The sequence below is a fragment of the Paenibacillus sp. J31TS4 genome, from assembly GCF_018403265.1.
GTDB lineage: Bacteria > Bacillota > Bacilli > Paenibacillales > NBRC-103111 > J31TS4.
In genome coordinates this window covers 56,504-171,846 of the sequence record NZ_BOSI01000002.1, presented here as the reverse complement: position 1 = coordinate 171,846, position 115,343 = coordinate 56,504, and the positions used below count along the sequence as shown (strand labels likewise).

106 protein-coding genes, 4 pseudogenes, 1 riboswitch and 1 other annotated feature (2 of these 112 running past the window's edge) are annotated in these 115,343 nt (G+C 54.1%); of the genes and pseudogenes, 30 read left to right on the top strand and 80 right to left on the bottom strand.

Annotated features, from left to right (window positions below; all coding sequences use genetic code 11):
• Positions 1 to 428, top strand: the 3' portion of a protein-coding gene (locus KJS47_RS11645; protein WP_306433028.1) for a nucleotide sugar dehydrogenase. The gene continues 946 nt to the left of window position 1, outside the view; the window shows 428 of its 1,374 coding nt (coding positions 947-1,374); the start codon falls outside the window, past its left edge; its stop codon occupies positions 426 to 428.
• On the top strand, positions 425 to 1,396 hold the full coding sequence (locus tag KJS47_RS11640) for an NAD-dependent epimerase/dehydratase family protein (protein ID WP_213525227.1): 972 nt from the start codon (positions 425 to 427) through the stop codon (positions 1,394 to 1,396). Before KJS47_RS11645 ends, KJS47_RS11640 begins: the two co-directional genes overlap by 4 nt.
• Positions 1,397 to 1,478: 82 nt before the next feature.
• Here KJS47_RS11640 and KJS47_RS11635 read toward each other — a convergent pair whose 3' ends face one another.
• The 8 genes from KJS47_RS11635 to KJS47_RS11600 all read right to left on the bottom strand — a co-directional run bounded on the left by KJS47_RS11635 (position 1,479) and on the right by KJS47_RS11600 (position 13,606).
• Positions 1,479 to 2,627, bottom strand: coding sequence for a glycosyltransferase family 61 protein (locus tag KJS47_RS11635; RefSeq protein WP_213525226.1), 1,149 nt, complete (start codon positions 2,625 to 2,627; stop codon positions 1,479 to 1,481).
• Positions 2,628 to 2,676: 49 nt separating this feature from the next.
• A complete protein-coding gene (locus KJS47_RS11630) occupies positions 2,677 to 3,396 on the bottom strand; it encodes a sugar phosphate nucleotidyltransferase (RefSeq protein WP_213525225.1) in 720 nt (239 codons plus the stop codon).
• An 11-nt stretch (positions 3,397 to 3,407) separates the two neighbouring features.
• Positions 3,408 to 4,160: a glycosyltransferase family 2 protein gene (locus KJS47_RS11625; RefSeq protein ID WP_213525224.1), complete on the bottom strand. Its 753-nt coding sequence runs from the start codon at positions 4,158 to 4,160 to the stop codon at positions 3,408 to 3,410.
• A gap of 3 nt (positions 4,161 to 4,163) precedes the next feature.
• Entirely contained in the window at positions 4,164 to 5,063 is a 900-nt protein-coding gene (locus tag KJS47_RS11620; RefSeq protein WP_213525223.1) for a hypothetical protein, read from the bottom strand.
• 121 nt (positions 5,064 to 5,184) lie between these two features.
• Positions 5,185 to 5,976, bottom strand: coding sequence for a glycosyltransferase family 2 protein (locus KJS47_RS11615; RefSeq protein WP_249716322.1), 792 nt, complete (start codon positions 5,974 to 5,976; stop codon positions 5,185 to 5,187).
• A gap of 213 nt (positions 5,977 to 6,189) precedes the next feature.
• Positions 6,190 to 11,541, bottom strand: coding sequence for a WIAG-tail domain (locus tag KJS47_RS11610; RefSeq protein WP_213525222.1), 5,352 nt, complete (start codon positions 11,539 to 11,541; stop codon positions 6,190 to 6,192).
• Between the two features lie 166 nt (positions 11,542 to 11,707).
• A complete protein-coding gene (locus KJS47_RS11605; protein WP_213525221.1) occupies positions 11,708 to 12,610 on the bottom strand; it encodes a phosphotransferase in 903 nt (300 codons plus the stop codon).
• 15 nt (positions 12,611 to 12,625) lie between these two features.
• Positions 12,626 to 13,606 carry an aminoglycoside phosphotransferase family protein gene (locus KJS47_RS11600; RefSeq protein ID WP_213525220.1) on the bottom strand — a complete coding sequence of 327 codons (981 nt, stop codon included), beginning with the start codon at positions 13,604 to 13,606 and terminating at the stop codon, positions 12,626 to 12,628.
• A gap of 202 nt (positions 13,607 to 13,808) precedes the next feature.
• On the opposite strand from KJS47_RS11600, the gene KJS47_RS11595 reads away from it, so the two are divergent.
• A complete protein-coding gene (locus tag KJS47_RS11595; protein ID WP_213525219.1) occupies positions 13,809 to 14,543 on the top strand; it encodes a Crp/Fnr family transcriptional regulator in 735 nt (244 codons plus the stop codon).
• Between the two features lie 95 nt (positions 14,544 to 14,638).
• Positions 14,639 to 14,944, top strand: coding sequence for a hypothetical protein (locus KJS47_RS11590; RefSeq protein WP_213525218.1), 306 nt, complete (start codon positions 14,639 to 14,641; stop codon positions 14,942 to 14,944).
• 222 nt (positions 14,945 to 15,166) lie between these two features.
• On the opposite strand, the gene KJS47_RS11585 is transcribed toward KJS47_RS11590, so the two are convergent.
• The 14 genes and pseudogenes from KJS47_RS11585 to KJS47_RS11520 form a co-directional block, all read right to left on the bottom strand.
• The gene (locus tag KJS47_RS11585) at positions 15,167 to 15,649 is read right to left on the bottom strand and encodes a DinB family protein (RefSeq protein WP_213525217.1); all 483 of its coding nucleotides are present in this window, start codon (positions 15,647 to 15,649) and stop codon (positions 15,167 to 15,169) included.
• Between the two features lie 60 nt (positions 15,650 to 15,709).
• The gene (locus KJS47_RS11580; protein WP_213525216.1) at positions 15,710 to 16,192 is read right to left on the bottom strand and encodes a RidA family protein; all 483 of its coding nucleotides are present in this window, start codon (positions 16,190 to 16,192) and stop codon (positions 15,710 to 15,712) included.
• 33 nt (positions 16,193 to 16,225) lie between these two features.
• Positions 16,226 to 17,019: pseudogene (locus KJS47_RS11575) on the bottom strand (lipid II flippase Amj family protein).
• Between the two features lie 30 nt (positions 17,020 to 17,049).
• Positions 17,050 to 17,685, bottom strand: a complete 636-nt coding sequence (locus KJS47_RS11570) for an NUDIX hydrolase (protein ID WP_213525215.1) — start codon at positions 17,683 to 17,685, stop codon at positions 17,050 to 17,052.
• A gap of 25 nt (positions 17,686 to 17,710) precedes the next feature.
• Positions 17,711 to 18,208, bottom strand: coding sequence for a GyrI-like domain-containing protein (locus tag KJS47_RS11565; RefSeq protein WP_213525214.1), 498 nt, complete (start codon positions 18,206 to 18,208; stop codon positions 17,711 to 17,713).
• Between the two features lie 40 nt (positions 18,209 to 18,248).
• A complete protein-coding gene (locus tag KJS47_RS11560; RefSeq protein ID WP_213525213.1) occupies positions 18,249 to 18,803 on the bottom strand; it encodes a DUF6886 family protein in 555 nt (184 codons plus the stop codon).
• An 81-nt stretch (positions 18,804 to 18,884) separates the two neighbouring features.
• Positions 18,885 to 19,349, bottom strand: a complete 465-nt coding sequence (locus tag KJS47_RS11555) for a hypothetical protein (RefSeq protein ID WP_213525212.1) — start codon at positions 19,347 to 19,349, stop codon at positions 18,885 to 18,887.
• A gap of 159 nt (positions 19,350 to 19,508) precedes the next feature.
• Positions 19,509 to 20,069 (bottom strand): VUT family protein, encoded by a 561-nt coding sequence (locus tag KJS47_RS11550; protein WP_213525211.1) that lies wholly within the window; start codon positions 20,067 to 20,069, stop codon positions 19,509 to 19,511.
• The gene (queF, locus tag KJS47_RS11545; protein WP_213525210.1) at positions 20,066 to 20,566 is read right to left on the bottom strand and encodes a preQ(1) synthase; all 501 of its coding nucleotides are present in this window, start codon (positions 20,564 to 20,566) and stop codon (positions 20,066 to 20,068) included. Before queF ends, KJS47_RS11550 begins: the two co-directional genes overlap by 4 nt.
• Before the next feature lie 127 nt (positions 20,567 to 20,693).
• A riboswitch (PreQ1 riboswitch) is annotated at positions 20,694 to 20,737 on the bottom strand.
• Between the two features lie 233 nt (positions 20,738 to 20,970).
• A complete protein-coding gene (locus KJS47_RS11540; protein WP_213525209.1) occupies positions 20,971 to 21,552 on the bottom strand; it encodes a histidine phosphatase family protein in 582 nt (193 codons plus the stop codon).
• Positions 21,553 to 21,593: 41 nt separating this feature from the next.
• A complete protein-coding gene (locus KJS47_RS11535; RefSeq protein WP_249716320.1) occupies positions 21,594 to 22,487 on the bottom strand; it encodes a CPBP family intramembrane glutamic endopeptidase in 894 nt (297 codons plus the stop codon).
• Positions 22,484 to 23,053: an orotate phosphoribosyltransferase gene (gene pyrE, locus KJS47_RS11530; protein ID WP_213525208.1), complete on the bottom strand. Its 570-nt coding sequence runs from the start codon at positions 23,051 to 23,053 to the stop codon at positions 22,484 to 22,486. The genes KJS47_RS11535 and pyrE overlap by 4 nt, the downstream gene beginning before the upstream one ends.
• 78 nt (positions 23,054 to 23,131) lie before the next feature.
• Positions 23,132 to 25,024: an ABC transporter ATP-binding protein gene (locus tag KJS47_RS11525; RefSeq protein ID WP_213525207.1), complete on the bottom strand. Its 1,893-nt coding sequence runs from the start codon at positions 25,022 to 25,024 to the stop codon at positions 23,132 to 23,134.
• The gene (locus KJS47_RS11520) at positions 25,012 to 26,808 is read right to left on the bottom strand and encodes an ABC transporter ATP-binding protein (protein WP_213525206.1); all 1,797 of its coding nucleotides are present in this window, start codon (positions 26,806 to 26,808) and stop codon (positions 25,012 to 25,014) included. Before KJS47_RS11520 ends, KJS47_RS11525 begins: the two co-directional genes overlap by 13 nt.
• A 382-nt stretch (positions 26,809 to 27,190) precedes the next feature.
• On the opposite strand from KJS47_RS11520, the gene KJS47_RS11515 reads away from it, so the two are divergent.
• Positions 27,191 to 29,635 (top strand): septation ring formation regulator EzrA, encoded by a 2,445-nt coding sequence (locus tag KJS47_RS11515; protein ID WP_213525205.1) that lies wholly within the window; start codon positions 27,191 to 27,193, stop codon positions 29,633 to 29,635.
• 309 nt (positions 29,636 to 29,944) lie between these two features.
• Here the strand turns inward: KJS47_RS11515 and KJS47_RS11510 are convergent, their stop codons facing one another.
• The 4 genes from KJS47_RS11510 to KJS47_RS11495 all read right to left on the bottom strand — a co-directional run bounded on the left by KJS47_RS11510 (position 29,945) and on the right by KJS47_RS11495 (position 33,216).
• A complete protein-coding gene (locus KJS47_RS11510; RefSeq protein ID WP_213525204.1) occupies positions 29,945 to 30,418 on the bottom strand; it encodes a GNAT family N-acetyltransferase in 474 nt (157 codons plus the stop codon).
• A 20-nt stretch (positions 30,419 to 30,438) separates the two neighbouring features.
• Entirely contained in the window at positions 30,439 to 30,867 is a 429-nt protein-coding gene (locus KJS47_RS11505; RefSeq protein WP_213525203.1) for a GNAT family N-acetyltransferase, read from the bottom strand.
• Positions 30,868 to 31,081: 214 nt separating this feature from the next.
• The gene (gene rsgA, locus KJS47_RS11500) at positions 31,082 to 32,146 is read right to left on the bottom strand and encodes a ribosome small subunit-dependent GTPase A (protein WP_213525202.1); all 1,065 of its coding nucleotides are present in this window, start codon (positions 32,144 to 32,146) and stop codon (positions 31,082 to 31,084) included.
• A 293-nt stretch (positions 32,147 to 32,439) separates the two neighbouring features.
• Positions 32,440 to 33,216 carry a helix-turn-helix transcriptional regulator gene (locus tag KJS47_RS11495; protein WP_213525201.1) on the bottom strand — a complete coding sequence of 259 codons (777 nt, stop codon included), beginning with the start codon at positions 33,214 to 33,216 and terminating at the stop codon, positions 32,440 to 32,442.
• Positions 33,217 to 33,332: 116 nt separating this feature from the next.
• On the opposite strand from KJS47_RS11495, the gene pyk reads away from it, so the two are divergent.
• Complete coding sequence (gene pyk / locus KJS47_RS11490; protein WP_213525200.1) at positions 33,333 to 34,748, top strand: pyruvate kinase; 1,416 nt, start codon at positions 33,333 to 33,335, stop codon at positions 34,746 to 34,748.
• A gap of 474 nt (positions 34,749 to 35,222) precedes the next feature.
• Here the strand turns inward: pyk and KJS47_RS11485 are convergent, their stop codons facing one another.
• The 3 genes and pseudogenes from KJS47_RS11485 to KJS47_RS11475 form a co-directional block, all read right to left on the bottom strand.
• Positions 35,223 to 36,482: an MFS transporter gene (locus tag KJS47_RS11485; RefSeq protein WP_213525832.1), complete on the bottom strand. Its 1,260-nt coding sequence runs from the start codon at positions 36,480 to 36,482 to the stop codon at positions 35,223 to 35,225.
• A 320-nt stretch (positions 36,483 to 36,802) separates the two neighbouring features.
• Positions 36,803 to 37,171 (bottom strand): annotated as a pseudogene (locus KJS47_RS11480) (NUDIX hydrolase); the annotation flags it as partial.
• 180 nt (positions 37,172 to 37,351) lie between these two features.
• Positions 37,352 to 37,708, bottom strand: coding sequence for a VOC family protein (locus KJS47_RS11475; RefSeq protein WP_213525198.1), 357 nt, complete (start codon positions 37,706 to 37,708; stop codon positions 37,352 to 37,354).
• Positions 37,709 to 38,037: 329 nt separating this feature from the next.
• Between KJS47_RS11475 and KJS47_RS11470 the strand changes: the two genes are divergently transcribed.
• Entirely contained in the window at positions 38,038 to 38,421 is a 384-nt protein-coding gene (locus KJS47_RS11470; RefSeq protein WP_213525197.1) for a VOC family protein, read from the top strand.
• 105 nt (positions 38,422 to 38,526) lie between these two features.
• Here the strand turns inward: KJS47_RS11470 and KJS47_RS11465 are convergent, their stop codons facing one another.
• The 7 genes from KJS47_RS11465 to KJS47_RS11435 all read right to left on the bottom strand — a co-directional run bounded on the left by KJS47_RS11465 (position 38,527) and on the right by KJS47_RS11435 (position 50,861).
• On the bottom strand, positions 38,527 to 39,150 hold the full coding sequence (locus KJS47_RS11465) for a GNAT family N-acetyltransferase (RefSeq protein ID WP_213525196.1): 624 nt from the start codon (positions 39,148 to 39,150) through the stop codon (positions 38,527 to 38,529).
• Between the two features lie 28 nt (positions 39,151 to 39,178).
• Positions 39,179 to 39,820, bottom strand: coding sequence for a PAQR family membrane homeostasis protein TrhA (gene trhA, locus KJS47_RS11460; protein WP_213525195.1), 642 nt, complete (start codon positions 39,818 to 39,820; stop codon positions 39,179 to 39,181).
• Between the two features lie 235 nt (positions 39,821 to 40,055).
• A complete protein-coding gene (locus KJS47_RS11455; protein WP_213525194.1) occupies positions 40,056 to 46,247 on the bottom strand; it encodes a CehA/McbA family metallohydrolase in 6,192 nt (2,063 codons plus the stop codon).
• Positions 46,248 to 46,422: 175 nt separating this feature from the next.
• Positions 46,423 to 47,535, bottom strand: coding sequence for an SGNH/GDSL hydrolase family protein (locus KJS47_RS11450; RefSeq protein WP_213525193.1), 1,113 nt, complete (start codon positions 47,533 to 47,535; stop codon positions 46,423 to 46,425).
• Entirely contained in the window at positions 47,536 to 48,372 is an 837-nt protein-coding gene (locus KJS47_RS11445) for a carbohydrate ABC transporter permease (protein WP_213525192.1), read from the bottom strand.
• Between the two features lie 27 nt (positions 48,373 to 48,399).
• Positions 48,400 to 49,338 carry a carbohydrate ABC transporter permease gene (locus tag KJS47_RS11440; protein WP_249716318.1) on the bottom strand — a complete coding sequence of 313 codons (939 nt, stop codon included), beginning with the start codon at positions 49,336 to 49,338 and terminating at the stop codon, positions 48,400 to 48,402.
• 74 nt (positions 49,339 to 49,412) lie between these two features.
• Entirely contained in the window at positions 49,413 to 50,861 is a 1,449-nt protein-coding gene (locus KJS47_RS11435) for an ABC transporter substrate-binding protein (protein ID WP_213525191.1), read from the bottom strand.
• A gap of 860 nt (positions 50,862 to 51,721) precedes the next feature.
• Between KJS47_RS11435 and KJS47_RS11430 the strand changes: the two genes are divergently transcribed.
• Complete coding sequence (locus KJS47_RS11430) at positions 51,722 to 52,897, top strand: ROK family transcriptional regulator (RefSeq protein WP_213525190.1); 1,176 nt, start codon at positions 51,722 to 51,724, stop codon at positions 52,895 to 52,897.
• Between the two features lie 255 nt (positions 52,898 to 53,152).
• Here the strand turns inward: KJS47_RS11430 and KJS47_RS11425 are convergent, their stop codons facing one another.
• From KJS47_RS11425 to KJS47_RS11410, 4 genes are all read right to left on the bottom strand, one after another.
• The gene (locus KJS47_RS11425) at positions 53,153 to 54,811 is read right to left on the bottom strand and encodes a b(o/a)3-type cytochrome-c oxidase subunit 1 (protein ID WP_213525189.1); all 1,659 of its coding nucleotides are present in this window, start codon (positions 54,809 to 54,811) and stop codon (positions 53,153 to 53,155) included.
• Between the two features lie 77 nt (positions 54,812 to 54,888).
• Complete coding sequence (locus tag KJS47_RS11420; RefSeq protein WP_213525188.1) at positions 54,889 to 55,359, bottom strand: cytochrome c oxidase subunit II; 471 nt, start codon at positions 55,357 to 55,359, stop codon at positions 54,889 to 54,891.
• A gap of 33 nt (positions 55,360 to 55,392) precedes the next feature.
• The gene (locus tag KJS47_RS11415) at positions 55,393 to 55,572 is read right to left on the bottom strand and encodes a cytochrome c oxidase subunit 2A (RefSeq protein WP_213525187.1); all 180 of its coding nucleotides are present in this window, start codon (positions 55,570 to 55,572) and stop codon (positions 55,393 to 55,395) included.
• Between the two features lie 217 nt (positions 55,573 to 55,789).
• Positions 55,790 to 55,969: an aspartyl-phosphate phosphatase Spo0E family protein gene (locus KJS47_RS11410; RefSeq protein ID WP_213525186.1), complete on the bottom strand. Its 180-nt coding sequence runs from the start codon at positions 55,967 to 55,969 to the stop codon at positions 55,790 to 55,792.
• Positions 55,970 to 56,188: 219 nt separating this feature from the next.
• On the opposite strand from KJS47_RS11410, the gene KJS47_RS11405 reads away from it, so the two are divergent.
• The gene (locus tag KJS47_RS11405; RefSeq protein WP_213525185.1) at positions 56,189 to 56,683 is read left to right on the top strand and encodes a hypothetical protein; all 495 of its coding nucleotides are present in this window, start codon (positions 56,189 to 56,191) and stop codon (positions 56,681 to 56,683) included.
• Between the two features lie 398 nt (positions 56,684 to 57,081).
• Here the strand turns inward: KJS47_RS11405 and gpmA are convergent, their stop codons facing one another.
• The 6 genes from gpmA to KJS47_RS11375 all read right to left on the bottom strand — a co-directional run bounded on the left by gpmA (position 57,082) and on the right by KJS47_RS11375 (position 64,500).
• Positions 57,082 to 57,831: a 2,3-diphosphoglycerate-dependent phosphoglycerate mutase gene (gene gpmA, locus KJS47_RS11400; protein ID WP_213525184.1), complete on the bottom strand. Its 750-nt coding sequence runs from the start codon at positions 57,829 to 57,831 to the stop codon at positions 57,082 to 57,084.
• Positions 57,832 to 58,034: 203 nt separating this feature from the next.
• Complete coding sequence (locus tag KJS47_RS11395) at positions 58,035 to 58,967, bottom strand: manganese-dependent inorganic pyrophosphatase (RefSeq protein WP_213525183.1); 933 nt, start codon at positions 58,965 to 58,967, stop codon at positions 58,035 to 58,037.
• Positions 58,968 to 59,080: 113 nt separating this feature from the next.
• Positions 59,081 to 59,956: a phosphotransferase gene (locus tag KJS47_RS11390; RefSeq protein ID WP_213525182.1), complete on the bottom strand. Its 876-nt coding sequence runs from the start codon at positions 59,954 to 59,956 to the stop codon at positions 59,081 to 59,083.
• Positions 59,957 to 60,023: 67 nt separating this feature from the next.
• On the bottom strand, positions 60,024 to 61,907 hold the full coding sequence (locus KJS47_RS11385) for an ABC transporter ATP-binding protein (protein WP_213525181.1): 1,884 nt from the start codon (positions 61,905 to 61,907) through the stop codon (positions 60,024 to 60,026).
• A 10-nt stretch (positions 61,908 to 61,917) separates the two neighbouring features.
• A complete protein-coding gene (locus tag KJS47_RS11380) occupies positions 61,918 to 63,306 on the bottom strand; it encodes an ATP-binding cassette domain-containing protein (RefSeq protein WP_213525180.1) in 1,389 nt (462 codons plus the stop codon).
• A 612-nt stretch (positions 63,307 to 63,918) separates the two neighbouring features.
• Complete coding sequence (locus tag KJS47_RS11375; protein WP_213525179.1) at positions 63,919 to 64,500, bottom strand: DUF4269 domain-containing protein; 582 nt, start codon at positions 64,498 to 64,500, stop codon at positions 63,919 to 63,921.
• Positions 64,501 to 64,717: 217 nt separating this feature from the next.
• Between KJS47_RS11375 and KJS47_RS11370 the strand changes: the two genes are divergently transcribed.
• The 3 genes from KJS47_RS11370 to KJS47_RS11360 all read left to right on the top strand — a co-directional run bounded on the left by KJS47_RS11370 (position 64,718) and on the right by KJS47_RS11360 (position 68,083).
• Complete coding sequence (locus KJS47_RS11370; RefSeq protein ID WP_213525178.1) at positions 64,718 to 65,110, top strand: hypothetical protein; 393 nt, start codon at positions 64,718 to 64,720, stop codon at positions 65,108 to 65,110.
• Between the two features lie 187 nt (positions 65,111 to 65,297).
• Positions 65,298 to 66,608: an MFS transporter gene (locus KJS47_RS11365; protein WP_213525177.1), complete on the top strand. Its 1,311-nt coding sequence runs from the start codon at positions 65,298 to 65,300 to the stop codon at positions 66,606 to 66,608.
• Between the two features lie 143 nt (positions 66,609 to 66,751).
• Positions 66,752 to 68,083, top strand: a complete 1,332-nt coding sequence (locus KJS47_RS11360; protein WP_213525176.1) for a hypothetical protein — start codon at positions 66,752 to 66,754, stop codon at positions 68,081 to 68,083.
• Positions 68,084 to 68,207: 124 nt separating this feature from the next.
• On the opposite strand, the gene KJS47_RS11355 is transcribed toward KJS47_RS11360, so the two are convergent.
• Positions 68,208 to 68,639, bottom strand: a complete 432-nt coding sequence (locus tag KJS47_RS11355; protein WP_213525175.1) for a GNAT family N-acetyltransferase — start codon at positions 68,637 to 68,639, stop codon at positions 68,208 to 68,210.
• Positions 68,640 to 68,950: 311 nt separating this feature from the next.
• On the opposite strand from KJS47_RS11355, the gene KJS47_RS11350 reads away from it, so the two are divergent.
• Positions 68,951 to 70,732 carry an ABC transporter ATP-binding protein gene (locus tag KJS47_RS11350; RefSeq protein WP_213525174.1) on the top strand — a complete coding sequence of 594 codons (1,782 nt, stop codon included), beginning with the start codon at positions 68,951 to 68,953 and terminating at the stop codon, positions 70,730 to 70,732.
• Entirely contained in the window at positions 70,725 to 72,488 is a 1,764-nt protein-coding gene (locus KJS47_RS11345; protein ID WP_213525173.1) for an ABC transporter ATP-binding protein, read from the top strand. The genes KJS47_RS11350 and KJS47_RS11345 overlap by 8 nt, the downstream gene beginning before the upstream one ends.
• An 83-nt stretch (positions 72,489 to 72,571) precedes the next feature.
• Here the strand turns inward: KJS47_RS11345 and KJS47_RS11340 are convergent, their stop codons facing one another.
• From KJS47_RS11340 to KJS47_RS11325, 4 genes are all read right to left on the bottom strand, one after another.
• The gene (locus tag KJS47_RS11340; protein WP_213525172.1) at positions 72,572 to 73,816 is read right to left on the bottom strand and encodes a DUF445 domain-containing protein; all 1,245 of its coding nucleotides are present in this window, start codon (positions 73,814 to 73,816) and stop codon (positions 72,572 to 72,574) included.
• A gap of 310 nt (positions 73,817 to 74,126) precedes the next feature.
• Positions 74,127 to 76,085 (bottom strand): arginine--tRNA ligase, encoded by a 1,959-nt coding sequence (locus tag KJS47_RS11335; protein WP_213525171.1) that lies wholly within the window; start codon positions 76,083 to 76,085, stop codon positions 74,127 to 74,129.
• Positions 76,086 to 76,152: 67 nt separating this feature from the next.
• Positions 76,153 to 76,371, bottom strand: a binding site (T-box leader).
• Positions 76,372 to 76,631: 260 nt separating this feature from the next.
• A complete protein-coding gene (gene msrA / locus KJS47_RS11330; protein WP_213525170.1) occupies positions 76,632 to 77,615 on the bottom strand; it encodes a peptide-methionine (S)-S-oxide reductase MsrA in 984 nt (327 codons plus the stop codon).
• 439 nt (positions 77,616 to 78,054) lie between these two features.
• The gene (locus KJS47_RS11325) at positions 78,055 to 79,848 is read right to left on the bottom strand and encodes a M3 family oligoendopeptidase (protein WP_213525169.1); all 1,794 of its coding nucleotides are present in this window, start codon (positions 79,846 to 79,848) and stop codon (positions 78,055 to 78,057) included.
• A gap of 170 nt (positions 79,849 to 80,018) precedes the next feature.
• Here KJS47_RS11325 and KJS47_RS11320 point away from each other — a divergent pair, with 170 nt between their 5' ends.
• From KJS47_RS11320 to KJS47_RS11275, 11 genes are all read left to right on the top strand, one after another.
• The gene (locus KJS47_RS11320; protein ID WP_213525168.1) at positions 80,019 to 80,186 is read left to right on the top strand and encodes a hypothetical protein; all 168 of its coding nucleotides are present in this window, start codon (positions 80,019 to 80,021) and stop codon (positions 80,184 to 80,186) included.
• A 326-nt stretch (positions 80,187 to 80,512) separates the two neighbouring features.
• Complete coding sequence (csaA, locus tag KJS47_RS11315) at positions 80,513 to 80,842, top strand: chaperone CsaA (RefSeq protein ID WP_213525167.1); 330 nt, start codon at positions 80,513 to 80,515, stop codon at positions 80,840 to 80,842.
• Positions 80,843 to 81,001: 159 nt separating this feature from the next.
• Positions 81,002 to 81,502, top strand: a complete 501-nt coding sequence (locus KJS47_RS11310; protein ID WP_249716311.1) for an NUDIX domain-containing protein — start codon at positions 81,002 to 81,004, stop codon at positions 81,500 to 81,502.
• Positions 81,503 to 81,552: 50 nt separating this feature from the next.
• The gene (locus KJS47_RS11305) at positions 81,553 to 81,948 is read left to right on the top strand and encodes an HIT family protein (RefSeq protein ID WP_213525166.1); all 396 of its coding nucleotides are present in this window, start codon (positions 81,553 to 81,555) and stop codon (positions 81,946 to 81,948) included.
• A 252-nt stretch (positions 81,949 to 82,200) separates the two neighbouring features.
• A complete protein-coding gene (gene hisS, locus KJS47_RS11300) occupies positions 82,201 to 83,529 on the top strand; it encodes a histidine--tRNA ligase (RefSeq protein ID WP_213525165.1) in 1,329 nt (442 codons plus the stop codon).
• A 153-nt stretch (positions 83,530 to 83,682) separates the two neighbouring features.
• On the top strand, positions 83,683 to 83,868 hold the full coding sequence (locus tag KJS47_RS24330; RefSeq protein WP_306433027.1) for a histidine phosphatase family protein: 186 nt from the start codon (positions 83,683 to 83,685) through the stop codon (positions 83,866 to 83,868).
• A gap of 46 nt (positions 83,869 to 83,914) precedes the next feature.
• A complete protein-coding gene (locus KJS47_RS24325; protein ID WP_306433026.1) occupies positions 83,915 to 84,262 on the top strand; it encodes a histidine phosphatase family protein in 348 nt (115 codons plus the stop codon).
• A 92-nt stretch (positions 84,263 to 84,354) separates the two neighbouring features.
• Positions 84,355 to 84,684, top strand: coding sequence for a MazG nucleotide pyrophosphohydrolase domain-containing protein (locus KJS47_RS11290; RefSeq protein ID WP_213525164.1), 330 nt, complete (start codon positions 84,355 to 84,357; stop codon positions 84,682 to 84,684).
• Positions 84,685 to 84,741: 57 nt separating this feature from the next.
• Entirely contained in the window at positions 84,742 to 85,272 is a 531-nt protein-coding gene (locus KJS47_RS11285; protein WP_213525163.1) for a GNAT family N-acetyltransferase, read from the top strand.
• A 259-nt stretch (positions 85,273 to 85,531) separates the two neighbouring features.
• On the top strand, positions 85,532 to 86,107 hold the full coding sequence (locus tag KJS47_RS11280; protein WP_213525162.1) for a hypothetical protein: 576 nt from the start codon (positions 85,532 to 85,534) through the stop codon (positions 86,105 to 86,107).
• Between the two features lie 94 nt (positions 86,108 to 86,201).
• Positions 86,202 to 87,098 carry an RCC1 domain-containing protein gene (locus tag KJS47_RS11275; protein ID WP_213525161.1) on the top strand — a complete coding sequence of 299 codons (897 nt, stop codon included), beginning with the start codon at positions 86,202 to 86,204 and terminating at the stop codon, positions 87,096 to 87,098.
• Between the two features lie 89 nt (positions 87,099 to 87,187).
• Here the strand turns inward: KJS47_RS11275 and KJS47_RS11270 are convergent, their stop codons facing one another.
• Positions 87,188 to 88,258 (bottom strand): isocitrate/isopropylmalate dehydrogenase family protein, encoded by a 1,071-nt coding sequence (locus tag KJS47_RS11270; protein WP_213525160.1) that lies wholly within the window; start codon positions 88,256 to 88,258, stop codon positions 87,188 to 87,190.
• 234 nt (positions 88,259 to 88,492) lie between these two features.
• On the opposite strand from KJS47_RS11270, the gene KJS47_RS11265 reads away from it, so the two are divergent.
• Positions 88,493 to 88,981 carry an NUDIX domain-containing protein gene (locus KJS47_RS11265; RefSeq protein ID WP_213525159.1) on the top strand — a complete coding sequence of 163 codons (489 nt, stop codon included), beginning with the start codon at positions 88,493 to 88,495 and terminating at the stop codon, positions 88,979 to 88,981.
• 834 nt (positions 88,982 to 89,815) lie between these two features.
• Here KJS47_RS11265 and KJS47_RS11260 read toward each other — a convergent pair.
• The 10 genes and pseudogenes from KJS47_RS11260 to KJS47_RS11220 all read right to left on the bottom strand — a co-directional run bounded on the left by KJS47_RS11260 (position 89,816) and on the right by KJS47_RS11220 (position 98,257).
• Entirely contained in the window at positions 89,816 to 90,037 is a 222-nt protein-coding gene (locus tag KJS47_RS11260; protein WP_249716393.1) for a YolD-like family protein, read from the bottom strand.
• A gap of 239 nt (positions 90,038 to 90,276) precedes the next feature.
• Positions 90,277 to 92,070, bottom strand: coding sequence for a beta-N-acetylhexosaminidase (gene nagZ, locus KJS47_RS11255; protein WP_213525157.1), 1,794 nt, complete (start codon positions 92,068 to 92,070; stop codon positions 90,277 to 90,279).
• A 214-nt stretch (positions 92,071 to 92,284) separates the two neighbouring features.
• A complete protein-coding gene (locus tag KJS47_RS11250; RefSeq protein WP_213525156.1) occupies positions 92,285 to 93,283 on the bottom strand; it encodes a DUF4309 domain-containing protein in 999 nt (332 codons plus the stop codon).
• A pseudogene (locus KJS47_RS11245) lies at positions 93,228 to 93,986 on the bottom strand (IS30 family transposase); the annotation flags it as partial. The gene KJS47_RS11250 and the pseudogene KJS47_RS11245, both read right to left, overlap by 56 nt.
• 200 nt (positions 93,987 to 94,186) lie before the next feature.
• Positions 94,187 to 94,933, bottom strand: a complete 747-nt coding sequence (locus tag KJS47_RS11240; protein ID WP_213525155.1) for an SDR family NAD(P)-dependent oxidoreductase — start codon at positions 94,931 to 94,933, stop codon at positions 94,187 to 94,189.
• 101 nt (positions 94,934 to 95,034) lie between these two features.
• Positions 95,035 to 95,859, bottom strand: a complete 825-nt coding sequence (locus KJS47_RS11235) for an alpha/beta fold hydrolase (protein WP_213525154.1) — start codon at positions 95,857 to 95,859, stop codon at positions 95,035 to 95,037.
• A gap of 97 nt (positions 95,860 to 95,956) precedes the next feature.
• A pseudogene (locus KJS47_RS24400) lies at positions 95,957 to 96,029 on the bottom strand (VOC family protein); the annotation flags it as partial.
• A 34-nt stretch (positions 96,030 to 96,063) separates the two neighbouring features.
• Positions 96,064 to 96,396, bottom strand: a complete 333-nt coding sequence (locus KJS47_RS11230; RefSeq protein ID WP_213525153.1) for a putative quinol monooxygenase — start codon at positions 96,394 to 96,396, stop codon at positions 96,064 to 96,066.
• Positions 96,397 to 96,535: 139 nt separating this feature from the next.
• A complete protein-coding gene (locus KJS47_RS11225; RefSeq protein WP_213525152.1) occupies positions 96,536 to 97,243 on the bottom strand; it encodes a Crp/Fnr family transcriptional regulator in 708 nt (235 codons plus the stop codon).
• 498 nt (positions 97,244 to 97,741) lie between these two features.
• Entirely contained in the window at positions 97,742 to 98,257 is a 516-nt protein-coding gene (locus KJS47_RS11220) for a nucleotidyltransferase domain-containing protein (RefSeq protein WP_213525151.1), read from the bottom strand.
• A gap of 162 nt (positions 98,258 to 98,419) precedes the next feature.
• On the opposite strand from KJS47_RS11220, the gene KJS47_RS11215 reads away from it, so the two are divergent.
• The 3 genes from KJS47_RS11215 to KJS47_RS11205 are packed head-to-tail and all read left to right on the top strand — an operon-like array spanning position 98,420 to position 100,759.
• Complete coding sequence (locus tag KJS47_RS11215; RefSeq protein WP_213525150.1) at positions 98,420 to 98,800, top strand: BlaI/MecI/CopY family transcriptional regulator; 381 nt, start codon at positions 98,420 to 98,422, stop codon at positions 98,798 to 98,800.
• Entirely contained in the window at positions 98,797 to 100,149 is a 1,353-nt protein-coding gene (locus tag KJS47_RS11210) for a M56 family metallopeptidase (protein ID WP_213525149.1), read from the top strand. The genes KJS47_RS11215 and KJS47_RS11210 overlap by 4 nt, the downstream gene beginning before the upstream one ends.
• Positions 100,150 to 100,174: 25 nt before the next feature.
• A complete protein-coding gene (locus tag KJS47_RS11205; RefSeq protein ID WP_213525148.1) occupies positions 100,175 to 100,759 on the top strand; it encodes a copper amine oxidase N-terminal domain-containing protein in 585 nt (194 codons plus the stop codon).
• A 233-nt stretch (positions 100,760 to 100,992) separates the two neighbouring features.
• On the opposite strand, the gene KJS47_RS11200 is transcribed toward KJS47_RS11205, so the two are convergent.
• The 18 genes from KJS47_RS11200 to KJS47_RS11115 form a co-directional block, all read right to left on the bottom strand.
• A complete protein-coding gene (locus tag KJS47_RS11200; RefSeq protein WP_213525147.1) occupies positions 100,993 to 101,379 on the bottom strand; it encodes a hypothetical protein in 387 nt (128 codons plus the stop codon).
• 38 nt (positions 101,380 to 101,417) lie between these two features.
• A complete protein-coding gene (locus KJS47_RS11195) occupies positions 101,418 to 102,974 on the bottom strand; it encodes a recombinase family protein (protein ID WP_213525146.1) in 1,557 nt (518 codons plus the stop codon).
• Positions 102,975 to 103,048: 74 nt separating this feature from the next.
• Positions 103,049 to 103,456, bottom strand: coding sequence for a recombinase family protein (locus KJS47_RS11190; protein WP_213525145.1), 408 nt, complete (start codon positions 103,454 to 103,456; stop codon positions 103,049 to 103,051).
• Between the two features lie 203 nt (positions 103,457 to 103,659).
• Positions 103,660 to 103,896 carry a hypothetical protein gene (locus KJS47_RS11185; RefSeq protein ID WP_213525144.1) on the bottom strand — a complete coding sequence of 79 codons (237 nt, stop codon included), beginning with the start codon at positions 103,894 to 103,896 and terminating at the stop codon, positions 103,660 to 103,662.
• 14 nt (positions 103,897 to 103,910) lie between these two features.
• Positions 103,911 to 105,329 carry a phage/plasmid replication protein, II/X family gene (locus KJS47_RS11180; protein ID WP_213525143.1) on the bottom strand — a complete coding sequence of 473 codons (1,419 nt, stop codon included), beginning with the start codon at positions 105,327 to 105,329 and terminating at the stop codon, positions 103,911 to 103,913.
• Between the two features lie 467 nt (positions 105,330 to 105,796).
• Positions 105,797 to 105,967 carry an IDEAL domain-containing protein gene (locus tag KJS47_RS11175; protein ID WP_213525142.1) on the bottom strand — a complete coding sequence of 57 codons (171 nt, stop codon included), beginning with the start codon at positions 105,965 to 105,967 and terminating at the stop codon, positions 105,797 to 105,799.
• A gap of 16 nt (positions 105,968 to 105,983) precedes the next feature.
• Positions 105,984 to 106,313 carry a GIY-YIG nuclease family protein gene (locus tag KJS47_RS11170; protein WP_213525141.1) on the bottom strand — a complete coding sequence of 110 codons (330 nt, stop codon included), beginning with the start codon at positions 106,311 to 106,313 and terminating at the stop codon, positions 105,984 to 105,986.
• A gap of 18 nt (positions 106,314 to 106,331) precedes the next feature.
• On the bottom strand, positions 106,332 to 107,147 hold the full coding sequence (locus tag KJS47_RS11165) for a recombinase family protein (RefSeq protein WP_213525140.1): 816 nt from the start codon (positions 107,145 to 107,147) through the stop codon (positions 106,332 to 106,334).
• Positions 107,148 to 107,357: 210 nt separating this feature from the next.
• A complete protein-coding gene (locus tag KJS47_RS11160) occupies positions 107,358 to 107,870 on the bottom strand; it encodes an HGGxSTG domain-containing protein (protein WP_213525139.1) in 513 nt (170 codons plus the stop codon).
• 110 nt (positions 107,871 to 107,980) lie between these two features.
• On the bottom strand, positions 107,981 to 108,166 hold the full coding sequence (locus KJS47_RS11155; RefSeq protein ID WP_213525138.1) for a hypothetical protein: 186 nt from the start codon (positions 108,164 to 108,166) through the stop codon (positions 107,981 to 107,983).
• A 123-nt stretch (positions 108,167 to 108,289) separates the two neighbouring features.
• Positions 108,290 to 108,442 (bottom strand): hypothetical protein, encoded by a 153-nt coding sequence (locus KJS47_RS11150; RefSeq protein WP_213525137.1) that lies wholly within the window; start codon positions 108,440 to 108,442, stop codon positions 108,290 to 108,292.
• 4 nt (positions 108,443 to 108,446) lie between these two features.
• Complete coding sequence (locus tag KJS47_RS11145; RefSeq protein ID WP_213525136.1) at positions 108,447 to 108,623, bottom strand: hypothetical protein; 177 nt, start codon at positions 108,621 to 108,623, stop codon at positions 108,447 to 108,449.
• A complete protein-coding gene (locus tag KJS47_RS11140; RefSeq protein ID WP_213525135.1) occupies positions 108,616 to 109,104 on the bottom strand; it encodes a hypothetical protein in 489 nt (162 codons plus the stop codon). Before KJS47_RS11140 ends, KJS47_RS11145 begins: the two co-directional genes overlap by 8 nt.
• A gap of 260 nt (positions 109,105 to 109,364) precedes the next feature.
• Positions 109,365 to 111,851, bottom strand: a complete 2,487-nt coding sequence (locus KJS47_RS11135) for a S8 family peptidase (RefSeq protein WP_213525134.1) — start codon at positions 111,849 to 111,851, stop codon at positions 109,365 to 109,367.
• A gap of 14 nt (positions 111,852 to 111,865) precedes the next feature.
• Positions 111,866 to 112,819: an AAA family ATPase gene (locus KJS47_RS11130; RefSeq protein WP_213525133.1), complete on the bottom strand. Its 954-nt coding sequence runs from the start codon at positions 112,817 to 112,819 to the stop codon at positions 111,866 to 111,868.
• 387 nt (positions 112,820 to 113,206) lie between these two features.
• Positions 113,207 to 113,611: an HIT family protein gene (locus tag KJS47_RS11125; protein WP_213525132.1), complete on the bottom strand. Its 405-nt coding sequence runs from the start codon at positions 113,609 to 113,611 to the stop codon at positions 113,207 to 113,209.
• Positions 113,612 to 113,650: 39 nt separating this feature from the next.
• Positions 113,651 to 114,007, bottom strand: coding sequence for a hypothetical protein (locus KJS47_RS11120; RefSeq protein WP_213525131.1), 357 nt, complete (start codon positions 114,005 to 114,007; stop codon positions 113,651 to 113,653).
• Between the two features lie 129 nt (positions 114,008 to 114,136).
• A complete protein-coding gene (locus KJS47_RS11115; protein WP_213525130.1) occupies positions 114,137 to 114,634 on the bottom strand; it encodes a 2,4'-dihydroxyacetophenone dioxygenase family protein in 498 nt (165 codons plus the stop codon).
• 193 nt (positions 114,635 to 114,827) lie between these two features.
• Here KJS47_RS11115 and KJS47_RS11110 point away from each other — a divergent pair, with 193 nt between their 5' ends.
• Positions 114,828 to 115,343 carry the 5' portion of a hypothetical protein gene (locus KJS47_RS11110; RefSeq protein ID WP_213525129.1) on the top strand. It continues 207 nt past the right edge of the window, so only the first 516 of its 723 coding nucleotides appear in the window; it begins with the start codon at positions 114,828 to 114,830; its stop codon lies beyond the right edge, outside the window.

The window sequence follows — 115,343 nt, the reverse complement described above, 5'->3', positions numbered from 1 at the left end:
TCATTGCGGAATCGGAGCGCATCAATAATCGAATGCCTGAGTATGTTGCGGGAGAGATCCTGCGGCTTCTTACCGGCGCCCGTTCCGTTCTGGTCTACGGAGTGACCTATAAAAGAGATATCAACGACGTTCGGGAATCACCGGCTCTAAGGATCCTTGAGGTCTTGAGCTCCTCCGGTGTCAATGTCCGCTATCATGACCCCTATGTGCCGGAAATCGAGCTGCATGGCCAGCGTTTCCGAAGCGTCGATCTATCGGAGGATCAACTCAGCCAGGTGGAAGGAGTCGTTATTCTTACGGATCATACCGTTCTTCCCGTGCAGTTCCTACTCGACCATGCCAGCTGGGTTTATGACGCACGAAATGCTACGGAAGGCTATAGTGGAGAGGCCAGGATATTCCGGTTGGGAGGAAGAGTCTGCCCATGAAGGTATTAGTAACCGGAGGAGCCGGTTTCATCGGCTCCCATCTCGTAGAGGCGTTGCTTTCAGGAGGACATCAGGTGGTGACGATCGACGACTTGTCGGCCGGCAGCGAGCGGGTCTTCTTTGGCGAAGCAAGCCGTGACGGCCATATCTTCGTACAAGGAAAAGTCGAAGACAGACGATTGATGGAAGAATTGATGCAATCGGTTGACCTGGTCGTTCACCTCGCGGCAGTTTTGGGAGTCAAAACTTGCGTCGAAAACCCGCTTAAGGTAATCGAAGGCAATTTGGATGGAACCCGAAATGTTCTGGAGCTGGCATTGGCCAATCAGGTTAAGGTTGTGTTCGCCTCTACCTCCGAAATCTACGGAAAAAGCGAGCAGCTGCCTTACAAGGAAGATTCCGACCGCGTCTTGGGATCTACGTTTAAAAACAGATGGTGTTACGCGACAGCTAAAGCTCTAGAGGAGCATCTGTGCGTCGGATATGCAGGAAGAGGGCTGGCTGTCACGATCGCCCGTTATTTCAATGCCTACGGTCCCCGTGCCGCCTCGTCCCCATATGGCAATGTAATCCCCAAGTTCATTACAGCGGCCTTGAGGGGAGAACCGATTCCAGTCTATGGGGATGGAACGCAGTCCCGCTGCTTTACTTATATTGACGATACAATAAGAGGGACATTGCTCAGCATGGAGGCACGACACAACGGAGAGGTATTCAATATAGGCAGCAATCAGTCCGTCACCATCATGCAGCTGGCTCAGAAGATCAAGATTCTTACCGGCTCCGACTCGCCAATTGTCCGCATTCCTTATCGGGAAGCGTTGGGAGAGCATTATGAAGACACCCCTAACCGCATTCCTGATCTAACTAAATCTTCCCGTGTACTTGGATTTAGTCCCTCTGTTGAGTTAGAGGAGGGCTTGCTTCGAACGATTGCCTGGTATCGTGCCAGGCAGGAAGACGAATAAAAAAGCAAAGAAAACAGCGAAGCGGAACAAACCTGCCCCTCCTGGCACTGGCTTGTTCCGCTTCGGCATGCTCCCGCTCGTTTCAAAGCCGGGCCAGGCGAAGAGTCTCTTGCAGCTTCGATAAAGACACTCGGTAAGGGGAGGAAATCTCGGCGGCCTCTGCTTCGCCGATGAGATAATAGTAGTCCGCGTCCACATGATTGCTGAGAACCCAAAAATAATTGATGACATGGTTCGGAGACAGGAATTCAATCACGGTAGTACCTGGTGAGCAAAAAGCGAGATTCGCCAGACCGGCGCCGTGGGGAGCCACAATCGCTTCAGCATGGGCAAACAGATCTGCCTGCCGGGCAACAGACAATGTTTCCGCCAGCACCTTGGTAAATCCGTACTCGGCCAGCAGACCGAGCACCTCTTCCTCGTTCTCAATATTGCGCTCGGAATTGGCCCTGCTTATATAAAGACGCTTCTTTTCCCCGCTTCGGATTTTGGCCGGAAGAAAGGACCGGCGCAAAAAGTTGCAGGCCCATTGGGGATACGGATACATAGCGGTCATGATAACGGAAGGAACGATAAGCGTCTGGGCCAGCATATGGAAATTCTGATGAGTCAAGCAGCGCTGGCTTTGAGGAATCCCCAGCTTTTCCAATGTTTCCTCTTGATAAGGAGCCAGATAAGGTCGGTTGAAGATGTATTTGTCCGGTTGCAGACCCGATATCCGGATTAACTCGATTCGGGGAAGCACGTCAAACAGCCAGTGGTAATAGTTCTGGCTTGCGTAAAAGGTTAGCACCGCCGCGATCCCCGCGTATGGTATAGGCTCCTCCCCCTCCCACCGCTCAAAAACGGAGTGCTGCTCCCCGACGATAACCCGGTCGCCTCCCCATTCCATAGAAACATCAGCGAGCAGCATATTGTCCTCGGTGATGACCGCGCCGCCCTCCCCCCATAAACGGGCATTCTTCAGAACTGCCGCGTAGTAGGACGGCGAACACATAACAGAAGCGGTGAAATAGGGATGCGGAACAGGTTCCACCGTTTTCGCTTGGTGATATTCTCTTGTTTCTCCGCAAACAAATTCGCGCAGCCACTGACCGGCAATTCGTGCGGAGGGAGATGCTGAGAAATACTCTCTAGCCGACCTGTAAAACCCTTTAGGACCCGACGCTCCTTCAGACGAATATAGTCTGGCTTCTTTCCTCCTAGCCCCCTTTCTCTTCCCACCAGCCATTTTACGTCCTCCTCTTCAGATGAATCTCCGCTTCGCCGGCGCTCCCTCGCTATTTGCGTCTCTTTTTAAGCAGATGGGCGGCGTGTGCAAGGGAATCGAAAGTGCCGGCGTCTATCCACCAGCCCTTCAGAATGTCATACTGAAGCTGGCCAGCCTTCGCATACAGATTGTTGAGATCCGTGACCTCCAGTTCGCCTCGCCGGGAAGGAGCAAGCGTTCGGATCCAGTCGAACACTCTAGCGGTATACAGGTAGATTCCCGTCACACAATAGACCGAACGAGGGTTTCGCGGTTTCTCCTCAATTCGAACGATTCTTCCTTCTTCGAGAACAGGGACTCCATAACGAGAGGGATCGTCAACCTTCTTAATGAATACTCTCGCCCCGACTCCCTGTTGCCGATAAGCTTCCAAACAGTCCGTTAGCGAATCTTCGAACAAATTGTCCCCGAGCAGGACGAGAAAAGCTTCCGTCGGCTGGACGAAGCCTTCCGCCAAAGAAAGTGCCTGGGCCACGCCCCCTGGTTCTTCCTGGATCCGATAGGTTAAGCTTACTCCCTCCTCCGAGCCGCTTCCCAAATAGGAAATGAACGCGCCAGCGGCCTGCCTGCTTGTGACTAGGAGAATGTCGCGAATCCCCGCCTCCCTCAGCTTTTGAATGCCGTACAGGATCATAGGCTGTCCCCCAATAGGGAGCAGATGCTTGTTATACAGCTTTGTCAGGGGATACAGCCGTCTCCCCGTACCCCCTGCAAGAATAATGCCCTTCAACACCATCCCCCCTAAGTTGACGGCTCCTCGATCAGGGAGTTTGGATCGAATCCCCACTTATCGACAAACTTTTTGTAGCTTTCCCGAACCAGATGCGCTCTTTCCTTGGAATCCATCTTCAAAAAGGTCGCACTCCCATGGTGGTGCACGATGACATCCCCGCTGATCATCAAGCGGTACCCGGCCTTACGGGCGCGGTAGCAATAATCGTCATCTTCGTAGTGACCCGGGGAATAACGCTCGTCGAGCAGCCCGATTCTCTCCATAAGCTCCCGGGAGAACAACATGCAGAACCCGACCAATCTCTCGGTTGTCACGTACTTCCCCGGATCTTGCTTGTTGTAGGCGGCTGCTGCTTCCTGATAGCCTTCTATCGTTTCATATTCCGGGTTACGCTGCTGCCGGCCGCTGATGTAGTTGGTGTAAGGCCCCACTATGCCGATATCGGGGCTGCTGGCGAGACAGGCAAGCATATTGTCCAGCCAGTTCGGCCCCACCACAATGTCGTTGTTCAGTAAGAGCAAGTGGTCTCCCGCCGCAATTCGGAGCCCCCAATTGACGGCAATGGGAAACCCCCGGTTGTTCGGAAAGGAGATGACCATCAGGTTCTCTTCCCTGCAATACTGGAGAGTTCCGTCGTCGGACCCGTTATCCACCACAATAATTTCATAAGGAGAATGCGTGTGAGACCGAATGGAAGCGACACATTCTCTTAACAAGTACAGGCCCTGGAAGGTAGGAATAATGATGCTCGTCAAACCCATTGGCTATCCCCCCACAAAGTCTCGCTTGCGCAATTGGTCTTCGTAATTCAGGCGATCTCCGTTCCGCTGCAAGGCTTCCGCCAACGCTTCAATTGAATCTCCTTGAAACAGACTGTCATGCGACAGGGAAGCTTTCCTGCTGCTGGCTGTCCTGGCGGAAGAAACTATCTTCACCTTGCCTGGTGCAGCTATCTTCAGCGGCAGCTGAAGAGCCCGCCCATGCGCCTTCGCCGGAACGGCCAAGGCGGAATAGCCGATCGACTCGACAGCGTGGCGGGATAAGGCATGAGGGACGTTGACCAGCGAGTTGGCTTTCAGGTCGGGCCTGCCCAATCCCAAGTTCAAAAACTCCTGCACGACCCACTCAGGATGACGCTGCTGGAACAAGGGCAGGAAAGAGCTCGCGTCATTGAGCACGACGTCCGTGCCCTTTTCCAGCTCCAAGAAGAAAGGGAGCAGCTCCTCCGCAGTAATCCGGACTTTGTCTTCAAGAAAGAGCAGCTTGTCGGCGGGAGATGCCTTCGCGCCTATGGCGCGTCCGACATCAGGGCCCAATTGGTTGGGAAAGTGGATGATGACGGGGCTGCTCTTGTCCTTTCGCAGCTGCAGCAGCTGTCTTTCGGGAAGCTCATGGGCGATGACGACAATATCCTCTTGAAGCAAGAGACGGTGCAGCTGCCTCAAGATCGAATAGCCATGCCGCAAGCCATCGTTAACGTTCAACACTACACCCGCTCGACAATCGGCTGGAACCGGGAGCCACTGGTCGTTCCGCAGACGGGATTTCAGGCTGTATCCTCTGACGAACTTCACAGCGGTTTCCTGATAGACGGGCGGATGCAGCACCCATTTTTGTTTTTCGCGATACCATTCGTTCCATAATCCGCTCAGCTCGGTGCGCATCCTTTCCTTGCTCCAATGCTTCTTACGAGCCTTCTTGCCGTATTTTTTCCCGGCCTCGTAGGCCTTGGCGGCAAGCTGAGAATAACTTTCGCCTTGGTTCCGGTCGTTTGTCATCCCTTCCTCACCTCACTAGTTTCCGCATTCTCTTATCGTCCGCCATCTCTCCGCGGTTATCGGTTTGTTGAATGTACCAGTGGATGGCCTCCAAATGATCTCCAATAATGAGCGCTTTGACGGGATCGCGCCGCCCTCTCTTCAAGGGATTGGGTTTGCCTACGTCAACAAAGATCGGCGTGCGAATTTTTAACCCCTTCAGAAAAGCCGCCGCTTGGGCTTTCGGAGGAACCGCCAGCAGCGAAGAGCCTATGATCTCTACGGCCTTTTTACTGATAGCGTGAGGAATTGCCGTCAAGGACGCTCCTTTCAGCTCGGGATGACCCAGCATGACATTGAAGGCATGCTTCGAAAGGACAACGGGATGGACCTTTTTTCGTTTGACGCCTCCGTTGTAACGGTTCAGTGCCACATCCGCCCCTCGTTGAATCGCCCAGATGAAGGGCTTTAGCTTTTCTTTGGGGATGACGATATCCCCGTCCAGAAACAGCAGGATCTCTCCCTTGGCGTGTTCTGCACCTATGCTTCTGCCGACATCGTGGCCGAGCGGTTCCTCGTAATGATAGACTCTCGCCCCCATGGACTCGGCAATTTTCGAAGATCCATCCTTGGACCCGTTGGCCACCACGATCACTTCGGTACGAGGATGTATGCTGTATGCCTCACTAATGACAGCAGCCAGTGTTTTTTTCTCGTTCATGACAGGTATGATAACGGACACTTTCGGATGATCAGGGTTGCTTCGCCGCAACAGTGCACTAGGTTTCTGAGTGTTGCGGGTTTTTGTCCTTTTGAGCAATCGTCTCAACTCCTAGGGCAGCCCTTAGTTTTTCTCCCATTTTATGAATACTGGTTTATTCTGCAACGGCACTTGTACCGGAAGATGGGACATATAGCCGTTAGGAAGACAGAAATACCCAATCCGTGCCATCCAGTCTTACACGGGAAACAGCCTGTCGAGAAATTCTCGACAGGCTGCCGTTCTATACTCGTGTTAAATTGGGATCGCGGATTACCCGCCGATGGCAATCCAGGTGAAGAAGCCTTCGGCGTCCCCGGCCGGCTTGGTGCGAACGATCTCCAGGACGGCCCCGTCCGGCTGCCGCTCCTTAAGAACGGCAAAACAGGCGGAGTGGCTGGTCGTTGCCACGAGGACATATTGGTCGTTCGCGAAGGGTTCAGGAAACTCCAGCGTGACCTGAACCATCTTTTCCTTGCCGCTGAATTGAAACGACTCCGTCCCGAACTGCTGCAGCGCGTTCGCCTGGGCGCTTGTCGTCCGAAGGACCGCTGGCTTCTCCACAGGGGCCTCCACCGGCTCCTCAGCGGCTGCCCGCCGGTCCGCCAGCTCCAGCAGCTCCTCCGACAGGTGATGCCTGCCAATCGCCCCCGGTTGAATATGCGCCGCCTGCACAGAAGCCGGCTTGAGGTGCCGGCCGTTGACGGACTCGGTCTCCAGGTGCTCCTCCTTCACGGAGCGCAGCCGGATATGCTCACTGAAGATCGAGCCTGCCGCCAGATGCTCGCCGGTTACGGATTCGAAGGCGATCGTTTCGCCGGTCACCGATCCGTGCGCCAGATGGCGGAACTGGACGCTGCCGGGCTTCAGATGCCGGGAGGCTACCGCCTCCGCGGCCAGATGGCCGCCTTCCACCGATTCGGCGGCCAGCTTCCGCCCCGTAACGGCCTCGTCGGCCAGATGCGCCGTCCCGACCGCTTCAGCCGCCAGAATCCTTTCCGACACGCTTGCTTCCGCCAGCTGATCCGCGCCGATTGCGCCGAATTCGAGATGGCGTCCCTGAATGACACCCTCCCGGATATGGCGGCTCTGGATGGAACCGGGCCCAATATGCTTGCCGGTTACCGCGTCGGTTTGAAGTTTACCGGCCGTGACGGCACCGTCCGCCAGCTTCTCCGCCGTGACCGCGGCATCCGCCAGATGGTGCGCATCCACGCTGGCTTCGCCAAGCGTCCTCCCGCTTACGCTGGCGTCGGCAAGCGCCGTCTCCGTGACGCTCTCCGGCGCCAGCTTGGCGGCCGTTACCGAGGCCTCGCCGAGATGCTCGGTCTGCACGGCTTCCGGCAGGAGCTGCGGCGTCCCTACGCTGCCCTCCGCGAGATGCTCGTGCTGCACGGCTGCTGCGCCGAGATGCCGCGACTGCACCGATTCCTCGGTGAGATGCTCCTCTCCGACAATCCCTCTTGCGAGATGCCGTGACTGCACCGATTCCGCGCCGAGCTTCTCCTCTGTTACGCTCTCCGGCGCGAGCTTGTCGGCCGTCACCGAGCTTGCCGCGAGGTGATCCGCTTGCACCGCATCCGCCACGAGCTGCTCGGGGCCTACGCTCGCCTCCGCGAGATGCTCCCGCTGCACGGCCGCCGCGCTCAGATGCCGCGACTCCACCGACTCCTCAGCGAGATGCTCCCGCTGTACAATGCCGCCGGCGAGATGCCGCGTCTGCACCGATTCCCCACCGAGCTTCTCCTCCGTCACGCTCTCCGGCGCGAGCTTCTCAGCCGTCACCGAGCTTGCCGCGAGGTGATCGGCTTGCACCGCGTCCGCCACGAGCTGTTCGGGGCCTACGCTCGCCTCCGCGAGGTGCTCCCGCTGCACGGCTGCCGCGCCGAGATGCCGCGACTCCACCGATTCCTCGGCGAGATGCTCCCGCTGCACGATGCCGCCGGCGAGATGCCGCGTCTGCACCGATTCCGCGCCGAGCTTCTCCTCCGTTACGCTCTCCGGCGCGAGCTTGTCGGCCGTCACCGAGCTTGCCGCGAGGTGATCGGCATGCACCGATTCCGCCACGAGCTGCTCGGGGCCTACGCTCGCCTCCGCGAGATGCTCCCGCTGCACGGCTGCCGCGCTCAGATGCCGCGACTCCACCGCCTCCTCGGCGAGATGCTCCCGCCCTACGATGCCGCCGGCGAGATGCCGCGACTGCACCGACTCCGCGCCGAGCTTCTCCTCCGTCACGCTCTCCGGCGCGAGCTTGTCGGCCGTCACCGAGCTTGCCGCGAGGTGATCGGCTTGCACCGCGTCCGCCACGAGCTGCTCGGGGCCTACGCTCGCCTCCGCGAGATGCTCCCGCTGCACGGCCGCCGCGCTCAGATGTCGCGACTCCACCGACTCCTCGGCGAGATGCTCCCGCTGTACGATGCCGCTGGCGAGATGCCGCGTCTGCACCGATTCCGCGCCGAGCTTCTCCTCCGTCACGCTCTCCGGCGCGAGCTTGTCGGCCGTCACCGAGCTTGCCGCGAGGTGATCCGACTGGACGGCAGAAGGCACGATTTGCGCCGTCCCTACACTTTGCCCGGAGAGATGCTGCTGCTTGATAATCGCCGCTCCAAGATGCCGGGATTGGACGGCCTCTTCGGCGAGATGCTCCTGCCGCACAATACCGCCTGCCAGATGCCAGGTACGGACCGCTTCCGCTCCCAGTTTTTCCGCCGTTACGCTGCCCGGAGCCAATTTCTCTCTGGTTACCGCTTCCTCCGTCAGATGACCGTTTTGCACCGCATAAGGCGCGAGCTGACCGGCACCGACGCTTTCCTCGGCGAGATGCCAAAGCTTGATTGCCGCCGTTCCGAGATGCCGCGATTGGACCGCTTCCTCGGCGAGATGCTCCTCGTGTACGATTCCGTTTGTGAGATGAACCGCCTTTACCGATTCCTCGCCGAGCTTGTCGGCCGTCACACTTCCGGGCGCCAGCTTGTCGGCCGTCACCGCCTGTTCAGCCAAATGCCGATTTTGCACCGCAAATGAGGAAATATGCGCGGTCTCTATACTTTTCTCAGCCAGATGCTCTTGACGGACGGAGGAAAACCCCAGATGCCGGGATCGAATCACGTCTCCCCCCAAATGATGCTCCTGGACGGCTCCAAGCCCGAGGTGCTGGGAAGTAACCGATTCGACATTCAGCTTCTCCGCCGTTACGGATCCCGGTGCCAGCTTGTCGGCCGTCACCGCGTAATTGGCCAGCTTTTCGGTTGTTACCGCGTCCGCGGCAAGATGGAGCTCGGCGACGGCTTTGTCAGCCAGGTGCTTCCCGATCACGGCGCTGTCGGTCAAATGGCGGCTTTCCACCGCTCCCGGCGCCAGCTTGGCACTTGTGACCGATTCGTTCGCGAGATGGCCGGCAAGCACTTCTCCCTTCCGAATCTTCTCGGCAATGACCGAACCGACAGCCAGATGCTCGGTCCCGATGATTCCTTTCCCCAGATGGCGGGCCTGCACGGCCTCTTCCTGGAGATGACGATCCTGTACGGCATCCGGGCGCAGATGCTTGCCGCTGATGAATTCCACATCCAGCTTGTCGGCCGTGACGGCACCCGGGGCCAGCTTAGCGGACGTAATGGCATAATCCTGGATAGTCCCCGTACCAACCGCCTTCTCTTGCAGATGCTCTTTGCCAACCGATTGCAGCCCCAGATGACCCGTTTCCACGGAGCGCTGCTGCAGATGGTCCCCGCTGACCGACTGCGGGGACAGCTTCTGGCTGTTCACGCTGCCGTCCGTCAGATGCTCGGTACCGATGGACGCTTCTTTGATCTTGTTTGTTCCGATGGCGCGATCCGCAATTTTTTCTCCCGTCACGGCATGCCGGTCCAAGTGGAACGTCTTGATGACGTCCGAAGGCAGGTGGAACCCTTTTACCGCATCGGGACGGATATGATGGGAATCGATGCTCTCTTCCTTGAGCTTTTCGCCCGAAACTGAACCCGGGGCCAGCTTCTCCAGTGTGACAGATTCCTTGGCCAGATGGTCCGCATGAACCGCTGCGGATGCAAGATGCTCGGCCGTCACCGTCTTTACTTCCAGATGCTGCGAACGGACGGCGCGGGGCGCCAGCTTCTGCTCCGAAACGGCGTTGGCCTCCAAATGGATCGTCTGCACAGCATCCGGCGCGAGCTTGCTGCTCGTTACCGCAGCCTGAACGAGATGACTGCTGCCGACGGATTCGGCGCGCAGATGCAGCGAAGCGACCGCCCCTGGAGCCAGCTTCTCCGACAGGACCGCCTCGTTCCCGAGCTGCCTGGCCGTCACGGCTCCAGGTTGAAGATGTTCCGTACCGACCGACCGGTCCTGCAATTGACGAGGACCGACGGAGTGCTCGGCGATTTTGGATTCAATGACGGCATCCTGCTGGAGATGCTCGGACTGGATCGTACCGGGCGCGACATGCTGGCTTCTTACGGCCTCCCGCTGCAGATGCGCCTGCGAGATGCTTTCCAGACCCAGCTTCTCGGTCGTCACCGCCCCGCTGCGCAGCTTCTCGGTCGTCACCGCATTGTCCGCCAGCTTGGCGGAACCGATGATCTGATTGGCCAGATGCACGCTTTGAATCGTGCCGCTCTTGATCTTGTCTCCCGTCACCGCTTGATCCTGCAGCAGCTCGGTCGTCACCGCCTGCTCGTGCAGGTGGCGGGTGTCGATGGACGCTTCCGCAATCTTGGTCGAATCGATCGTACCGTTGGCGAGCTTGGAGGAGGTTACGCTGTTGTCTGCCAGCTTTTCTCCTGTGACAGCTCCATCGTGCAGTCGGCTGCTCGTCACAGCCCCGGGGGCGATATGAGGTTCCTGCACCGCTCCTTCCGCCAGCTTGGCGGCCGTGACGGCCTTCTCCTGCAGCTTCGCAGCGGAGACGGCATGATCGGCCAGCGTCTCTACCGTCAGACTTCCCGGCTTGATCTTCGAAGAGTCGATCGCCTTGTTGGCAATCTTCTCGGGTGTGACGGAGGCATCCTGCAAATCGTCTGTGAAGATGATGGGCGTATTCGGCGCTTCATCACGGCGCTGCAAAATGGCGGCCGGATCTTGGCGGGGAGGCAATAGGGGATGAGGCGCTGTGCGCTCTTGTTGGTCTTCCCGCTCGGTTCCTTTCTCCGTAAGCGGCCCCTGCCTCGGAACGGCAGGTCCCGTTACCTTCTCTTCAAGTTTGGGAGCAGGAGGCAGGGCAGCCGGTTCAGCGAACTCCCTATCCAGTCCCTTCACTTCCTCCAGTTCATTCAAGTCTTGCGACATTTCGTATTCATCCAGTCCTTCCATTTCCTCGAACGCGGTGCTTGACAGCATGGCCTTCGACCGTCCGTCTGCGAACTTGGCTGAGAGTTCCGACTGCGGCTTGGGCGATAAGCGGCTTCTGCGCCCGCGCGGCGAGTCCGGACTCTTCTTCTCTTCCGCCTCTTTCTTCAGAGGCTGTTTGTCGGGAGAAGCAGCAAGCGGTTGTTTAGCCTCCTTCTTGTCCCTGCTCCTCTCCGACTCATCCATCCAGCCGAGCTCGAACAAATTAGCGTCCAACCGTGTACCCCGCTCCCGCTCCTTCTGTCCCCGTGCGGACGAAGTCGATGGCTTGCGCTTCTTCATAGCGAAACTCCTTCCTGCATTTGCCTAGTCTTGTGTACCATATGCTCCACCGCTCACAATGGTCACCAGCCTGCTCAGAAAGGAACCGAGGATAGGCTTGTCCGGTGCGGCCGCATCCTCGTCATGACGCGAAGCTCCCGGAATGCGACACTCCGGGAGCCCTGTTTCAGAGCAGCTTGCGCAGTCCTCTCACATACTTGTTAATAGTCTGACTTGAGGGAACCGGAATACGCCCCGTCCCCGCCCGCTTGCCGAGCCGGAGCTTACGGATGACAGGATAAGGAATCAGGAGCAGCGCAAAGAGCAGGTGACGGTCCTGGATACTGAGCTGACGATGTTTGTGGTACAGCCGGACAGCCTCGAGAGTGCGCTCCGCATCCCACCCGCAGTTGCGGTGAAGCAGGTGGGCAAGGTCGCTCATCCGAGGGGAGTGGGAGCTGTTCTCGAAGTCGATCATATGGAGTCTCCGCTGGGAATCTAACACCAGGTTCGGATAATTGTAGTCGCCGTGCGTGAAGGCCCCTGCGTCCTTCTCCTTCTGCACAGCCTCCTTCGCGAGCGGATCGTTCAGCCGTTCAGCCGCGAGGTCACACATGGCGAGCAGCCGGCTGATGTTGAGCTCTTTCTCCAGTCGCTGCCTATACTGCTCCACTTGGTGCTGCAGACCATCATAACGCAAACGCGAAGGGGGAGCGTCCGCTGTGTCCAGCCCTTCGGCAGTACGATGGAAGCGGGCGAGCAGGGCGACTGCTTGCCGCCACTCCTTCTTCTTTTTTAGTCTCGGCGGACGGCCGTTGATCCACTTCGTAAGCATATAGTAGGTGCCGTCCCATTCAAAATACATCTTCCCCCTTGTCGTCAGATCGGTTCGGGGACCACGGTTGAATCCTTTCTGTGCCAGATGACGGTAAACGCGGGAAAGATAAATCGCATCCCTTTCGTTCGAGCCGGACGGCTTCAGGCAGCGGTTCCCGTGTCCGGCCAAACGCAGCCGATACACATCCCGGTACTTTTCGAATGCAGCGACCCGCTTGCCATACTGCCGCCGCACCGCCTCTCTTAACGACATGCGACCGCCTCCTTTCTAGCCTTGCCTGGCCCAGCGGTTCATCCATTTGTTTGCCGCCAGCCGGCTGTTCCAAGTCGATCGGAAGATCCGGAAGACCTCCGGCGAGGAGGAATGGCGGGCGGCTGCCGCAGCGAGGAAGCCTTCCCTCGGGACGCTGTAAAGGGCGGCGATCAGTCTGCGCTGGGACTTGCGGAGCGGACGGATGGACTCATAGCCTCTCAGCAGGGAGGCCATCTCCGGAATGGAGAACCCCGTCGTGTTGGTCAGCGCCTTGACCAGCTCCACATAGGCCGACTTGGGCTTCGCCATTTCCCAGTCGATCAGATACAGCTGCTGTTGCGTCAGCAGGACGTTGAAGCTGGTGATGTCCCCGTGGATGAGCGAAGGGGATCTTTGCTCTCGGAGCAGTTCCGCCCGGATGTCGGCTTGCCCGAGACGGCTCCAGGCGCGGCGGCTGACGGCCAGACAGCGCATGCCGTGCTGCCGGAACCACCGGCCGGCCGGCGTGCTGCGCGCGGACACGGACGCCAGCTCCCGCGCAAAGCGGAGATGCTGCTTCCTCAAGTCCGCGATGGCTTTGGCTGCCAGCGTGCCCCGGCTGCCGGTCCTCCCCCGTGTCCGCCTGTGCAGCTTAGCTAGCGCACGCCCCAGCCGATAGTAGTCTTCCGGACCACCCAACCGCTGGCCGTCGATCCATTCTGTGGCGTAATACAGGCGTCCTCCCACCCGGGTCCACCGTTTGCCGGACGTCGTCCGCACCCAGCGGGGCATATGACGATAGCCTTTCCGCTTGAGCAAGCGCATGTAACGGACGATACGAGCCAGCCTAGCGCTTGAGCCCCGATACGGCTTGACGAAATAGCGGCCGCTTTCGGTATCCATGCTGTAGGCTGCCACCTTTTTGTAATACGAGCTCAGCGGGCGGACGTCCACCAAATTCCAGCCGTACGCCCGGGCGATAACTTGGAACGTTGAGGTTCCCGGCTTATTTGCCAAGTCTTGGCACCTCCTGAATGGGGCGTGCACCCCCGGTTTCTTTTCACCTAAGATAGTGTATACAGGCGTTCCGGTCTGGTGCGAAAAGCAGGCTCCCGCCGTATGAAAGACCGACGCAAGTTTGCCATACTTCTCGCAGGGTAAGAAGGCTATAATGGAACCAACAGGAAAAAGGCATTCCCTGCAACAGGAGGTGCGAAAGATGACTTCAACCAAACCGGCAGACGCGGGAAGCCCGCGCACTTACCAAATCGAGCATTTTCTGTCCGACGCCCATTTTCACCAGCTGATGGACGCGATGACGGAGCAGACGATCCAGGAGGGCTCCCATCTGTTCTGGGAGGGAGAGCCGGCCGACCGTCTCTTTTATATCAAAAAGGGCAAAGTAAAGATCTCCAAGTCGACAGAGGACGGCAAGGACTTCATCCTCCTCTACCTGCAGGAGGGCGATTTCTTCGGAGAATTCGCAGCAGACGGCAGCACCCGGTTCTCTTATACGGCCGAAGCGGTGCAGGATACCAAAGTCGGGCTGGTCGCCCAACGCGACCTCGAGACACTGATCGCCATGAGCGGCGAATTCGCGCTCGGCTTCATCAAGTGGATGAGTCTGATGCAGCGCGCGACGGAATCCAAGTTCCGCGATCTTATGCTGTTCGGTAAGAAGGGCGCGCTCGCGTCCACGCTCATCCGGCTGACCAACTCATACGGCGACAAGCGGGAGGACGGCACCATCCGCATTACGCTCAAGCTGTCCAACACGGATCTGGCCAATATGATCGGTACGACGCGCGAGAGCGTCAATCGGCTGCTATCGGCTTACCGAGACGAAGGCCTGATCGACTATGACGTCCACCACCACATCATGGTGCTGGAGCTGGCCAAGCTGAAGGCGATCGTCTGCTGCCCGGACTGTCCGTCCGAGATCTGCCGGATTTGACCGGCACTCTTCGCCCTTCCGCCTCCCCGGCCATCGGCCATGCCCGGGGGGCGGTGCCTTGTGGAGCGGACAAGCAGACGGAAGGAGACCGAGCGATGGCATTCGGCATCACGAGAGAAGAGATGAACCGTTGGAAGCAGCGGGTGGCAAGCGGTGAGCTCGCCTATTTGACCCATTACTGGCTCGACCCGCGGTTCGCTTCCGCCGGGATCAAGACCGTCACCAAGGTCGGCTGCTCCGACCTGCCGCGGTTGGCGGCCTGGTGCCAGGCAAACGGTCTCGATCCTGCCTATATTCACGCGAGGGAGCGCTACCCGCACTTCGACCTGATCGGCCCCAAGCAGCGGGAGATTCTCTACCGTGAGCAGCTATGGGACCAGATTCACCGGTTCGGCATCTGAGAGGATATCCCGTGCCGCAGAACAGCAAGAGCCCGGTCGGGAACGACCGGGCTCTTGGCGTGACTCTCTCCTTGCTAGGAGGGCAGATGAAGGGTGCAATTGTAGCGTTCGCATTCCCAGCGGAGCTCGCTGCGGGTCAATACGGTAACCGACGTCTGGGTGAGATGGGCGGACGTGTCCACATGAGGGCGCTCCTACCCTATCCCCTGGCAGCGCCAGACCCTAGCTCTGTTCGCAGGAAGCAAGGAACGCCTCGATCTGCTGCCGGTGATGCCGGTCGTGGGGCAGAAAGCCGTTCAAGTACTCCTCCAGGCTGAACGGATCTCCTTCTCCGTCCGTATGCACCTGGCGCAGCTCTTCTTCGGACGCTCCCCGGAGCAGTTCTAGCAGGCGCCGCCGGTGAGCGGCCGATTCCGCCGCCAGCTCGGCAAGCGGCCTTTCCCTGCCCGAATCCGCAGCCCGACGGTTGAACTCGTCGAAGTCCAGATGCCGGACGGTGAGCGGCTGGCCGGCTGCCGCCTTCTCGACCGCCTCTTCCAGGTAATAGTTGTCCCAGGCCGCCATATGGGCGACGATCTCCTTCACCGACCATTTGCCTGGCGCAATCGGCCTGCTCACGGTCTCCTCAGGTACCGCGGCCAGCGATTCCGCGAACGGGACCCACTCGGCAAACTGTTCTATCTTCTCCTCCATAGCTTGGATCATCCAATGCATCTCCTTTCTTGAACTACGCACGTTTACCTCGGCCGCTGCTTTTCGACGCCGTCATTCCTCCTGCACCTGAAAAATCGAATCGACGATGACCGGTAGGTTGCCTCTAAGCGAGCTGGCTCCGAATACCGAGCGGGCATGCACACCCCGCTCTCCGAACACCTCCGCGAGCAGGTCGGAGCATCCGTCCAGCACCATGTGCGGCTCCTCGAAGCCCGGGTCGCTGTTCACGAACCCTTGCAGCTTCACGACCCGCTTCACGCGCTCCAAGGAACCGAGCTCCGCCTTCACGACCGCTAGAATTTCGAGCCCCGTCTGCCGGGCGAATCGATACCCTTCTTCCGTCGTGAATTCCCGGCCGAGTTTGCCGGACGGATTCCCCGCCGGTCCTTTGCCGGACACGAACAGCAAGCCGTTCACAAGTACGGCGTTCGTATAGGACGCCGCGGGTCCGCTTGCAGGCGGCAGCACGAGCCCCAGCCTCTGAAGCCGGCTCTCTACCGGTTCCTGCGCACTCCCGGCTTCGTTTCGGTTCATATGGCGACTCCTTTCTCTATTCTCCCAGTCTCCCTAAATCCAGGTCACGATGATGCGAATCCAATAAGCGGCCGGGACGAGCAACAGCTGCGCCAGCAGTGTGCCCGCGAACCGGGACAGCATCAGCACGCCGTAAATGCGGCCCAGCTGATCCTTCTGCGCGGGGTCGTTCATTGCCCGGTCGGTGAGCAGTCCAAGTTGGGGATCGAGGAAAATCGTAAGCAGAATCGTCGCAAGTCCATTGATGAGCCCCGACGAGTTGGCCGCCGCCGTCCGCAGGTCGGGTGTCAAGTAGGCGGCATAGAGCGAAGCCAGCACCCCGGTCGTATAGATGGCCGTCACCAGGCAATTGAGCAGGAGGAGCCGCTTCGGAATATCGAGCACCCGCAAGCTCGTCAGCATGGCGAAGGTCGGTTTTTTGAGATAGGCCGTAGACTTCTTGAGCTGCCCGACCGTCACGCTGGCCGCCAGCTTCGGTAGCGACCCCGCCACCTCCAGCCGGGAGATGATGCGCGAGAAACGCTGACAAAGGTGGGAAAGAACAAAATTGCGAGCAGCGTACCCGCCGACGAGGCAAGCAGGATCGCCCGGAAGACATCGAGCAGAGGGTAGGTGTCGTGGGCGATGGCGTAATCGACGAACTTGGCGGTCAGCGGCGCCTGGATCAGGTTCGCCGTCCGCGAGACGAGCACGATGATGCCGGTCAGCGACAGCGCGATGGCCAGCTTGCCCAGCTTGACGCCGGCGAACCGGACGGAGTAGGACAGCGTCTCGGCCGCGTGGATGATAAGCGTCAGAACGCTGACAAGCAGAATGGAATTGGTCATGGCCCCGCTCCCGTCTCTTCCGGGTCCGGATCAGGGGCGATACGCTTCCGCCGCCTGCAGCACCCATTCGTAATAGCCCGTTTCATGAGGCACCAGGTCCCGGAAGACGACGGTCCGCGTCTCCTCCCGGTACGTCGTCCCCTCCGGCCCGTCGAGTATGATTCCTTCGGCAATAGCCTCCGCGTCCCGATCCCGGACCAGTCTCTTCACGTCCGCGAGCCGGAGGAGGAACAGGCCGGTCACCTCCTCCTTCTGCAGCACGTAATCCGTCAGCGTCCGATCGGACCGGTACAGGAAAACATGGCAAAATTCCCGGTCGATGAGATCGGCGCGGATCGTCTTGTCTTGGGCGTAGACGCCGAGCTCGTACAGCTCCTCGAACGGAACGGCGAGCCCCAGCTCCTCCGCCAGCTCCCGGCTGCCGTCCCGCACAGTCTCCCCGGCCGTCAGATGGCCCGCGCTCGAGATGTCCAGCCGACCCGGATACGTATCCTTGTCCGGGTGGCGCAGCTGAAACAGCAAATACCGCTCCTCTCCCCGGTCCTGTACGATCCAGCATTGAAAGGAATGATGCCAATAGCCGTGCCTGTGGACCTCGTGCCGGGGAGCCGTCCCGCGCCAGCGGTTATCCGCGTCGTAAATGTCAAACCATTCGTGTGTCGTCATGCTGTCCTTGCCCTCCATTATCTAATCATTCTTCTGCTGCCCGGGGTGCTTGCACGGGAATGAGCAGCTCGACCGGCTCTTCCTCCGCCTCGTCGTCTATGTAGTACACTTCGATCTGAGAGGCGCCGTACCAGAGCCTCTTGTATTCGTTTTCCCGGATCCAGCCGTGCAGCCGGTCGTAGCCTTGGCCGATGGTCTTGTTCGTGCAGCGTACCAGGGCATAGGTCGCCTGCGGCAAGAACAGGTCAATCATGCCCGCCGGCACAGGCGCGCCTTCCGCTGTCTCGAGGCAGGCGAGATACGCGGCGTAGATTCCATTGCACATAAACGGCGAGACCAAGACCCCCTCGTTCACCTGCTGTGCCACTTCCTCTTTCCTAGCCCATAGCTCTCTCTGTACCTGAATCGCCGCGTCGGGGAAGCCGGACGGGAAAGCGGCAGTGCGGGACAGCCCGGTGAGGCGGTACTCCCTCTCGACCAGCTCGCAGGGAAATACGGCGGTCTCTTTCGTTAAGTTTGTCACAGGCAATCTCCTCTCCATTCTATAAGACGCTTAGCCCGCTTCATATGGAGGCGGGCCGAGGTGCCATGCTTCCGCTGCCGGAGGCGGGCGGCTGAGCCTCGCGAAACCGGTAGATGCCGAAATCCGGGAAGTCGGATGCCAGTATCGCCTCCCGCAGCGGATGCAAATTGGGCGTCAGCCGCAGCTCCACGCCATGCTCCAGCAGTCGGTCGACCAATTTGGTCAGCACCGTCACTTGAGCCGGCACCACCGTCTCCTTCGCTATGTAATAGCCGGCTGTCCGGTCGAACAGCTCGAAGAGCTCTTCCGGCAAAGAGTACCGGTAGAGCGTGCATGCCTGCAGTCTGGCATACCAGCCGCTCTCGATTGTCACAATCGCGGGAGCGTCGGTATGGGCGAAGAATCGCTCCCGGTTCTCCTCCGACAGCGTCTCCGTCCGCCGCAGTACGATCCGCGGGCAATCCCGCGGAAACCAGTAGGTAAATTCGCTGCTCTCGTGGAGCGCCCATACAACGGCCGGAAAGCCCGGCCGTCTCTGAAGCTGGCGGGGAACGAACCGCTCGATCCCCGGCTTCTCGCTGTAATGGTAAAGCATGGACACCTCCTTGGGGGGAACTAGCTCGTCCCTATCTCGTCCTCTTCTCCCACTGCGCCTCGGCTCGTTCCGTCCCTGTCTCTATGCCTGGCGGCTGCGGAGAGGCATCCGCCGGATCAGGGCGGAGAGCAAACCGAATGACAGCCCCTCCGCCGCGAACTGACAGTAGAAGAGGGAGGCCTCCAGCGTAAAAAAGATCGGAAACAGGCCGGCGAACAAAAGCGCGATACAGGCCGCCGGAAGGAGAAAGAAGAGACCGCACAGGACGGTCGTCCAAACGATGTCCGCTGCCGGACCGCCCGCCTTCCGGTGCACGATCGTGCCAATGAGCAGGTAGAACGGCACTCCGATGAACAGATGGCTCATTCCGGTCCAATAGAGAATGCTCTGCCGGTCTCTCTCTACGATGCCTTCGCCCCAATAGGACACCAGCAACCCCTTGTAGACCTCGTAGCCGATCCAGTAGGAGAGCACGGCCGCTCCCGCGAGGAGCACTCCCCGGATCAGCTGCTGCCCTTTTCGCACCTCCGCTCTCTCTTGTACCATAGGCGTCTTCCTCCCAGCCGGGACCCAACATCCCTCGTTCTTGGTGTATGGAAAGTATACGCCAACCGCCCAGTTTATTCCAGACGGAAAACGAACCGCTGAGCGGTTATCGGGACAAAAAAGAACCGCCCCGAGGGGGCGGTTCCGTTGTTTGCAGGATTAGGCGCGGGCCGATCGGTTCCACGCAGGGACGGCCGCGATCAGTCCGGCGCCGAGCATCTGCATGCCCAGCTTCACCACGATCTGGCCGAGAATGGCGTAGCCAACCGCTTCCCATGGCAGGATGCCCGAGAACAGCGGAGACAGGCCGATAAGGACGAACACGACGCTGTCGACGGCGCCGCCCACGATTCCGCTGTAGAGGACGCGGAGGGCGAACGGGACCTTGAGCCGCGAATAGATCTCCGTATCGGCCGTTTCGGACAAGACGAAGGTGGCTGAGGACGCCAGCACGATCCAGAGCGTATCTCCCGCCAGGTACGAGGTGAGCGCAGACAGGAGAAGGGCTCCCCCGATCGCCGCATACGTCTTGAGGCGGCCGACCGCGTTCTGGACGAGGTCCCGAAGGATAAAGGTAGCGCCGATCAGGAACGACCCGGCCGGCACGAGGAGCGGGCCAAGGGCGAGCGGAGCGACTGCCGCGGTAACGATGTTGGCCGCCGTAATCGTGGCGAAATAGAGGACGAGAAGCGTCCAGTTGCGCGTATGGTTCGGCTTCATCGGTTGTCCACCTTCTCCGGATAGAGATCGTGGTTCAGCAGCCGATGCTCGGCCATCCGCTCGTACTTCGTGCCCGGGCGCCCCCAGTTGCAGTACGGATCGATCGAGATGCCGCCCCGCGGCGTGAATTTGCCCCAGACCTCGATATACCGGGGCTCCATGAGAGTGATCAGGTCGTTCATAATGATGTTGACGCAGTCCTCGTGAAAGTCGCCATGGTTGCGGAAGCTGAACAGATACAGCTTGAGCGACTTGCTCTCCACCATTTTCCGTTCGGGAATGTACGAAATGTACAGCGTGGCGAAGTCCGGCTGCCCCGTCACCGGACAAAGGCTGGTGAATTCCGGACAATTGAACTTGACGAAGTAGTCCCGCCCCGGATGCTTGTTGTCGAACACCTCCAGGACGTCCGGATCGTAGTTGAACACGTAGCGCGTTCCTTGGTTGCCGAGCAGTGTAACGTCCGGCATTTCTTCTTTTTGTCTACCGTCAGGCATAAAAAAAATCCCCTTTCTTTTTCTCCGGTTGCCCGGCTTTGCGAAAAAGAAGAATGAGATTCGAACCTGGCTCTTCTTGCAAAAAACCTAGGAATGCGGGAATAAACGATGCCACTTCCGGCGTCGTCGCTCCTTAGTTTTTTATAGAGGGAGTTCGCGAACCTCTCCCGGCGCCGTATGAAGACGAGCCGGAGTTTCTTCTCTGGTTTCACCAGCTGTTAGCATACCACAAGCCGGGCAGCTTGTGTACCTATTGTTTTCTGGGTTTCCCTCCGGCCGTTCGCAGGCAGCCGGAACACGAAGAAGCAGCTCCCGGAACGGCCGTCCGGGAGCTGCTTCATGTCCGGCTAAGGCCGGGAGGGCTGCTGGTCTAGCAGCCTTCGACCGTATACGCCGGAATATGTTTATACCGGTTCCGGCTCCCACAATCTCGCTACGTCTGCCAGCCGCTCCCCCTCGAAGGTGAGGCGGTAAATGTCCGGCATCGTCGTCGATTCCCAGAACACGTAATCGTAATAGGGATCGTAATGATTCAGGATCAGCGTCATGATGTCGCCGTGCGTGCCGATGACGATCTGCTCGCCCGCATGCTCGCGCAGCAGCCGGCCGATCACCCGCACCGCCCTCGCCTGCGCCTCCCGGCTCGACTCGCCTCCCGGGAATGCGAATTCCGGATCCTCATAGACTCGTCGCTTCGCCTCCCGGAACAGGTGCCCCGAGATCGGCTGGTCGTCTCCTGCCAGCCTTCGCTCTCTCAGGTCCTCCTCCAGCCGGATGCCGGCTCCGCGCGTCTCGGCCGCCTCCCGAATGGTCAGCACCGCTCGTTCGTAAGGGCTTGATACGAAGCGGTCGATCGGCAGCCCTCCGAGCAGGAAGCGAACCCGCCCGGCAGCCCGTGTTCCCTGCTCCGACAAGCCTCTTTCCCGCTCTTGTCCTTCGATATAGGGGGATTCCGCATGCCGGACCATATAAATCGTCGTCTTCATCGCTGCCTCCTGTTCTTGGTACTGGTTCTCTTCCTCTCTCCTCAAAACACCAGACCTGTCAACACAAACACCACATTCATGACGATGTGCAGGATCAGCACCGGCAAGAGACCGCCGGAGCGGATCGTGACGCCGCCCATCAGCCAGCCGCACGGAATGAACAGGAGGCAGACCAGCCAGGGGAACCCGATCGAATAATGATAGAGACCGAAGGCGGCGCCGGCGAACAGCAGACCCGCCCGCTCCCCTGCCGCATCCACGAGCCGGGCCAGCACATAGCCGCGCCACAGCCATTCCTCCAGCACGGCATTGACGACGGCGAACAGGAGTCCGTAGCCCAGCAGCCGGGGGAGATCCTCTCTGCCGAAGTCGATAAGGAAGACGGAGACCGTCCCCGTCACCGCCAGGAAAATCAAAAGGAACCGCCACACCGGGTCCCGGATGCCCCTCCAGATGAAGGGGGTGTGGATGGGAGCCCGGAAGCTTCCCAGAGCAAAATAGTTGGTGCTCCCCGGTCTCCATCTCGCGAGCCAGCATAGGGGAAGCAGAAAGCCGAGGAGACTGAGCCGGGATAAGACGATCCCCGCTTCCCGCGACCCGTGCCAGAAGGCGAGGAGATCCGTCTTCCCATAAACGGAGATCCCGTACCCCGCTATGTAAAGGCCAGTCATCCACCAAAGGGGACGGTCAGCGAGCGGGGACCTTAGGCCGAGCAGCGCCGCCAGCACCAGCAGACCCGCTCCCCACCAGAAAGAAAGCAGCTGAACCAGGACGACCGCCAGCACGAACCCGATTAGCGGCGTCAGCGGCAGCCGATGCGGGGCGGGTAAGGGGCGTTCGTCAGCAGCCCCCCTCCCCTCCACCCCAAGTCCCATCGCACGTTCCGTTCCGCCGTCCGATTGGAGAGGGCCGCGGGAGACGCCGCCGATTCTCACAGGGCGGCCTGCTCCTGCTCGTGCTGCTGCTCCTCTCCCGGCTTGCCGGCAGCCGCAAGCTCCTCCATCCGATAGAGGCTGTGCAGAGTCAATCCCGCCGCCTTCAGCTTTTCCCGTCCCTCCGGGAGCCGCTCAATGACACACAGGACATCCTCCACGACAGCACCCGCCCGGCGAAGATCTTCCGCGCTCAGCAGCACCTGCCCGCCCGTCGTCACGACATCCTCAACGATGCAGACCCGTTTGCCTGCGACCGGAGCGCCCTCGGCGATTTTGCACGTTCCGTAAGCCTTCGCCTTCTTGCGGACAAAGGCGGCCGGTACGCCCGACGCCAGAGACAAGGCGGTGACTACCGGAATTCCGCCCATCTCGAGTCCTGCCAGCACTTCGGTTCCTTCCGGCACGATCTCGGTCAGCCGCTCGGCAATCCGCTGCAGCGCAGCAGGGTCTGCCTCGAACAGGTATTTGTCGAAGTACTCGCTGGACACCAGCCCGGACCTCAGTTCAAACTCGCCTTGCAGGTGGGAAAGCTCATAAATGCGGCGTGCCAACTCTTCTTTGTTCACCGTGCACCCCTCCATGGATGGATAGTAAAGGCTGTCTTGCCGCCTTCTTGACCAACCAAAATAGTACCGAACCGCCGGCTACTTGTCTACCAGTACTTGGAATTCCTGTTCCGGCGATCCGTCCTCTTCCTCGTCCCTTCCGTACCACTGGGCCTGGGCCCGGTACATCTCCGCATACTTGCCTCCCGCCTGCAGCAGCTCCTCGTGCGTGCCGATCGCCGCCAGCCTGCCTTCCTCCACGACGACGATCCGGTCGGCGATCCGCGCGGAGCCGAGCCGGTGGGTGACGATGATCGACGTCTTGCCGCGGGCGATCTCCGCGAACTGCCGGTACAGCCTCGTCTCCTCCACTGGATCGATCGCCGCGGTCGGCTCGTCGAGCACGACCAGCTCGTGCGCCCGGTAGAACCCGCGGGCGATGGCGACCCGCTGCCATTGGCCGCCCGACAGATCGACGCCGTCGAACTCCCGCGACAGCATCGTCTCCCAGCCCGTGGGAAAGACGGGGGACCCGGCATCCAGCTCGGCCTTCCGCGCAGCAAGCTCCAGCCTGTCGTCATCCCGGCTGTCCGGCTCGTCCCCGTCCGTCCGGCCGCTGATCGCGACATTGTCTCGGAGGGAAAGCTTATAGCGCTGGTACTTTTGCAGCACTCCGGAGATTCCTCGATAAAGCGCGGGAGCCGAAACGTCCCGGGTGTCGACGCCTCCGATCCGCACGCTCCCCTCGGTCGGCAGGTAGAGACCGGTCAGCAGCTTGACGAGCGTCGTCTTGCCTGCGCCGTTCTCCCCGACGATGGCGATCGTCTCACCGGGCTCCACCTCCAGGTCGACGCCCGAGAGGGCGTCCGTCCCGGCTCCGGGATACCGGAAACGGGCACCCGCCAGTACGATCCCGCCTCCCGCGTCAACCGCGAGTTCCCGGCCGCCCCGCTCCGGCATATCGAGGAAGCGGATGAAATTGCGCACCGTCCCCAAATTGCGCGAGATCGAGCCGAAGTGATCGGAGACGATCTCCTTCATGATACCGAACATCATATCGATGGAGGCGAAGACGGCGGAGAAGGCGCCGATCGAGATTTCACCCTTCAGAAGAGCGTCGAACAGCAAGTACAAAACGCCGACGTACCCCGCCAGGGTCAGCAGCCGCATCGCGATCTCAAGCAGCCCCGTCCGGGACTCGGCGGTCCATGTCTGGCGATTCAAGAGGACAAGTGAAGTCCGGTACAGCTCTCGAAAGAACCCGAACGCCCCGAGCAGCCGGGTTTCCTTGAAATAGTCCCGGTCGCCTATGCAGCGCTCGTAATACTCGAATTCACGGCGGATCGGCGCCGCCTTGTCCTCCAGGCGGGCGAAGACGACGCTGCGGATTAGCTGGGAGGCGGCAACCGGCACGAACACCAGCAAGAGCGAGATAGCGAGCAGCGGCTTCAGCTGGTACAGGTAGAAGCCCATGAATAGAAAGTAAGGCACGTAAAAGACGAATAGATTCATGACGGTGAACAGCATGAACAGACTGTTCGTCATACCCTCGTCGGCTTTGTTGATGTCATCGAGAAGCGCAGGAGTTTCGTAAGCGACGGGGTCCAGCCGGGACGCTTTGGCATTCATCCGGACCGTCAAATACCCGCTCATTTTCTTCAGGAACGTATTGCCCATGAAGTTGTGCACGCCGTTCAGCACCTGCGAGCCGATGTTCACTGCGCCGAGCCCGATGCCGAGCCAGACGGCGATATGGACGGCGGTCTTCCCGGCAACCGCCTGCGTCACCGCATCAAAAAAATGCTGCGACACGAGTGTAATCAAGCCGTACGACATCCCGTGCACGATGGCGACCACAACACAGAGAAGGAAAAACCACGGCATCGCCTGCATGACGAATGGGAGCAGCCGGCCGAGGATGGCCGGAAGAGAGATCCGCCGCCGGTCATCCTTGGCTGTCGTCTTCTTGTCTTGTGCGTTTATTGGTACCAACTCCTCTGGCTTTCGTACATGCGGGCATACAGCCCGCTGCGCGCCATCAGCTCCCGATGGCTGCCCTGCTCCAGCACCCGCCCCTCCCCGATGACGAAGATGGCGTCGGCAAGCTTGGTGGAGCCGAGCCGGTGGCTGATGAACAGCGTCGTCTTGTCGCGGCTGATCCGCTCGAATTCCTCGTACAGCCGGCTCTCGCTGATCGGATCGAGCGCGGCCGTCGGCTCGTCCAGAATGCGCAGCGGCGCGGGGCTCACCATCGCCCGGGCCATCGCGAGCCGCTGCCATTCGCCGCCTGACAAGTCCTGCCCCGCCTCCTTGATCTTGCCGAGCGGGGTATCGGCTCCGAGCGGAAGCCGCTCCACGACCGGCCCCAGACCGACCGTGCCGATAACATGGCGGATGCGCTCGTCCAGCTGCCCGGCTCCGAGAGACCGGACATCTCCTACCGCGATGTTGTCGCTTAGGCGGATCGAGTAGCGTGCGAAGTCCTGATAGACCACGGAGAAGAAGGCTTTGAGCTCCGGCTGGGAGTAAGTCGACAGCTCCCTGCCGTTCAGCAGAATCGAGCCCTCATAATCCGTGTACAGCCCGGTCAGCAGCTTGGTCAGCGTCGTCTTGCCCGCCCCGTTGACGCCGACGAAGGCGTAATGGGCGCCCGCCTCGATGCGCAGCGTAAGACCGTCCAGAATCGGGCGCTCCGAGCCCGGATAGCGAAACCGCACGTTCACGAATTCCAGCGACTTGAACACGGGAGGCGATGCCGCCGGCTCCTCGCACGCTCCCTCGGCTTCCTCCATCGCCGCCAGCTGCGCCGTATCCCGCATGAATTCCCGGTGCTTCGCCAGCTGCTCCACTTGGCGCGTCAGCTGCCAGGACATCATCTGAACCATGCCGAAGATGGCATTGACAAGAGAAAGAAACATCCCGATCGTCAGCGCCCCGGACAGCACCGGCTGGAGCAGGACGAGCGTGATGACAATCGACAGCAGCGCCGTCAGCACACTCCCCGACTTCATCTTGATGAACCATGCTTTCTCCGTATTGTATTCGATAACCCGTGCCGTCTCGTACTCCCGCTGCCAGGCGGCGTTCATAGCCCCGCCGAACCCGAACAGCGTCCGCTCCTCGACCGCGTCTCTTCCTTTCAGCAAGTCCCGCATATATTCGTATCGTCTCTTGAGCCGGGACACGTCCCGGTTCGCCTGGTACGTCGCCCGGCCGCTGCGGACCGCCAGCGCGAACAGCGGCACCGAGACGACGAGGATGAGGAGCGCCGCCCACCAGACGTGCGCAACGAGGAGCCCCAGTACGCCGAATACGCGCAGCCCGAGTGCGGTGAGCGACAGCAGGTCCGAATAGGCATTCTTCAGCTGAATCTCAGGCTTGTTCGCGACGCGGGAGACGACGTCCCACGCTTCATGATCTTCTATGTACCGGTAGGCGAGCTTCGCCCGCTTCTCCAGGACGGCCGTCCGGAACTGCTCCCGGATGGCCAGCTCGAGGCGGACCATCCCAAGCTTGTTCAGCTCCCCCGCTATCCAGCTGTAAGCGAGCAGCGCCACCACAATCAGGAGGGGGGCATAGATGGCTCCCCTCTCCGCTTCTCCCCGCACGACGGCCAGCGCCGTGTCGAGAAACTTCGCGGTGGCCACGATCTGGAGCGTCGGCACGACGCCGCCGAGCAGCGTCTGCAGGGCGACGAGAGCCGCCATCGCGGGCGAGCTTCGGAACGTCAGCCGAATCACGTCGGCCAGGCCGTATGGCCGAGCGTCGAGCTTCATAAATTGTTTCCCCCTTCCCTAACCCCAAAGGCAGTATGCACCGCAAAAACACTTTCCCCGGGCAAGCAGCCACGTGAACAACACTTTTATTATAAAAGAGCGCCTCCCGAATTACCATTGTTTTCCACTACTGGAAGGCGGTTACCGCCCCCCACTAAGTACAATTAGGAAGCGCTGAGGCGGACATGCCCCGGCAGCCCGCATCGAGTATAATGGAACCAAGAAAAGACAATTAGGCCAGCCGCTCCCCAGCCGAGACCGGGCCTGGAGACAGAGCTGCCGGACTCACCGGTCCGCCGCGGCGCCGCCGCCGATTACGACGGGAGCGCCCGTTCCGGGACGAGTCGGAGCAACGGGGAGCGAAGCAAAGGGGGATGAAAAGGTGAAAAAAGGATGCGCAGTCTTGCTGCTGGCCATGCTGTGTCTGCTCGCCGCCCTGCCCGTATGGGCGGCAGACGTGCCGGCGCAGACGGGCCTCGTTACCGATACGGCCGGCATGCTCGGCGGCAAGACGCAGGTGGAGCAGGCGGCCGCAGGGCCGGATTATACCTTTCATGTGCTGACGGTGGACAGCCTGAACGGCGAGCAGCCCGCCGTCTACGCGGAGAAGGTGTACCGGGCCTGGGGCCTGACCTCCCGGGACGTCCTGCTCCTGATCGCCAAAAACGAGCGCCGAACGGAGATGAACTTCAACAATCCCGAGCTGCTCGCGAGGCTGGACGCAAAGTATCGGCTCGGCAACCAATCCATTGGGCAGCTCGTCACGGAAACCTTCAATCCGGAGGCGCAAAGGGGCGACTTCGCCGCCGGAACGATCGCCGTCATGAAGGCGGTGCACAATCTGCCCACACTGCAGGCGGTGCCATCGGCTCCGGCACCAGACCGGACGGCCCGCCCGACCGCTGCTCCCGGCAGCGTGCCTTCGGGCACCTCCGGCACCCAGGAGCGCTCGGCAGCACCGCTGCTGGCGCTGTTCGCGGGAGTCCTCGTGCTGGCGGCGCTCGTCTACCTGGGCGTCTGCCTGTACAAGCGCAGCCAGCTGAAACGCACAGCCGGGCAGGCACAGGCGCTACTCGTCGACATTGCACGCGCCTCGGAGGCGCTGAAGCCGTTCGACGGGCTCGTCCAGGGCAGCACGGAGCGGATCGTCCGCGAGCTGGATGAGCGGCTCTCGGCGCTGACCATCGAGGCGAGCGCGTTCGCCGGAGAGCTCACGGACAACCCGCCGGCACTGCTGAGTCTGCGCGCCTTGCTGCGCGTGAACCAGGAGGCGGCAGACCGGCTCGCCGGCCTGACGGGCCGCAGCCAGCAGGCGCAGCAGGAGATCGCCCATTTGACCGAGGTGGATAAGACGGTCAAAGCGCAGGTTACCGGGCAGGCGGACCGGCGCATCCGCCTCCGCACGGAGACGGAAAGAATCGGCCGGGAGCACGGCTATCCCCTCACCTATCTGTTCGGCGAGTTCGACCGGCTCGAGCAGGAGATCGCCCGTGCTTCGGACCTCGCGGTCTTCGATCCGGTGGAAGCGCAGCAGGTTGCGGACAAGGTGCAAAAGGACCTCGACGACCGGGAGCGGGACGTGAAGGAATTCCCCCGCTACCTGGAGGCTCTTCATACGTTCCCGGAACGGGCGGCGGCGACCCGCCAGGAGGTGGACGGGATCATCCGCGAGCACGGCCTCAAGCTGCCCCATACCGACCCGTTCGCCAACCTCGAGAAGGCGCGAGCCAAGGTTCCTCCCCTGGAGGAAGCGCTCAAGGCGGGGCAGATGGACGACGCGCGCGCAGTCTCCAGTGAGATCGACAGCCTGTTGGCCGATGCCGTCGAGATGACCCGCCGGCAGGCATACTTGAAGGAGAAGAACCAGACCGATATCCGCTTCCTCGAGGAGAAGCTGGCGCAATACCACCGGCTCGCGGCCGAGCGGGATGCGGAATGGGACCGTCTCCGGCGGACCTACGCTCCCTCCCATTGGGAACCGTTCTGGAAGGAGGGCCAGCAAGCCGAGGAACGGCTGCTCGCCGCCGAGGCCGGACTGCCGGTGGTGCGGGTGCTGACGAATGACGAGCATCAGGAGTTCGACCGGGCGCGGGAAGCGCTCGACGGCATGCTCGCTGCGAGCGACGAAGCCGACCGGACGGCCAAGCAGCGCGAAGAAGCGGTCCGCGGCTGGGATCGCGCGGTGGCTGACGCGAAGCGCGGCCTGGAGCAGAGCGAGGCGAGCTTCACGGCCGCAACCCGGCTGATCCGGACGCAGAACCTGCGCTTCCACGCCGGCTACCCGATGGAGCCTGCGATGCAGGCCATCGAAGCGCTGCAGAAGGAAGCCCGCCGGCAGCTGGCCACTCCTCCCTACCGGCTGGAGGAGCTGGCCCGGACCATGGAGCGGCTGCGGACGGAGACGGACCGGTTCGAGAGAACGGTCCGCGATGTACTCGCCGCCAAGGAGCGCGCCGAGCTGCTCGCCCGCGAGATGAACGACCGGTTCCGGACCGTCAGCGGCCGAGTGCGAGGCAGGGTCAACACCGCCGGCTACCAGCGCCATTACGCCACCCGGATGGATGCGATCCACAGCCTGCTGGCCGCGGGCATGTACGAGAAGGCCCAGGAGGAAGCGAACGCGATCCGGTCGCTGGTCAGCGGCATGGAGAACGAATACCGGATGGCGGTCTCACGAGAGCAGCAGTCCGGCGGCTCCAACTGGGGGTCGGGCTCGGGCTCCTCCCACGGCGGCGGCAATTCGTCGGGCGGCTCCAACTGGGGCTCCGGCGGCGGTGGCGGCTCCCGGAATAACAACAATAATTCGTCCGGCGGCTCCAACTGGTGAGCCTACGGAGGAACATAACGACAGCAGCCTGCCCTCGCGAGAGGGCAGGCTGCTTTTATGACATGGATGTTCTTGTTTTTCTGGCTGCTCTATCGAGTCCGGCTTGTTCGGGTGCTCTACCGAATCCGCCGTCAGCTTGCGTAACGCTTGAGCAGTTTCCGCAGTCCTGTAAGCAATCCGACTGCACATAGAGCGGATAAGGGCAAAGAGAGGGCAGCGTAGATGGATCCCCCATACATATAATCCGAAAACCGTTCGTGGAAATAAGAAAATCCGAATTGCAGGCTGCGGAAGAGGAGGGCCCTCCTCCTACAAATCTATAGCCATCAAAATGCCGGCGATGCGATCTCCCTTGTAGTCTTCCATTTGCTTCAAGCCGTAGGGGAGAAAGCCCTGCTTGAAATAAAACAGAAGCGCCTTTGTGTTCGTGTTGTGACAGACCAGATTTAGCTGCTTGGCCTGATAGGAGCGGGCTTTCTCCTTCATCGTTTGAATCAGATACGTCCCCGCTCCGCTGTTTCTTACGCCGGGAGCCACGATGACGTTGCCCAGCCAATACTCCTGTCTGTCCTCATCCGTGTACAAATTGCCGTATCCCGCGATTTGGCCATCCCGGAGAATAACCGTCGGTTCCAGACGGCGGAGCGCCGCCTCTTCCAGCTGCTCCGGCGCCAGCGGATACTGCCCCTTCGGAAACATGTAAAAGAGTTCCTCCGGGCTCTGAGGAAATGCCGCGATAATCGGAAAATCTTCATGAGCGGCCGTTCTGTGGGCGAATGCCATGCCGTCACCTCCAGAAGTGATCAGAAATATTTCTTAAATCCCCTGCTCACGGAGCCGTCGAAGCCTTCTCGCTCAAAAAACCGATGGGCTTGATGACGCGTGGCGTTGCTGAGCAGCATGATGCGGTGGCAGTTCAACGATTGGCAAATGTCCTCCACATGCTGGAGCAGGGCTTGTCCTACTCTCTTCCCCCGATGATCCTCATGCACGACGATGTTCTCGACTACGCCGTACGGCCTCAGCCCATGCATCGCCTGCAGGCAAATATTGAGGGTGACCGTACCGATCAGGACTCCCTCTTCTTCATAAACGAACAGGTATGTATGGGGATCGTTTCGGACCACTTCGATCTGCTCTTCCTGGACATTCATTTTTCTGCTGTTCGGCACCAGCATTTTGTACAAACCGAACAGCTGGTCGCGATCCGTTCTTACCGCTTCCCGAATCATGGGCTCTCTCCTTGCCAAGTAGAATGAAGGACTGCTGCTTGTCTTGCTACTATACCACCACTTCTAATATATGGTAAATGGCATGCGGTTGATCCCCTTCTTTTAACGCCGAACACCTTGTTAAGCGCTTCGTCCCCCCTAGCAAAAGAAAAAAAAGCCGTCAAGCCCTTTAGGACCTGACAGCCTTTTTCTTGGTTGAGCTGCGCCCTGCTGCTCACTCCCGGTTGCTTCTCTGCTTGGCGGCCTGGTGAATTTTCTTCCACTTGTCCTTATGGGCCGCCTGCAGAGACTTGTTCTCCTTGCGCGCGAGAAAGGCCAGCTCTTTTTGCAGCTTCCCGTAATTGTCGAACCGGCTGCGTGGCAGCGTGCCGTTCTCAAGCGCCTGCTTGACGGCACAGCCCGGCTCCCGGTCGTGCCGGCAGTCCGGAAACCGGCATGTACTGGCCAGCTCCTCAACGTCCGCGAAGGACCCGCTTAAGCCTTCCTCGGCTTCCCACATCTGCAGCTCGCGCATGCCGGGCGTGTCGATGAGCATTCCGCCACCGGGCAGCACGACGAGCTCGCGGTGCGTCGTCGTATGCTTGCCCCGGTCGTCGCCCTCCCGGATGCCGCCGGTACGCAGCCGCTCGCTGCCCATCAGCCGGTTGATCAGCGTCGACTTGCCTGCTCCCGAAGAGCCGAGCAGTGCCACGGTCTCGCCTTCCTTAAGATACGGCTCCAGCTGCTCGAGCCCTTGGCCCTCTACCGAGCTGACAGGCAGTACCGGGACGCCCGGCGCGATCGCGGCCGCCTCCGCCGTCAGCGCCTCCACCCGATCCGAGAGATCGGCCTTGCTCAGCACGATGACCGGGTTCGCTCCGCTTTCCCAAGCAAGCGTCAAATACCGCTCCAGCCGGCGCAGGTTGAAATCCAGGTTAAGCGCGCTGACCAGAAACACGGTGTCGATATTCGTGGCGACGATCTGCTCCTCTACCGTCGGGCCCGCCGCCCGGCGGGAGAATTTGCTGACTCGCGGCAGCACGCCGTGGATGGTTGCCCGGCCTTCTTCCTGCCGAACGGCAAGCGCTACCCAGTCGCCGACTGCCGGATAGTCTGCGCGGCCAGCCGCTTCATGCCTCATCCGGCCGGAGACTTCGGCGAGTACATCGCCTTCCTCTGTGAGCACCCGGTAGAGATGCGTATGCTCCATCGCCACGCGCCCCGGCACCCAGCCCTGCTGTTGATATGTGTGAAAGGCCGCTTCCCTTTCGGGGTTCCAGCCCAATTGCTTCATCTTCATCTATTGATTCCTCCTGTGGATTGGGGTTGCCGCCTCGCAGCGGCCAGCCTCTACAGGAGCCTTACGTAACTTGTTCCTGTCTACCTAAGGGCACCTGCAGAGGACAAACATTTCGTTCCAACATTCACAATTGACATAACCCATCATTCCTTTCTGCAGCGTACCCGCCTGCTTCTTCAGTTTAGCCAATTTCCGCCGAAATGCCCGGGAAAAATTGGGTATAGTCGAGTTTTCTCGTCTTCCGCTCATTCGCAGCGTCAGAAATTCTAATCCCGCTTGCCGGGAGACTCCCGTTAAAGCAGCGGGGGCTCCCTCTCGCTCAGATAGGAGGACGGGGACCTGCCCGTCGCACGCTTGAACAGCCGGTGAAAATACGACACATCCCGGTACCCGACGAACTCCGCGATTTCTCCGACCGACAGGCTCGATTCCGTCAGCATGTATTCCGCCGTCCGGATCCGGTGCCCATGCACGAATTCGCTGATCGTCTGCCCGGTCGCCCGCTTGAAGACAGCAGCAGCATGATTGGGCGTGCGGCCGATTGCCGTCCCGAGCTCCTCCTTGGTCACCTTGTCGCGGTAATGGTTCCGGATATATTGCTTCATCCGCTCCGCGAGCCGTATCGTCTCGCCCGAAACCGCCCGGGCATCCAGCTCCCGGCACCAGACAACGAGGGCATCCAGCAGCAGAGCTCCTCCCCGAACGGAGGCATAAGGCAGCCCGTCGCTCCATTCCCGGTGAACGCGCTTCATCCTCTCCTGCAGCAGGACGGCGGGTCCCGCGGCAGGGAGCATTCGGACTTCCTCAAGCAAGGGAAGGCCCTCTTCCTCCTGCCAAACGAGCGTGGCGGTGAGCTTTTCGTGCAGCTGTCCGGGCGGGCTGTAAGCCGTATAAGAGGCGTCCTCCGGCACGAGGAGCACAGCTCCCGGTTCGAGCTCGAGCCGTTTACCTGCCACCTCGTACACGCATTTGCCGTACAGGCCCGCCACAAGGAGCACGAGACCGCTGTCGGCGGATCGCGATTCCTTCCAGTTGACGCCTCGGTCCAGCCGGATTTGCTGCAGCTTCATCTTTTTTCACTCCAAATTCATACTATATTCCCTCTATCATACTATACTTCATAGCCAAACCGGGGCAGATCCCGTACACTAAACACCATACGTTTCGACACGGGAGGCTGCTGACTATGAACAGAACAAAGCTGGTCTGCACGATGGGACCATCGTGCGATCATCCGGACACGCTCAAACAGCTCATGAGCGAAGGAATGAATGTGGCGCGGCTGAATATGGCGCATGGCGAGCTGGAGGAGCACAGCCGGAGAATCCGGGATATCCGCCAAGCCGCGGAGGAGACGGGCACGCCGGTAGCCGTCCTCCTCGACATCAAGGGACCCGAGATCCGGATCGGCGGGCTGAAGGAGCCCGCTTACGAGCTTGTAGAAGGAGAACGGCTGACGCTGACGACCGAGCCGGTCGAGGGCGACGGGCAGCGCATCCCGGTAAGCTATGCCGAGATGCCGCAGGTGATGAAGCCGGGGCAGACGATCCTGCTCGACGACGGGCTTATCGAGCTGCTGGTCGAGGCGATCGACGGCCCCGACATCCACTGCGTCATCGTAAACGGCGGCACGATTAAGCCGCGCAAGGGCGTGAATCTTCCCGGCGTCCGGACGACGCTGCCCGGTGTCACCGAGCGGGATATCCGCCACATCCGGTTCGGCGTGCAGGAAGGGATCGACTTCTTGGCCGTCTCGTTCGTGCGCCGGGCGGAAGACATTCTGCAGGTCCGGCAGCTGCTCGAGGATCTGGGGGCACCCCATGTCGGCATCGTCTCCAAGATTGAGAACGAGGAGGGCATCGACGAGTTCGACGCGATCCTGGAAGCTTCAGACGGCATCATGGTGGCCCGTGGCGACCTCGGCGTCGAGATTCCGGTGGAGGACGTCCCCCTTCTCCAGCGAGAGATGATCGCCAAGTGCCAGGCAGCCGGCAAGCCGAGCATCGTCGCCACCCACATGCTGGAGTCGATGCAGAGCAATCCCCGGCCGACCCGTGCCGAAGTGAGCGATGTCGCAAACGCGGTGCTGCAGGGGGCGGATGCGGTCATGCTGTCCGGCGAGACGGCGGCGGGCCGCTATCCGGTCGAAGCCGTCCGGACGATGGCGGCAGTCGTCCGCCGGGCCGAATCGATCGCGGACTACCACCATCCCGCCCCTTCGGAAGCCGCCGCTTCGCCGTCCTCGATCACGGATGCGATCGGCCGGTCCGCCGTGGCGATCAGCGAGGCTCTCGGGGCCAAGGCGATCTTGACCCCAACGGAGAGCGGCTTCACCGCCCGGATGGTCTCGCGGCATCGCCCGAGCGCGCCGATCATCGCCCTAACGCCCCACCTGCCTACGCTGCGCCGGCTGACGCTCACTTGGGGAGTCGTGCCGGTACTGAGCAGCCGGGCGACAGACACCGACGACATGCTGAGAGCCTCCGCCGCCTCCGTCGTGGACGCCGGGCTGCTGCAGCGGGGCGAGCTCGCCGTCGTGACGGCGGGCGTTCCCGTCGGCCTTGCCGGCACGACGAATCTGATCAAGGTAGAACGCGTGTAGCCCCCTCCCCCCCTTGTGCGCTGCGCGCTGTAGTCAAGGGACCATTAGAGGAGCGTTCCTCCCAAGAGAGCACGCACCCGCTCCTTCCCCAACCAAACCAAAAGCCCCGCCGTGCTCCGTAAGGAGCGGGCGGGGCTTGAGGCAGTTCCGTTCGCCGGAAGGCGGAATCTCGCAAAGCCATTATAAGCAGGCGTCAAATCTTGGACGACGGCTCCGAGGCGGCGACCGCGTGGGACGAAGCGGTGTAGCGGAACAGGATGTACCCGAGCCACACATAGACGCCGGCCGCCAAAATTCCCGACAGCGTCAGATTGGTGAACGGAAATAACTTGACGAAAGCATTTCCCCACTGCGCGTGCGGTGTGTACTTGACATTGGGAAAAGGCCGGCTCCAGCTTCCGCCGAGGTGGCCTGGGCATCCCCCACTCCGGACGGGGAAGGTGCGTCCACCAGTCCGGACGGGATAAGGCGGCCTTAGCTCTCCGGCACCGGTTCGGGCAGAGGCACGGCCGCCTCGCTCTTCCTTGGTTCCCGGTGGAAGGAGGCGTGGATGACGTAAAACACGGTCGCCACGACCGGAGCAAGCGCGGCGATTGCTAGCACTGGATGAACCCCTCCGTGGTCGTACGTCGTGCCGAGCGTATAGGGACCCGCCAGCCGGCCGAACGTGCCGATCGCGCCGACGAGGCCGAGGTAAAACGGCGAGTAGCGGCCAGCCTTCTCCGTCAGGAAGGCAGGTACCGTCGGGGCTAGGAGCATTTCCCCGAACGTCGTGATCACCATGCCGGTGATCATCATACTGTACGACTGGGACAGCAGGATGAGGCTGAAGCCCGTCGCATACAGCATGGAGCAAGCGATTAGCTGGGCGGGGAGACTGCGTGCGAGATAGCGCTTGAGCAGCGCCAGCAGCGGCTGGCCCGCGAAGATGACGATCCCGTTCACCGTCCAGAGGAAGCTGTACGACGCCATCCCGCGGCCCTGCTCATCCAGATAGGGAGCGACCCCGGAGTTCCACACGGAGGTAGAGAACCAGACCAGCATCGAGCCGAGCGCCATGAACAGGTACAGCTTGACGTTTCCGAGCAGCTGCCAGGTCGTCTTCTCGTAGACCGGCTTGCCGCCTCCCGGGACGGCAGCGGCTTCTCCTTGCGGCTCGCGGACGGTCTGCTTCAGGAAGAACAGGAAGAACAGGCCGAAGCCAAGCGTGGAGACGCTGTTCACCGTGAAATTGACGGTAAAGCTGAACATGGCGGCCAAGACGCCTGCGATCGAGGTTCCGATCGCCATCCCCAGGTTATTGCCGACATAGATCAGGTTGAACAGCTTGCGGCGCTGCTCCTTCCAGCGGAAGCCGACGTAGGCCTGGATCGCCGGCATCGAGATGGCGTTCAGGAAGCCGATCGTCATCATGACCGCGATATAGAACGGCCACTCCCTGACCGCGATCAAGGACAGCTGCGCGGTTCCGCCGAGCAGAAGCGAGCCGACGATGAGCGGCTTGACGCCGATCCGATGATACAGCGAGCCTCCCGCCAGCTGGCCGACGATCGAGGCGATCGACTGCAGCAGCAGCACGAGCCCGGCTTCCCCGTAGGACCGGTGCAGCACATTATGGACATAAAGCGTCGTCAGCGGCCACATGAACGAGCTGCCTAGCGAATTGACGAAGCTTGCGATAAGAAAATACCACGATTCTTTTGGATAAGCGGAGACGAACGAAGGCCGGCTCATGAGGATCACGCTCTCTTTCTTCTGGGGCGGCCGGTCAGCGGCTACTATCTCCCCCGCCCGCCTGCTTGTTCCCTTATCGTAACGCGGGGCGGCCCCCCGCGCGTCGGCGGAGAGTCGGAGCAGGGCGCAAAAAAACGTTCAACCATTGGCTGAACGTCTCTACGACTTTGGTCGGAGGGAAGGGCCAGTCCGATCCATCACATGAACCCGATTCTACCAGATGCCGGCGGCAGCGCACAATGGACGTCTCGGCCCAATCCGCGGGCGGAATGACCTTCCCTCGCGGCCTCTCTACCCGGTGCTCGCTGCCGTGGAGCTTCTTAGGTTTGTTGACCGCCTCTCCCGCCGCTTCCCGGCAGGCCGAGGAGGCTTGCCGCGTGCCGGAGGAGACACGCCATATTCGCCGTCATCCTCTCTTCCGCCTCCTCGAAGCGGATATACCGGTACCCGTCCACCTCGGGCAGCCGTTTCCCGCTCCGGGCATGGACAAAATATGTCGTGCACGCCATAGCGTCCAGCGGGGGCAGCTCGTCCGTCCGGCAGACGAACAGATGCAGATCCTTCGTCTTTAAGTAAGGTAGCACGCCCATATCCTTCAGCTGACTGGGGTCCAGGTTAAGGCCCGTCTCCTCCCGCACTTCTCTTAGGCAGGCGTCGACCGGATGCTCGCCTTCCTCCAACAGCCCCTTGGGAAGATCATAAAACCGGTTCCCGGTTGAATGACAAGCGAGGTACCTCTATCCATCCGTCAGCAGCAGCCCGACGGAGACTGCTTTCATGCTTCTATCCCCCCTTCCTCCTAATGCACCTGCCGGCTGGGCGGTTCATTCAGTCCGTTCCGCCCTGCTTCCGCCCTCTTGCCGCAGTCTTCATTCCGTATGGGCGACCAGCATATTGCCATCCGGATCGAAAAACTTCAAAAACCTTCTCCCCTCTTCGTCCCGAGTAGCCTTGCCCTCCGGGATGGCCTTGCATAACCGGTCCATATCCTCCCCATCCTCCACCTGAAAGCCGAACGCGGGAAAAGGCTCCACGTTCACCCGGAACGTCGTTGTCGTATCGTCCGCCGATTCCCACAGGAATAGGGTTACCTTATCGCCCTTGAATTTTACAACGGCAAAGACCCCGAAATGGCCCGCAAGCTCGCAGCCCAAAACCTCCTCGTACCAGGCAATAGCCTTGTCCAGTCGTTTGACCGGAAGCTGCACGTGACTGATCTCCCGCATACCAGCACCCCTTTTTTATGGACTCCTCCCTACATTCCCCGCCGGCTTCCGTTTTCCTTCTGCCGAGCAAGCCGCCCAGCCGTCGGAAAAAATTGGCCAAAACGCACAATCTGCCCATTATGCGGCAGGCGAACGTAACCATCTTTTTTGCATGGGAAGATGCAGGGTCGTAAATTCAGAAGAAAGGGGGAAGCTATCGGGTAGTTCTCTTCCACAACGAACCCGTTACCCTTTTACTGTGAGGATGGGTAGAGTATTATTAATTCCGAATGAAGCTTAGATGTTAGCAGAGCAACAACATCGCAACTATTAAAGGAGGCTAAACCGGAATGAAAATTATAGTGACCAGTATTTTCGTTGAGGATCAAGACCAGGCATTGGAATTCTATACGAAGACGCTTGGCTTTGTAAAAAAGCATGACGTTCCCGTCGGAGAATATAGGTGGATCACGCTTGTTTCTCCCGACGCGCAGGACGGTACCGAGCTATTACTCGAACCGAATAACCATCCTGCCGCCAAAGAGTATCAGAGTAAGATTTTCGCCGAGGGCATCCCCGCAGCCATGTTTGGTGTAGCGGATGTTATTAAGGAGTATCATCGACTATCGGAAAACGGCGTGAAATTTACTATGGAGCCGACAAAAATGGGCGAAATGACCATAGCTGTCTTCGACGATACATGCGGCAACCTTATTCAGATTGCGCAGCAGTAACTATAGAAACCCTTTCGTGCTAATCGGTTTCATGACATCGGTTAAGTTCGAACAAAGCCAAAAAAAGAGCAAAGGCCGCAGCTCATCTGCAGCCTTTGCTCTTTCCTATTTGGGGCGATCCGCGGTTCGGCCGTTATCCCCGTCTTCGGCCGCTTCCTCGGCCGTCCGGGCGTACAGAATGTGGTCCTCCCACTGCCCGTTGATCTGGAGATAGCGGAGCGCAAGCCCCTCCTTGCGAAAGCCGTTCTTGACGAGCACGCGGGCGGACCGCTCGTTGTGCGTCATGACGGCCGCCTGCAGGCGGTGCAGCCCAAGCTCGCCGAACGCGAATCGCTGCAGAAGGCCGAGCGATTCGGACGCATAGCCCTGCCCATTGCAGTGCTCGGCGAGAAAATACCCGACGTTGGCGTTCTGCCACGGGCCGCGGAACACACTGCTCAGCGACATGCGGCCGATCAGCTCGTCCACCTCTCCCGCGGCCGCCGCCCGCCGGAACACGCCGAAGCTGTATGCGGTTCCCGCCGCCAATTGCTCCGCTTCCCGGGCGATGACTTCGCGCTGGCCGTCCAGCGTGAAGAACGACTCGTCCCGCACCGGTTCGAATGGCTGCAGGAACGCGCGATTCGCCACCCGCAGGGCGAAGGCCTGCTCCGCGTCCCGCTCTCCCAGCGGACGAAGCAGCAGCCGCCCGGAGACAAGGGCCGGGCGGCGTTGTTCGTTGGATTCCATGGATGCCGTTCCCCCTTTTTTCGTTCCGTTAGGGCAGCACATACAACAGAATCGCGAAGAAATGGAGAACCGAGCCGCCGAGGACGAACAAATGCCAGACCGCATGGTGATACGGGAAGCTTCTCCAGACGTAGAAGACGGTCCCGACCGTATACAGGATGCCTCCCGCGACGAGAAGATTCACGCCTCCGGACGCGAGATTCGCCGTGAGCGGCTTCCAGGCGAGCACGATGATCCAGCCCATCGCGATGTAGAGAATGGTAGACGTGTACAGAAACCGGCTGACGAAGAACGACTTGAACACGATCCCGAACAGTGCCACTCCCCAGACGATGCCGAACAGCGTCCAGCCAAGCGGCCCCTGAATGACGTGGAACAGGAGCGGCGTGTACGTGCCGGCGATGAAGACGTAGATCATCGAATGGTCCGCGATCTCAAGCAGGTTCTTCGCCCTTCCCTCCGGGAAGGCGTGGACAAGCGTGGAGGCGAGATACAGGAGCAGCATCGCCGAGCCGTAGATCGTAAAGCTGACGACATGGAAAGCGGTCCCCTTGATCGCCGCGAATACGATCAGCACGACAAGGGCGGCCAGGCTCAGCACGGAGCCGAAGCCGTGAGTCACCGCGTTGGCGATTTCCTCCCGGCGCGTGTACGTATGCGTATTGGCCATCTGGTTCACATCCTCTCTAAAGCTTCGTTCTATTGGTGTATGCTGCGGCATATGCCCAGGTTCTTCTATTATACGAGTCCCGCGTCCATAAGAACAACCCGCCCCTAGACGGGGCGGGTTGTTAACGTGACGTGCCGCCGACGCGGCAGAACGGTTACCAGGTGACGAATCCTTTGGAGCCGGCAACCGGGTTGTTGATCATGTCCAGGACCGGCAACGGTTGTTCCGGTGCATGCTATGGAGTAAAGGAAATGCCACCCGCTGCGTTAGGTCTCACCATATAGCTGGCCGTTTTGCCTTGATAAGAAGCGGTTATCGTTGCTGCACCCGGATGATGAGCGGTTACTATTCCATCTTCCGATACAGTTGCTGTCTGCGGTTTGCTGCTTGTATACGTTACACCTTCGCTTATCGTTTGCCTTGTTCCATCCTCATAAAAGGCGGTGAGTATTAAACTTAAGGTAGAGTTTACCTGCATACGCGGATCCAACCCGCTAAGCTCCAAGCGAATCAGGTTCTTCGTCGGCTCAGGTTCGCCCTCTTTCTTAACAACGTTTAGCTCGTAGGATGCAAGGAGGCCGCTATACTCTGCCGTGATGAGCACGGTCCCTTCCGACTTCGCCGTTACTGCGCCGCTGGCGCTGATCTCCGCTATACTAGGATTACTGCTTGTATAGATGACGTTTATCTCCACCTTGCCACGGCTTCCATCGCTGTACACAGCGGTAGTCACGGTTTGACCAATCTCTCCAACGACTAGGGAAGCTGCCCCTTCGAATTCAAGCCCAATCAGTGTAACGGGTTCTTCCTCACGGTCTTCGGATACAGATTGTAAAACAGGCCGTTTAACAACATTATCCCACATCCAGATATTGGTAAAGTTCCACCCTAACCTGTCTGTATAGGTTGATGGATTTTCCACATCAGCTGTGGAAAGTCCTAAGCCTTTAAGGGTTGTTAATGCTCCTTCCGCAACACCTTCTTTATTCACAATCATACCGTCAAAAGCATAATTGTTTTCGAGAGTGGCGGTGTTCCCCGCAAGCACTCGTCCCATCACACGATTCGCCATAGTCGGCGTCACGACGGATGGATTGAGGGCAATAACATTTCTAACGACCGTACCATTGTACCCGTAGCCTGTCACTCCGCCTGCATTGCTCGTAAGCGCTTGGACCGTTCCAGTCGCATATGCGTTTTCCGTTAAACTGCCCGCGTTCGTAATTCCGATCAGTCCGCCGGCCTGACTTACTTGGGCCGTTACATTGGCTAGGGAATAGCTGTTTCTCACGACGCCATTGGAATAGCCTACAAGACCGCCCACTGTGCTGGACCCCGTAATGGAGCCTGTCACAAAACTATTCTCTACCTCGCCATTGTTCGTATTGACGAGTATGCCTATTCTGCTCCCGCCCGTGACGGTTGCATCCACCATAGCTATATTTTTGATGACTCCGCCATTGACATGAAACAGGCCGCCGCTTGAAGATGTAAAATTGTAAATTTTCTTCCCATCGCCATCCAAAACACCGCTGAACGGAACAACTTTAAAAAGGGACTCAGCTGTTTGTCCAGAGTAATCCAAATCCACATCTAAAATATACTTTTCTACTGGGAATTTCTCCATAACGTTCAAATCAGCAATGGATTTGATTTTGTAATAGCCTGCTTCATTTCTTTCTAAAGGCACAACCGGCTCTTTGGTCTTTTCAGGAATACTCTTCAATACCGGGCGTTTTAAAGTATCATTCCACATCCAAACCGAATTAAAATCCCAATTCAATTTATTGCTATACGTACTGGGATCTTCAACCTGTTGTTGGGATAACCCTAACCCTTTTCTGTTGTTGGCAGCTGCAACACTTTCGCCTTCTTTATCCACAATCATGCCGTCGAACCCATAATTGTTCTCAAGCGTTGCCGTATGACCGGCAAGAACCCGTCCCACTACACGGTTCGCCATGGTTGGCGCCGTAACGGAAGGACCAAGGGCAATGACATTTTTGACGACGGTATTGTTATACCCGTAGCCAGTCACTCCGCCTGCATTGCTCGTAAGCGCTCGGACGGTTCCAGTCGCATATACGTTTTCCGTTAAACTGCCCGAGTTCGTAATTCCGATTAGTCCGCCAGCCTGACTTACTTGAGCAGTTACATCTGCAGTAGAATAACTATTTCTCACGACGCCATTGGAGTAGCCCACTAGACCGCCCACTGTGCTGGAGCCTGTGATTGAACCCGTTACATAGCTATTCTCTATCTTGCCATTGTTCGTGTTAACGAGTATGCCTATATTACTCCCGCCGGTGACGCTCGCATCCACCATAGCAATATTTTTAATCATGCCGCCATTTAGATGGAATAAGCCCCCGGTTGCTGATTTAAAATTGGTTAAAGTTTTATTATTTCCATCAAATGTGCCAAGGAAAGGCGTCCCCTTAAATAAGGGTTCAAAAAGCTTCCCTTCAAAATCGAGATCATTTTCCAATATATAATTTTCATTTGGAAATTCTGAAATGGTCTTTAATTCATTAATCGAACGGATGATGTAGGAACCATCTTCGTTTTGATCCATCTTCGGCTTTGGAATATTACTTTCGTTAATTTGTTCCAAATTGTTTTTCAGTAATGGACGCATGGCATCTTTATTCCAGATCCAGATCGAATCAAAGTCCCAACCAAGGGTCTCTATGAAAAAGGATGGCTTCGTGAATGCTTCTTTACGGACACCCTGCCCTTTTTCATTGTTCGGATCATTCACGGTAACACTCTCACTGCTGACAAACATAGCTTCATCCGCGTAATTATTTACTAGAGTTGCTGTTTCTCCAGCTAAAACTCTGCCGACAATTCTATTAGAAGCAGTACCTGTAATGATAGATGGATTTAATGCCATACTATTTTGGATGACCGTATTGTTATATCCGTATCCGCTGATGCCGCCAGCATTTGATTCTTCTGCTCTAACGGCTCCCGTTGCATAGACCCGTTCTGTTAGACTGCCCCGGTTTGTAATCCCAATAACACCGCCGGCTTGCTTTCCGCGAGCACTGACACGAGCTGTTGAATAACTGTCTCTTACGATACCGTTCGAGAAGCCCGCAAGCCCGCCAACTGTAGAATTCCCTCTAATCGATCCAGTACTGTAGACGTATTCCACTAATCCATCATTCTGATCAACCAGGATCCCAACATTACTTCGGCGAACATCAATGTCAGCATTGATTATTCCTACATTTCGAATAATCCCTTCGTTAAGGGCAAAGAGGCCCGCACCGCCCGAGGAGACGACAACGCCTGTAATCGTATGCCCTTGCCCATCAAACGTCCCAGTAAATGGAATTTCATTCGCCCCAATTGCTTCAAAAAACACGCCATTCCCATCAATGTCCCGATCTAAAATAAAATGTTTGTCTGGGAACTCATGCATTTTATTAAGTCCACTGGCACTTTTGATTTGATAGGGGTTGTGCTCCGAACCATCGCCCAGCATTCCTTCTTTAGCTAGTAACGGGTCCGTTAACGGCTCTCTATCGATTGGATTATTAACCAATCTTACGACGATCGTATGTTCATCGCCAAATGCAAGAGGGTTGTCAAATAAGATGATTTGTTCACGTCCGAGACGTTCTAATGTTGCTTCTTGAATAACCGCTTCCAACAGCTGGTCGCCTGTATGATCACGCTTTTCCCCGATAACGGTGACACGTTCAAGCGAATTCGGGTAATTTAAGACTCCAACTCCCTTCAAGACGTTATTCTCTACAATCGCGCTTGTTAAGTTAATATAATTTTCAGGTTGTTTAATCGTAAAGGAATCAATTTCAACACCGTCGCTGTTGTAAGCTTTCAAAGTGAGAGATTGATCGTTTGATTCTAAAATAACACCTGTCTGTTTCTTTTCATCATAAACGATATGATCCCAGTCAAATGATTTATTATCATAAAACGTTGGACCTGATGAACCTACTGTCACAAAGGTTGTCCCTAGATTCATCGCTTTTTCCGATATATCTTTTACACCGTTTCGTATGGTTGTCCGTTTATACACATGATCATGACCGCCCATGTACAAACTAACGCCAAGTCTTTCAAATGCCTGGGACAATTTCACTCTCATAATGTCCATGCCGGTCTCATCGCTAGATTGACCGCCATAATAAGGATAATGCCCCATAACGATTTTCCACTTTCTATCGGTTGCCCGTAAATCTTTTTCCAGCCATGTTAGCTGCTTGTCGAAATCCAGTACAGAATTCAGAACAGCAATGTGCATATCGCCATAATCAAACGAATAATTCGTTTCCCGGTAACTGCCTTCCCCGTTCTTCGGAAGGTTGAAATACCCAGAGAATGCCCCAAACTTCCGATCCGTCACCCGTTCACGGTCTCCGGCGATAGGAGCAGAAATCAGATTCATGTCGTTGTTGTAAATGTTGGTAAACACATCATTCCATGCAGAAATGTTGCCGCCAAGATGGGCCAAATCTCCGACTTGAATCACAGTCCGTCCGTTTGCATTTTTCTCCTTCAGAACGTCCAGCATGTTTTTAAAGAGCCGGAAACTTTCCGGTTTTCGATCTGGAACCTCAAGATCCCCCATCACATACATAACGGCTTGCTCTGAAGCTGGCGCGGTCCTAAAGCTATAACTGCTGCTCCAAGGTCCAGTCGGTGAACTTCCATACCGGTAGTCATACTTGGTACCCAAGTCGAGATTTGCTAATTTAGCTTCGTGGGCTGCAAGCACACGATAATTACTGTTTGCATACGTGTCGCCATATGCGACTTGAAAATAAGAGACTTCCGCCTGTACCACTGCGGCATGATCCCACATCGCCTCTGACTCGGGTTTATACTGGATATACGATGTTTCTAATGCCTTATCGGTCACTACATTTATTCCTACCTCGTGTTCATTTGCACCTACATTAACAATGGGTTGAAATTCATTTAAAATTTTATCCGCATCTAGATTTTGTTGATCAACAAGCAGCCGGACAAGTTCAACACGTGTATTTCCTTGAGAGTCGGTTGCTGCATACTTAATGAAATATTCTCCATACATGTCGACCTTGAAATGCTGATCTACTACGGCTACTTCACCCTTATCATTTAATACGGTTGCTTCTACCGATAAAGATTGCCCGCGATGATCCGTCGCCGAAGCGCTCAGCACTTCTACTTGATCCCCAAGTTTGATGGAGTCCGGAAATTGTCCATGGACCGTAATTTCAGGTGCATGCACCGTCCCCCTCGTTTCCTCACCAATCCAAATTGGAGCACTGATAGCTTCTTCACCGTCTGCTTGGAAAGCTCTAACGATGAAATAATCCCCATCCTTACTTGCAAAGGTTTCTTTCATTTCAAATTGATTGCTGGCAATATTGCGGTACTCCTTGACGATTTCACCGCTGTTTTTGTAAACAACAACTTTATCCAAATAATCGTTAGCGTCAGGGTCCTTTATCCGTACATTAAGAGCAATTTCGTTTGTATCAGCTGGAAGGATCGCCCCCATCATCTGCCCGTTTGCCGAAACCGCCAACTCTAAATTACGATCGAATGATACATAGGTGCGGTGATTTCGCATCGCCTCGTAAAGGTCTTCTCTAGTTAAACGATCCGCCCACATACCGGTTACATGGGGTTGAACCATCCCCCAATTCCCTTTGTGCTCGTCTCCGCCAAACACAGGAGAAATATGCCAGCCTCGATCCAATGCCTTGGTATAGACTGCAAAATCGTTTGAGGATTTGTATTCCATCATATTAATATTTCGGTCAACTTCTCGGTTATAGTGTTTAAATTCATTGAAACTCCAGTTTCCTGACAAGCGTGGATGATTAAATTGAGCAATGACATTAGGATCTTGAGCAAGTCTTGCGTAAAAGGTTGGCAAGTCGTATTTTATGTCGCCCCAGCCCCACGTGCCATCCGCACCTAGTCCATGCGTCCTTGCAAACCATGGGGCATTAAATAAGTTCATATGGCCCGATTCATCGTACCAAGTAACTTCCGTACCAGGCAGCGTAATAAATTCGTTATCCCTATTGTGAGCATCTGATTGCTCATGCAGCAATTTGTATTCGTTAGAATAAGAGTCTTGAACATTCGTAATAAAATCACTGCCCGTACTCATGTCATAAGTCACGTCGTGCTCCGTCACTGCATAAAAATCAAAATCTGTATTAGCTTTCACATACTTGTAAGCATCATCAGGTAACAATATTCCATCACTGAGAGAGGTATGGGTATGCATGTGACCTTTGAACAAGGAATATCCTAACTGTTCCGGCCTATCTTTCTTGTAAGCAGCCTCTTCTTCCGAAACCGCGAATGCGGAAATGCCGCAGCAAAGACTAACAACTCCTGCAATAACACAATTCTTCACTATGAAAGGCAAACGTTTCCTTTGAGACTTCAATCAAATCCCTCTCCATTTCGACTCAAAATGTAACATCGGCCCCTTATATACCAGCTCATCAAAGGCAGATGTCCAGATGCGATCCTTGAGTGTCCATATTGAATGCTGAGTGAAGCGTAGAAACAAACAGCCCCTACACCGAAAAAATTATAGGGCTGCAGGCTGTTCCTGTCGTCTATCTTGTTAGTCGTAACAATGTCCTAATCATAGGTGCAAGAGACTGTGCCATGCGCAAAAATCCGAGGTCGGTTGGATGTATGCCGTCCACCGTGCACTCACTTACTGAATCCTCTCCAAGCAGCTTAGAACCATCCATGAAATGGATATTGCTGTCTCCCTCCGCCCGCCTCTGTTCAACCGTTTCGATTTGAATGAGTCTGCGGCGGCTGCTAAGCTCCCTCCTCTCCTTATAGAATCGATCTCCGGCATTGCGAATCCTGGAGACTACTAATATAGGAACTTCCGGATGACGCTCTCTCAAAATTCGGATGAATACAGGCAGCGATCGTGCGATGTTATCAGCCTCGCCCGTATTCCCTTCATAATCGAGAATGTAAAGCGCCGGATCATCGATTTGTGAAAGAATATGCGCGAGCTCTGGCTCGCCCTTTCCATTTCCGGAGAAGCCAAGATTCACAAACTCTACCGGAATCATTCGGCTGAGAATATTAGAATAAGCCATACCCGGCCGAGAGGCGCATCCTCCCTGCGTGACCGAGGTTCCATATATAATGACAGGCCCGCTGCTTGCGTAGGCAGGCGCATCACTTATGACCGCATCCTTATCTACACCAATCCATACTTCCTCTACCCCTTGGTAAAGCGGAAAGTTTAACGTGACAGCCACGTCTTTTTTTATGTTCCACTGGTACAGCTGTGATTCGTATTCGCTTGCCATGGGCTTGAATTTCGCCGCGGCGATCAGGTACTGTTCCCCCGGCTCTCCAAGGTAACAGTCAAAGCCGCACTGCCCTGTAGGCGGCATATGATGCATATTGGCAGGCCCGGCAAGGCGCACCCTTATGGCCAGCCTCGAGGAATTGGTCCGAAAGCGGATTTGCCCGCCTGCCGTACAATAAGCAAGCGTATCAACCGCGGGCGGCAAGATTGCGCTGGAAGCCAAAGGCAGTCGCCTGTAAATCCCATCCTGCGCAAGCCATGGAAAGCCTGCGAGGTGAAAGGGTGCCTCAAGCGGAGAATGCCATCTCAACTGTTCGCCATTTATTGATTCCGGGTATATCGTTTCGCCAAGTTGATCCAAATTGATCTCTTTCGATTGAACCGCCATCTATCCTTTAACACCACCCATAGTTGCGCCTTCCATAAGCAGACGCTGGAACAGCACGAATACAATAATAGAAGGAATCATAGCGATCGTAACCCCTGCAAACAAGGTTACCCAGTCCGCACTGAATTCCATTAATTTATTAGCTGTATACATTTGTACCGCTATCGGGTACTTCTCAGGATCGCTCAAGTAAATGAACGGTCCCATAAAATTGTTGTAGTAGCCTAAAAATTTAAATACAGCAACTGTCACGATACCCGGTGTAGACAACGGAATAATGACACGCCAGAACTGCTGGAACAACGTAGCTCCATCCATCGTCGCGCTCTCTTCAAGCTCCTTTGGCAAGGATTGCATGAAACCTCCAAGCAGCATGAGGTAAAATACACTTTCGCCTAGCGATGACAGCAGGATCAAGCCAGTCAAGCTGTTAGTCAAGGACAGCTCGCGCATAATGACATACTGAGGCACAAGCGCATTAATACCCGGCAGGAACAAGGAAAGCATAATTAAACCCCAAATCAGCTTTCTCCCTTTAAATTCCATGCGAGTTAGCGCATACGCATTCAGAGTTGTGAAGAACAAGCTGACGATCAAGCTTCCCCCAACATAGTAAAGCGTATTAAGCAGCGATTTGCCGAATGAATATTGCGTCCATGCTTTGGAGTAGTTGCTCCAATGGATTTTGCTAGGCAGCGCCCAAATATTTTGAAAAAACTCAGGATTGCTCTTGAGCGATTCATAAATCACCCATATCAGAGGAAGGATGATCGTAAGCGCCCATACATACAATACAACTCGCCATATGACATCCATATATGTATGTTTTTCTATCAAGTTTTTTACCTCCGAGCGTATTCAGACTTAAAACTCAACCTTGTCATTCGGAAAAAATTTATCCATTAACAACTTAGCCGATACGAGAATAACAAACAGAATCATGCCGATTGCGGAAGCATAGCCGTAGTTCCGGTACTCATTACCGAAAGCAAGGTTAAACATATATAGCCCCAATACGTCGGTTTGACCGTAAGGACCGCCGTTTGTTAAGATCAAAACCATTTCAAAACCTTTCAGCGTGCCTACGACCAAGAACAGCGCACTTACACGAATTACCGGGAATATGAGCGGCATCGTAATCTTAAATAATCTCGTCATATGGCCTGCTCCCTCAAGAATCGCCGCTTCATACAAGGATTTCGGGATGGCCAACATGGAGTTGACAAAAATAATAACGTACAAGCCTACTCCCCCCCATACCCAAGGAGGAATAACCGCAGCAAGAGCGGTGCGTTCATCGCCCAGCCAATAATATTTGCCCATATCGATTCCGAAGAGGCTAAAAAGCTCATTTAATAAGCCATAATTTCCATCATAAATAAACGCCCAAAGCAGCGCGATTACAACCGTGGACAATACGTTCGGGAAAAAGAAGATCACTTTTAAAAACTTGTTCTCTTTGTAGTTTTTATTCGCAATCAAATAACCGAGCACTAAAGAAATAAGTATGACCAGCACGGGAACAACAATCATAAAGATAAGGTTGTGCCATAGCGCTCTCCATACAAAATCGTCATGGAATGCTGTTACAAAATTATTAAAGCCTATAAATTTTTTATCTGTAATGCCGTCCCAATCAAGAAAGGAATAATAGACCGATAAGATGTTTGGATAAAGAGTAAAGAGCAAATATCCACCGAACGGCGGGATGATTGCCAACGCCAAAAATATATACTTTTGGGTATTCGCCTTATCCATACTAAATTTACGCGGTAAACGGTTAGATTGAATTTCGGTTTTCAACCATGAGACACTCCTCTCGTAAAGAAAGGAACGGAGAGCATGTCACTCTCCGGCCGCTTCCTACCTGCTACTTCTTACTTTTTTTGTGCTTCTAATGCCTTCTTCATCAATTTATCTGCTTGCTCAAGGATTGGAGTTGGATCTTGCTTGCCGATAAAGATTTTTGGAATGTTTTCTTCAAAGATTTTTGTTGCTTGCTTATAGGATGGATCGGATAACGAAATATTGCGCTTCACTTTAACGGGACGAAGATTGTTTTCAGCCACATGGTTTAATACGGATTTCAAAGATGTTTGTACTTTCGCAAGGCGGGCAGAGTCTTCAACCAAATCCTTACGGATCGGCAATCCGCCGGTTTCCGCAGTAAATTGCTGGTTCTCAAGCGTCATGTTCCAAAGAATAAACTCTTTTGCCCATTTCTTATTTAGATCCGGCTTATCCGCCCATACAAACATCCCGCCTGTTACACCCGTTTTGACCCATACTCTTTGGGAAGGGGAATCCACCATAGGAACTGCCATATAGCCCCATTCAAAGCCTTTTGGTGTAGATTCCTTCATTTCATTTTCTACGTGGCTGCCGGTTGAAACCATTGCTGCCTCGCCTTGAATAACAAGCATTTGTGATTGGGTATGGTTCAAGGCCGGGAGTCCTTCACTAAAGTAGCCCTTCTTGCCCAGTTCGGCAATGCGGCTGAATAATTTCTTCATTTCAGGGCTGGAGTATTCATCAATAAAGTTTTCATGGTCTTTTGTAAACTTATCTAAGTTTCCGTTCATTTCTGCCAACTCATATAACTTGGAATGGCCAAACGCGTTATCATAATAAGTAGGATATTGTCCCGGGAATGTAATCGGAGTTACTCCGGCTTGCTTAATCGTTTCAAGCAGCTGAACAAATTCTGTCCATGTTTTTGGATTCTGGTTCCAGCCATGCTTTTCGAATAGCTGCTTATTGAAAAATAGGCCGCTAAAGCTTGAAATGGTAGGAACCTCGTACGTTTTTCCATCAATAAGCTCGATGGAATCGAGCATGCCGTCCAACAGCTTCTCTTTTACTTTCTTACCAGGCAGATCAGGCAGCTCGCGCTCCCAAATATCATCCAATACCTCAAGCTTACCGGATCTGGCGAGCGCTACGATGTCACCTGCAGGCTTGCGGTTGAAAAAGTCAAACATATCGTTTGTATTGTTTGCAGATATTTTAGTGGATAAAATGTTCGGCATATCCGGCGATGCAGTAATGGCAATAGTTACGTTAGGATATTTCTGTTGAAATGTTTTTATAGCATAATCTGCAGCTTCCCGACCTAAGCCGCCTTGGAAAAATCCATACTTCAGTGTAACCTTCTCATTCTTTGGCAATCCATTCGCATACACCTCTGCTTCCGAGGCGCTTGGCTTATTCGAGCTGCTTGTACCAGGCTCGCTCTTTGCACTGTTGTCACTGCAAGCAGCCAGCATAGTTAAAGACAAGACAGCTGCACCCGTACTCATCAAACGTTTCATGTTCCCGTTAAACATGCTTTTATCCCCCTTTTATTAATAAATAAATTGGATTAACTATTTAAGAATAGCTGTATTTTGTTAATTGCCAATCAAATCAGAGTAATTGATTTGTAAATATCTTCCGCTCTAGGCCTCGCCTCCAAATATGATGTAATCGCTTACACTTTAAATGCCAATTTCAGGAATGTCAACCTTTTTGTAAACTGTTTTGATCAATTATTCCCCTCCTCCAAATAAGGAGAGTCATACGAAATGTCCGTATTTCCAAAAAGGTTAATTTCAACCGCAGAAAAAGAATGCTTTTTATGCTTCTATTAGCGTAGCAGCAGCCTTTCAATCCAAGACGATGCCTGATATACTTCGTGTGGCAAATAGGAAAAAAAATCGATCATTTTTTGCTGGTACCGCTCCATCCATGCTTGCTAAAGACCTTCATCAGCTCCGCTTCCCAGCAATGCGAACCAACCGTCCCCCCGATACAATGACGGCCTGCTTTACCAGGTTTTCCTATACCTGCATGCAGCCGGCATATGGAAGTCGGCATCGCCATCGCTGCCGTTGCAATTATCCAAACAATCCCTTCCCTGACTTGCTCTTTTAAGCGTTCATTTGTTATATTTAATCAAATCACTTTACAAATTTATCATACCCGCTTTTATGCAAATGTCAATATTACCCATTCTATTTATTTGCATGAACCTGTCCTTTTTATCATTATTTTAATGGATATTTAAAATGCCTGTAAGTTGAACTAGCCTAACTCCCAACTTTTGTTCGCCTCGTATTAATGCTACACTTGAAGCAAAGTGTGGATTAATTTGTCAAATGTTTTGTATCTATTTTTATAAAATGTTCTTGGAAAGAGGATGTATATCGTGAGCGATTCGGGCAAACAAACTAGCCATATGTTATTAAAATCAATTAATCAGCAGAAAGTTCTTTTTCTCATATATTCAGAAGGGCCGATCTCTCGCGTAGAGCTTGCGGAAAAGACTGGACTAAGCAGACAAACCGTAACCAATATCGTTAACCGCCTGCTGGAGGAAAAAATAATCGTGGTAGGAGAGCTTGTCGACTTGAAGACAGGAAGCGGAAGAAAAAGAGTCGGCCTTCATATCAACAGCGGCCGCTTTTATGCCATCGGGCTTGAGCTCGCCGGCAAATACATTCGAGGTAAAGTGTATAACCTGCGTCAAGAGGCTATCGCATCAGCAGAACGCACGATTAACAAATATGGTTCTATAGATGTGCTGATGCGGCTGTTGCATGAAGTTATCGATGAGCTTCTCACCCAAGTGCCTAATACCTCCAAAGTAAAGGGGATCGGAATCAGTATGCAGGGCTTGGTAGATTCTCAGCATGGCATTGTTCTGCGTACCCCTGGCATAGGTGTTCATCGCCTGCCGCTCAAGCAGCTGCTTGAAGACAAATATACTATTCCCGTGTATATCGAGAACGATGTCAATCTTCTCTCTGTCAACGAGAATATGAATGGCTGCTTGAAAGAATCCAATAACAATATCACCATTAAGTTTGATTATGGTACAGGCGGCGCGATCGTCCATGATAAACAGATTATACCGGGATCAAGCTTTGTTGCTGGTGAATTTGGGCATTATAAAGGCTTCTATGGAGAAGATGCCTATCCATGTCACTGTGGCAGGGATGGATGCTTAACAACATTGGCTTCAAGCAGCGGACTTAGTTTTACTATGAAATGTACACTTGAGGAGTTTTCAGAAGGCATAAGAACGGGGGATGCTAAGTTCCTTCGTTTATATGAGACAGTCGTGAACGGCGTTGCTATAGCTATTACTAACATTATCACATTTCTTAATCCAGATAGTCTGCTTATTACTGGTCGGGTACTGCATACCATCAGCCCAGAAATGTTCAACGAAATTAGAGCTAGAGTCATGCATCAGCTGCCTGTGACCGTGAATAATGTTCAAATTAATTATCTTTACGACAAACCGGATGAAACGAAGCTGGCAGCTGGATTAGTCATTAAACGAGCTTTCGAAATTCCTTTAGATACACTGTCTCTCTAACTATTATAAGTCTCAATGAAACGGTTCGTCCTACATCAAGGATGAACCGTTTTTTTGCCGATAGGACAAGTACAACCATCACTGTTAGCCAAGTATCCTGCGCTAATAAAGACTACAAAAAAAGACTCCGGGGTCTTTCCCCGGAGCACCAAACAGGCTTGGACATACAATATCTTTGCTTATCTATCGAAGATCCCCAATAGCAATAGCGGCGTGATCGGCATGAGCATCTGTCTTTGGAAGCGGGCGGCATGGTTACCAGGTGACGAAGCCCTTGGAACCAGGAACGGGGTTGTTGATCATGTCCAGGACCGGCACCATGTAGGCGATCAGTACGAGCACGACGACGAGCGAGATCAGCACGCCCCAGCGCTCGAACAGACGCGGCGCGGCTTCCGCCGACGCATTCGCTTCTGCGATCGGGAATTCCTCCTGCCCCCGCGGAGCGCGGAATAGCAGGACGATGTTGACGATGAGAAGCAGAATGCCGATGAACAGGATCGTGCCGCCGATTGCCATCGCGACGTGGTAGGGCATCCAGAGGAAGGCGTCTGGGTGATTCTCGTACGTCGTGTAGGCGGTGCGCCTAGGCGAGCCGAGCAGTCCCACCGTGTGCATCGCCCCCGACATGAAGAACATGCCCACGAGCCAGACGACCGTCTGGATCATGCCGAGCTTGTTGATGCGGGCGGTCAGCTTGCGTCCGGTCAGTGCCGGAATGAGCCAATAGGTGACGCCGAAGAACGTCAGGGCGACCGTCGTGGCGACTGTCAGATGGAAGTGGCCGGTAATGAACAGTGTGTTATGCACAACGGCGTTCATCTGGTTGGACGCGTTGATGATGCCGCCGGCGCCGGCCGGGATGAACGTCAGCATGCCGGCGAACGGAGCGAAGAAGCGGACGTCAGACCAGGGCATTTTGCGGAACCAGCCGAACAGGCCCTTGGCTCCCAGTGCGCGTCCCGCCTGCTCGAAGGTGGCGAACAGGGAGAAGGCGGTCATGAGCGAAGGCACGATGACCATGAACGTCAGGATGACCTGCAGAAACTTCCAGAAGGGCGAGATGCCGGGCTCCATCAGCTGGTGGTGGAAGCCGACCGGAATCGAGAACAGCAGGAACAGGATGAACGCGAGGCGGGCCAGTGCGTCGCTGAACAGCTTGCCCCCGATAATCTTCGGAATGACGACATACCAGCACATGTAGGCAGGAAGCAGCCAGAAGTAGACGAGCGGATGGCCGAAAAACCAGAACAGCGTGCGGCTCAGCATGACATTGACCGTGTCCACCCAGCCGAACGACCAGGGGATGAGCTGCAGCAGCACCTCGGCGGCGACGCCGAGCGTGGCGACGATCCACATAAGCATCGTCGTGACGGCCATGAAGGCGAACAGCGGCGTCACTTTGCCCTTGTGCAGCTTTTTCCAGTAGCCGAACTGGTAAAACATGCCGAACCCGCTCATCCAGCTGCCCACGACGACAAGCGCAAGCGCGATGTAGAAGTAGGGCGACGCCTTCATCGGTGCATAGAACGTATAGAGGACGGTAGCTTGGTTCAGCAGGATGCAGATCGTGCCCACGACCGTCCCGGTGGACATCAGCCCGTAGCCGAGCCAGCCGAGGTGCCGGCTGATGGGCAGCAGCTTGCCGCCGGTCGTCTTGGACACGCCGCTGATCAAGAACCCGATGATGAAATACGTGGTGAAAATAAGCGCCATCAAGACGCCGTGCGCGGTCAGGAGCTGGTAATAACCGATCTCCGCCGGCAGCTTGACGACACCGCCGCGCACCAGGCCTTGCAGCAGGCCGGCGATACCGCCGAGGAACAGGGCCCCGAAGGCGAACAAAATATGGGCGAGCACGAGCCGGGAATCCTTCCGGTCAATCTGAAGCTCTGGCGTTCCATTGGTTAACATGGTCTTCATCCTCCCGATCGGCGGCGGGCCGCCGTCTTGCCAAGCCTGTCAGTCTCTCAGGCGGGACAGGTTCCGCGTTACTTGACGATAATTCTCATCTGCATTTGTTCATGCGCCGCTCCGCAATATTCGTTGCAGAGGACGAGGTATTCGCCCGGCTCCTTGAACGTGTAGCTCGTGTGGTTGACCTCGCCCGGCACGGCCATCATGTTCACGTTCGTGCCGATGATATGGAAGCCGTGGACGACGTCCGTGCTCGTCAGCACGAAGTTGACCTTGGCGCCGACCGGCAGCTCGATCCGGTCCGGACTGTAGCCGAAGACGAAGGCGAGAATAACCGCTTCGTATTCGTTGTCCCCGACCTGACGCAGACCCGGCTTGTCGAACGGCTCGTTCTGCGTCACCGTCTCCGGGTTGACGGTATGCCGGTGCTCGCCCGGCGGCGTTACCCCCATCGCGAAGGTGGCCGTCCCGAGGACGAGCAGGAAGATCGCCAGCATGGAGATGCCGAACACGAGCCACCATTTTTCCAATCGATGCATATGCATATGTCTTCTCCCTCTCTCTTTCACATGCTCCTCTTATTGGCGGGCCAGGAACAGCAGGAACACGCCGGCCCAGGTCAGAATGATGAAGCCGCCAAGCAGCAAAACAGCGGCAAACGTGCCTTTTAGCGAAGATTCCGTCTCGCCGGAGGTCCGGCTCGCCGCTTTCGCGGGAACGTCCTTCTTGTGCGGAACCAGATTGGTCGATTTGGCCATACGGTAGGTCCTCCTTTCGAACCGGATCCTTGGTACCTTGTGCTTTCTCATTGTAGGGAGCGGCCGTTCCAGTAGCTGTGATAAAAATCACAAGTCATCATTCTGTCAAATTCCGTCAGCGGCGGCACGCAAAAAAGCCTACCCTCCGCGTTCCCGCGTGTAGGTAGGCTTGTCATCTGCTCGTATAGGAAGCGGCGCCTGGAGGCGGCGCGCCCGTTCAGCTGGCCCGTTTTTTCTGATGTGCCAACAGACGGTAATGATGGTTAAGCGCTTCGTCCAACCGCTGGCTGATCTCGACGACTTCCCGGTCGGTCATGCTTCGCGTCGCTGCCGTTTCCAGCATTTGTTTGCGCAGCGCTTCGATCTGGCGGAACGATTCGATCATCTCCAGTGACATCGGCTATTATCTCCTCTTTTCCAATTTTTTCTTACTGATCAAATACCCCATGGGTTGACAGCCGAAACACCGTTTGACAAAAAAATTCCAATTGGTAACCAAAATTCGCGGACCGGTCCTCCCTCTCCTCGCAACCGCTTGTTCCTATCGGTGGAAGGCGTAACCTTCCGCTCGTCCTCATATGCTGATGGTAAACGGACAGGAAGGGAGGCGATCGGTATGCCCAGCCATCCCCGGTTTCGGCGGCGTCTCTCCAGCCGCCGGCGGGCGCTTCTGCTGCTTGCAGCCGCTCTCGTCGTCGCTCTCTCGGCCGTATGGGCCGGACGGCCCTATTGGCAGGAGCGGGAAGCCGGACGGCGAGCGGTGGCGGCATTCCTCAAGCTCGAGCAAAAAGGAGATTACGGCAGCGCCTGGGAGCTGTTTCATCCGCAGATGCATCGCCGGTTCGGCAAGGACGCGTATATTCAGAAGCGCGCTCACGTCCTCATGCAGGACCTCGGCACCAAATCGTTCCAGTACGAGATCGGGAAGGGAGAGACCGTACGCCAGCTCACGGTGGAGGCGGGCCAGCCACCGCTTGCCAGCGCCTACAAGGTGAAGGTGACGCTAAAGCTGGATACCGTCTTCGGCAGGCTGAGCATCGTGCAAGAGTATTACGCGGTGCGGGAGGCCGGCAAGTGGAAGGTGCTGTGGCTGTACGGCACAGCGCCTTGACTCGGCCGGTCGACTGGCAGCCGCGCTGGCCGAGCGGAGCCGGTTGGGGCGGACGCCGAGCCCGAGGGCGGCCGTGCCGCCGAAGAGACCTGGGGCGGGCCGGGGCACCGGACCAAGCGGTGCGGATTGGAACGGGACGCCGGACCAAGGGCAGCCGCGCCGAGCGGTCGGGTGGGACGGGACGCCGCAGCGGGTCGGGACGACGTGCTCGGGAACGGCCGCGTCCAAACACAAAAACGCCTGGAGACGCACGTCCGAACTTCGGAGTCGTGCGCCTCCAGGCGTCTTGTCTTGCGGAGACTGCTTTTGGCTTCCTCCGTTTCCTTCCCATTTCGGGGGCTTCCATGGGAGTGCGGACGTTCGAAATGTACTCCCAAGCGCCTCCACAAGCGGCACACCTACTCCGACCGCACGTCCGGAGCCCCTTTCGTCGCTTCGGCCACGCTCGCCTTCTCCTCGTACTTCTCCAGATAATAACGCCGGATCGGCTTCAAGTCGTCCCCAAGCTCGTAAACCAGCGGCGTGCCGGTCGGGATGTTCAGCGTCGCGATGCCGTCGCCCGGAATCTCGTCCAGATAGCGGACCAGCGCGCGGATCGTATTGCCGTGGGCTACGATGAGCACGCGCCGGTTCTCGTGAAGGGAGGGCTCGACCTTTTCCTTCCAATACCGCAGTACCCGCTTCTCCGTATCGTCCAGGTTCTCCGTGACGGGCACGAGTTCCTGGATGTCCTTGTAGCGAGGATCTTTTCCCTCGTAGCGCGCGTCCGACTTGTCTAGGGCAGGAGGCCGGACAGAGACGGACCGCCGCCAACTGTGAACCTGCTCCTCCCCGTACTTGCGGGCCGTTTCCTCCTTGTTCAGCCCTTGCAGATCCCCGTAATGGCGCTCGTTCAGCATCCACGACTTGTCGACCGGAATCCACAGCAGGTTCATTTCGTCCAGTATGATCCACAGCGTGCGGATGGCCCGCTTCAGCACGGAGGTGTACGCAACGTCGAACACGAATTTGTTCTGACGCAGAATCTCTCCGGCGCGGCGGGCCTCCTCCTTGCCGTTGTCGGTCAGGTCGATGTCCGTCCATCCGGTGAAGAGATTCTGGGCATTGTATTGGCTTTGGCCGTGACGAACAAGTACAACTTTGATCACGCTTGCTGCACTCCTTTCCTGTTCCATCCTTCCCGTTTCTTCTCTATTGTTACCCTTTTCACGCATAGCCCAAGCTTGACGGAGCAAGAAACGGGCACAAAAAAACCCGCCGTCCTCGGGACGGCAGGCTTGGGAGCAAAAGCCGGTGAGCTATGCCGGTCAGGCAAGGCAAAAAGCGGGCTCCGCTGTACAAACTTGGGTATTTAGCGCTTGTTGAAGATCTCGGTCAGCACCGGCACGATTTGCGATTTGCGGGAGACAACGCCCTTCAGCACGGCCCGGTTGTTCTCCAGCTTCACGTTGTACGCCTGCTCCACCGCGTCGGCTGCGCCGCCGAGGGCGATGCCGATGGAATCGTTGTTCAGGATGTCCGTCACCACGAACAGGAACAGGTCCAGTCCCTTCTCGCTGACGATTCCGTTCAACGCTTCCTCAAGCTCCGCCTGACGGGAGAGCACGTCGTTCGTGTCGACCGCGTTCACTTGAGCGATCTCGACCTTCGCGCTGCCCATCTGGAATTCTTTGGCGTCGAGCGAGATGAGCTGGCTGATCGACTTGTCGCTCAGATCGGCGCCCGCCTTCAGCATCTCGAGGCCGTAGCTCTCGGCGTCCACTCCGGCAATCTCCGCCAGCTCGCGTGCCGCATCGATGTCCTCCTGCGTGCAAGTCGGCGACTTGAACAGGAGCGAATCCGAGATAATCGCGGACAGCATCAGACCGGCGATGTTCGGCTCGATCGCCACGCCGTTCTCCTTGTACAGCTTCTTCAGAATGGTCGCCGTGCAGCCGACCGGCTCCGCCCGGTAGTAAAGTGGTCCGCTCGTCTCGAAATTCGCGATTCGGTGGTGGTCGATTACCTCCAGCACCTGGACCTCAGCGATATCCGAGGCGCTCTGCTGGCGCTCGTTGTGATCCACCAGAATGACGCCTTTGGCTTCGCCGGCTACCGTCTGGACGAGACGCGGCGCCTGCGCTTGGAACTTGTCGAGCGCGTATTGGGTCTCGCCGTTCACTTCGCCGAGGCGGACGGCCTCCACGTTTACGCCAAGCTTGGTTTTAAGATCCGCATAGGCAAGCGCGGAGCAAATGGAATCCGTATCCGGATTTTTGTGGCCGAAGATTAAAAGTTTCTCCATGATGCATCTCCTTCTCTCTCGTTTAGTCGACGTGAAAATTATACCCGAGAACGGTTCGCCCAACAAGATTCGCACCAAAAAAATATATATTATTCCCATCTGTTTAATGTGTATTAAAAGGAACCTCGTGCCCTCCATTCCTCCCAAGCCGCCAGGTAACGGGAAAGATCCTGCGGGTGATGGCGCATGCAGATGCCAATGCGATTGTACAAGTGGACGAGTACCTCCGCCGTGAGCCCGGAAGCGCGAGCCGGGAGCGGCTGCTTGGCCGACAAGATGGAGACCGCATCCGCGAGCGCTGCCGGCGTCAGATCGTCCGGAGTGGAACAAAACGCGTACAACAGGTCGTATACCGGCGGACCGGCAACCGGGTACGGATCGATGACGCCCGTGAGCACACCTTCCCGAAAGAGGAAGTTATGTGCACCGCAGTCGCCGTGCAGCAAATAAGGAGGCTCAGAGTCATGAGCATAGGAGGATGCTGCGAGCGCCCGCTGGGCCGCAGTATGCTCCTCCTCGGATAGGACGCCGCCTATCGTCCTCCGGTTCTCTCTCAGCTCTCCCTTTAGGAACGCGAGCCAAGAAGGAGATGGCCGGACGACCTCTCCCCAAATAGATGGTTCCGCTGCCGGCACATACCGGCTGAGGAGACCCGAGGCGAGCGTCTTCAGCCAGTCCGCTTTGCGCCCTCGCCCTTCCCCCGATGTCCCCTCTATGAACTCATACAGATAATAGCGGCAGCCGGGGTCGGCGTACCGCACACCGGCAAGCAGTTCACCCTGGTAAGCGTCCAAGAAGGAAATCACCGAGCGCAACTCCTCCGGCGCGTCCATCTTGAGCACCAGTCCGGGCTCCCCCTCCGCCTCCAGCAGGAAGACGGCACCGGACGTCGTTCCGGACAGCCTTTTGACAACCCGGCTGTGAGGCGGCAAAATCCCCCGCTCGCACAACTCCCTCAGTGCGGGGACGGGATCGTGGTTCGCTGCCATAGGCATCCTCCTTTCTTGCTGCCAAATACAAAGTGCCGCTCTACCGTGCGCGACAGACAGTACGGATTCATGCCGTCGAGCCTCCGCCGGCGCTCGCGGCTGGCGGGGCTTCCTGTCTGTACCATTCCGCCTGCGCGCGGAACATGGCGGCATACGGGCCGTTCGCAATGAGCAGGGTCTCGTGATCCCCCTGCTCCACTATCTCTCCCTCGCGCAGGACGACGATGCGGTCCGCAAACCGCGCCCAGCCGAGACGGTGCGCGACGACAAGCACCGTCCGCCCCGCCGCAAGGGAGCGGAACGAGCGGAACAGCTCCGTCTCCTGCTCCGGATCGAGAGCCGCGGTCGGCTCGTCGAGCACGAGCAGCGGGCTGTCCCGCAGCGCCGCCCGCGCGATCGCGAGCCGCTGCCACTGGCCGCCACTCAGCTCCCGGCCGCCCGCCGCGAGCTGGCCGGTACGGCCGTCCAGTCCGCCGGCCAGCCGTTCCAGCGAGCGGGCGCCTCCGGCGTCGAGCGCCTCACGCAGACGGGCGTCGTCCTGCAGCAGCTCCGGCGAGCCGAAGCCGACGTTGTCGCGCAGCGTTGTCTCGTAGCGGACAAAATCCTGAAACGCCGCCGCCATCGCCTGCCGCAGACGCACGGGGTTGAGCGTGTGGTAGTCAGCCCCGTCCCAGGTGATCCGCCCGCTCGTCGGCCGGTACAGGCCAAGCAGCAGCTTGACGAGCGTGGACTTGCCCGCCCCGTTGTCGCCGACGAGGGCCACCGTCTCCCCCGGCGTTAGCGTTAGCCGAATCCCGCGAAGTGCCGGCACGGCCGCTCCTGCATACCGGAAGCCGACGTCCTCGAATACGATCCTGCCCGCGGAGCCCGGGACGCCGCCCACCGGTTCCGAGAGGGAAGTGGCGGCGTTCCTGCCAGCGCGGCCGGCTCCCTCCGCTTCCGGCGGCTCCCGCAGGTATGCCGCGAGATCCGCCAGCTTGGCCCCCATGGCGTACAGCTTGCTGAGCGGGAACACCATGCTGGCCGATAGCCCGTACGCTTGGCGCATCGCCTGAAAGGTGACGACGAGTATGCCCGCGGTGACGCCGCCGTCCCGGAGCCCGAGCGCCAGCCAGACGATGCCGCCGAACAGGCCGGCGATCTGGATCGCCGAGATCAGCACGCCGCGCCGGATTTCCCGCCTCCTCGCGTTCATCCGCAGCGCCAGCGAGCGCCGCATGCTCCTGCTCCAGATGCCGATCAGCAGCTCCATCGACCGATACAGCCTAAGCTCCTTGATCGTGCGCGGTTGCGTGAGCTCCTCCCGAAGATAGTCGGCCTGCCGGCCTTCGCGGGTCAGCTCCCGGTTTTGCTGCCGGACCCCGATATCCGCCTCGAGCCGAATCCCCATCGAGAGAGCGAAGACAAGTACCAGAAGGCTCCCGACCGATGGATGAACGGCGAACACGACGAGCAGCACGCCCCCCAGCTCGCACAGCAGCCGGAGGAAAGCGAGCACCTGCTGCAGCATGCCGAGCAGATCCGAGCCGGCGGCCTCCTGCGCCCTCCGGAGACGGTCGAAGTAGGCGGCCTCCTCGAGCCGTTCCAGCCGGACGCGTCCGGCCCGCTCGTGAACCTCCGCCTGCAGCTGCCGGGAAGCCCGTTCGCGCATCCGGACATCCAGGACCGCCTGCAGAGAGCCCAGCCCCGTCCGCAGCAAGGCAATGGCGAACAGCCATGCCAGATAAGGCCAGACGGTGCGGAGGAGTGAGCTCCCGTCCTGGCCGGCCGCTGCTCCGACGACCGTGTCGATCAGCTTCCGCTCCGCGGCGTAGCCCGGCACGACCAGCGCGCCCAGCAGCAGAGGAACCGCCAGCCATGCTACCCCTTGCAGCGGCTGCTTCCGGCCGATCCGCAAGAGCAGCTCGGCCATAGCGCGAGCGTGCGCCGCCGTTTGCGACCCATCTTGCATGCCACCCCTCCTATTCATACCAGGCCGCCTGCAGCGCGAACATCTGTCTGTACAGCCCGTTTGCCTTCAGAAGCTCCTCGTGGCTCCCCTGTTCCACCAGCCGGCCGTCCGCCAGGACGAAGATGAGATCCGCCAGCCGAGCGGCTCCCAGCCGGTGAGTGACGAGAAGCGCGGACCGGCCCTCCGCCATGCGGAGGAAGAGCTCGAACGCCTCCTTCTCGGCACGCGGATCGAGCGCCGCTGTCGGTTCGTCATAGAAGACGAACGGAGCGCCGCCCAGATGGGAGCGGGCGGTGGCGAGCTTCTGCCACTCGCCCCCCGACGGCTCGACGCCGCCGAAAGGCGGGCCCAGCATGAGCCCCAGCTCCTCGTCCGCGTATCGGCTTCCGGCAGCGGCAAGCGCCCCGCGCAGCCGGGAATCCGTCTCGAGCGCGGCGGGATCACCGAGCGCCACCGTCTCCCGGAGCGTCAGATAGAGCCGGGTGAAGTCCTGAAAGACCGCCGACGCGCGGCCGTCGCCCGCCGTCACGGGGATGCGCCCGCGGTCTGCGGTCACCCAGGCAACGTCGCCCGCGGTAGGCGGGTACAAGCCCGTCAATACCTTGACGAGCGTCGATTTGCCCGACCCGTTCTCTCCCACCACCGCCGCCCGGCAGCCCGGCTGGATTGTCAAGTTGATCTCCCGGAGCGTGTCGGCCGCAGCGCCCGGGTACCGAAAGGTAAGCGCCTGCGCCGCAAGCCCCGGCACAGCCTCGGGCTGCTCCCCGACGGACCGGCTCGTTCCGTCTCCGTTGGACTGTTTCTCCCCGTCTCCGTCTCCTGCTCCGCGACCGGGGAAGCCGATCCCGGCGGCGTCCGGTACAAGCTGCCGCCGCTCCTCCCGCCTCCCGGCCTCCCCCATAGCGGCCTTCGCCAATGCGGTCTCTGCCGGTGCGGCAGCCAGCTCCAGATAGCTGCGGTAATCCTCCCACCTCAGCTGCAGCCTGCGCATGGCAGCCGCTTGCTTCAGGAGGCCGGGCAGCAGCCCCGTCAGCCGGGCGGCCGCTAGGAAGAGAAACGCGAACGAACCGGAAGCAAGTGCGGAGAAGCCCGGCAGAGCGAGCGGCACGAGCAGCAGCACGCCGAGTGCGGCGAGGAGCAGGCCCGGGAGGAGCTTCTCTCCCTCCGCCCGGAGCACCGCCGCCTCCCTCTCTCCCGCTTGGCGGGCGGTCAGCTCCTCCCACCTCCGGCCGATCAGCGGCGCCAGCCCGAACAGCCGGAGCTCCTTGGCCGCCTCCCGTCCGGTGAGCAGCTCCGCATAATGGCGCAGCAGCCGCTCGTCCGCCGTCTGCGACCGGGAGCCTCTCCAGCCTGGCCTCCGATCGGCGGTAGACGCCCCCGAGAACTGAGGCCGCCGCACAAACAGCGAGAACGGCCGCCCACTGTCCCAGGGCTAGGAGCGCCGCCAGCAGCAGCACGACCTGGAGGCCGGTCTGCAGCACCGACAGTCCCGTTTGGTACAGCTCATAGAGCGACGCCTTCTGCGCCCGCAGCCTCCTATCCTTGACCGCCGGCGATTCCGCCTCGGTTAGCGAGAGACGGGACGAGGCGGCGAGAAGCCGCCTCTGCTCCTCCCAGGTACCGTTCTCCATCAGCCGGGTCATCGCGAGGGGGATCGGAGCACCCAGCACGATGTTCGACAGCGTGAGAAGCCCCGCCAGCCAGAGAGCCGCGGTGACAAGCGGGGCGAGCGAAGCGCCTGTCTGCCATTCCCTCATCCGGTCGACCAGCAGCTGGACGGCCCACAGCTCGGCCGGCACGAGCGGCACGGACAACAGCCCCGCTACAGCCAGGACAAGCACCGGCCTGCGCTCCACCTCGTACAGTGTGCGAGCCGCTTCCCAAAACGACACGAACATGCCTCGAATACTAGACCCTCCCTTTCGATTCCACATTAAGCTCATCCACTATAGGCATTCCTTTTCTGGAAAACAAGGGAAAGATTCCTTGAAGCTGAACGTTCCCGGCGATGCTAACTCCACTTGCTTCGGGCCCCTTCGACAAGCTCGTCCAGCTCGGCGTCCGTGCAGCGCTCCAGCTCCAGCAGCCGGGCATACGGATCGCCCTCCAGCCCGAGCAGCTCGGCGAACGCGGGCTCCGTCTTTCGTCCCGCCGCCTTGAGCCTCCGGACGGTGCGGCGCCCGGCGTCCCCCATCCGCAGCAGCAGCCGATGCTCGACTACCAGATGCCGGTAGCCGTTCTGGCTCGTCGTCGGAAGCGGCTGCGCAAAGATCTCCACCGGGAATACGCCGGACTGGAAGCTAGCGACGAACCGAGGCATGCCGTTCACCGTCCGCCGCGAGCAGCGGAACGCCGGCTGTCCACCGGCAAACTCGCGCACTTCCTTCTCGAACCGGTCGAAATCGTACACCTCGCAGAGAATGTCCAGATCGCTGCCCAGCAGGTCAATGCCGAGCGGAATGGTACCGGCCAGCAGAGGCTTATGGGACGCCAGCGCCTCCATCAGCCCGAGACGGGTCAGCTCGTCGTAGGCCTCCCGCTGCCTGGCCCCGCCTTCTTTCAAATAGTCGATTGTAGTAAAGTCCGTCTCCATCGCCGTATCCTCCCCTTCTTTCTCTTGCTCCCGTAATTTCAGCTCCTGATGGGCACGCACGTCAAACCTGAAGCCGAAACTTGAGCCCCCAAGCAAACTATTCCTCTTCCCAAACGGTCTATAGATAATAAACAGGCGGGGAACGGGTCGTTTCCCTTGATACCGCCCGGATCCGACGAAATCCGCTTCTCCCCTGCTTGCGAAAGGAGGCCGGATTGTGCAGCTCCGTCCCAAACCCGAATGGGCTTACGCAGCCGAGGCATTTCACCCATTGCCGGTCTATTGGCTCGCCTGCCGGCTCTCGAGCGGACTATGGCCCTTGCTGCTGACGATGCTCTACTTGCTCCTTTTCCTCTTCCTGTGGCCCAGGGTGCGAACCCGTTACGAGACGTACCGTCCCGCGAAAAAGCTCTCTTCCTCCGTCGTGTTCGGCCTGTTTGCCGTTCAACTGCTCCTCCTCTGGGTCATGCGCCAGCAGGACGTTTCTCTCTTCGCCTACATCGACCCTTTCCTTTACGGTATGCTTCTCTTCTATCTGTATCTAAGCGTACCGCGCTGGCTGTCGCGCTGGATCGAACGCCGCCGGGAGCGCCGGTCTCGCGGAGCGTAGCACCCCGGATGCCTGCCACTTCCTCGCCCATGTGAGTCCCATCTGCCTTCCGGGAGCCGTAGCCGGCTCTCCCTCCCCCTGAATCTTTGCTAGAAGCAAGTTTGGGTCTTGTATCGCAGAACCGCTGCCCTATACTGGATGTATTCGTACATCATATCCCTCCATAGAGAGAAAGGTGGTTCCGCCGATGCCTCACAGACCCAGCGGCAAGCTTGCAAGCGATCCGGGCGAATACGTCCATGCGCCGGAGCTGCAAAGCCGATTGTACAAACGGACTTTAGCCATCGTCGTCTTCTCGCAAATGTTCGGCGGAGCTGGCCTCGCGGCCGGCGTCACCGTCGGCGCTCTCCTCGCCCAGGATATGCTCGGCACCGAGAGCCTCGCCGGCATCCCCTCCGCCCTCATCACGCTCGGCTCCGCGGCGGCCGCCCTGCTCGTCGGGCGGCTGTCGCAGCGTCTCGGGCGACGGTACGGGCTCGCCGCGGGCTTCCTCGCGGGCGGCCTGGGAGCGGCGGGCGTCGTCTTGGCCGCCGTCCTGGGCAGCGTCGCCCTCTTGTTCGCCTCGCTGCTCGTATACGGCGCCGGTACGGCCACCAATCTGCAGGCCCGCTATGCCGGCACCGACCTCGCCAAGCCCGCCCAGCGGGCGACGGCGGTCAGCATCGCCATGGTGTCGACGACGTTCGGCGCCGTCGCCGGCCCGAACCTGGTCGAGCCGATGGGCCGGTTCGCCACTTCGCTCGGCATTCCGGCACTGGCCGGGCCTTTCCTGCTGGCGGGCACGGCGTTCCTGCTCGCAGGCCTGATCTTCCTGCTCCTCCTCCGTCCGGACCCGCTTCTCGTCGCTCAGGCGATCGCCGAAGCCGAGAGCGGTGAACGCAGCGCATCCGGCGCGGCAGCGGGGCAGCCTTTCCGCAACCGGGGCGTGCTGGTCGGGACGGCCGTCATGGTGCTCACCCAAATCGTCATGGTGGCCGTCATGACGATGACGCCCCCTCATATGAAGAACCATGGCCACGGATTGAGCGACGTCGGCCTCGTGATCGGCATTCACATCGGCGCCATGTATCTGCCCTCTCTCGTGACGGGGATGCTCGTCGACAAGCTCGGGCGGACGACGATGTCGATCGCCTCCGGCGTCATTCTGCTCGCGGCAGGCACGGTCGCGGCGGCAGCTCCCGCCGATTCGTTATGGAGTCTGGTGGCGGCCCTTGCTCTGCTCGGGCTCGGCTGGAACTTCGGCCTGATCAGCGGCACGGCTCTGATCATCGACGCCACCTCTCCCGCGACCCGCGCCAAAACGCAGGGAACGCTCGACGTGCTCGTCGCGCTGGCCGGAGCGTCGGGCGGAGCCCTATCCGGGATGGTCGTCGCGCATTCAAGCTATGCCGTTCTCTCCCTCGCGGGAGGCTTCCTCTCCTTGCTTCTCGTGCCCGTCGTTCTCTGGTTCTTGGCCGGACGCAAAGCTCCGGCATCCGAAACCACCACTTCGGTCTAGCGGCATGCGTTCTCCCTCCGGCCCCATGCCTGAGGGAGAACGTATTCGGATAGAGAGTTCCCGACCGGGTGAAGACAGACAGCAACCTTTTGCTCCGCCGCGCGTCCAATGTTAGGAAGTTAATGGAAAGACGGAGGAGCGTCATGAAACGAAAATATCTGTCCATCCCTCTCCTGTCCGCGGCCATCCTGCTGGGTGCTCTGTGTGCGCCTGTAGCCGGCCAAGCGGCCGAAGAACCGCCCCTGCCCGCCTACGTGACGATCGTCGAGGATCTGCCTCTCTATGACGAGCCCAATTCGAAGGCAGGGGCCTCCGGAGCCGTCGGCCCCCAGTCGATGGCCGTCCTTGCCCAGCGGACGATGTCCGGCCGCGACTGGTACCAGGTGAACACCTGGCTCGGGCCCAAGTGGATCTCGCCGAGCATCCGTTACGAAGGCTCGGTCGTACCCCAGTCTTTTGACCTGCTCCTCTATGACGAGGAGCCGCTGTACCGCTCCCCCTCCGATAAGGAGGAGACGCCGTACCGGATCAGCCCGCAGCGGGTGCACGCCGATGCCGTCGCCTACCTCTACGATCAGGAGGAAGGCCTGCAGGACTGGCAGTACAAGGCGGTCCGCATCGACACCTGGCAGGGCAAGCGCTGGATCGTACCGGACCGCTACCTGTCGCCGCTTGCACCCGCAGAGGAGCCGCTAACGCTGGATCGTTACACCCTTCTGTTCGAGCAAGTGGCCGATTCGCCGGACGCCGGCCTCCCGGGCATGTATTTGCACACCTATTCGTACTTGCCCATCCGGGGCATGCTTGCGCCGGGGACGGTGCAACCCGACACCGTATACCGGGGGGAGAATTCAGTCTGGTACCGGATCGGGACACCGGACGGATCCGCTTGGATCAATCCGTCGCTGCATATGCCAGCTTCCCTGGAACGGGAGGAAAAGGACTACACCCTAGGCCGGGTTACGTCCTTCCATGCCTACCCGTTCGATTCCGCCCCCATCCTCGGCGCGCTTAGTCCCCAAACCGTACGCAGCTTCGAAAGGGCCGGCGACTGGATCCATGTAGAGACCTGGACCGGGGACGGCTGGCTGCGTGTGCAGGACGATCTCCCGCTGGAGATGACGGATACGGCCGGGCGCTTCCTGTTCGGCGTGACGCCCAATCCGATCCGTCTGGAGCCCGCCTCCGCGCCGCGCATCGCACTCGAGGGAACGTTCGCACTGGTCGCAAGCCCGTACGAGAGGACGGACGTCGAGCTGCGGCTCCAGCTGACCAACGAAAGCGGAGAGAAGCAGGAGATCACGACCGTCGTGCGCAATGTGGCGCTCGGGCAGGCAAAGCCCTTCAGTATCTTTACCGCTTCGCAAATCCGGCTGAACGGCGCTGCCACCACGCTGTTGGGAGCGGAGCTGCGGCCGGCGGAAGACCGGTCGGAGGACGTCTACCAATCGACCTCCCGGCTGCGAGGATATTAAGCCTAGCCATCCACATGAAGAGACAGCGCCCCTCCAGGCGCTGTTTTTTCTTGCGACGTCTCTTCTCCGCGAAGCAGCCCACTTGGCCTCTCTCCGCCCTTCCCCCGTGGGCCCGCTCAGCCATCTAGAGCGCGAGTCTGCGCACCACGACGCCCTCCTCCCCGCCCAGAGCCCGGAACCCCATTGACTCGTACAGCCGGGCGGCCGGGTAATTGGCGGTGCGGTGGCTCAGAACCGCCTCCCGGCAGCCATACCGGTCCCGCAGCCGGCCGACAAGCTGCTCCATCGCGGCCCGCCCGTGCCCGCGGCCCTGATGCCGCTGGTCGATCATGACCGCCTCGATCTCTCCGGTCCCGTCCTCGTGGACGACATAGACGGCGAAGCCGACCGGCGTCTCGTCCTCGTACACCGCGACCGGACGGAACCCGGTCTCGTATTTCGACTCCGCCAGCCAGAAGACGACCGGAGCGGTGAACAGCCGGCTCTGCTCCTCCGTCACCTGCAGACGGGCGACGGCAAACCAATTGTCCCGGGTAATTTCGCGCAATGTGACCATCCTCGTTTTTCCTCCTCCGCATCCTCCCGCCGGCTCACGTAAGTCCGGCCGGAAGCTGCCGCAAACTTTGTTTTCCCCACTATGCTCCTCGTCTGCGGCACCGGCTAGAGGACAGTTTGGCTCAAGCCGATTTTTCCCTTCTGCGGGCGGCGGAGGCGGCATAACCGGGCGAGTTCCGCGCCGCGCGAAGCTCCCTGCGGGCGGTGCTCGGCGTCTCACGACGGTGGTCAGGCACGATAAGGATAGACGCGCCCAGGTCCGTTTGCTAGAATATACCAGCATATCCGAATAAAAGAAAAGGAGGACTGCCCTTGTCGACCCCCTCACCCGATTCCGGCTCAAGCAGCCGGCTGTGGTCCGTTTATTTGTGGGCGCTTTCTTTTCTCAAGCCGTATTGGCGGACTTTCGCGCTGCTCGTTCTGACCACCTCGCTCGTCTCGGGGATCGAGCTGGCCGTCCCCAAGTTCATCCAGCATTTCCTAGACGTCCTGCTCCCGAGCCGGGACCGCTCCGGCTACTACTGGCTGACGGCTCTCCTCGGCGCCGCGTTTGCAGTCCGAATCGGTGCGGAGATGCTGCAGAATCTCCTGGGCCGGTCGGTGCAGGAGCGGGCGGCCCGCGATCTTCAGCATGCGATTTTCCGTCATCTCCGCAAGCTCGGGTTTGCCCATTTTGAGCGGACGCCGGTCGGCCAGACGCTGTCGTTCCTGAACACTGAGGTAGCGGCGATTCAGACGATGTACCGGCAGGGGTTCCCCTGGATGATCGACGGGCTGATCTTCTCGGTGTTATCTCTCGCGATGATGGCCTCCACCCATGTCGGCTTGACGCTCATCGTCCTCCCGGGACTGCTGCTCTACTACATCTTTGGCCCCAGTCTGGAGCGCAAGGCCTCGCTCAGCGGCAAGGAAATGGCCGCGAATCGAGTCGCCGAGAACCAAAAGGTGTACGAGAGCGTGTCGGCGGCCGCCGAGCTGCGCGCCTTCTCGGCGGAGCGCTGGGACTTGTCCCGCTACGAGGAGAAGGTCGCCGCCTTCAACCGGAGCATGATCCGCACGTACTGGTTCGCCTATTGGCGGGGCACCAACCGGCGGCTGTCTTATTTTGCGGGAGCCATCGTCCTCTTCATCTACGGTTACTGGCTCATCAACCAAGGCGCGCTTTCTGTCGGGGCGTTCATCTCGTTTCTGCTGTATTATTTCACCGCCATGCACCGGCTGACGTCCGTCATCACCAACATTACGGAGCAAAAGGTGCTCATGTACCAAGCCGAGCGGCTGTACCGGTTCATGCGCACCGAGCCGACCGTCCCGGAGCCGGACCGCCCGCTTCCCCTGCCGGAGGTCCGGGGCGAAATCCGGTTCGAGGACGTCCGGTTCCAGTACGAAGACGGCCAGCCGGTGCTGAACGGCCTGACGCTGACGATCCAGCCCGGGCAGCGGGTCGCGCTTGTCGGCGAAAGCGGCTGCGGCAAATCGACCGCACTCAAGCTGATCGGCCGCTTCTACGACCCCGAGGAGGGCCGCATCCTGCTGGACGGCGTTCCGATCGACCGGCTGGCGTTCGGAACGCTGCGCGGTCCGCTCGGGTATGTCTTCCAGGAAACGTATCTGTACGGAGCTTCCGTCAAAGAGAATATCCGGTTCGGGCGGCCCGAGGCGACCGACGAGGAAGTCATCGAGGCGGCCAAAGCCGCCTATGCGCACCCGTTCATTCAGGAGCTTCCGGATGGCTACGACACACTCGTCGGCGAGCGCGGCGTCCGGCTCTCGGGCGGGCAGAAGCAGCGGATCGCCATCGCCCGCATGTTCGTCAAGAACCCGTCGGTCGTGCTGCTGGACGAAGCGACCTCGGCGCTCGACAATGCGAGCGAGCATGAGGTGCAGCAGGCGCTGGACCGGCTGTTCATCGGTCGAACCGTCGTCGCGGTGGCGCACCGGCTGTCCACCGTCAGCCAGTTCGACGCGATAGCCGTGCTCAAGCGGGGACGAGTCGCCCAGTTCGGGACCTATGCCGAGCTGAGCGGGACGGACGGTCCTTTCCGCCGGCTTCTCGAAGGCAGGGAAGAACGGAAGGAGGCTCTCCATGTCTAATCTGCGATGGCTGTGGAAGCAGCTCGCCGGGTCGAGGCTGCTGCTTCTCGGCGCCACTCTTCTCATGACGCTGGAATCGCTCGCCTTCCTGTCCCAGGTCGGCCTCCAGCAGCGAATGATCGACGATGTCCTGCTGGGCGGACAGGTGGATCGGTTCGTCCCGACGCTGCTGCTGATCGGGCTCGCTTATGCGGGATACTCTCTCTTGTTCACGTTCGGCCCTCACGTCATCCACCTGACGGTCGCCCGGGTACGGGCCAGGCTGGCGAGGCAGCTGATGCAGCGGCTCTATGCAATCCCGATCGGTCTCCTGCGCAAGGAGAGAACCGCAAGCTACGTCTACCACTTCACGAACGACCTGACGACCGCCGCGAATACAGCCGGCGGGGACTTGCCCAGACTGTTCCAGCAGCTGACGAACGTGGTCGTCCTGCTCGTCGTCCTCTTCCTCGCCGGCCCCGGCATCCTGGCGGCGGTCGCCGCCTTTAGCCTGCTGTATCTGGTGCTCGGACGCAAATTCCCCCAGCAGCGCAAGGAAGCGGCAGGAGCCGTCAACCGAAGCCGCTCGGCGCTCCTCGTCCATCTGGAGGAGGGCGTGTCCGCGACGCGGGAGGTGGTCGCGTTCCACCGGCAGGCCTGGGAGGACGACGAGTACAACCGCCGGTATGGCGCCTATTACGACACCGTCATGACCGAAGGCAAGCTGATCAACCGCCAGCTCGCCGTCATCGAGCCGCTCCGCTGGGGGGCCGTGCTGGCCGTCCTGCTTTACGGCGGGCACCTGGTGCTGAGCGGCAGCGTCTCCATCGGCATGTTCGTCATTACCTATCAGTTCACGAACCGGTTCCTGGAATCGTTCCACGGCCTGTACCAGTATGCGCTCGGCCTCTCGGCCAAGCTGTCGTCGGTGGAGCGGCTGCGCGGTTACCTGGAGGGGGAATCGCTCGCTTCAGATGGCGAACCGCTCTCCGGACCAATCGCCTCCCTCCGGCTCGACGGGGTGACCTTCTCCTACGCCTCGGGGCTCGAACCCGTGCTCCGGGACGTCCGGCTCGAGCTGCCGGTCGGCCGCAAGCTCGCGTTCGTCGGAGGCAGCGGCGGCGGCAAGTCGACGCTTGCCCAGCTGCTGGTCCGGTTCCACGAGCCCGGCGCGGGGCAGCTGACGGTGAACGGCCGTCCATTGTCCGACTGGGCTAGAGAGGACTGGATGAGCCGGGTCACCATCGTCTTCCAAGAGCCGTACCTCTTCCCGGATACAATCCGGGCCAACCTGCTGCTCGGACGCGAAGGCGTCTCCGAGGAGACGCTCACAAGCGTCTGCCAAGCGATGCAGATTCACGACGTCATCGCCGCGCTCCCGGACGGCTACGACACCGTGATCGGGGAACGCGGCGTCACGCTGTCCGGCGGCCAGAAGCAGCGGCTCGCCCTGGCGCGGGCGCTGCTCGGGGAACCGGAGGTGCTCATCCTCGACGAGGCGACGTCGGCGCTCGATCTCGAGACCGAGCGCCGCATCCAGCAGCAGCTGGACCGGCTGCGAGCCGGCCGGACGACGCTCATCATCGCTCACCGGCTGTCGACGATTCGCAACGCGGACGCCATCTTCGTCTTTGACCGCGGACGCCTTGCCGAGAGCGGCACGCACGAGGAGCTGCTGGCCCGCGGCTCGGTCTACCGTGAGCTCGTCTGGAAGGAAGAGCGGCAGGAGCGGGAAGACGTCCCGCCCGCCCCCACGATTCCCGCAGCGCACGCATAACCAAAAGAAGGCACCTGCCGCACGTGGCGAAGGTGCCTTCTTTTGGTTTCGAGCGTCTTTAGCGGCTGCCGGCGGATAGGCGCTTACCCCATCCAGCCGATGACGGTCAGCACGAGGCCGATCAGGAACCCGCAGATCGCGCCGTTGACGCGAATCCACTGCAGATCCCCGCCGACCTTCTCCTCCAGCATCGCGACGAGCGTCGCATCGTCCAGCTTGTCCAGATTGTCCTTGACGAGCAGTCCGATCCGGTAATGGTTCTGCTCCACGAGCTTGACCATCGCGGCCACGATGCGGCCGTTCCAGTCCTCCACCAGCTCCGGTTCGCCCGTCAGCTTGCGGACGACATAGCGGTAGGCGCGGAAGACTCTCTTGCCGCCCGCCTGCCGCTCCCGCTCGAGCGCCTCGAGCAGCCGGTCTCGCAGCGCCTCCAGCTGCCGGCCCAGCATCGCCGATGTCTCCGGCGACTCCGCCTTGGCGACGAGCCAGGCATGGCCGCGGGCGAGGAGCGCCTCGTCCTGCGCCAGCTGCTGAAGCCGCGAGCGGATCTCGAGCAGCAGCCGCTCCCGGTTCTGGTTGCCCGGAATGGTGAGCTCCTGGAGGGCGGAGTAGATCAGCTGCTGCAGCGTCGTGCCGAGCTGGTCCTCCTTCATGAAGCCGGCGAACGCCTGCACCGCGAACCCCATAATCCCGCCAAAATGGGACTGGGACAGCTGCGCATGCGCCATCTGCCCGAGCATCTGCCGTGTGTCGGGCTGCAGCACCCAATTCGTCCCCTGCTCCAGCACGTAGTCGAATGCCCGCTCGTCCCAGCCCTCGCTGCGGACGAAGCCTGCGGCGCGTTCGGCCAGCGGCCGCAGCTCCTTGTTCCGCGCGTAGCCGGCGAGCGCTTTTTGCAGCTGCGCCGTCAGCTCTTCGAGCGGGATTCTCCGCACGAGAGCCTCGGCGAACTCCAGCATGCTTTCGCGCATCCGGCGCTGGCGCAGCAGCTTCCGACCGAAGGTGCCGGCACTTTGCAGCGGCCGCAGCCGGCTAAGCTTCTCCGTGATGCTTTTCTTGTTCAGCAGTTCTTCCTCCATCGCCGAGATCAGCGACGCGACGATTTTGTCGCGGTTTTTGAGGAGCAGTGACGTATGGGGAATCTTGAGCCCAAGCGGATGCCGGAACAGCGCCGTGACGGCGAACCAGTCCGCGATGCCGCCGACCAGTCCGGCCTCGAAGCCGCCGTGCAGCAGATCCGACCATTTGTTGTCCGGCAGGAGCAAGGTGGCCAGGAAACCGGCCCCCATGACTGCTAGAGATGCGCTTGCCATATATCTTGTCTTCATGTCTGACCTCCATGGAATACGAGCGGCCGGGAGCCTGTTTGGGCCCCGGCCCTTCTAATGATGAGGCATTCGCGCCGACTTGTCCATGTCCTCGGCGGCGGCTCTCCGCCGGCCGCTGTTCTACTCCCAACATACCCTTTTTGCGGGAGCGGTAAACGGAACGGGCTGAGCGGCGAAGCTCCCCGCCGCCACAGCCCCCGGCGGCCCAAGGCTTGACCGGAGGCCGCCGCACCGGGCGGGACGCTCTCGGACCGAGCGGGACACACCCGGGAGCAAGGGCACTTGCTGCGCCGCTCCGCGGCACTTCGTCCTACATCCGCTCCGGGGCCGGGAGCCCCAGCACATGCAGCGCGTCGGCAAGCGTCTCGCGGACCCTGTCCGTCAGCCACAGGCGAAACGCCCTGTGTTCCCCGTCCGCTTTGAGGATCGGGCAGGCCGCGTAAAAGTGATTGAACAGCGTGCCCAGCTCGTAAGCGTAGGCGCAGAGCGTATGCGGCGTCAGGTCCCGGGCTGCGGCATGCAGCCGGTCCGGCCATTCGGCCAGCTGCCGCAGGACGGCGGTCTCTGCCCGCTCAAGCGGCGGGAAGCGGTCCGGCCGGGTCTTGGGGAGGACGGTATTCCCACCCGCTTTGTCCAGCAGGCTGCATGCGCGGGCGTGCGTGTAGAGCAAGTAGACGCCGGTATTGCCGGTCAGCTCGGTCGCCTGCTCGAGATCGAAGACAACCTCGGTCTGCAGGCTGAACCGAAGCAGGTAGTAGCGGATCGCGGCGGCCGCAATCGCGCGGCTGGACAGTCCCGCTCCCGCCGCCCCGGCCCGCTTTTGCTCGATCACCTCTTCCATCCGGTCAAGCAGCTCGGCAATCTTGATGCCGATGCCCTGTCTCCCCGACATGGCGTAGGAGGAGCGGCCGTCCGTCGTATCGATTCCGAGGGCGGCTGCCGCTTTGGGACTGAGCGAGACAACGCCGTAGCTGACATGGCGCAGCGCCTCGGCCTGCTGTTGGTAACCGAGCGCCTCCAGCGCCTGCTTGACCATAGCTTGAGGATATTCTTGTCGGTAGTCGATGACGTTCACGACGAGGTCCGCCCGGCCAAACGCCGGCCCATGCCCGTCCTGAGCCGGTCCCACCTCCTTTTCTACGAAAGTCCTGCTCCCGCCCGCCGGGGCGTCCGCCGGTACGATCGCCGGCATGCCGGACGTCTGCGTGGACCAGAGCGTCTCCGCCTGCTGCCGGTAGGCAAAGTCTCGCGGAAGCAGCCCGAACTTCCACAGGTGGTAGGCGATGTCCTTGCCGGTATACGTCAGGATGCCGTTCGAGCGGACGAGCACCTTGTCCTCGCTGTGCGCGCTTTCGTCGTTCTCCGGGCCCCTCGCCCGGCCGGGTGGTCTCAGTACCCAGCAGCCCGCGAGCTTGCCTTCGGTTTCCTTCACAAAGAGAGGCGTACGCTGAAGCAGGGCGAACGCCGCCGTCCAGAAGCCCTCCCTGACGATGCTGCTCTCCCAGACGAGCAGGTCGTAGCGGATGCCGAAGGCGGCCATCTCCGCCAGATGCTCCGCCACGATGCGTTCCGCCGCGAGCAGGCCGATCCAGGCAGTATTCGAGCTCCCTTCCTCCAGCGCATGCAGCACCTCGGTCCGGCGGGCCAGCAGCTTCGCATCGTGCTTGTAGGCTTTATTCAGGCGGGCGTACAAGTCCCAGCAGTAATCCCCGAATCGCCTGCTCCCGCTTTGGTAAGGCAGATCCAAGAGACCCACGACCGTATCGGCGAGCTGGTTGCCCAGATCGTCGATATAGTTGTGCACCTCGACGCGGCAGCCGGTCCGGCGGAACAGACGCACCAGCGCGTCGCCGATACAAGCGTTTCGCAGATGCCCGATATGCGCCGACTTGTTCGGATTGATGGACGTATGCTCGACCACGACCTTGGCGCCTCCCGCCTCGGGAATGGTCCACTCGGCGTCCGCCCATGCTTCCCAGCGGAGGAACATATTGAGGTAGCCCGGAGGCGCGACCTCCATCCGCTCGACCAGATCGCCAAGCAGCTTCGTTTCCTCCAGCTTCCGCTTCAGCCGCTCCGCAATCTGTACGGGAGATTGCCGGAGCGTCCGGGCCAGCTGCATCGCGGCCGATGCGGCATAATCGCCGTGCTCCGGCTGCGTCGGCTGCTCGATGACGATCGGCGGCAGCGTGTCGGCAGGAAGCCCCTGCTCCTCGAGCAGAGCGCGCACCGCCTGCCCGATGGCACTGCTTAAGGCTGTACGAATCATAAACGTTCCTCCTCTGGTTCTATTTTTTTGGTTTTGCGGCTGCACCAAAAAAGCCCTCGTCTCTAATTAAAGAGACGAGGGCTTATGCGCTCGCGGTACCACTCTTGTTGCCAATCCGTCACGGATCGGCCGCTCGAACAGAATAACGGTCTGGACCGGGCCTCCCTACTCGCGGTTCGGAGGGCCGTCTCGTGGGGCCGCTTCCCTATTGACTCCGTACCGGCTCCCACCAACCCGGCTCGCTTGGACTCTCGTCAATACGTACTGTCCCAGTCATCGACTGTTTGAAAGTTTTGTTTGTTTATTATACGCAGCTCCACGAGAAAAGCAAGGGGCTATTCTCTCCGTTACCTGCGGCGCCAGCCTATCGGCCTGCTTGGAACAAAATCAGGCAGCCGGACCCGTCCGGCTGCCTGATGCAGAGCTTGTGGTTGTGGAAAATCGCAAGTTTCGGCCGCACCGTTCTTGGCCGGGATGCTGCTAGACCGGGGCTCGGTGGGTTACCGGCAAGGCCGAACGGAGCCAGCCCATCGGCCTCACCTGCGCCTATTCGAACAGCTTTCGATACGCGCCGTAGCCTTCCTTCTCCAAGTCCTCCTTTGGGATGAACCGGAGAGCGGCCGAGTTGATGCAGTACCGCAGTCCGTTCGGCCCCGGGCCGTCGTTGAACACATGGCCCAGATGGGAATCCGATCCGGAGCTTCGCACCTCGGTCCGGACCATGAAGTGGCTGAAGTCGGCCTTTTCCTTGACGGCATGGGACTGGAGCGGCTCGGTGAAGCTCGGCCAGCCGCAGCCCGAATCAAACTTCTCTTTGGAGCTGAAGAGCGGTTCGCCAGATACGATGTCCACGTAGAGGCCCTCGCGTTTGTGGTCCCAGAATTCGTTCTGGAACGGCGGCTCGGTTCCGTTCTCCTGCGTAACGTGGTACTGCATTGGCGTGAGTCGGCTGCGCAGCTTCTCCCGGTCTTCCGGCCGGTTCCAGTGCTTCTCGAGGAACGCGTCGCGGCCGGAGCCTTTGCGGTACATTTTGTACCGGAGCGGGTTCGTGTGGTGGTACCCCTGGTGGTAGTCCTCGGCGGGGTAGAACGGCCCGGCCGGCAGAATCTCGGTCACGATCGGGCGGTCGAACCGGCCGCTTGCGCCGAGCTCCTGTTTGGACGCCTCCGCCTCCTGCTTCTGCTCCTCGTTATGGTAAAAGATCGCCGTCCGGTAGGACGACCCGCGGTCGTGAAACTGCCCGCCCGGATCGGTCGGATCGATCTGCTGCCAGAACAGCTCCAGCAGCCGCGAATACGGGAATACATCGGGGTCAAAGGTGATCTGGACCGCTTCGTAATGGCCCGTCGTATCCGAGCAAACCTCCTCGTAGGTCGGATTCTCCGTATGTCCGCCGGTATAGCCGGAGACGACCTTCTCGATCCCCGGCATCTCCTCGAACGGCGACACCATGCACCAGAAGCAGCCTCCCGCGAACGTAGCGAGCTGAAGCTGCCTGTTCGCCGCCTCTTGCTTGTCTGATTGCTGCATAATCGGCCCTCCTCTAGAACGTTGTGCCATCAGTGTACTATACCGCGGAGGCAAGTTCCAGTTACGGCCCCTCCTCCGCCCGCCCACGGCCAAAAGAGCGGCCTCTCGGCCGCCCTCGCTGGCTTCCTATGCTTCTTCTCAGGCCTCCCCGCGAAAAGCCTCCAGCGGAGAGGCCCTTTCACCGGAAGAGTCTACGTCCGCCTTTGCCGCCGGATTCCAACCTTACTAGTCTCATTCAAGGAATCTGGCGGCAACAGCGGCTGGAGGGAAAGGGCCGCGGAGCCCGATTCTTCCCGAGCCTCCCCGCGAAAAGCCTCCAGCGGAGAGGCCCTTTCACCGGAAGAGTCTACGTCCGCCTTTGCCGCCGGATTCCAACCTTACTAGTCTCATTCAAGGAATCTGGCGGCAACAGCGGCTGGAGGGAAAGGGCCGCGGAGCCTTACTTGCCCTCCGTCAGCTCCAGGAACTGGCGCACATCCTCAATCGACAGATCGACCGCCCGCTGCCAGAAGTCCGGCTCCTCTAGATTCTGGCCGAGATGCTTCTGCGCCAGCTGCTCGACGGTCATGCGGCCGGTATCCTGCAGCAGCGCGATGTACCGGTCTTCGAACGAATCGCCTTCCTCCAGCGCGATCGCGTAGATGCCGGACGAGAACAGGAAGCCGAACGTATACGGGAAGTTGTAGAACGGCACGCCCGTCTTGAAGAAGTGCAGCTTGGCCGCCCAAAAATGCGGATGGTAGCCGTCCAGCATGCCGCCGTACGCGTCTTTCTGCGCTTGAACCATCAGCTCGTTGAGCCGCTCCACGCTGACCAGCCCGTTTTTGCGCTCCTCGTAGAACCGGGTCTCGAACAGGAACCGCGTATGGATATCCATGAAGAACGTAACGGCCCGCTGGATCTTGTCCTTGAGCAGGAACAGCTTTTGCTCCTTCGTCTCGGCTTGCTGCAGCGCGGCGTCAGCCACGATCATCTCCGCGAACGTCGAGGCCGTCTCGGCCACGTTCATCGCGTAGCGCTGGGACAGCGGCGGCACGTCGCCCATGACGTCCTGATGGAACGCATGGCCGAGCTCGTGCGCGAGCGTGGACATGTTGCCCGCGCCCGAGTACGTCATGAACACGCGGCTTTCCCGGCTGACCGGGAAGGCGGTGCAGAAGCCGCCCGGGCGTTTGCCGGCACGGTCTTCCGCTTCGATCCAGCCGTCCTCGAATGCGCGGACCGCAAAGTCCGCCAGCTGCGGCGAGAACTTGCGGAACTGACGCTCGATCAGCTCGGCCGCTTCGTCGTACGACGTGTCCATCTGCTTGCCCTCCATCGGGGCGTTCAGATCGTGCCACGACAGGCGCTCCACGCCAAGCATGGAGGCGATCCGCTCCAGATAGCGGAAGAACACCGGCTTGTTCTTTTCGATGACGCTCCACATCGTATCGAGCGTCTTTTGCGACATCCGGTTAATCTCAAGCGGCTCCCGCAGCACAGAATCCCAGCCGCGGTGCTTGTACAGCTGCAGACGGAAGCCCGCGAGATGGTTCAGCGCATCGGCGCAAAAATCCGCCTGGTCCGCCCACGCTTCCTCCCACTCCGTGAACAGAGCGGCGCGGCGTTCGCGGTCGGCTTCCTTGAGCTTGTTGGCGAATTGACCGGCGGACAACAGGACGGTCTTGCCGTTCTGTTCATACGGAATCTGGATCTGCTTGACGATCGTATCGTACAGCGAGCTCCACGCATGGTAGCCGTCGATGGCAAGATCGCCGGCCAGCGCTTCAAGCTCCGGCGCCATCTTGTCACGCACCTGGCTGCGGCGCTCCTCCAGATTGAAGGCGATCGCCTGCCACGGCTCTTGCTGCAGCAGCTCGGCGAAGCGGGCATCGTCCATCCCCGCGAGCAGCGAATCGAACCGGTTCACGCCGGCCTGGAATTGCGCCTGAATCATATTCAGCTTCCCGCCGAGGGAAACCGCCCCGCGGTCCGCCTGGTTTTGCGCGCCCAGACAGCTGATGAAGGCACCCCCCTGGCGGATCTTCATCTGAAGCGTCTGCATCTGCTCCAGCAGAGCACCCAGCTCCCCCGCTTCCTGGACGGATGCCGGCGGCACCGCCGCCTCCGCGCGGGCGCGGAACGCTTCGGCCTCTCTAGCCAGCTCCTCCAAATAGGCTGCGAATTCCGGGGATTCGCTGCCGCCCCGGAAGAATCTTTCCAAATCCCATGTTTGCGGCAATGGTTTCAACACGATACCTTCCACCTCTCCTATGTATAAAAAAGACCACTGGTTAATACCTACTTATTGTACCTGACATCCCACCTTTCGCGGGAGCCCCTTCTGGAATATTTTCCTCCTCCCCGTGCCAGACTACAGGCAGCATATCCGTGAACGCGGAATCCAAAGGAGGCGAGATGCCCATGACAGACGACCGCAAACCAAGCGGCAAGGAAGAAGAAACCGGCAAAATCCGCAACAGCGATTACGCGAAAACCAAGCACCGCGTAGAAGACGAGCGCATGACCAGCTCGGACAAGATGGACGACTACCCGGCGAGCTTGAACAATGTGAACAAGGATCTGCCCTAAAGCTCAGCCCGCTTAGCACGAACCACAGGCCTGCCGGACCGGTCCTCTAAAACATTTAGGGAACCCGCTAACCGCTAGGGGAATCTGCAATTCGCGGCCGTTGAACAAACAGCCCGTCTTGGCATCAAGCCATGACGGGCTGTTTGTTTTTGGCGGATTGGGCTCGGCGTCGGCAAGGATCGTTGCGTTTAACGGATTTTTTCCCACTCCGATGGTGATGAAAAATAGTATAATCAGGCTTCTTAGTCTGCGTCGGTTGATGGAATGTAAATTTTTTCAAACCGCAGACTGCTCGTTATTATCTAGAAAAAGGGGACAGATTCACGATGGCGACTATTGAAGATTTTTTAAAGCTGGATATCCGAATCGGAACGGTCATAAAAGCGGAGCCCTTTCCGGAAGCACGGAAGCCTGCTTTCAAATTAGAGATTGATTTGGGTGAACTCGGGATCAAACGCTCCTCCGCTCAAATCACGAGAAGATATGAACCGGAACAGCTGGTTGGCCGTCAAGTAGCCGCTATCGTCAATTTTCCGGTCAGGAAAATCGCTGGTTTTGCTTCTGAGGTGTTGGTCATTGGAGGAATTCCAGAGGAAGGCGATGTTGTCTTACTAAGACCAGACGCACCCGTTAAAAATGGCACCCCGATTGCCTGATGGACCATTCATTTGAGCAACTTATCCGAATCAAGCTGGAAACCGGGCGGCCGGCTAAGACAGCTTTTTCAGCTAACAGGCAAGATACGAATGGACCCAACCCGTTTATAAGGAGGAAAAACTCTGGAGACTAAGACTGATCTTGTAGAGAGCCATGCTATGGAAATCAGGCAAATGGCAACCGCCTTTTTGATCCACCAAGAAGATGTCTTAATGATGAAGAAGGACAGAAGCAAAATTTTCCCTTTCGAGTTTTGGGGCGGCATCGGCGGCCATCTTGAGTATGAGGAATTGAATGTCCCGATGAAAGCAAGCTACAGGGAAATTGAAGAAGAGACCGGCTTTAAAAAGGACGAACTAGAAAACTTCAAGCTCAAATACATTCTGATTGAAATTGGCAATGGGGAAATTCGGCAGCAATACGTTTACTTTGGCGAGACAACTCATAGAAATTTTATCCCCTCCGACGAAGGAGACTTGTTTTGGATTCCGAAGGAGGAACTTTTAACCCTTAAGGTTTCAAAAGCGATCCGCTTTACCCTTCAGCATTACCTCGAACATCCCGACGAGACAGATCTTTGGGTAGGAGCCGTGACTGCTGATGACGAACAGGAACCGCTCATCCAATGGTCTGCGGTTAAACAAACCTCCTCCTTTTGATGTAGTTTTGTTTAAAGTTTATCTATGAGCATAGTAAAGGAGCTATGGAGATGGATACGAATTGCGTTTTTTGCAATCTGGAATTAGAGCCTTCTCAAACGGTCGTTTTCCAGAACGAATATTGTATGTTTCTACAGCTTGAAGAGTCACGGGTGAAGGGGAGTCCACTTGAAGGAGCCGGTGTGATCGTGCCTAAACAGCATAGAGAAACCGCATTTGACCTCACTGCTGAGGAGTGGGAGGCAACCCAATCCCTCCTCCTTGCTGCCAAAGCATATATGGATGAACTTTATCAACCGCAAGGCTACAACCTGGGCTGGAATTGCGGCGCAATAGGAGGACAGCACATACTTCACTCCCATTTCCATGTCATCCCGAGGTATGCAGATGAACCATTGGCTGGGAAAGGAATCCGATACATGTTTAAAAGCCTAGCGAACAGGTAGCTTAGCTTACAAAGGCATCCTTTACTTTTATAGTTACGGAACGTATAATCAACCGTAATTCTCCAAAAGGGGTTTTTCTCCATGCTAGTTCTTATGACCGCTTTGGCCCATCACCATCGATAAGCGTTTGTATCACGGAACCAATTCCGTAGGTGCAAACGCTATTGCGCGTTGGGCCTGCGGACTTTAAGAGTCATGTAGGTTTTTTACCTGCATGGCTCTTTTTATTTTCTAATTCGAGGAGGATGAGGTATGGATAAGAAAAGAATTTATCGCCCGCAGCCGCTCTCGGGGTTTCCCGAATGGCTCCCGGAACAACGTGCGATCGAGCTCGCCTGGTTGGACACGATTCGGAAAGGGTTCGAATCCTTTGGCTTCTGTTCCGTGGAAACCCCTTCGGTCGAGGAACTGAACGTTCTGACTGCAAAAGGAGAGATCGATAAGGAGATATATGTCATGCAGCGTTTGCATGCCGAGCACGGGGATGGGGCGCGTTTCGGGATGCATTATGACCTGACGGTCCCGTTTGCCCGGTATGTCGCCCAGCATTACGGGGAGCTTGTCTTTCCGTTCAAGAGGTATCAGATCCAGAAGGTATGGCGAGGGGAACGGCCGCAGGTCGGGAGATACAGGGAGTTTTATCAATGCGATATCGACGTCATCAACGAAGGGTCCCTCACCTTACGGTACGATGCCGAGGTCGTACGGGTTATGCTTGGGATCTTCTCCGAGCTCGGGATTCGAATTCAATTCCGTCTGAATAACCGGAAAATCCTGCAGGGCTATTACGCAGGGTTAGGGATTGTGGATGCGACTCCGATCATCCGCATTGTAGACAAGTTAGATAAACTAGGTTCGGGAGGGGTACTTGCCGCTCTTCAGAACGAATGCGGCCTTTCCGAGGAATTAGCCGCGAGCTGCTTGAAATTAGCCAGCATCAAAGCGGCGGACCGCTCGTTCGTGGACATGGTGAATGGATTAGGGGTGCAAAGCGATCTGCTGCAGGAAGGATTAGCGGAGCTGGCCGTCGTCATGGATGCCTTAAGCGATGCCCAGCAGAGCGACGTTGTGGCAGACCTGTCCATTGCCAGGGGCTTTGATTATTATACCGGAACGGTTTTTGAATCCGCCTTGCTGGACTACCCGGAGCTCGGCAGCATCTGCTCTGGCGGCCGCTACGACAATCTCGCGGGCTCCTTCATCGATAAGAACCTAAAGGGCGTCGGCATCTCGATCGGGTTAACGAGAATTTTGGGGAAGCTGTTCGCGGAGGGCAAGCTGACCGGGACCAGACAGTCGCCAACGGATGTTCTGGTCAGTCTGCCTTCCGAGGATCGGTATGCGGAAGCGGTTCAGGTAGCGAATTCTCTCCGCACCAGAGGGATGAATACGGAGGTTTATCCGGAAGCCGCAAAGCTGGCCAAGCAGATTCGCTATGCCAGCCGGAAAGGAGTCCCCTATATCTGGTTCCTCCCCTATGAAGCCAATCAGCCCCATGAGGTCAAATATCTGGAGACAGGCGAACAGCTGGCCGCCGATCCAGAGACATGGAGTTGTAAGAGCAAAGGCAACGGGGGCTAAACGAACAAGCATGAGGCGAAGCGATGGATTCGATCCGTCGCTTTTTCCGTATTGCTGAACAACAGTGCGATTTCGATGGGAAACTGAATCTCCCCCTAGGAATTTCCATATCCGTAAGGTAACGTTAGGTAAAAGGGATTTGGGGGGGCGGCAATGGCAACCACAGTAGGACTCATCCGACACGGAGTAACCGGATGGAATCATCTTGGCAAGGCTCAAGGCATATCCGATATCCCTCTAAATGAAGAAGGAACTAAGCAGGCTCTTGCATTGGCCGGTCGGCTTTCCGGAGAAGAGTGGGACATTCTTTTCTCCAGTAATCTGACGAGAGCTAAATAAGCAAACGGCTGAGATCATTCGGAATTCTCTGGGGTTAGACGCGATATTGACGGATGAACGTATTAGAGAAATTGATTGTGGAATCATTGAGGGCACGACCGAGGAAGAACGCGTCGCTCGCTGGGGGGCTGATTGGCGAGAGCAAGATCTTGGGATGGAAGAGTTCCGTATGGTCGCCAGGCGTGGACTAACTTTTCTCGAAGAACAGATTGCAGCACATGCCGATAAGAGGATTCTGGTTGTAAGTCACGGGGCTTTCATTGGCTTGTCCTTACAGCATCTTTTCCCGGAACAGTTCAAGAAAACACATATCGATAATACCTCTTTAACCATTCTTACGAACAGGAACAATGGTTGGTCATGTGCTTTGTACAATTGTACGAAGCATCTTTAGCCAGTGTGGATTAAGTCGACGTGTAAGGAAGAAAACAAGGATTAGCAGCGGGTTTGAGTACATACTGACAATTTGACGCAGGAGATGACTACATGGATACGGATGCAATCGATAACCAAACCATTCAAAAACTTTGCCTGGAAGCGTATGAAATAGCAAAACAAAATGGATGGCATGAGGAAAAAAGAGAATTTGGAACCTTAATTGCTCTTATGCATTCCGAGCTATCGGAAGCGCTTGAGGCCTATAGAAAAGATCCCGAAGATGTTATGTGGTCCAACATTACGGAGGAGTTAGCGGATGTTTGTATAAGAATTTTTAATGCATGCGGCGAATACAATCTGGATCTCGCTGCTGCTATTGAAAACAAGATGAGAAAGAATAAAGAAAGAGGCTATAAACACGGCGGAAGGCGGATTTAGCTGGGTTTGCAGGACCATACCCGGCCTCACGATACTTTTCCAGTGGAGGGCAAATGCATGATTTCCATAACTGAAATGAAGTTAGAAGACTCTTATCGGATTCGGGATATTGACCGTTCCGAAACCATTGAGATGATATATGAATGCCTGGACGGGAAGCTTCTGGAGAGGAGCCTCCCCCATGAATGCCCGAATTGGGATGAAGCACATTACCGGGAAATCATAGAGAGATACGAATATGAACTAAGGAACGGCGGTACTGCTTTTGGGGCATATGATGGGGAAACCTTGGTCGGCTTCGGCGTGCTGGCTCACAAATTCAGGGGCAATGATAACAATCAGCTTCAGTTAGACCTTATGTATGTATCAAGAAAGTATCGCAGACAAGGAATTGGAAGCCGAATCTTCCATGAATTAAGCCAAGTCGCGGTGGAAAAAGGGGCTTCCCAACTCTATATATCGTCCACCGAAACCGAGTCTGCGGTAAAATTTTATTCCAGCCTTGGTTCTTCTGTTACGTCCGAAGTGGACGAAGAGCTGTTTCGTAAAGAACCGCATGACATACATATGACAAAGAGCTTGTTATAACCTTCATTTGTCCCCTGCTTTTCTAGCTGACGAGTGGAAAATCGGTTACACAAATGAAAAGTGGCAAGAGGTCTTTCCCTTAAAGTTTAACTAACGGAAACCGAACATACCAGGAAAGGCAGCCGAGCAAGCGAACGGCTGCCTTTTTTCGACGAATGGGCAGGATGTTTGAACGAGAGGGAACGATTGTGGAACCTTTCTTCCTCCGCACACGTCTAATCATTACAAACAATCGAGGGCTTCCCTTAGGAGTGTCTAAATGAACAGGATCACGAGAATGAAGGTTCTTGTACTGGTGTTAGCGCTAATGTTCGCAGCCTGCAGTAACGAGAATGGGAAGGCGCCCCAACCGACGTTGGATCCGATTGTTAAGAAGAGGATGGACGAGCCGAAGCTTGTGCACAAAGATGATCAATTTGAGATGAAGCTGAACATACAAAAGACAAAGTTCAAAGTAGGCGAACCCATCCAGTACTCCACTTCTCTTACCTACGTAGGAGACAACGACTTCATAACCTTATGGGGGCCTCGGACTTACATTGTGTTTTCTTTGACAGACGGTAAGAAACTAACTATGGAAGGTGCGAATACGACCGAACTAGCGTCAACCAAGCTGATTCGAGGAGAGACCAAGGAATACCCGTTTTCCAAAAGCGGCAGCTACTCCCCTACTGATCCTGACGCCGATTTTTGGAAACAATTTTATACGGAAGCGGATCTTATCTTGCCGGCAGGAACGTACCTAATCGCTGCTCAATGCGATTTTTCCCTATCAGAAAAAGTAGTCGACAGCTATTATCCAGGAGAAGTTCACACGACGATTATCGTTGAATAAGAAAAGGAAACGTGCTGGCGGGTGGCAAAAGAGCAAAAGGAGCTAGAGCACGTATTGGTAGAATCGAACAGGTCCTGTTTCAAGGAGGTATGACATGGATTCCCTTCCACCGAAAGAAGCGGCGTTAAAGGGACAACGGTGGTTGAACGATCCCATTGCGGCGGGTCGTCGTCATACCGTTGGTCTAAAATCGGACGGCACAGTGGTCGCTGTGGGCGATAATCAACATGGCCAATGTGAGGTAAGCGACTGGCGAGATATTATAGCGGTCGCGGCTGGGAATGTTCATATGGCTACGAACACGGGGAATGCTCATACCGTCGGGCTTAAATCGGACGGGACGGTGGTGGCTGCCGGCTGGAATACACATGGCCAATGCGAGGTAAACGACTGGCACGATATTGTAGCGGTTGCGGCGGGTTGGCGTCGGACGATTGGACTGAAATCGGATGGCACGGTGGTGGCTGTCGGTCGCAACAAGGACGGCGAATGCGAGGTAAGCGGCTGGCGTGAGATGGCGGAGGTCGCGGCGGGTGACTGGCATACCGTCGGGCTTCAATCGGACGGCACAGTGACGGCTGTGGGGAATAATCGGTATGGCCAATGCAACGTAAGCGGCTGGCACGACATAACGGCGGTAACGGCGGGTTACCTTCATACCGTCGGGCTTCAATCGGACGGCACGGTGGCGGCTGTGGGTCTGAATAAGCAGGAGCAATGCGAGGTAAGCGGCTGGCGCGGGATTGCGGCGATAGCGGCGGGTAGTTATCATACCGTCGGCCTGAAATCGGACGGGACGGTGGTGGCTGCCGGCTGGAATGAGCATGGCCAATGCGAGGTCAGCGGCTGGCGCGATATGGTGGCGGTGGCGGCGGGCTGCGCTCATACGCTCGGCCTCAAATCGGACGGTACGGTGGTGGCTGTGGGTGATAATGAATATGGCCAATGCGAGGTCAGCGGCTGGTTCGGCATCCAACTTCCTAGCAATTAGGTTTCAATATCAGCAGTTCATCTTTCCAAGCGGAAAATGGGCGGAATCAAAATAGGAGAAGGGCGAATGATAAGTCCTTCTCCTTTTTCTCAATCTTTTATTTTTTGAATCAAGGCTTGGGTGAACTCCGTTGTCGTTGCCCTGCCGCCCAAATCAGGAGTACATAGTCGTTCTTCAAGGAGCTGTTGGATCGAAGACTCTACAAGTTTGCCGACTTCCCCTACCCTCTTATCCCCAAACCGGGTGCTGAGCCAATCCAACAGCATGACCGCAGACAGCATCTCGCCAATTGGATTGGCTTTGTTTTGTCCGGCGATGTCAGGAGCGGATCCATGTGCTGCTTGAGCCATTGCCTTGTCCTCGCTTGCATTCAAGGATGGCGATAGCCCGAGGCTGCCCACGAGCTCCCCTGCCAAATCGGATAAAATATCTCCGAACATGTTGGTGGTCAGGATCACATCGAAGTCCGCAGCTCTTCGTACGAGGTGAGCCGCCATGGCATCGATATGGTAATCGTCTACGGCAACTTCCGGATAGTGTTTGGAAATGTCATAGCAGGTGTTCAGGAACAGTCCGTAGCCTAATTTAATGACGTTCGCTTTATGGACGATGGAAACCCGCTTGCGCCGGGTCATCGCCATCTGAAATGCCGCATGGGCGATTCTTTCCGCCGCTTTTTTGGTAAAGACGCCAACGGAAATAGCGGTATCCGGCGAAGGCATAAACTCCCCGGCTCCCAGGAACATGTTCCGATCGGCATAAAAGCCCTCCGTATTTTCTCTAAAAATGACGAGGTCCGCCTGGTTGACTACACTTCGAATGCCCCGCATCGTTTTGGAAGGCCTGATGTTGGCATACAGGTCAAAATGGTGGCGCAATTCCCCGCTCGGATTCCGTTTTTCCTTATGTTCTACAGGATACGAAGCGGAATCATGAGGGCCCATAATCCAGCCGTCACACGATGCTAACATTTGTTTGGTTTCTTCCGGGATCGGGTCCCCATACTCTTGAATGGCCGTTAACCCCATCGGCAGTTCGACCCAATCGAACACAACCCCGCCGATCCTACTTGCAGCCGCTGTCATCACGTCTACTGTGGCTTGAACGATTTCTGGCCCAATCCCATCCCCATACAAGACACCTATCCGATAATTGGCCATCTTCATCCTCCTACGTCGTTCTATCAGATGAAACATAGTTTTGTTAAATGAATTATGCCCTATTATAGCATACCTTTCCAGTGGGAAGGGCTAACGGGAAACGAGAACAGGAAAGACAGCCGGGTTAGAAGGGTGTAAGGGTGTATGCTATTTTTCAATGAACAAGTGATTAGCTTGGCAGGAAAGAATCCAAACATTGCGAATTAGGTAAACGTGAGGGGGATGATTCCTTTAATGATCAAGGTCCGAACGATGACAGGTGCTTTTCTATTTCATCATGAAGATGTTCTGATGTTAAAACGTTCAATAAACAAACGGATGGCTCCGGGACTGTGGGCGTGCGTAGGCGGCCACGTTGAAGAAAACGAGTATCATAATCCGGAAATCTCCTGTTTTCGAGAAATATTGGAGGAGACGGGGATTTCTTCAGGGCAAGTCGAAAACCTAAAATTACGTTATATCCTGATTCGGCAAAAAAAAATCGAAATTAATCATCATTATATCTTCTTTGGGGAGTCTAGCACTAGAAACGTTGTGGATTGTGACGAAGGGGAACTGCATTGGATACAGTTCTCGGAAATCATGGATTTAGAAATGCCCCTCATTTTCAGGCTAATGTTTGAGCATTATCATGTTAATCGTAATTCAGAGCATATTTGGACGGGGACCCTATCTTCCTCTGGGCACAAAGAGGAAATGGTGTGGGGACGATTAATCAACTAAGGAGAACGTGTATCACGATGAGGGGACACGACGCATATTTGAGATTGGTTATTTCTCGACGAGTGTGTAAATGAGCGATTATAGCAACATGGAATTTAGATTGCGATGGTTCGATTTGTTGGCTGCGCTGATCAAAGGGTATCAAAGTGAACTTCCCTTAACACAACCCGGATTGTACGCCATCTTCTCTATCATTCTCTCGATCCAACTTATTTTTTCAGCGTAGACCGATAGAGACTTTGCCATACTCAATGTTGACTCACTTGTTTGGTTAGGGAGACATAAAACGAAACTACTTCAAATCATCGGTGCTTGGTAGAGGTCTGGTATAGCGTTCGACCTATTTGCTCGTACACTTCCTTTTCTTCAAGCAATTGATTTGGACTTAATACGAATGAGGATACTCCTTTCAGGGTGAAATGCTTCAAGGGAAGTGAATCCGCTTTCCACACCCATTCAGGTAGTTCATTCGGAATGATATTCCCTTCACTTGATCGAGTTAAATAAAGAAATTGAATTTCCACATTACCCTTCGGAAATCCGTCTGCCTATCACTTACAGGCATCCTTTCGAACTCTGCTTCTACAAGTACCCGTTCCAGACTTTCTCGATACTGTACTCATGGTCTGTCAACGTGCTTAAAGCGTCATAGAGGTCTTTACGTGTCCGGCCTGTCTTTATCATTAGTTCATCGATCGACGGATATCTTCCCCTGTTTGCCATATAGTTATAGAGGATGCGTAGTACCTTTCGTTCGATGTCAGCGAGCATTGACCCCCACTCCAGTTATATCGCTAAATTTAACCCATTCATAATCCTCGTCCCTGATTATTTTTATCTGGCGGAGCTGCTGATCAACACGATCGACACGGCCAGTAAGCGTACGGCCTTCCAACTCCCCCGAAAATCGTAAGGGTAATATTCGTCCCAATCAATCAACGAAGCTTGAATCGCAGAGCTAATTAATGTTACTTGGTGCTCATCAAGAATAGGTCTCTCCTTATTAAGGAAATCTTCCCGGTGCCTTCGGATCTCGGACACATGTTCTGGCAGCATTTTGCGTGAGGATTCCCACCTCAGATTGCTACCCGGAGTTAGCTTGTTTGGTTTCATATGCTTTTCACCTCAAAAGAGGAACGTTTGTTCCTGTTATATGCAGGAATTAGACATTTAATCAACATTCTCATACCTCGACTGTTCCTTACTTAAAAAAAGAAAAGACTTTCTATAGAAAGTCTTTAGATGATATCTCATACGGAATAAGTAATCTTTTAACTCACAAATCTATTTAATAATTACTTTAAATAATTATTCAGAAGACTATTTATGGAGGTATTTATTTCATTTATGTTAGGACTCCCCACTTTCGTATCATTAATGCTATAGTTCCTTTTTAGTTGAATAATTCTTTCTATACTTTCATTTAATCTTTGTTCGGAGATTTCCCCATCTTGAACAGCAGTTTTTAAAGAGGAGATAATCTTTACAACATTATTATAGTCATGCCCTACTAAAATAATATCGCTTCCTGCCTTTACTGATTCTACCGATGCTTTACCAATATCAAAATGTTCTGTTATGGCTCCCATTGTCATATCGTCCGTTATGATTACTCCTGTAAACCCAAGGTGCTTTCTAAGAAGATCCGTCATAATAGCTTTTGACATGGTCCCTGGATTCGTTTTATCTAATTGAGGCAATAAGATATGAGCAACCATCACAACATCTGCACCTTGATTAATCGCACGTTCAAACGGTATTAACTCTAGTTCTTTAAGTTCCTTAAGGCTTTTATTTACAATTGGAAGGTCTAGATGGGAATCAACCGATGTATCTCCGTGACCAGGAAAATGCTTAATTGTCGTGATAACGTTCTGAGACTGCATCCCTTTCATCGTTTGAATCCCAAGTTTACTTACTATTTCCGCATTGTTCCCAAATGATCGATCCCCGATTACTGGATTATTCGGATTGCTGTTAATATCGAGAACAGGTGCAAAATCGAGATTTAAACCAAATTCTTTTATTTCTTGCCCTAAAAGTGTTCCGACTTTAAAAGAAAAATCAGGATTGTTTACTTGTCCAATCTGTTTATTTGGAGGAAAGTTAACAAGTCCGCCCGGCAATCTTGTCACACGTCCACCCTCTTGGTCAACACCTAGTAAAAGGGGTAGACTTGAACTATTTCCAGATTTCAGTTGATTCACAAATTGAATTGCTTGTGCAGGGGTTTCAAAATTATTTTTGTAAAAAATAATTCCTCCGACATGGATTTGGCTTATTAATTGTTTTGCGTTTGCATCCATTGTAGTCCCGGAAACTCCTGCAAGGATCATCTGGCCAATTTTATCTTCTAAGCTCATTTTAGAAACTGCCTCTGAAACGGTTTGATTTCCTTGTTGTTTTGGCTTTTCAGCTTGTGCTTGTTGATTTGGTTCCTTTTCAATCTGTGTAAAGAGTGAGATATGGTCAACTTTAGGATTTGGCTCCTGCTCTGTTTTTACTGGTAAAATCCATAATAAATCAGTAGTAGCAGTTGCATGATAGACAAGTATCATTTGGTCATACGTTGAATCTTTATAGTAACGAATGGCATCGGGTTGTCCACCAGTTTTCTCAATTTCATTTAATGAGATATTCTGTAGTTTTGTATCATAAGATCGTATATCATTTACAGTCTGGTCGACATATCCGATAGTAGCATGATGATTTTCGTATTCCTCATACCTACCTTTAGCAGTTTCCGAAATATGATCAGACTTTCCCCACTCTTTAGTTACTTCCTGCCATTCTGTTTTACCAGAAACAAAGGAAATGTTCGGGACTTTGCCTACCTTAGATAGGGAAAACGTTTCCTCTGTCAATTTCTCAAGATTTAAATTCTGATCATTCTTCGAATTCAATGTATTTTTACCGGAAGGTTGAGTTTCGGAAGGCTGTGTAATAGTTGGACTTTCTTTACTTTGCGTCGTCTGTTCACTACTATTGTCTTTGGTTGCATAATAATATACGCCAAGAATTAGGGCTAAAATTAAAAGTGGAATCGTAAAAATAAGCTGTTTATTTCGAGATTTCCTTTGTCTTTTCATACTCCATTTCCCCCTTTCTAACTGTTCGCTTTTAGCTAATATGACGTTTTTTTACGTTTTTCGAGTTTATCATCCGCTTGTTATTTCTTGTTATTAATCCATTCAAGAATACAAGAGGATGAAATCATGTTCCTTTCATCCTCTATTTAAGTTGTTAATAATAATATTTGCGCTTTTCTTGTTAGGAGTTATTACTTTTTTGTTTCATATTTTATTACCATTGTCTTCCTGGATCGTTTGACATATTATTAAAGGTCCCCCTTGGGTAAAGCACAGAGTAGTGGTCCATTACCGGGTCCGAATTGCTGTTTGAAGGCTTAGGAAATACTAACAAAATTTTGAATTCTGAATTTGCAACATACCCTAGAATTTCCTCGCCGTTACTTTCCACATCGTATGCCGGAGTTCCAAATACTTTCTTTACCATAGAAAGTGATATTTCATTTAATTTCTTATCAAAGGATCTCGCCTCAAAAATCTGTGACCCTTTGTTGAATCCAAATACCACATTGTATTTCGAAAATACAGCATAATTTCCTTTAGCATTAGGTACCCAATCAACCTTTTCCGGCTTTCCTAGCTTTTTCTCTATGTCTTCTATAACAGTAGTTTTAACCGGAAACTCTGAGTTGATGATTTTACCCTGCTTTGCCAACTTCATGATCCTTGAAAGAAGCTCTCTTTGAGCATCCCCATTAGATGATGAAGCATCGGTATTGTTATTCGATGCTGAAGCTTTACTTGTTATGACTTGTGTTGTATTGCTTTGTGATGCCTGGCTTGTATTGCCTTGCGTTGTATTGCTTTGTGTTGCTTCGTCTTGAGATGATTTTTCCACTGACAGAGTTGACCTATTTGTATCGTTATTTTCATTTGGGATAACTTGTGCACTGCCTGGTTTAATGGTGCTTGCGCAGCCTACCATAATTGTAAGAGATACAGCTAAAACTGCACATATTGCCGAACTTTTTTTAAATCGCGTAATCATAATAATTCTCCTTTTATTGTATTTATTTGCATATCCTAATGTCCCAGTAGTACTTCTTCTCTCTGAGAATAATCTAAGCATATTGATCATAGTCTGACCGTATTTTTTGACTTCTTCTTCTTTCTTCAAAGTGTTGATGACAGACGCATCACAGGCAACTTCACAGTCAAGATGAATAGGGATCTGCAAAATAAACCTTGATGTCGTGGATGTTTTCCAGCGCATTATAACAAGCAAACTCCTTGCCTCGATCTGTCGTAGCCGTTTTAAAGGCACCTTGCGGGTATTGGCTGGCTGCTACACCAAAAGCGACTTCCATGGAGTGTGCTGTGCGATCCGGCATTTTGATAGCGAGATAGAGCCTTGTTTTACGCTCGATAAGCGTAGCTGCACAAGCCTTGCTCTGTCCACGGCTGGACACAACGGTATCCAGCTCTCAGTGACCGAAAGTCGTCCGTTTGCGTACTTCTTTGGGACGCTGATGAATGGCTGTGCCAACAAGGAAACGCCCTCGTGTTTCCATAGGCTTGCGTCGCTTCCCTTTGTGGCGTAGCACTTCCGTCTCGGATACCGTTAGCTTGCCGTCATAGAGCCACCGATAGATCGTCTTGAAGCAAACGAACGACAGGCTTGCACATCGTCTCTTTTCTGCGATCTGTTCGGGCGACCAAGTCTGCTCCAGGCGCTCCTGCAGATCCTTAGCCAGCTCTGGCGTGAACTTACCTGTTGGAACGCAGGACACTCGTCTTTGTCGGTACGATCCTTGTGCAGCCTCGGCTCATAGCACGCCTTTACTCGGCCTCGCTTGAGTTCTCGGGCAATGGATTGACGACCAAGATGCTGGCCAATGGCTCTCGTCGACCACCCAAGCCGATGTAACGTCTCTTAGTTGTCCTCATTCGATTATGCTAAGATGGGAGTAGCTCATGTTTGGGTTCTCCTGTAGAAGAAACACATCCTGCAAATTGATTACCTTCGTTTGATTGAATACATCAGGCAAAGCAATGCAATCAAATCCGTCGCAGTATGAAACTCAGGCAGAGAGCTTATATAGACTCCTCTGCCTGAGTTGATACATGGGCTTATTAGGAATTGCTTAAATGACAACTCATCCCTTCTGATTCAAGGTCAGACTTGAGCCATACCGCCATCTACGAACAATTCGACGCCGTTCACATAGCTGCTTTCCTCCGAGGCCAGAAACATCACTGCGCTGGCAATCTCCTCCGTCTTGCCCAAGCGACTTAACGGAACGACATTCTTCGTCGATTCAAGAACTTGATTTAGCGCTTCGCCAAACAGATCATTATAAGCTGGCGTGTGGACCGTGCCAGGGCTCACTACATTAAGTCGTATCCCTGTGCCTTTCAAATCCATTATCCAGCTCCTCGCCATCTGACGGAGAGCCGCCTTGGTACCTCCGTAGACACTAAACGCTGCTTCGCCGATCGTACCCGCCGTCGAGCCAGTTATGATGATGTTTCCTGTCATATTTGGAAACAGCGGCAAAGCCTTTTGGATGGTGAACAAGGTACCCTTTACGTTCACGTTGAAGGTTGTGTCGTATTGCTCTTCCGTAATCTGACCCAAGGGCAGAAAGCTGCCAAGTCCAGCGTTTGCGAATAGAATATCCAGATGTCCTTTCTCCTGCTTTACCGTATCAAACAGTTTATCCAAGTCCTTCAAATTAGAAATGTCACCTTGAACGCCGGTAACCCGGTCACCGATCAATTTAACTGCCGCGTCTAGCTCGCTTTGTCTACGGCCGGTAATGAATACGTAGGCCCCTTCCGAAACGAATCGTTGTGCCGTCGTAAGTCCGATTCCGCTTGTTCCTCCGGTGACAACTGCTACCTTACCTTCAAATTTTCCCATATCTACCTCCCATGAAATTAATGCATCCTACTTGACCTTAAAGGTTAAAGATTCAACGTCATCACACATTTTAGGGACTTTTTAGACAGCCCCTTCATTATTTATGAATTCACCATAGAACTTGCGAGTTCTTCAATTACTTTTGCTGTTTTTACTACATCTTCCACAACTAATAAGTGCGTGCAGTTTTCAAACGGAATCACTTCAGAATTCGGAATCTGTTCCTTCATGTATTCCGCTGTTTCTTTTGAGTAAAGTGTACTCTTTTCTCCATACACAATTTGTGTTGGTACAGTGATTTGTGGTAACACGTCACGATAATCGCCAACTGCCATCGCATGCCACATTGCCGCTAATACATGAGGGGTATTGCCGTTGACTACTAAATTGAGCTGCTCTTCCATCATTTCACCAGTCAAGTATGGGACGATCACTTTAAAGAAAGGCTTTGCGAATTCCATCAAGCTATCATTGATCACTGTCAAATCATTCAATGAGTCTTCCCGCGTATATTTACCGTGATAAAGACCTAAATTCCAATCCTCTTCATTGACTAATTTTGGTGTCATGTCGAACAACGAAACGGCCTTCAATCTGGATACACCGAAGTTTTTTACATACTCGAATGTCGTAGAAACCCCCATCGAGTGTCCAACTAATGTGACATTCATCAAGTTAAGATGCTCCATCAGTTCTTCCAAATCGGAAGCGAATCTCTTCAATGTCAAACCATGCTCCGGGCGATCAGAAGCGCCATGTCCTCTCAAATCAAAAGACACTACATTGAACTTTTTGCTCAATTCTTCAAATGGTTGATCGAATGCTGTATGATCCGATGACCAGCCATGGACGAGCACAATCGGTTGTCCTTCTCCTTTTTGCTGATAATACAATTTGACGCCGTCACTTGTTTCGAAAAATGCCATGATGCTTTCCTCCTTCTAGTAGGTCTCAACATAAAGTTGTTGTTAAATTGTTTATAAAAACACTTTATTGCATAACTTTTTCTACCATAAATAAAGTTTACTCCTGCATTATCTGAATAAGGTTGCCGCATGTATCGTCGAAGACAGCTATTTGTGACTTCGCCCATTTGTACAGCTGTAGATGCTATTTCTCATTTATAAAAATTAATATGCATTCGTTATATGACTTCCCCATTCACGGTTAGGTTGCAACCAGCTAACGCTTCTTTCCACAATTAAATCATCCAGTCTTACTTCGTAATCCTTGCGGTATGGTTTAGTAAATTCTTCCGCAAGCCAGCTATCTCTCGTGCCTTGCCATGTTTCATAAATGATCAAGTCATCCGGCTGATCCAGATCGTCCGAAACAATGGCGCTAATGAATGCCTTCTCAGATGACATCTCCTCAATAAGGGAATATAGCTCCTTGCGGAATTCTTCTTTTTTCCCTGGTTTAGCTTTGAATCGAATATTCAGTTGAACTTGTTGATTGGACATGTTGACTCCTCCTATAAGTTTCATATTTTGCAGTGATTCCGTTACGGCATTTATCATAACGCTAGATGAATAATTCGACAGTAATTTAGATTACGTCGAAAAGTATACAGTCGAAGGAAAATTCATACAGATCATGAAATCAAGCCAGTTCTTTCATCGCTTTTTCGATATGAATCATGACCATTCTACGGCTGGTCACGAGAATACCTTCATTGGATAGTTCTTGTAGGGTAAGCGATACCGCTTCTCTTGTGGCACCGATCATATTGGCCAATTCTTGATGAGTCAGGGGAAAATCGATTTTTTGGTATCCATTTTCTTCTATGCCGAACTTTTTAGATAGTCGGTTGAGAAAGTAAAGCACTTTACCACGTAGATCCCTAAAAACCAATTTTTCCACCAATTCATCCTGATCTCGCAGGCGTTTGCTTATTTCCGATAAAAATCGTAAAGACAATTCAGAATACTTGCCTAAAAGCGGTTCGAATTGTTCGGTCGGAATCGAAAAAACAATCGAGTCTTCTATCGTCTCCACATAAGTCCCTCTTGTGCCCAATGAAAACGTTTCAACTTCGCCAAACATGCCGCCTTCGCTTAGGATGCAGACCGTATGTTGTTTGCCGGCCGAATTGGTTTTGTATAAGCGAAGTTTACCGGCGATTACGAAAAACAAGCCATCCCTTTCATCACCGGGCGTCTGAAGAATAGAGTTTTTTGAAAGCTTATACGTATTTGATCTTGTGACCAATTGTTCGATTTCACGGATAATTTCTGCCGGAAGCGATTCAAATATCTTTATTTTGGGCAAAAATGATGTTATGTTTTCCATCGCCACATCATGTAACATTTTGCCCCTCCTTTCCATGTTGCGAACGATAACCGCTCCACTCTCCGCGATAATCGTTCCTCGTGTATCATAACCTATAGCGGAGTGTTACATTCATCATAAACCACCATAATTTCCTCTTCTGTAATCCAGATTACAAAGCTTTTCGCTTAGAATCCAAAGACGAATAAGAACCTATATCCCTACAAATTTACGAAAACTTGATGTTAGTTTGCTTGCATACACCGATACGATTTTAGATCCGAATGTATCTCGCTTATAAGGAAGAGATATAAAACATATGAATCATGGGCTTCTTTGTTTTTAGCAGTCGCACTTCATAGTACAATCCGTCAAAACAAAAAGAAGGCATAGGCTCCAATTACTCTACCTATGTCTTCCTTGACACATAAAACGAAACTACTTCAAGCCGTTGGTGGCGGGTAGAGGTCTGGAATTCCTGCGCCGCGAGATAAGAAGGTCAATTTAAAATTCTAATTCTGGTTAGGTACAAGATCATCAACCTTCTGCAATGATTCTGGTGAGGATTTTCTTACTTTCGATATCTTTTGGCCGCAGCGTTCGACCTATTTGCTCGTATACTTCCTTTTCTTCAAGCAATTGATTTGGACTTAATACGAATGAAGATATTCCCTTCAGGGTGAAATGCTTCAAGGGAAGTGAATCTGCTCTCCACACCCATTCAGGTAATCCATTCGGAATGATATTTCCTTCACTCGATCGAGTTAAATAAAGAAATTGGATATCCACATTCCCTTTACGGAAATCCGTCTGCCTATCACTTACAGGCATCCATTCGAACTCTGCTTCTACAAGTGCCCGTTCCAGACTTTCTCGATACTGTACCCATGTAACTAAATCGAGGTCTCCATGCGGTCTGGTAATCTCTCCAAGTAGAAAGTCAATTGCCCACCCTCCACGCAACCAAAACTCCCCACCAATCGAAGAAAAGACTGCGGTAAGCTGACCAAGTACATTCAATTGGGATAGGGTTTGTTCATCAATAATCAGCATGTTTTATTTATTCGATGTAGGATTCTCCTATTCCTTGCTGTCTAACTAACGAAACCAAGCCAATGCTATCTGATGCAACAATCATGATTGACAACTGCGACAACTTGTCGTATATTCGATCTACGACAAGTTGTCGCAGTAATGATCAGAGGTGTGCGCCCAATGAGGAATTTAGGAAGACTGTCTGAAACAGAACTGGAAGTCATGGAGGTGATATGGGGATTAGCACCACCGGTAACAGTCAATCAGCTTCTAGATATTTTCGAAAGCAAGGATTGGAAAACTTCAACTTTATCGACCATATTGAAACGGTTGATCGAAAAAGGGTTTTTGACAAAATCCATGAGCGGCAAGGTGAACTATTACGATCCTGCTCTGACCTTCAGTGAGTACAAGAAGCACGAGACCAAGACTTTTCTTAGCCGCTTATACAATGGGAAAGTGAAAAATTTTATTGCTGCTCTGGTTGACGAGGATGAACTTAATCAGGATGACATTGCGGAGTTGAAAGAATGGTTTAAACGTGAGGAGGGCAAGAAATGATGGGGTTCTTCCTGTCCCTCCTCCTCGCTTCATTTGTTGGAACGTTCCTTTGGATGGTGCAAAGCTGTATAAGGCCGTTAACGCAAAAGATGTTTTCTCAAACATGGCATTATTATGCTGGCCTGATTCCCGTATTTTTTCTTCTCGGCGGTTCCGAACTCCTAAGCAGGCTGACCTCTTTTTACCATTCCGTCTTTCCAGACACAGGCACTATCTCACATTCTGGATCGGCTGCTGAACACTTGGTCCCCATCCCTTCCATGGCGGGAACGGCAATAAGCAGCTCGTTGTCTATGCGGGAACAGTTCGACTTTTTATTACGCTTGGATAACTTAAAGGAATTTGTTCTATTCGCAACTGTCATTTGGGCTGCTGGGGCCGCTGTCTTTCTTGTTATAAATATCAAAAAGTATTGGGCGTTTAAACGTTCTCTCTTACAGGAAAGCCAGATCAGCGATGCTGGACAATACCCTGTGAAAATCATCGTAAGTGCTGGCGCCACTACGCCATTGGTTATGGGAATATGGAAACCGGTTGTTATTCTGCCCGATACCCGATTTAGTGATAAAGAGCTTGCCATGATCCTATCCCACGAGCTGATTCATGTAAAACGCGGCGATTTGTTAGTGAAGCTGTTGGTTTTCCTAGCAAACGCGGTTCACTGGTTTAATCCGGCAGCCTATTCGCTCAATAAACAAATAAACACGCTCTGTGAACTTTCTTGTGATGAAAAGGTCGTTCAGGGAATGGACATGGAAAACCGGAGATTGTACGGGGAAACGTTGTTGTCCATGCTGGAATATGGCGTTATGCAGAGAAATGTGGTTTGCACCAGCGGGTTATGCAATCCAAAAAAATATATGAAAAGGAGACTTATCCATCTCATGAACGTGAAGAAAACAAATAAGGCTGTTCTTATGCTATCCCTTGCTGCAACCATCTCAATAGTTGGAATTGGAGGACTTGTTGCGTATGCTGCCGATTCAGCAATGCCGGTCAAAGCCGTGTCGCCCAAAGCAGTGCTAACCAACATTCCGACTGGGAAAGAACCTGCGGGACACAATGTTTACATTCAATCGGAGGACGGAACGGTCCTCTACTACGATAAGGATGGGAGTGTAACAGAGGTTCCCGAAATGAGAAAACGTTTATCCCCGCCGGAAAATAACGCTGAGGATGACTTGCGCCTGAAGCGCATAGAAAGTTTATCCACCGCGGAGCTTGTAGAGCTTACGAAAAAAGGAATCGAGCAAAATGCCGTACCTCAAGTCTACGTCGATGCACTGCCGCAAAAAGAATTAGACGCGATCAACAAGACATATGGCTGGGAACTTCAAAGATCAAAATAAATGAAAATCGCCGGAGCTGATAACTTTGTTGAAAAGGAAATGGAAGTTTATTTCTACGCTCAGCCTTCTTGTTGTCTTATCGACCGGAACGATGACGTATGCCGCTGAGGAACATTTCTGGTCGGATAGTTTCCCTCAACCTACTTGTTACACAAGCCGAGATGGGGGCGGGGAATTAGGAGTGGTGAGCGATGGCAAGAGAGCGACGCTGAATGTGCCCTCTTGCGAAGAAGCAAGGAAAACGATGGTCCTAGTCCATGTAAACGGAAAATACCTGCATACCGTATTCGGAACCGGAGCAGAGCCGTTTATCGAGAATGGTCGGACGATGATTCCGTTAAGGGCGCTTGCGGACGCATTCGGATTGGAAGTGAGCTGGGAACAAAGCGAACAAAAAGTCACGCTAAAAACGAACGACAAAACTATCGTTCTATCGATCGGAAAATCAGAAATGTTGGTGAACGGCGAAAGATTCTATTTAGAAGAAGCCGTACCCATGATCAAAAACGATCTGACTTTCTTGCCCGTCAGACAGCTTGCCGAACTTCTTGGCGTTAAAGTCGAGTGGGACGGGGATTCACGGACTGCGGCTTTTACTTATAAAGAGTAGATTTTTATGAATCTGTCGTTTTGGATTTTCGGTCGGTGTTACTTGTAGACGGCTCTCCGTTATGTATCTAAACAACAAAGTACGGTTTGACCACAAAATATATAAAGACAACGCCACTCCTGGCAATGGAGTGGTTTCTTTGCATAGAAATTCTCTCTTATCTTTTCCCACCTTTAATTTAATGTTATATCCCTCTTTTCTTTGCAAGGAAATCCAATGTTTAATGATGAATCTTAAAAGCCTATATCATATAACTTTACATTTGGGCTTTGAATTTTTATGTATGAACCAATGGGATATGGAGAACCTTCTGTTTCAATGGGTACTATACTTTGACCAAGACGCAGAACTGTGTATCCATCTTCATCCACAGATTCCAACATTCCATAAAGAGAAACCAATTTACCCATTACCTCAATCTTACATTGATTATTCTCAATTCTTGAAATATCTTCTCCCCACTTAAAGATTCCTTTAACATCAATTTCCACAAAATATTCTATATTGACTATTGGTCTTTTTCCAACATAAGTGGCAATACCATCACCATATGAAGAATTAAATCTTACAATGAACCCTTCATCAACTTCTCTTTTTATTATGTAAATGCAAACTTTCATGTGATATCACCTGTCTCCCATTAAATATTGCTGCTTACTTATGATACGGTTCTGCGCTCACAACTTGCTGGTACACATAAGTCGTCACCGATCCAAAGGGATATTCTATCCAGTTTCTTCCTGTCTGTTGAAACATGGACGGACTTAATTACAGATCGAATCAACACTTTCTTTTCCTGATCGTCCGCTACCTCAAATAATGAGTCAAAGTCCTTTAGTATTTCAACAACCATTTGTGAATTGATCTGGCTCCCATAATCTAATCTGGCTAATTTCCGTTCGGTCTTTACTAGAAGTTCATTTGCTTCGGCTAGTTGACTTTGTGCCTTGGTTATGAGCCGATTATAGTCATCGGAGTTTATCTCTCCGTTCAAATACCTTTCGTCTAACGAATCAATTTGTTTCATTTTGTTCTCTACCTGTAACTTCAATTCATTAAAACGCAGTTCTAATGGCAGCTTGTCCTGTGAAACATCTTCTTCTATCTTATTCAGTACTTCATCCACCAAATCCATACTGTTTACAGATTCCCTTAAAACATGCAAAACCTCTTGTTCAATCCAGTCAGCCCTAATTAAATTTGAGGAACATTCTGACTTACCTTTTTGGTGGTATGCCTGGCACATATAGTATCTTCGGTAATCGTTAGTCCCTCGAATCTTATTTTTGTGCATAACCATACCCGCACCACATTTCGGACACCTAACAACGCCAGCCAGAAAGTAGTTCCCGCTATGAGATTTGATTGCTGTAAAAGAGCTCTTATGCAAATCGTTTATTGCTTGGACTTTCTCCCATAATTCTATTGAAATAATTGCTGGATGCTTACCGTTTCTTTCAGGCATTTCTTCAAGTGTGCCCTTTCTTCTTTTAAGGTTCCAGTCCTCCTTTTTACCCCAAGTGTTCACTCCCGCGTACTCTTTATTGTGTAAGATCAATCTAACGGCACAGATACCAAAGTTGTTTCCCCGCTTGGTTTTATAACCATATGAATTAAGACTATTAACAATTGTTTTATAGCCCATGCCTTCAGCACGCATCTCAAATATCTTTTTTACTATCTCGCTCTCCTGCTCATTAATAACTAATTGTTTGTTCACTATATCGTAGCCCAGTAATGTACCTCCGTTAAACTCACCGTTACTGGCTCTTTTCTTCATTCCTGACTTTACTCTATTGATGGTTACATTCCGCTCATACTCGGCAAATGTCCCCTGCAAACTGATAAACATTTTTCCTTCTGTGGTTGAAGAGTCAATCCCGCACGTACTTACTAACAGCCGCATCTTCCTTGGATGCAACTCATTATCTATCAATGTCAAAATGTCCTTGTTGTTTCTTGAAAGCCTATCTAACCGCCATACAACAATAGCTTGAAACCTATTTTGTGCCATGTCAGAAAATAGACGTTGCACTTCGGGGCGGTTAAAGTCTTTACCTGAATATCCACCATCACAATAAACATCAAAAACGGTAAGACCGATTGATGCAACATACCGACGAAGTTCTTCTTCTTGTGCCTCTAGTGAGCAGCCAGCGTTTTTCTGCTCCTCAGTACTGACTCTAATGTAAATTGCTACTTTGTCCTTATTCATAATTTACACCTCAATTCTGTCTATAAGAAAAACGGCAAGTGCTTAATCCTCATGCACTTACCGTTCTGCACAAATTAGCTCCCCGTAATCCCCTGTTCATACTCAGCAAATATTCCCTGTAGTGCGACGAACATCCTACCCTCTGGGGTTGATGACTCTATATCGCATGAGCTGATTAGAAGTTTTATTTTTCTTGGTTCTAATTCATTATCAATTAGAGTTAGGATATCCCGACAACTTCTTGACAACCTATCTAATCGCCATACAACTATATATTGAAACTTGCCTTCCTTCATATCCGCAAAAAGACGTCGAATTTCCGGTCGCTTGAAGTCATTTCCCGAATATCCACTATCACTGTATACATCAAACACGGAAAGTTCCTTTGAAGCAATAAACCTCTGTATTTGCTCTTCTTGTTTCTTCAACGCACACCCAGTATTAGCTCTAATATAAATTGCTGCTTTGTGCTGCTTCCCCATGTTTTTCCTCCCCTTTTCTGCTAGAAACAGGTAAGCGCTAATATCCAATGCGCCTACCTATTCCTGAACAGTTCACTATTTTGATTTCTGATAGGCATACTTTCTGATTAATTCAGCGAGAACTCTAACAACTTCCGTTCTCTTGACATTCTCTGCTGATGGCTTGATTATTTGAGTATCAACTTTAATCATGGTGCCACCTCTCAGCTAAAATGACGGTCAAGAATGCAACGTCTAACATGGTACAACTCTTGCTCAGCCTTAGCCTTATGTTCGTCTAACAGATTAACAACATCCGCCACATCACAGAGCTCAAGTTTTACGCCGCCAATCTTTGGATTGAATCTCACTAAATGCCCTATTGCAGCATCTAACGCTTGAATCCTTTGCTTCAAGTACTCTTCCCTCACATAATGCCCTTTGACTTGGTGCTTCTTCATTGATTTTTCCTCCCTCATGATATTTGCTTGCAATAGACATATATCAAAGGAGGCAATTTTTTTAAGGGGAAAACAAAAAAAGTTGAATTTTTTTGCTGGACTCTTGAAGAAGGCCTACTCCAAAGAGCACCTATCATTTTTCTCAACTCAAATAACCCAGTCATTCTTTGCTGGTTTAATCGTTTGCGTACTCCTGTATTGTTGCGAAGTATACGATATTTTCCAAAATCTGCACAACTCTTAGTCTTTTGATCTAATACCTCGCAACCGTTATAAACCGTTTCTAGCGGCGAATCACAGTATTCCTCGGTCATACTTGTTGAAAGGGTAAGCTTCTCCATAATCTCGGGTGCTACGACAGTCATACGCCGAGCATCTTGTCGTACAGGTGCAAAATCCTCAGGAACTAGACTATTAGACTCGTCGGTTCCATGCCAGCAGCACCCTGCTTCCTTCAAATATCGTATGTGCTCATGGAAAGTCGATGAACTCATGCCTGACTTGACTTCGCTTTCGCCACATAATTTTAGTTCCATCCATGTAGTGAAAAGGTTTCTTGCCCGTCTCGGTGTAAAAAATTCTGCAAGACGTGCTTTTACATTTTGAATGCTGTTCACTGTTTTTGCTTTCGCTTCACCTATTCGGAAAAACGATGCTACTTCCTTATCGTATACGCTATTCAAGTAGTCCTCGGTTATGTCCTTTACCAATGGCTTGCTCCCAAAGTCATAAACCAATTTGTCACGTCTAATGCTTGCCTCTACACGTATGGTCTTGTCCGCAATCCGCTGTAGTTCCTTAATGTAATCAAATGCCATTACCTCGCTCAACCGTTTAGCATCATGCTTTTGAAATTCGTCACCTTTGTAATAGGCTTTCAAGCATACAAAACTACCAGGAACATGAATACTACTTTTCCCATAGCGATTAATTGTTCGATTGCGATATGTCTCACCTAGCTGCAAACCTTGAAACCATGCTTTACATGCCTCGGGGGATGACAGTTGAAATATTTCCGCTGTATCTACCTGTCCCACTTCCCAATCATCAGCTAGAGGTAACTCCTCGCCCAAACATTCGCTTATGTAATTTACTAAATACCGACAGCAAGCTACAAAGTCACTACTTCCGCCATATACGTTATGTCCAAGCATCACTTTATGTACACTGCATTCAACAACCAGATAGGGTTCACATGGCACCGATACATTTTTTCCCTGCTCAGCATCGCGGATTGGCTTATCACGTTTAACAACCAAAGAAATTCGGGCATCATATGAGCCTAACAGGTAAGACTCTGTAAATTCCTGCTCCAATTCGCCGCTTCGCGCATCGAGCGTCAATTTGCGCTTACTACCGTGTAGACGCTCGGCCGCCTCTACAACATGCTCAGTTACTGGTGGGGAAATTAGCTTCACTGTATCAATTGCCATGGTCGTCTGTTTCCTTTCTGTATGTGTACATTTGTCTAACAGGATAAATCTGCACCTTGCTGTAAGTTAGATTGCAATATTAGTTACCTACCACTTGTAAAAATCGTAGTAATCTGTGGTGTTACTATACAAATTCCTTTGTCCTCGTTCTTCCGAGGTTCTATGTAGACGCAAAAAAGCACCTGAAATCACTGGTTAAAGTGTTCTCAAGTGCTTGAAGATTTTCTAAGTTTGGCGTTAAAAGTTTATCAAGTTCTGGGGGAGCCCCAATTGAAATCTTATGTTGTGACGTTATTATGACATCTGGTTGGACTAGAGTCAATAGTCAATCATAGAAAACAACTTGCTACCAACGAAATTCCACTCTCTCACCGCTTGCTATCCTATTGCGGTGTAATTTACGGTAATACCCATTGAAAACGTCATCTCGCCCGGTTCTCGTTGGTCTCTGACTTGTTCCTGCTATGCTAGTCGAGTACGCCTAATTCACGGCGTGCTTGGATTTCCAGTTCACGCAACCACTTTTGCTTTTTGACTAGTTCCTCAAACCATTCCTTGTCCTTCAAAGCTAAAGCCATGTCAATCATTTCGTCGTAGTCCTCTGAACACATCATCATTGCTTCTTTAAATTCGCCCATCGTTCTACTCCCCTTATCAGTAATTGTATCTAAAGGTATTCAACTTTGGGTTCAACTCCCGAATATATTTTCGCTCTATTACATCCAACTCCTCTACATACCGAACACCTACAAACAGTACCTCCCCTTGATGCCCTTTCAATTTGTTACAGTACAAATGGTCATCCAGTCGGCCTTTCAAATCTATGCTACAACCTACATATAGGCACTGGAAGTTCTGGTCAAACATAGCATAAACGCCACGTTTGCCGCGCTGTTCCTTGCAATACGCCTTCACTGCTGGTTTATCATAACTAGGCACTAAACCAAAGTCATCAAACAATTCATGAAACTGAATGCTGTCCATTGAAAATTCTCCTTTCGGTCAAGCAGATTTATTCTGGTAGTTACGTTTCAACAAAGCCTGTACCTTGCCGAAAGTGATCGGATTTATGAGGGCTTCATGCTGCCCCTTAGTTACTACGTTGGAATGAATGACCTCACCCACGTAAAAACGGTTTTTCAGTATCTTACTAATTGCCGCAATTGAAAACTCTTTGCCCTGCTGCGTCCTATATCCCTTTGCGTCTAAATACCTCTTCAACATGGTTAAAGACTTGAACTGTAAGTAGCAGTTAAAAATATCCTGTACTATATGGGCTTGCGTCTCGTCTACAATCACAATTGGTTTATCTACTCCGTCATGCTTCCATTTGTAGCCGATCGCCGCATTGCCGCACGCCTTGACCCCACTTTTCGCCTTCTGCTTCCGTCCTCTAGCCAGTTTCAAATTTATGCTCATACGTTCGTACTGGTCTAAAAGCTCCATCATCCCGTTAATTAGAAAGTCGTTGGGGTCTTTTGTGTAGACGCTATATGTCGGCTGTTCGATGCTAGCTACATCAGCTTTCAGTTTTTCTAGCTGTCTTTTCACTAGAACCTTGACCGTATCACTACGCCATAGGCGGCTAGTATTCATAACCACAACTCGTTTCACTTCGCCAAAGTTGGCGATCAGCTCCGTCAAACCGTCCCGTTCTATTTCCGTCCCGCTTATGCCGAGGTCATAGAAGATTTTTACTAATTCTAAGCCGTTCTGTTTGCAGTACTCCTTAATGGCTTGTTCCTGTACTGCGTGACCGTATCCCTTTTCAGCCTGTGTTTCAGTTAAAACCCGAACGTAGCCGAATACTTTTTCCATTTTCCTCACCCTTTACCGTTTGTTGTAATTTAACTGTACGATCCGATCCGGTTAGCTGTAAACTCCTATGTATAAGAGTTTAATAAAAACACCCAAAAAGCCTTTCGTATCAATGGTTTGCGTATGCTTGTTCCCTATACGTGCCCATCCAGTCTTTCTAAGAGGAAGTTAAAAAGGAGGAAACAAGCCTTCCCCCGCCTGTTGCCCCCTCTATTCTTTGCGTTCCTTCTCTGCTCTATCTTTCCGTGCCTGAGCAAGTATTTCAACCAGCCTATCTAAAGACCCATCATTCTTACTTTTGTTCATCTCTAGCAGCCTACTGCTCTCCCTTACAAGGCTCACCATATTTGTTTCAATTTTCGTTATCCCTTCCTCAATAGCTCGGATTACAGCAGGATTCGGCTTTTTCTTCTGTTGCTCTTGATTTATACGTTGCATCATGCGCCGTATGCGTATTTCTGATAACTTGAACCTGTTTCCAACCTGTGCTGTCGGGTCAGTTGATACCTGATCGAACAGTTCCTGTTCCTCATTCGTCAGCGTGTCCGCCCATATCGCTTCATACAGTCCATGCTTCAAAGCGTTTTTATTCCCTTTCAGTTTGCTGGGGTCTTTGGGTCCCGTTGATTTCCCCCCATGAAACCTACAGCGCCCGTTTGCTAGAGCCGCTTTCTTACAGGGTTCGCCGCTTTTAGTTTTCGCCCCGCACAGCTTTCTCTCCATTCTTTCACCGCCTAACCTCATATCATGGGGTTCGTTTTCTTTGCCCCGGGGGTGAATACGCTCCCCCGTGCGCTCATTATTTAGTGATGTTCGTCTCATAATCATTTGTTTCAGTTACTCGTAGCTATTTCTTGCTGTGCCTTTACTTTCCTGAATGCTTCGAACTCTTCACCCAGTCCTGCGGCATTGATGTAATCTATATAGTCGTCTAACAGGTATGCTGTTTTTAAATTGATGTCTGTTTGCAAGCTTAGTTGCTCCCATAGGAACTTTTCATGTTCTGTCATCTCGTCCATCTTTGTTATATCCTCCTGTAACCATGAAGTTTGGTTTATATCGTGTTTCAGTGTTAGGGGGCTAGAAGATACGGTGCATGTAATCCGCAACACGTCTCTGCCCCCTTCTCGTTGGTGATCGTATTACAACATTACTTCCTTTGCCTTACGTTCCCAATACTTCTGCCTATACTCCTTTTCCTTCTGTTTGTTTTCTGGCTTCTGCCGCCACTTCCTTTTGTACTCCCGTTCATGCTTGCGGCGTGCTTCCAGTGCTTCGTGGCTTAATTGTGCCATATAACTAATCCTCCACTATTTCAATTACTTCGTCTTCGTCCACTATCTCAATGACAAACTCATCTTCAGCCTTTACTCCAGTTATTTCGTGACCATTCAGATAATGGGGCTTCTTTGTGCCGTATTTCCGTCTAAGGTGTTTTGCCGTTGGTTCAAGTTCTCTAGGTAGCTTTTTATTCAACTCCGTTCCCCTCCAGTTCTGCCAGCTTCGCCATCTCGTAAGCTAGAATCCGTTCTGTTTCCTTCACTCGTTCATCTGCTCGCTGAACCATTGCCGCCGCTTCTTCCCTTGCTTCCTCCAGTTCCTGCTGTTGACGGGCTAACACAGCTTGATTGTGCTGTACAGTTCCCCTCAATGCAGATGCTTCACGCTGTAAATCCTCAATGTTACGAAGTGCTTCCAGTCTTGGGTGTCCGTCCTTCTGATCGGCTAGTATTTCAAACTGTTCAGCTTGATCTAACAACTGCCGCATTTCTGTCCCTACCTGTGAATCTGTCCTCCCCGACCGTTTCAACTCTGCGGCCTGCTCCCTCAAGTCCCTAGCCCGCTTGCAATAGTCCCGAATCTCATCCATAAGCTGTTCATAGTCTGCTTGTGCCTTGGCGATCGAACGCACCGTTTCCTCTACTGCTTCCGCTACTACCTGTTCACTCTTTGCCATTGTCTTTTCATCTCCTTAGTGTTTTCTGTACGCAAAAAAGGCTCACTCCATTTTCAACAAGTGGAATAAGCCTTCAAAGTGGTTGGTCAAGTTTATAAAATCAAGGTTGTAAAGTGTGTACGTTGTAATGTGTACAGTGTACGATCCCGCTTTAAAAAAGTAAACCCGTTATTTATAAAGCAGTATTCCTTAGCTTCTTCGAACTCCCCTGTAACCTTGAAAGTCTGAGAGAAAGTAGTTTTGGCGTGACACCGTGCGATTTAGATACTATTAGTTATATCAATTTCAGTACTATTCATAAGTTCTATTTGCGTTGAAATAGGAGTATATAAATCAATATTTTGATCAGGTGTTTGTAGTGACACTACTAATGAATATCTAACGTTTTTATCCCAACGTCCTAGCCAGTTTCTCTCTCTCCACCAACCTACTGCTGGATAAATACCAATCAAATTACTAGAGGCCAATTCTGCGGCAGTCCCGCTCCAGACATCAGAATGAATTGAACCCAAGTGTCTATTCTGAGGACCAATTAACCAATTGGCTCCTCCATATCCCTCAAAATCATCATCTTCGGAGTCAATCGCAGCATTGACCCTTCTTAGAAAAGCTTCTCTTGAGTCTAAACCGTTTACATCGAATCTTAATGCACAAGATGCATATCTATATCTATCTTTCCATCCTACTTCACCTGGGCCTGGTTCGATAAAATAGGATAGAGTAACTCTCATAGAAACTTTTGTTTCACCCAACTCTAAAAGAACACCCATTGGCCATGGAATTTCGTGAATATGCATATCTTTGGTTACATATCTTCCATTATCAAGTTTAGTATAAGGCTGTAATTCCGATTGAATGACCATATTCACACTATTCTTAACACACCACAACGCTCTTTCCAAGTTTGGAACGCCATAACCACATATCCGTAATAGCTCCTTAATGTCTCCTTTCTTTGTTCCGCTCAAGAACTGCTCTTTCATAGTATCAGTCCATTCTGCTGAATGAACTAACAAAGCTCGAACTGTTTCTGGCCAAGCATTGGGGTATTGAGCTTGTATTTGCCCTGCCATCCATGAAGCACTTGCAGTTGCTGCACTAGTAGCCCAAATAGTATCGAATTGCCTGTTCACAGGTTTATGGAAAGTTGTTAAAATGGAAAGATCTTCGCTTTGAAAACACCCATACTCTTCCTTGAGAACATTTCCACCTTCTAGGACAATTTCTGGTTTTATTGGCCATTTGTTATCCCAAATATATGAGGTAGAACTGTAAGGAGATAAACCTCCAGTCGGTGCAACTGTCTTATGATTCTGATATTTCTCCTTGTCAAGTAACACCTTTTCTGTATATGCGCCTACTGTCAAGGCGTTCCATGATTGTGCAGGATTTTCTACTGGACGTAGCTTGTTAATGGTAGGATATTGTTTCCAATCCTCTGGATCACTCACATTCCCAGCAGAGATGATTAATAATTTCTTTTGATCATCTAAAACACCAGAGGTAAGTTCATCTATAGCCGCAGACCAAGATGAAGGGCTTCCATCGCCTTTGGTATATTTGGGTGCAGTAATAGCCATGCAAATGATTCTTTTTCTTTCAGGACTATTTATTATTACCCGACTTAGTGATTGAGATGTTATTGCCCCGTACAACTTAGGATCGTTCTCTCCATTTGGTGGTAGTATTTTTATGGATTCTAACCTGTGTACTAGATTAACATCTTGTTTTCCCTCTAAGAGTGCTTGTAAATCACCATATGCAACTAGCCCAGACATCGCAGTTCCATGTCCTACATCGTCTGATGTTCCCCATTCAGTATCATAGCTATAGCAATCCTCATCATTAAGTATCGGCTTTAATAACATATGGCCATTTGCAACACCTGTATCAAGAATACAGACACTAACAAGTGAATTCTCATCCACAGTTACTCTATCTAGTAATTCTCTTGCCCAATCCGTTTGTTCTTTGTTCTCTAAATCAACAAAGAAGCTTGTCAGTTCTGCAGCTCTTCTTATTTCAGCAATATGGGGGCTTGATGCTATTAATTCTTCAAGTTGTGACCTATTGGCAAAAGCCAAGATAACTATGCGTTCGGGAAACTTTAGAGTCTCTTGCTGTAACGGTATATTTAGACTTGCTGAAAGACTTCGGAACTCTTTTTCAATTTCAACATCATCACCATTTAACCAAATCTCGCACCACTTAGGATCTTCCTTTGGTATCCACATTGTATCGGTAGCTGACCAGAACGACTCAAGGACAGCTAAACGAATACTCCCTATATTAGCGACTAGGCTTTCATGTTTAGGTTTTCCCTTATCAGTGTTTTTTTCAACATATTCCTGAACTCTTTTCAAAAAATAATTTTCTTTTCCTTTAGGGATAAAAACTGTAGCCTTTCTTACAGCTTCACCCTCACTTTTTTCCATTCTGACATTCATTAACCTAATACCTGATCTACGGTTCTCTAAACTTTTTGTGGCAAGTTCATATTCGGGAGCACTATAGAATTCGAGGTAAACACCATTTTTTGTTGGTAATGAAACAGCAGTTCTTTTCTCATTAATTAATCGTGCTTCATTCCAGGCCTTTTCAAGTTGTTTTGTTATCTTTAAACCATGAGTAGTTCGGTCCTCGACCGGAACAATTGTAGGTTTCCTGCCACCTTGATTTTTAGAAGTATATGGATAAAATGACGCTCTATCAGTCAAGAAAAAGTTTTCTCGGTTATTACCGCTCATTTAACTTATTCACCTCATGTATATGCATCTTTTCTTTCCCGAAGCATTTTCACTAATTGTTCTGTCTCTACAAATTGTTTATCACTCAGAATTGTCTCTTTTATGGAATCATCACAAGCCTTAGATATCTCTGCCTGGCTAAGTGTTATTGCTTCGCTTACAACTCTGTTTAAATCTAGCTTCCTAGAGGAATACTCCGCCAACCTATTTTCTATAAGTCGTAGTATTTGTTCATTATCAGGTAGTTTGTAATGTAGTACATCATCAAATCTCCTGAATAAGGCTTGATCGAGCATTTTGGGGTTATTTGTAACAGCTATAATTAAACTGGATGAATCATCTTGTTCAATAAATTGCAGGAAAGAGTTGAGAACACGTCTCATTTCCCCTACGTCATTATCCATACTTCTTTCTGCCCCAATTGCATCAAATTCATCAAAAAGATACACGCCTTGAATTTCTCTTATTGTATCGAATATTTGACGAAGTTTTACGCTTGTTTCACCCATAAATTTTGTAATTAACTTATCAACCATTATCGTGCAAAATGGTAAATTAAGTTCCCCAGCTAACACCGCTGCAGTAAGGGTTTTCCCAGTTCCAGGTGGGCCTGCTATCAATAATTTCCGTCTATTAGTCAACCCATGCTTTTTTAATTTTTCTCGTTGAACACGTTCTTTAATTATGCGTTCAATTCGCTTCTTTATTTCATCAGTTACAACGAGATCTGTAAGCCTGTTATCTACCATGGTTGACATTATCATGTCACTGAGATCTTTGTTAAATGGAATTACTTTTGAAGTAATTTTCTTTGATTTATCAACAATATCTCGAATGTCTCTTGCAAATGATTTGTGTCCTTTTTGGGCTTCATAGGCCGCAACCTGTAATACAATTGTCTTAAAGCGTTCATCATCTTGGTCAAAATGCGACTGGATAAGCAGCTTTATTTGATCAGCTGTAGCCATAAAGTCTCACCCTTTTCTAGTTTTATTATATCCTAAATATTTCCGTTTGGGAAAAATATACTTATCTATAATCAAAAAGACCTATTTTCCGAACTCTTGTTTGCCCCATAAATTAAATCGTACCTTTAGTCAATTAATTTTTATTAAATGTTATCTAAGTACATTCGTTAAATATTATATTAATCCCTTTTTGATCTCAATGGCTAATTTAATCTGTCAATGTATCCTCTTTCTAATATAATCTCCTGTTTAATTTTGTGTACCATCACTTGTGGTACGGTTCACAGCAATGTATCTAACACAAAGTACGGTTTGACCACAAAGTTTCATCCGTTTAAAACAAAGCCACTCCTGCCAATGGAATGGTTTTTTTATAGAACTTCTCTTTTATTGTAATCCTGATAACAACTGGTCGAATTTCACACGCCATTCTTTGTGAGTTGTCCATTTAACATCCTGATTGTCGCCTGACTCCCTTGGGACAATATGAAAGTGCGTATGAAATACATCTTGTTGTGCTTCCTTTCCCGAACTATTAATTATTTGGATATTTTTTATACCTAATTTAGTGTTATACAAAGTAGCTATTCTTTTTACAACTGACATAACTTTAATCAATTCATCTTCAGGAGTATCAAAAATGTTCTCATAATGCTTCTTTGGAATAATTAGTGTATGATACTCGCTTACAGGATTAATATCCAAAAAGGCATAAACATCATCATTTTCATAAACTTTCCACGATTTTGCTTCCCCTTTGGCGATTTTACAAAAAATACAATCCTCCATCATCCGTTGCCCCTTTTAATCTGGAAGAAATCCCATGATTTATTATGCTTCGTCAATAAGCCAAGCGTAATGCCCTGCTTGTTCCCTGCTTATTCGTTTGAGAACAAAATCTTTTGCAATTACTTCAACATATACGTCATGACCATTTATTACATAATGGCAGTAGTTAAGGTGGTCTGTATGGCTATTGGGATACAGTTCCTTCTTTTTGTTATTCAATTCGCTAAGCCATACAGAGTTTTCAACTTTTAGGATATATGAGCGATGCTTGTATTCCTCAACCTTGTACTCTAAATATTCTGAGTGTATAGATTTTGTTGCCCAACAGTCCTCAAAGGTTATTTTCGCTATAAAGTCAGCAGGGGTAGAATCTTCGTTCCAGCATCCAAAATAAATCACACACTCACTTTCACAAACAGTAAGTATTGCATTCCCCTGTGGGTCTTGCCATACTTCAAGAGGTATTTGTATAGCCTTTTCAAGAGCCAGACGCGTTCCCTCCTTGTCAATGAAACTGCTATTTGATTTTCAATAAATAAGAGCATCCCTTGATTGGATCCCATTTTGCACGCAAAAGTCCCTATACTTTTTTAATACCGTATAGATATCATCTTGCCCGATGATTTGGTTCTTTTCATCAAAATATTGAAGCGAGCCACTTAAAATAAATAAGGTAACAACTTCTTCGTCTTCTGTTATAAGCGTATGGATGTCTCCAGGCGGTTCAAAAACAAACGTCCCTGGGGTAGCCACCCATGTACGTCCTTCATACTTCCATTTCCCCTGTATGTTGTAACCTATTACAGATCCGCCCGTATGCCTGTGCTTGCCTAATACTTGGTTGCTTTTGATTCTAAACAGATAAATCCAAGTACCCGTATTAAGGTCAAATCGGAGAGGCTTGAAAGAACAAGAATGATTTTCCGTGAAAGGAACCCATGGCAATTCTGCAATGTTTATTACTCTTTCTGGCAGTTGAAATTGTTCGGCAAGCTGTATGACAGACTCATGAATAAGATCGTTCATTTAGGACCACCTACATTCTCATTTCCTATTTTTCTTATTCGACGCTGTGTTTTCCTATTCCTTGCTGTCCAGGCAACGGAACTAGCCTAGATAATCTTGCAGATAGTTCGTTGCAAAACGTTAATGGGGCCCCTCCATTTGCAAGAGCAAACCGACACACCGTTCAGACATAAATTATGTCAGGAGTGAGTGTATGAGCCCAAGGGAAACGGTCCCGTCGAAAACCGTGTTAGAGTATTTGGTCATGATTAACGAGCAATCCTATTCCGGGATTGGCCGCCAGCTCGGCATTACCCTGCAGCAGTTTTCGGATTGGATCAAAAAGCGGCGGCCGATTCCGCAAGAGCGGCTGCAGGCTTTAGCGACTTATTTTCGGATTGACGGGGCTGTCTTCGCGGATCCTAACCACTTCGCAGCACCCCTGACACCTCTGAAGAAAGTAGAGCTTCATCTGTTGCTGCTGGATCAGAAAGTGGAACAGCTTGAGAAGGAAGGCGCGGAAGAGGAAGACATCGAACCGTATCGAGAGAAGAAGCGGACACTTCTAATAGAAAGGGCTGAGCAGCACCGGCTAGCGAAGCATGCTGCCCTGCTTCAGCAAAACGATGCCCGGATCAACCGCATTGTCGATACGGTGATTCAAGAGCTCGATGCCGGTCGCGCGGAGGCGGAGGATTGGGACTGGGGAGGAACCACGATGAGTACAGCC

What these genes read in the sequence shown, in the direction of transcription:
- KJS47_RS11505 (WP_213525203.1), bottom strand. Translation starts at nt 30,867, where the DNA reads ATGATTCGGGAAGCGGTAAGAACGGATCGCGACCAGCTGTTCGGTTTG.
- KJS47_RS11625 (WP_213525224.1), bottom strand. Translation starts at nt 4,160, where the DNA reads ATGGGTTTGACGAGCATCATTATTCCTACCTTCCAGGGCCTGTACTTG.
- KJS47_RS11360 (WP_213525176.1), top strand. Translation starts at nt 66,752, where the DNA reads ATGAAACGAAAATATCTGTCCATCCCTCTCCTGTCCGCGGCCATCCTG.
- KJS47_RS11275 (WP_213525161.1), top strand. Translation starts at nt 86,202, where the DNA reads ATGGATTCCCTTCCACCGAAAGAAGCGGCGTTAAAGGGACAACGGTGG.
- KJS47_RS11220 (WP_213525151.1), bottom strand. Translation starts at nt 98,257, where the DNA reads ATGCTGATTATTGATGAACAAACCCTATCCCAATTGAATGTACTTGGT.
- KJS47_RS11465 (WP_213525196.1), bottom strand. Translation starts at nt 39,150, where the DNA reads ATGGAATCCAACGAACAACGCCGCCCGGCCCTTGTCTCCGGGCGGCTG.
- KJS47_RS11635 (WP_213525226.1), bottom strand. Translation starts at nt 2,627, where the DNA reads ATGGCTGGTGGGAAGAGAAAGGGGGCTAGGAGGAAAGAAGCCAGACTA.
- KJS47_RS11190 (WP_213525145.1), bottom strand. Translation starts at nt 103,456, where the DNA reads ATGGGGAAGCAGCACAAAGCAGCAATTTATATTAGAGCTAATACTGGG.
- KJS47_RS11155 (WP_213525138.1), bottom strand. Translation starts at nt 108,166, where the DNA reads ATGGACGAGATGACAGAACATGAAAAGTTCCTATGGGAGCAACTAAGC.
- KJS47_RS11520 (WP_213525206.1), bottom strand. Translation starts at nt 26,808, where the DNA reads ATGAAGCTCGACGCTCGGCCATACGGCCTGGCCGACGTGATTCGGCTG.
- KJS47_RS11365 (WP_213525177.1), top strand. Translation starts at nt 65,298, where the DNA reads ATGCCTCACAGACCCAGCGGCAAGCTTGCAAGCGATCCGGGCGAATAC.
- KJS47_RS11185 (WP_213525144.1), bottom strand. Translation starts at nt 103,896, where the DNA reads ATGAAGAAGCACCAAGTCAAAGGGCATTATGTGAGGGAAGAGTACTTG.
- nagZ (WP_213525157.1), bottom strand. Translation starts at nt 92,070, where the DNA reads ATGAAAAGACAAAGGAAATCTCGAAATAAACAGCTTATTTTTACGATT.
- KJS47_RS11310 (WP_249716311.1), top strand. Translation starts at nt 81,002, where the DNA reads ATGGAAATCAGGCAAATGGCAACCGCCTTTTTGATCCACCAAGAAGAT.
- KJS47_RS11610 (WP_213525222.1), bottom strand. Translation starts at nt 11,541, where the DNA reads ATGAAGAAGCGCAAGCCATCGACTTCGTCCGCACGGGGACAGAAGGAG.
- queF (WP_213525210.1), bottom strand. Translation starts at nt 20,566, where the DNA reads ATGCCTGACGGTAGACAAAAAGAAGAAATGCCGGACGTTACACTGCTC.
- KJS47_RS11345 (WP_213525173.1), top strand. Translation starts at nt 70,725, where the DNA reads ATGTCTAATCTGCGATGGCTGTGGAAGCAGCTCGCCGGGTCGAGGCTG.
- KJS47_RS11235 (WP_213525154.1), bottom strand. Translation starts at nt 95,859, where the DNA reads ATGGCATTTTTCGAAACAAGTGACGGCGTCAAATTGTATTATCAGCAA.
- pyk (WP_213525200.1), top strand. Translation starts at nt 33,333, where the DNA reads ATGAACAGAACAAAGCTGGTCTGCACGATGGGACCATCGTGCGATCAT.
- KJS47_RS11640 (WP_213525227.1), top strand. Translation starts at nt 425, where the DNA reads ATGAAGGTATTAGTAACCGGAGGAGCCGGTTTCATCGGCTCCCATCTC.
- KJS47_RS11385 (WP_213525181.1), bottom strand. Translation starts at nt 61,907, where the DNA reads ATGCAAGATGGGTCGCAAACGGCGGCGCACGCTCGCGCTATGGCCGAG.
- KJS47_RS11425 (WP_213525189.1), bottom strand. Translation starts at nt 54,811, where the DNA reads ATGTTAACCAATGGAACGCCAGAGCTTCAGATTGACCGGAAGGATTCC.
- KJS47_RS11590 (WP_213525218.1), top strand. Translation starts at nt 14,639, where the DNA reads ATGGCATTCGGCATCACGAGAGAAGAGATGAACCGTTGGAAGCAGCGG.
- KJS47_RS11605 (WP_213525221.1), bottom strand. Translation starts at nt 12,610, where the DNA reads ATGTCGTTAAGAGAGGCGGTGCGGCGGCAGTATGGCAAGCGGGTCGCT.
- trhA (WP_213525195.1), bottom strand. Translation starts at nt 39,820, where the DNA reads ATGGCCAATACGCATACGTACACGCGCCGGGAGGAAATCGCCAACGCG.
- KJS47_RS11335 (WP_213525171.1), bottom strand. Translation starts at nt 76,085, where the DNA reads ATGATTCGTACAGCCTTAAGCAGTGCCATCGGGCAGGCGGTGCGCGCT.
- KJS47_RS11305 (WP_213525166.1), top strand. Translation starts at nt 81,553, where the DNA reads ATGGATACGAATTGCGTTTTTTGCAATCTGGAATTAGAGCCTTCTCAA.
- KJS47_RS11395 (WP_213525183.1), bottom strand. Translation starts at nt 58,967, where the DNA reads ATGGAGAAACTTTTAATCTTCGGCCACAAAAATCCGGATACGGATTCC.
- KJS47_RS11410 (WP_213525186.1), bottom strand. Translation starts at nt 55,969, where the DNA reads ATGTCACTGGAGATGATCGAATCGTTCCGCCAGATCGAAGCGCTGCGC.
- KJS47_RS11510 (WP_213525204.1), bottom strand. Translation starts at nt 30,418, where the DNA reads ATGGCATTCGCCCACAGAACGGCCGCTCATGAAGATTTTCCGATTATC.
- KJS47_RS11550 (WP_213525211.1), bottom strand. Translation starts at nt 20,069, where the DNA reads ATGAAGCCGAACCATACGCGCAACTGGACGCTTCTCGTCCTCTATTTC.
- KJS47_RS11125 (WP_213525132.1), bottom strand. Translation starts at nt 113,611, where the DNA reads ATGATGGAGGATTGTATTTTTTGTAAAATCGCCAAAGGGGAAGCAAAA.
- KJS47_RS11555 (WP_213525212.1), bottom strand. Translation starts at nt 19,349, where the DNA reads ATGGTACAAGAGAGAGCGGAGGTGCGAAAAGGGCAGCAGCTGATCCGG.
- KJS47_RS11355 (WP_213525175.1), bottom strand. Translation starts at nt 68,639, where the DNA reads ATGGTCACATTGCGCGAAATTACCCGGGACAATTGGTTTGCCGTCGCC.
- KJS47_RS11135 (WP_213525134.1), bottom strand. Translation starts at nt 111,851, where the DNA reads ATGAGCGGTAATAACCGAGAAAACTTTTTCTTGACTGATAGAGCGTCA.
- hisS (WP_213525165.1), top strand. Translation starts at nt 82,201, where the DNA reads ATGGATAAGAAAAGAATTTATCGCCCGCAGCCGCTCTCGGGGTTTCCC.
- KJS47_RS11340 (WP_213525172.1), bottom strand. Translation starts at nt 73,816, where the DNA reads ATGAAGACAAGATATATGGCAAGCGCATCTCTAGCAGTCATGGGGGCC.
- KJS47_RS11285 (WP_213525163.1), top strand. Translation starts at nt 84,742, where the DNA reads ATGATTTCCATAACTGAAATGAAGTTAGAAGACTCTTATCGGATTCGG.
- KJS47_RS11495 (WP_213525201.1), bottom strand. Translation starts at nt 33,216, where the DNA reads ATGAAGCTGCAGCAAATCCGGCTGGACCGAGGCGTCAACTGGAAGGAA.
- KJS47_RS11240 (WP_213525155.1), bottom strand. Translation starts at nt 94,933, where the DNA reads ATGGGAAAATTTGAAGGTAAGGTAGCAGTTGTCACCGGAGGAACAAGC.
- KJS47_RS11470 (WP_213525197.1), top strand. Translation starts at nt 38,038, where the DNA reads ATGAAAATTATAGTGACCAGTATTTTCGTTGAGGATCAAGACCAGGCA.
- KJS47_RS11620 (WP_213525223.1), bottom strand. Translation starts at nt 5,063, where the DNA reads ATGCGCACCGAGCTGAGCGGATTATGGAACGAATGGTATCGCGAAAAA.
- KJS47_RS11230 (WP_213525153.1), bottom strand. Translation starts at nt 96,396, where the DNA reads ATGTCCAATCAACAAGTTCAACTGAATATTCGATTCAAAGCTAAACCA.
- KJS47_RS11405 (WP_213525185.1), top strand. Translation starts at nt 56,189, where the DNA reads ATGCCCAGCCATCCCCGGTTTCGGCGGCGTCTCTCCAGCCGCCGGCGG.
- KJS47_RS11200 (WP_213525147.1), bottom strand. Translation starts at nt 101,379, where the DNA reads ATGAAAGTTTGCATTTACATAATAAAAAGAGAAGTTGATGAAGGGTTC.
- KJS47_RS11320 (WP_213525168.1), top strand. Translation starts at nt 80,019, where the DNA reads ATGACAGACGACCGCAAACCAAGCGGCAAGGAAGAAGAAACCGGCAAA.
- KJS47_RS11180 (WP_213525143.1), bottom strand. Translation starts at nt 105,329, where the DNA reads ATGGCAATTGATACAGTGAAGCTAATTTCCCCACCAGTAACTGAGCAT.
- KJS47_RS11165 (WP_213525140.1), bottom strand. Translation starts at nt 107,147, where the DNA reads ATGGAAAAAGTATTCGGCTACGTTCGGGTTTTAACTGAAACACAGGCT.
- KJS47_RS11270 (WP_213525160.1), bottom strand. Translation starts at nt 88,258, where the DNA reads ATGGCCAATTATCGGATAGGTGTCTTGTATGGGGATGGGATTGGGCCA.
- KJS47_RS11485 (WP_213525832.1), bottom strand. Translation starts at nt 36,482, where the DNA reads ATGAGCCGGCCTTCGTTCGTCTCCGCTTATCCAAAAGAATCGTGGTAT.
- rsgA (WP_213525202.1), bottom strand. Translation starts at nt 32,146, where the DNA reads ATGAAGATGAAGCAATTGGGCTGGAACCCCGAAAGGGAAGCGGCCTTT.
- KJS47_RS11265 (WP_213525159.1), top strand. Translation starts at nt 88,493, where the DNA reads ATGATCAAGGTCCGAACGATGACAGGTGCTTTTCTATTTCATCATGAA.
- KJS47_RS11415 (WP_213525187.1), bottom strand. Translation starts at nt 55,572, where the DNA reads ATGGCCAAATCGACCAATCTGGTTCCGCACAAGAAGGACGTTCCCGCG.
- KJS47_RS24330 (WP_306433027.1), top strand. Translation starts at nt 83,683, where the DNA reads ATGGCAACCACAGTAGGACTCATCCGACACGGAGTAACCGGATGGAAT.
- KJS47_RS11130 (WP_213525133.1), bottom strand. Translation starts at nt 112,819, where the DNA reads ATGGCTACAGCTGATCAAATAAAGCTGCTTATCCAGTCGCATTTTGAC.
- KJS47_RS11140 (WP_213525135.1), bottom strand. Translation starts at nt 109,104, where the DNA reads ATGGCAAAGAGTGAACAGGTAGTAGCGGAAGCAGTAGAGGAAACGGTG.
- KJS47_RS11540 (WP_213525209.1), bottom strand. Translation starts at nt 21,552, where the DNA reads ATGAAGACGACGATTTATATGGTCCGGCATGCGGAATCCCCCTATATC.
- KJS47_RS11280 (WP_213525162.1), top strand. Translation starts at nt 85,532, where the DNA reads ATGAACAGGATCACGAGAATGAAGGTTCTTGTACTGGTGTTAGCGCTA.
- KJS47_RS11210 (WP_213525149.1), top strand. Translation starts at nt 98,797, where the DNA reads ATGATGGGGTTCTTCCTGTCCCTCCTCCTCGCTTCATTTGTTGGAACG.
- KJS47_RS11225 (WP_213525152.1), bottom strand. Translation starts at nt 97,243, where the DNA reads ATGTTACATGATGTGGCGATGGAAAACATAACATCATTTTTGCCCAAA.
- KJS47_RS11175 (WP_213525142.1), bottom strand. Translation starts at nt 105,967, where the DNA reads ATGGGCGAATTTAAAGAAGCAATGATGATGTGTTCAGAGGACTACGAC.
- KJS47_RS11560 (WP_213525213.1), bottom strand. Translation starts at nt 18,803, where the DNA reads ATGCTTTACCATTACAGCGAGAAGCCGGGGATCGAGCGGTTCGTTCCC.
- KJS47_RS11260 (WP_249716393.1), bottom strand. Translation starts at nt 90,037, where the DNA reads ATGCTGCCAGAACATGTGTCCGAGATCCGAAGGCACCGGGAAGATTTC.
- KJS47_RS11595 (WP_213525219.1), top strand. Translation starts at nt 13,809, where the DNA reads ATGACTTCAACCAAACCGGCAGACGCGGGAAGCCCGCGCACTTACCAA.
- KJS47_RS11215 (WP_213525150.1), top strand. Translation starts at nt 98,420, where the DNA reads ATGAGGAATTTAGGAAGACTGTCTGAAACAGAACTGGAAGTCATGGAG.
- KJS47_RS11170 (WP_213525141.1), bottom strand. Translation starts at nt 106,313, where the DNA reads ATGGACAGCATTCAGTTTCATGAATTGTTTGATGACTTTGGTTTAGTG.
- KJS47_RS11160 (WP_213525139.1), bottom strand. Translation starts at nt 107,870, where the DNA reads ATGGAGAGAAAGCTGTGCGGGGCGAAAACTAAAAGCGGCGAACCCTGT.
- KJS47_RS11115 (WP_213525130.1), bottom strand. Translation starts at nt 114,634, where the DNA reads ATGAACGATCTTATTCATGAGTCTGTCATACAGCTTGCCGAACAATTT.
- KJS47_RS11435 (WP_213525191.1), bottom strand. Translation starts at nt 50,861, where the DNA reads ATGTTTAACGGGAACATGAAACGTTTGATGAGTACGGGTGCAGCTGTC.
- KJS47_RS11150 (WP_213525137.1), bottom strand. Translation starts at nt 108,442, where the DNA reads ATGGCACAATTAAGCCACGAAGCACTGGAAGCACGCCGCAAGCATGAA.
- KJS47_RS11390 (WP_213525182.1), bottom strand. Translation starts at nt 59,956, where the DNA reads ATGGCAGCGAACCACGATCCCGTCCCCGCACTGAGGGAGTTGTGCGAG.
- KJS47_RS11580 (WP_213525216.1), bottom strand. Translation starts at nt 16,192, where the DNA reads ATGAACCGAAACGAAGCCGGGAGTGCGCAGGAACCGGTAGAGAGCCGG.
- KJS47_RS11475 (WP_213525198.1), bottom strand. Translation starts at nt 37,708, where the DNA reads ATGCGGGAGATCAGTCACGTGCAGCTTCCGGTCAAACGACTGGACAAG.
- KJS47_RS11420 (WP_213525188.1), bottom strand. Translation starts at nt 55,359, where the DNA reads ATGCATATGCATCGATTGGAAAAATGGTGGCTCGTGTTCGGCATCTCC.
- KJS47_RS11195 (WP_213525146.1), bottom strand. Translation starts at nt 102,974, where the DNA reads ATGAATAAGGACAAAGTAGCAATTTACATTAGAGTCAGTACTGAGGAG.
- KJS47_RS11250 (WP_213525156.1), bottom strand. Translation starts at nt 93,283, where the DNA reads ATGCGCTGGAAAACATCCACGACATCAAGGTTTATTTTGCAGATCCCT.
- csaA (WP_213525167.1), top strand. Translation starts at nt 80,513, where the DNA reads ATGGCGACTATTGAAGATTTTTTAAAGCTGGATATCCGAATCGGAACG.
- KJS47_RS11585 (WP_213525217.1), bottom strand. Translation starts at nt 15,649, where the DNA reads ATGATCCAAGCTATGGAGGAGAAGATAGAACAGTTTGCCGAGTGGGTC.
- KJS47_RS11375 (WP_213525179.1), bottom strand. Translation starts at nt 64,500, where the DNA reads ATGGAGACGGACTTTACTACAATCGACTATTTGAAAGAAGGCGGGGCC.
- KJS47_RS11450 (WP_213525193.1), bottom strand. Translation starts at nt 47,535, where the DNA reads ATGGCGGTTCAATCGAAAGAGATCAATTTGGATCAACTTGGCGAAACG.
- KJS47_RS11290 (WP_213525164.1), top strand. Translation starts at nt 84,355, where the DNA reads ATGGATACGGATGCAATCGATAACCAAACCATTCAAAAACTTTGCCTG.
- msrA (WP_213525170.1), bottom strand. Translation starts at nt 77,615, where the DNA reads ATGCAGCAATCAGACAAGCAAGAGGCGGCGAACAGGCAGCTTCAGCTC.
- KJS47_RS11570 (WP_213525215.1), bottom strand. Translation starts at nt 17,685, where the DNA reads ATGACGACACACGAATGGTTTGACATTTACGACGCGGATAACCGCTGG.